107 protein-coding genes and 5 tRNA genes (1 of these 112 only partly in view) are annotated in these 113,025 nt (G+C 61.1%); 88 read left to right on the top strand and 24 right to left on the bottom strand.

What is annotated here, in order from left to right:
• Positions 1 to 829: 829 nt before the first annotated feature.
• The 5 genes from LVD11_RS15130 to LVD11_RS15150 form a co-directional block, all read right to left on the bottom strand.
• Entirely contained in the window at positions 830 to 1,930 is a 1,101-nt protein-coding gene (locus LVD11_RS15130) for a hypothetical protein (RefSeq protein WP_237060383.1), read from the bottom strand.
• Positions 1,930 to 2,634, bottom strand: coding sequence for an OmpA/MotB family protein (locus tag LVD11_RS15135; RefSeq protein WP_237060385.1), 705 nt, complete (start codon positions 2,632 to 2,634; stop codon positions 1,930 to 1,932). Before LVD11_RS15135 ends, LVD11_RS15130 begins: the two co-directional genes overlap by 1 nt.
• Positions 2,624 to 3,955: a MotA/TolQ/ExbB proton channel family protein gene (locus LVD11_RS15140; protein WP_237060387.1), complete on the bottom strand. Its 1,332-nt coding sequence runs from the start codon at positions 3,953 to 3,955 to the stop codon at positions 2,624 to 2,626. The genes LVD11_RS15135 and LVD11_RS15140 overlap by 11 nt, the downstream gene beginning before the upstream one ends.
• Positions 3,948 to 5,180, bottom strand: coding sequence for a hypothetical protein (locus LVD11_RS15145; protein ID WP_237060390.1), 1,233 nt, complete (start codon positions 5,178 to 5,180; stop codon positions 3,948 to 3,950). Before LVD11_RS15145 ends, LVD11_RS15140 begins: the two co-directional genes overlap by 8 nt.
• 80 nt (positions 5,181 to 5,260) lie before the next feature.
• Positions 5,261 to 5,902, bottom strand: coding sequence for a bactofilin family protein (locus tag LVD11_RS15150; RefSeq protein ID WP_237060392.1), 642 nt, complete (start codon positions 5,900 to 5,902; stop codon positions 5,261 to 5,263).
• Between the two features lie 444 nt (positions 5,903 to 6,346).
• Between LVD11_RS15150 and LVD11_RS15155 the strand changes: the two genes are divergently transcribed.
• Positions 6,347 to 7,249 carry an aldo/keto reductase gene (locus LVD11_RS15155; protein ID WP_237060394.1) on the top strand — a complete coding sequence of 301 codons (903 nt, stop codon included), beginning with the start codon at positions 6,347 to 6,349 and terminating at the stop codon, positions 7,247 to 7,249.
• A 65-nt stretch (positions 7,250 to 7,314) separates the two neighbouring features.
• Here LVD11_RS15155 and LVD11_RS15160 read toward each other — a convergent pair whose 3' ends face one another.
• On the bottom strand, positions 7,315 to 8,268 hold the full coding sequence (locus LVD11_RS15160) for a hypothetical protein (protein ID WP_237060396.1): 954 nt from the start codon (positions 8,266 to 8,268) through the stop codon (positions 7,315 to 7,317).
• 150 nt (positions 8,269 to 8,418) lie between these two features.
• Between LVD11_RS15160 and LVD11_RS15165 the strand changes: the two genes are divergently transcribed.
• The 25 genes from LVD11_RS15165 (at position 8,419) to tuf (LVD11_RS15285) (ending at position 34,745) form a co-directional block, all read left to right on the top strand.
• On the top strand, positions 8,419 to 9,888 hold the full coding sequence (locus tag LVD11_RS15165) for an alpha/beta fold hydrolase (protein WP_237060398.1): 1,470 nt from the start codon (positions 8,419 to 8,421) through the stop codon (positions 9,886 to 9,888).
• The gene (locus LVD11_RS15170; protein ID WP_237060400.1) at positions 9,885 to 10,634 is read left to right on the top strand and encodes an ABC transporter ATP-binding protein; all 750 of its coding nucleotides are present in this window, start codon (positions 9,885 to 9,887) and stop codon (positions 10,632 to 10,634) included. Before LVD11_RS15165 ends, LVD11_RS15170 begins: the two co-directional genes overlap by 4 nt.
• Positions 10,631 to 11,821, top strand: a complete 1,191-nt coding sequence (locus LVD11_RS15175) for an ABC transporter permease (RefSeq protein ID WP_237060401.1) — start codon at positions 10,631 to 10,633, stop codon at positions 11,819 to 11,821. The genes LVD11_RS15170 and LVD11_RS15175 overlap by 4 nt, the downstream gene beginning before the upstream one ends.
• Before the next feature lie 51 nt (positions 11,822 to 11,872).
• On the top strand, positions 11,873 to 12,985 hold the full coding sequence (gene alr / locus LVD11_RS15180; protein WP_237060402.1) for an alanine racemase: 1,113 nt from the start codon (positions 11,873 to 11,875) through the stop codon (positions 12,983 to 12,985).
• Positions 12,986 to 12,987: 2 nt separating this feature from the next.
• Positions 12,988 to 13,995 (top strand): bifunctional biotin--[acetyl-CoA-carboxylase] ligase/biotin operon repressor BirA, encoded by a 1,008-nt coding sequence (birA, locus tag LVD11_RS15185; RefSeq protein WP_237060403.1) that lies wholly within the window; start codon positions 12,988 to 12,990, stop codon positions 13,993 to 13,995.
• Positions 13,992 to 14,735, top strand: coding sequence for a type III pantothenate kinase (locus tag LVD11_RS15190; RefSeq protein ID WP_237060404.1), 744 nt, complete (start codon positions 13,992 to 13,994; stop codon positions 14,733 to 14,735). Before birA ends, LVD11_RS15190 begins: the two co-directional genes overlap by 4 nt.
• Positions 14,736 to 14,905: 170 nt before the next feature.
• A complete protein-coding gene (locus LVD11_RS15195; protein WP_237060405.1) occupies positions 14,906 to 15,523 on the top strand; it encodes a hypothetical protein in 618 nt (205 codons plus the stop codon).
• A gap of 133 nt (positions 15,524 to 15,656) precedes the next feature.
• Positions 15,657 to 15,732, top strand: a tRNA-Thr gene (locus LVD11_RS15200).
• A 111-nt stretch (positions 15,733 to 15,843) separates the two neighbouring features.
• Positions 15,844 to 15,927: transfer RNA gene (locus tag LVD11_RS15205), tRNA-Tyr, on the top strand.
• An 80-nt stretch (positions 15,928 to 16,007) separates the two neighbouring features.
• Positions 16,008 to 16,081 (top strand) — tRNA-Gly (locus LVD11_RS15210).
• 85 nt (positions 16,082 to 16,166) lie between these two features.
• Positions 16,167 to 16,241, top strand: a tRNA-Thr gene (locus tag LVD11_RS15215).
• 121 nt (positions 16,242 to 16,362) lie between these two features.
• Positions 16,363 to 17,556: an elongation factor Tu gene (gene tuf, locus LVD11_RS15220; protein WP_232940878.1), complete on the top strand. Its 1,194-nt coding sequence runs from the start codon at positions 16,363 to 16,365 to the stop codon at positions 17,554 to 17,556.
• A gap of 129 nt (positions 17,557 to 17,685) precedes the next feature.
• Positions 17,686 to 17,761, top strand: a tRNA-Trp gene (locus tag LVD11_RS15225).
• A gap of 95 nt (positions 17,762 to 17,856) precedes the next feature.
• Positions 17,857 to 18,225, top strand: a complete 369-nt coding sequence (gene secE, locus LVD11_RS15230; RefSeq protein ID WP_237060406.1) for a preprotein translocase subunit SecE — start codon at positions 17,857 to 17,859, stop codon at positions 18,223 to 18,225.
• Between the two features lie 10 nt (positions 18,226 to 18,235).
• Positions 18,236 to 18,769: a transcription termination/antitermination protein NusG gene (gene nusG, locus LVD11_RS15235; RefSeq protein ID WP_237060407.1), complete on the top strand. Its 534-nt coding sequence runs from the start codon at positions 18,236 to 18,238 to the stop codon at positions 18,767 to 18,769.
• A 171-nt stretch (positions 18,770 to 18,940) separates the two neighbouring features.
• A complete protein-coding gene (gene rplK, locus LVD11_RS15240) occupies positions 18,941 to 19,372 on the top strand; it encodes a 50S ribosomal protein L11 (protein ID WP_237060408.1) in 432 nt (143 codons plus the stop codon).
• A gap of 1 nt (position 19,373) precedes the next feature.
• The gene (gene rplA / locus LVD11_RS15245) at positions 19,374 to 20,072 is read left to right on the top strand and encodes a 50S ribosomal protein L1 (protein ID WP_237060409.1); all 699 of its coding nucleotides are present in this window, start codon (positions 19,374 to 19,376) and stop codon (positions 20,070 to 20,072) included.
• A gap of 322 nt (positions 20,073 to 20,394) precedes the next feature.
• The gene (rplJ, locus tag LVD11_RS15250; protein ID WP_237060410.1) at positions 20,395 to 20,889 is read left to right on the top strand and encodes a 50S ribosomal protein L10; all 495 of its coding nucleotides are present in this window, start codon (positions 20,395 to 20,397) and stop codon (positions 20,887 to 20,889) included.
• Between the two features lie 77 nt (positions 20,890 to 20,966).
• A complete protein-coding gene (gene rplL / locus LVD11_RS15255) occupies positions 20,967 to 21,338 on the top strand; it encodes a 50S ribosomal protein L7/L12 (protein ID WP_237060411.1) in 372 nt (123 codons plus the stop codon).
• Positions 21,339 to 21,683: 345 nt separating this feature from the next.
• Positions 21,684 to 25,757 carry a DNA-directed RNA polymerase subunit beta gene (gene rpoB / locus LVD11_RS15260; protein ID WP_237060412.1) on the top strand — a complete coding sequence of 1,358 codons (4,074 nt, stop codon included), beginning with the start codon at positions 21,684 to 21,686 and terminating at the stop codon, positions 25,755 to 25,757.
• A 135-nt stretch (positions 25,758 to 25,892) separates the two neighbouring features.
• Positions 25,893 to 30,122: a DNA-directed RNA polymerase subunit beta' gene (rpoC, locus tag LVD11_RS15265; protein WP_237060413.1), complete on the top strand. Its 4,230-nt coding sequence runs from the start codon at positions 25,893 to 25,895 to the stop codon at positions 30,120 to 30,122.
• A 210-nt stretch (positions 30,123 to 30,332) separates the two neighbouring features.
• A complete protein-coding gene (rpsL, locus tag LVD11_RS15270; protein WP_067150990.1) occupies positions 30,333 to 30,707 on the top strand; it encodes a 30S ribosomal protein S12 in 375 nt (124 codons plus the stop codon).
• A 112-nt stretch (positions 30,708 to 30,819) separates the two neighbouring features.
• Positions 30,820 to 31,290, top strand: a complete 471-nt coding sequence (rpsG, locus tag LVD11_RS15275) for a 30S ribosomal protein S7 (protein WP_073277984.1) — start codon at positions 30,820 to 30,822, stop codon at positions 31,288 to 31,290.
• 110 nt (positions 31,291 to 31,400) lie between these two features.
• Complete coding sequence (gene fusA / locus LVD11_RS15280) at positions 31,401 to 33,509, top strand: elongation factor G (protein WP_237060414.1); 2,109 nt, start codon at positions 31,401 to 31,403, stop codon at positions 33,507 to 33,509.
• Positions 33,510 to 33,551: 42 nt separating this feature from the next.
• Complete coding sequence (gene tuf, locus LVD11_RS15285) at positions 33,552 to 34,745, top strand: elongation factor Tu (protein ID WP_232940890.1); 1,194 nt, start codon at positions 33,552 to 33,554, stop codon at positions 34,743 to 34,745.
• Between the two features lie 90 nt (positions 34,746 to 34,835).
• Here the strand turns inward: tuf (LVD11_RS15285) and LVD11_RS15290 are convergent, their stop codons facing one another.
• Positions 34,836 to 36,296: an alkaline phosphatase PhoX gene (locus LVD11_RS15290; protein WP_237060415.1), complete on the bottom strand. Its 1,461-nt coding sequence runs from the start codon at positions 36,294 to 36,296 to the stop codon at positions 34,836 to 34,838.
• Positions 36,297 to 36,636: 340 nt separating this feature from the next.
• A complete protein-coding gene (locus LVD11_RS15295) occupies positions 36,637 to 37,113 on the bottom strand; it encodes an aminoacyl-tRNA deacylase (RefSeq protein ID WP_237060416.1) in 477 nt (158 codons plus the stop codon).
• Positions 37,114 to 37,299: 186 nt separating this feature from the next.
• Here LVD11_RS15295 and rpsJ point away from each other — a divergent pair, with 186 nt between their 5' ends.
• The 30 genes from rpsJ (at position 37,300) to LVD11_RS15445 (ending at position 52,569) form a co-directional block, all read left to right on the top strand.
• The gene (gene rpsJ / locus LVD11_RS15300; protein WP_066967210.1) at positions 37,300 to 37,611 is read left to right on the top strand and encodes a 30S ribosomal protein S10; all 312 of its coding nucleotides are present in this window, start codon (positions 37,300 to 37,302) and stop codon (positions 37,609 to 37,611) included.
• 110 nt (positions 37,612 to 37,721) lie between these two features.
• Positions 37,722 to 38,357 (top strand): 50S ribosomal protein L3, encoded by a 636-nt coding sequence (gene rplC / locus LVD11_RS15305; protein WP_237060417.1) that lies wholly within the window; start codon positions 37,722 to 37,724, stop codon positions 38,355 to 38,357.
• An 18-nt stretch (positions 38,358 to 38,375) separates the two neighbouring features.
• Positions 38,376 to 38,990: a 50S ribosomal protein L4 gene (gene rplD, locus LVD11_RS15310; RefSeq protein ID WP_237060418.1), complete on the top strand. Its 615-nt coding sequence runs from the start codon at positions 38,376 to 38,378 to the stop codon at positions 38,988 to 38,990.
• Positions 38,987 to 39,283, top strand: a complete 297-nt coding sequence (gene rplW, locus LVD11_RS15315; protein ID WP_232940895.1) for a 50S ribosomal protein L23 — start codon at positions 38,987 to 38,989, stop codon at positions 39,281 to 39,283. The genes rplD and rplW overlap by 4 nt, the downstream gene beginning before the upstream one ends.
• Positions 39,284 to 39,297: 14 nt before the next feature.
• Positions 39,298 to 40,122, top strand: a complete 825-nt coding sequence (rplB, locus tag LVD11_RS15320) for a 50S ribosomal protein L2 (protein WP_237060420.1) — start codon at positions 39,298 to 39,300, stop codon at positions 40,120 to 40,122.
• A gap of 37 nt (positions 40,123 to 40,159) precedes the next feature.
• The gene (gene rpsS, locus LVD11_RS15325; protein WP_069946924.1) at positions 40,160 to 40,438 is read left to right on the top strand and encodes a 30S ribosomal protein S19; all 279 of its coding nucleotides are present in this window, start codon (positions 40,160 to 40,162) and stop codon (positions 40,436 to 40,438) included.
• A 15-nt stretch (positions 40,439 to 40,453) separates the two neighbouring features.
• A complete protein-coding gene (rplV, locus tag LVD11_RS15330; RefSeq protein ID WP_067087040.1) occupies positions 40,454 to 40,786 on the top strand; it encodes a 50S ribosomal protein L22 in 333 nt (110 codons plus the stop codon).
• Between the two features lie 19 nt (positions 40,787 to 40,805).
• Positions 40,806 to 41,486 carry a 30S ribosomal protein S3 gene (rpsC, locus tag LVD11_RS15335; protein WP_237060422.1) on the top strand — a complete coding sequence of 227 codons (681 nt, stop codon included), beginning with the start codon at positions 40,806 to 40,808 and terminating at the stop codon, positions 41,484 to 41,486.
• Between the two features lie 11 nt (positions 41,487 to 41,497).
• Positions 41,498 to 41,911, top strand: a complete 414-nt coding sequence (gene rplP, locus LVD11_RS15340) for a 50S ribosomal protein L16 (RefSeq protein ID WP_067087034.1) — start codon at positions 41,498 to 41,500, stop codon at positions 41,909 to 41,911.
• Positions 41,911 to 42,102 carry a 50S ribosomal protein L29 gene (gene rpmC / locus LVD11_RS15345; RefSeq protein WP_091516884.1) on the top strand — a complete coding sequence of 64 codons (192 nt, stop codon included), beginning with the start codon at positions 41,911 to 41,913 and terminating at the stop codon, positions 42,100 to 42,102. The genes rplP and rpmC overlap by 1 nt, the downstream gene beginning before the upstream one ends.
• 2 nt (positions 42,103 to 42,104) lie before the next feature.
• Positions 42,105 to 42,368, top strand: a complete 264-nt coding sequence (gene rpsQ, locus LVD11_RS15350; protein WP_237060424.1) for a 30S ribosomal protein S17 — start codon at positions 42,105 to 42,107, stop codon at positions 42,366 to 42,368.
• 34 nt (positions 42,369 to 42,402) lie between these two features.
• Complete coding sequence (rplN, locus tag LVD11_RS15355) at positions 42,403 to 42,771, top strand: 50S ribosomal protein L14 (RefSeq protein WP_237060426.1); 369 nt, start codon at positions 42,403 to 42,405, stop codon at positions 42,769 to 42,771.
• Positions 42,772 to 42,791: 20 nt separating this feature from the next.
• Entirely contained in the window at positions 42,792 to 43,109 is a 318-nt protein-coding gene (rplX, locus tag LVD11_RS15360; RefSeq protein WP_237060428.1) for a 50S ribosomal protein L24, read from the top strand.
• A gap of 18 nt (positions 43,110 to 43,127) precedes the next feature.
• Positions 43,128 to 43,667 (top strand): 50S ribosomal protein L5, encoded by a 540-nt coding sequence (rplE, locus tag LVD11_RS15365; RefSeq protein WP_237060430.1) that lies wholly within the window; start codon positions 43,128 to 43,130, stop codon positions 43,665 to 43,667.
• Between the two features lie 9 nt (positions 43,668 to 43,676).
• Positions 43,677 to 43,982 (top strand): 30S ribosomal protein S14, encoded by a 306-nt coding sequence (gene rpsN, locus LVD11_RS15370; protein ID WP_237060433.1) that lies wholly within the window; start codon positions 43,677 to 43,679, stop codon positions 43,980 to 43,982.
• 42 nt (positions 43,983 to 44,024) lie between these two features.
• Positions 44,025 to 44,417: a 30S ribosomal protein S8 gene (gene rpsH / locus LVD11_RS15375; RefSeq protein ID WP_237060435.1), complete on the top strand. Its 393-nt coding sequence runs from the start codon at positions 44,025 to 44,027 to the stop codon at positions 44,415 to 44,417.
• A 12-nt stretch (positions 44,418 to 44,429) separates the two neighbouring features.
• Entirely contained in the window at positions 44,430 to 44,963 is a 534-nt protein-coding gene (gene rplF, locus LVD11_RS15380; protein WP_237060437.1) for a 50S ribosomal protein L6, read from the top strand.
• A gap of 13 nt (positions 44,964 to 44,976) precedes the next feature.
• A complete protein-coding gene (gene rplR, locus LVD11_RS15385; protein ID WP_237060439.1) occupies positions 44,977 to 45,327 on the top strand; it encodes a 50S ribosomal protein L18 in 351 nt (116 codons plus the stop codon).
• A gap of 10 nt (positions 45,328 to 45,337) precedes the next feature.
• On the top strand, positions 45,338 to 45,844 hold the full coding sequence (gene rpsE, locus LVD11_RS15390; RefSeq protein WP_237060441.1) for a 30S ribosomal protein S5: 507 nt from the start codon (positions 45,338 to 45,340) through the stop codon (positions 45,842 to 45,844).
• A 40-nt stretch (positions 45,845 to 45,884) separates the two neighbouring features.
• Positions 45,885 to 46,070, top strand: coding sequence for a 50S ribosomal protein L30 (gene rpmD, locus LVD11_RS15395; protein ID WP_232940906.1), 186 nt, complete (start codon positions 45,885 to 45,887; stop codon positions 46,068 to 46,070).
• A gap of 1 nt (position 46,071) precedes the next feature.
• Positions 46,072 to 46,506 (top strand): 50S ribosomal protein L15, encoded by a 435-nt coding sequence (rplO, locus tag LVD11_RS15400; protein WP_237060443.1) that lies wholly within the window; start codon positions 46,072 to 46,074, stop codon positions 46,504 to 46,506.
• An 11-nt stretch (positions 46,507 to 46,517) separates the two neighbouring features.
• On the top strand, positions 46,518 to 47,864 hold the full coding sequence (secY, locus tag LVD11_RS15405; protein WP_237060446.1) for a preprotein translocase subunit SecY: 1,347 nt from the start codon (positions 46,518 to 46,520) through the stop codon (positions 47,862 to 47,864).
• A gap of 42 nt (positions 47,865 to 47,906) precedes the next feature.
• Complete coding sequence (gene rpmJ / locus LVD11_RS15410) at positions 47,907 to 48,023, top strand: 50S ribosomal protein L36 (protein ID WP_091516926.1); 117 nt, start codon at positions 47,907 to 47,909, stop codon at positions 48,021 to 48,023.
• 306 nt (positions 48,024 to 48,329) lie between these two features.
• Positions 48,330 to 48,686, top strand: coding sequence for a 30S ribosomal protein S13 (rpsM, locus tag LVD11_RS15415; protein WP_232940909.1), 357 nt, complete (start codon positions 48,330 to 48,332; stop codon positions 48,684 to 48,686).
• Positions 48,687 to 48,760: 74 nt separating this feature from the next.
• Positions 48,761 to 49,150 carry a 30S ribosomal protein S11 gene (gene rpsK / locus LVD11_RS15420; RefSeq protein WP_067086978.1) on the top strand — a complete coding sequence of 130 codons (390 nt, stop codon included), beginning with the start codon at positions 48,761 to 48,763 and terminating at the stop codon, positions 49,148 to 49,150.
• A 15-nt stretch (positions 49,151 to 49,165) separates the two neighbouring features.
• Positions 49,166 to 49,786: a 30S ribosomal protein S4 gene (gene rpsD, locus LVD11_RS15425; protein WP_237060448.1), complete on the top strand. Its 621-nt coding sequence runs from the start codon at positions 49,166 to 49,168 to the stop codon at positions 49,784 to 49,786.
• A 27-nt stretch (positions 49,787 to 49,813) separates the two neighbouring features.
• Complete coding sequence (locus LVD11_RS15430; RefSeq protein ID WP_237060451.1) at positions 49,814 to 50,818, top strand: DNA-directed RNA polymerase subunit alpha; 1,005 nt, start codon at positions 49,814 to 49,816, stop codon at positions 50,816 to 50,818.
• Between the two features lie 124 nt (positions 50,819 to 50,942).
• Positions 50,943 to 51,338, top strand: coding sequence for a 50S ribosomal protein L17 (gene rplQ / locus LVD11_RS15435; protein WP_237060453.1), 396 nt, complete (start codon positions 50,943 to 50,945; stop codon positions 51,336 to 51,338).
• Positions 51,339 to 51,438: 100 nt separating this feature from the next.
• A complete protein-coding gene (locus LVD11_RS15440) occupies positions 51,439 to 51,684 on the top strand; it encodes a YeaC family protein (protein ID WP_237060455.1) in 246 nt (81 codons plus the stop codon).
• 252 nt (positions 51,685 to 51,936) lie between these two features.
• On the top strand, positions 51,937 to 52,569 hold the full coding sequence (locus tag LVD11_RS15445; protein ID WP_237060457.1) for a hypothetical protein: 633 nt from the start codon (positions 51,937 to 51,939) through the stop codon (positions 52,567 to 52,569).
• Between the two features lie 51 nt (positions 52,570 to 52,620).
• Here the strand turns inward: LVD11_RS15445 and LVD11_RS15450 are convergent, their stop codons facing one another.
• Positions 52,621 to 54,075, bottom strand: a complete 1,455-nt coding sequence (locus tag LVD11_RS15450) for a pectin acetylesterase-family hydrolase (protein WP_237060459.1) — start codon at positions 54,073 to 54,075, stop codon at positions 52,621 to 52,623.
• Positions 54,076 to 54,587: 512 nt separating this feature from the next.
• Between LVD11_RS15450 and LVD11_RS15455 the strand changes: the two genes are divergently transcribed.
• Positions 54,588 to 55,649, top strand: coding sequence for a penicillin acylase family protein (locus LVD11_RS15455; RefSeq protein WP_237060461.1), 1,062 nt, complete (start codon positions 54,588 to 54,590; stop codon positions 55,647 to 55,649).
• A 202-nt stretch (positions 55,650 to 55,851) separates the two neighbouring features.
• On the opposite strand, the gene LVD11_RS15460 is transcribed toward LVD11_RS15455, so the two are convergent.
• From LVD11_RS15460 to uvrA, 3 genes are read right to left on the bottom strand one after another with little or no spacing between them, the layout of a single operon-like run.
• Positions 55,852 to 57,078 (bottom strand): Nramp family divalent metal transporter, encoded by a 1,227-nt coding sequence (locus tag LVD11_RS15460; RefSeq protein WP_237060463.1) that lies wholly within the window; start codon positions 57,076 to 57,078, stop codon positions 55,852 to 55,854.
• Positions 57,079 to 57,096: 18 nt separating this feature from the next.
• Positions 57,097 to 57,594, bottom strand: coding sequence for a GNAT family N-acetyltransferase (locus LVD11_RS15465; protein ID WP_237060465.1), 498 nt, complete (start codon positions 57,592 to 57,594; stop codon positions 57,097 to 57,099).
• Between the two features lie 14 nt (positions 57,595 to 57,608).
• Positions 57,609 to 60,434 carry an excinuclease ABC subunit UvrA gene (gene uvrA / locus LVD11_RS15470; protein WP_237060467.1) on the bottom strand — a complete coding sequence of 942 codons (2,826 nt, stop codon included), beginning with the start codon at positions 60,432 to 60,434 and terminating at the stop codon, positions 57,609 to 57,611.
• 106 nt (positions 60,435 to 60,540) lie between these two features.
• Here uvrA and LVD11_RS15475 point away from each other — a divergent pair, with 106 nt between their 5' ends.
• From LVD11_RS15475 to LVD11_RS15490, 4 genes are all read left to right on the top strand, one after another.
• Positions 60,541 to 61,956 (top strand): mannose-1-phosphate guanylyltransferase/mannose-6-phosphate isomerase, encoded by a 1,416-nt coding sequence (locus LVD11_RS15475; RefSeq protein ID WP_237060470.1) that lies wholly within the window; start codon positions 60,541 to 60,543, stop codon positions 61,954 to 61,956.
• A 113-nt stretch (positions 61,957 to 62,069) separates the two neighbouring features.
• The gene (locus LVD11_RS15480; protein WP_237060471.1) at positions 62,070 to 63,239 is read left to right on the top strand and encodes an MFS transporter; all 1,170 of its coding nucleotides are present in this window, start codon (positions 62,070 to 62,072) and stop codon (positions 63,237 to 63,239) included.
• A gap of 183 nt (positions 63,240 to 63,422) precedes the next feature.
• Positions 63,423 to 64,013, top strand: a complete 591-nt coding sequence (gene ssb / locus LVD11_RS15485) for a single-stranded DNA-binding protein (RefSeq protein WP_237060472.1) — start codon at positions 63,423 to 63,425, stop codon at positions 64,011 to 64,013.
• Positions 64,014 to 64,027: 14 nt separating this feature from the next.
• Positions 64,028 to 64,870 (top strand): sugar nucleotide-binding protein, encoded by an 843-nt coding sequence (locus tag LVD11_RS15490; protein WP_237060473.1) that lies wholly within the window; start codon positions 64,028 to 64,030, stop codon positions 64,868 to 64,870.
• A 127-nt stretch (positions 64,871 to 64,997) separates the two neighbouring features.
• Here LVD11_RS15490 and fabB read toward each other — a convergent pair whose 3' ends face one another.
• Positions 64,998 to 66,221 (bottom strand): beta-ketoacyl-ACP synthase I, encoded by a 1,224-nt coding sequence (fabB, locus tag LVD11_RS15495; protein ID WP_237060474.1) that lies wholly within the window; start codon positions 66,219 to 66,221, stop codon positions 64,998 to 65,000.
• 117 nt (positions 66,222 to 66,338) lie between these two features.
• A complete protein-coding gene (fabA, locus tag LVD11_RS15500; protein WP_232940924.1) occupies positions 66,339 to 66,863 on the bottom strand; it encodes a 3-hydroxyacyl-[acyl-carrier-protein] dehydratase FabA in 525 nt (174 codons plus the stop codon).
• Positions 66,864 to 67,170: 307 nt separating this feature from the next.
• Here fabA and galU point away from each other — a divergent pair, with 307 nt between their 5' ends.
• Entirely contained in the window at positions 67,171 to 68,013 is an 843-nt protein-coding gene (gene galU, locus LVD11_RS15505) for a UTP--glucose-1-phosphate uridylyltransferase GalU (protein ID WP_237060475.1), read from the top strand.
• 41 nt (positions 68,014 to 68,054) lie between these two features.
• Positions 68,055 to 69,419 carry a phosphohexomutase domain-containing protein gene (locus LVD11_RS15510; RefSeq protein WP_237060476.1) on the top strand — a complete coding sequence of 455 codons (1,365 nt, stop codon included), beginning with the start codon at positions 68,055 to 68,057 and terminating at the stop codon, positions 69,417 to 69,419.
• A gap of 84 nt (positions 69,420 to 69,503) precedes the next feature.
• On the opposite strand, the gene ispB is transcribed toward LVD11_RS15510, so the two are convergent.
• A complete protein-coding gene (gene ispB / locus LVD11_RS15515) occupies positions 69,504 to 70,466 on the bottom strand; it encodes an octaprenyl diphosphate synthase (RefSeq protein WP_237060477.1) in 963 nt (320 codons plus the stop codon).
• A gap of 286 nt (positions 70,467 to 70,752) precedes the next feature.
• Here ispB and rplU point away from each other — a divergent pair, with 286 nt between their 5' ends.
• From rplU to proB, 4 genes are all read left to right on the top strand, one after another.
• The gene (rplU, locus tag LVD11_RS15520) at positions 70,753 to 71,064 is read left to right on the top strand and encodes a 50S ribosomal protein L21 (RefSeq protein WP_237060479.1); all 312 of its coding nucleotides are present in this window, start codon (positions 70,753 to 70,755) and stop codon (positions 71,062 to 71,064) included.
• Between the two features lie 17 nt (positions 71,065 to 71,081).
• The gene (gene rpmA / locus LVD11_RS15525) at positions 71,082 to 71,339 is read left to right on the top strand and encodes a 50S ribosomal protein L27 (RefSeq protein WP_232940929.1); all 258 of its coding nucleotides are present in this window, start codon (positions 71,082 to 71,084) and stop codon (positions 71,337 to 71,339) included.
• A 132-nt stretch (positions 71,340 to 71,471) separates the two neighbouring features.
• A complete protein-coding gene (gene cgtA / locus LVD11_RS15530; protein WP_237060481.1) occupies positions 71,472 to 72,671 on the top strand; it encodes an Obg family GTPase CgtA in 1,200 nt (399 codons plus the stop codon).
• 74 nt (positions 72,672 to 72,745) lie between these two features.
• Positions 72,746 to 73,870 carry a glutamate 5-kinase gene (proB, locus tag LVD11_RS15535; RefSeq protein ID WP_237060484.1) on the top strand — a complete coding sequence of 375 codons (1,125 nt, stop codon included), beginning with the start codon at positions 72,746 to 72,748 and terminating at the stop codon, positions 73,868 to 73,870.
• A gap of 95 nt (positions 73,871 to 73,965) precedes the next feature.
• Here the strand turns inward: proB and rpsT are convergent, their stop codons facing one another.
• From rpsT to LVD11_RS15555, 4 genes are all read right to left on the bottom strand, one after another.
• On the bottom strand, positions 73,966 to 74,232 hold the full coding sequence (rpsT, locus tag LVD11_RS15540) for a 30S ribosomal protein S20 (protein ID WP_091517007.1): 267 nt from the start codon (positions 74,230 to 74,232) through the stop codon (positions 73,966 to 73,968).
• A gap of 134 nt (positions 74,233 to 74,366) precedes the next feature.
• Positions 74,367 to 76,412: an ATP-binding protein gene (locus tag LVD11_RS15545; protein ID WP_237060486.1), complete on the bottom strand. Its 2,046-nt coding sequence runs from the start codon at positions 76,410 to 76,412 to the stop codon at positions 74,367 to 74,369.
• 43 nt (positions 76,413 to 76,455) lie between these two features.
• The gene (gene pdsR / locus LVD11_RS15550) at positions 76,456 to 77,145 is read right to left on the bottom strand and encodes a proteobacterial dedicated sortase system response regulator (protein ID WP_237060487.1); all 690 of its coding nucleotides are present in this window, start codon (positions 77,143 to 77,145) and stop codon (positions 76,456 to 76,458) included.
• Between the two features lie 207 nt (positions 77,146 to 77,352).
• Positions 77,353 to 78,045 carry an OmpA family protein gene (locus tag LVD11_RS15555; RefSeq protein WP_237060488.1) on the bottom strand — a complete coding sequence of 231 codons (693 nt, stop codon included), beginning with the start codon at positions 78,043 to 78,045 and terminating at the stop codon, positions 77,353 to 77,355.
• 483 nt (positions 78,046 to 78,528) lie between these two features.
• On the opposite strand from LVD11_RS15555, the gene murJ reads away from it, so the two are divergent.
• The 6 genes from murJ (at position 78,529) to ispH (ending at position 85,986) form a co-directional block, all read left to right on the top strand.
• Positions 78,529 to 80,136 (top strand): murein biosynthesis integral membrane protein MurJ, encoded by a 1,608-nt coding sequence (murJ, locus tag LVD11_RS15560; protein ID WP_255775772.1) that lies wholly within the window; start codon positions 78,529 to 78,531, stop codon positions 80,134 to 80,136.
• Between the two features lie 80 nt (positions 80,137 to 80,216).
• The gene (gene ribF / locus LVD11_RS15565) at positions 80,217 to 81,203 is read left to right on the top strand and encodes a bifunctional riboflavin kinase/FAD synthetase (RefSeq protein WP_237060529.1); all 987 of its coding nucleotides are present in this window, start codon (positions 80,217 to 80,219) and stop codon (positions 81,201 to 81,203) included.
• Positions 81,204 to 81,289: 86 nt separating this feature from the next.
• Positions 81,290 to 84,094, top strand: coding sequence for an isoleucine--tRNA ligase (gene ileS / locus LVD11_RS15570; protein WP_237060489.1), 2,805 nt, complete (start codon positions 81,290 to 81,292; stop codon positions 84,092 to 84,094).
• The gene (lspA, locus tag LVD11_RS15575) at positions 84,087 to 84,614 is read left to right on the top strand and encodes a signal peptidase II (RefSeq protein WP_237060490.1); all 528 of its coding nucleotides are present in this window, start codon (positions 84,087 to 84,089) and stop codon (positions 84,612 to 84,614) included. Before ileS ends, lspA begins: the two co-directional genes overlap by 8 nt.
• Positions 84,611 to 85,051, top strand: coding sequence for an FKBP-type peptidyl-prolyl cis-trans isomerase (gene fkpB / locus LVD11_RS15580; RefSeq protein WP_237060491.1), 441 nt, complete (start codon positions 84,611 to 84,613; stop codon positions 85,049 to 85,051). The genes lspA and fkpB overlap by 4 nt, the downstream gene beginning before the upstream one ends.
• Positions 85,051 to 85,986 (top strand): 4-hydroxy-3-methylbut-2-enyl diphosphate reductase, encoded by a 936-nt coding sequence (gene ispH, locus LVD11_RS15585; protein WP_237060492.1) that lies wholly within the window; start codon positions 85,051 to 85,053, stop codon positions 85,984 to 85,986. Before fkpB ends, ispH begins: the two co-directional genes overlap by 1 nt.
• Before the next feature lie 80 nt (positions 85,987 to 86,066).
• Here ispH and LVD11_RS15590 read toward each other — a convergent pair whose 3' ends face one another.
• The gene (locus tag LVD11_RS15590; RefSeq protein WP_237060493.1) at positions 86,067 to 86,561 is read right to left on the bottom strand and encodes a GspH/FimT family pseudopilin; all 495 of its coding nucleotides are present in this window, start codon (positions 86,559 to 86,561) and stop codon (positions 86,067 to 86,069) included.
• A gap of 244 nt (positions 86,562 to 86,805) precedes the next feature.
• Here LVD11_RS15590 and LVD11_RS15595 point away from each other — a divergent pair, with 244 nt between their 5' ends.
• The 6 genes from LVD11_RS15595 to LVD11_RS15625 are packed head-to-tail and all read left to right on the top strand — an operon-like array spanning position 86,806 to position 93,397.
• Positions 86,806 to 87,336, top strand: coding sequence for a GspH/FimT family pseudopilin (locus tag LVD11_RS15595; protein ID WP_237060495.1), 531 nt, complete (start codon positions 86,806 to 86,808; stop codon positions 87,334 to 87,336).
• An 8-nt stretch (positions 87,337 to 87,344) separates the two neighbouring features.
• Positions 87,345 to 87,782, top strand: coding sequence for a type IV pilus modification protein PilV (pilV, locus tag LVD11_RS15600; protein ID WP_237060497.1), 438 nt, complete (start codon positions 87,345 to 87,347; stop codon positions 87,780 to 87,782).
• A gap of 13 nt (positions 87,783 to 87,795) precedes the next feature.
• Positions 87,796 to 88,875, top strand: coding sequence for a PilW family protein (locus tag LVD11_RS15605; RefSeq protein ID WP_237060499.1), 1,080 nt, complete (start codon positions 87,796 to 87,798; stop codon positions 88,873 to 88,875).
• Between the two features lie 17 nt (positions 88,876 to 88,892).
• Complete coding sequence (locus LVD11_RS15610) at positions 88,893 to 89,435, top strand: pilus assembly PilX family protein (RefSeq protein ID WP_237060501.1); 543 nt, start codon at positions 88,893 to 88,895, stop codon at positions 89,433 to 89,435.
• Positions 89,436 to 89,455: 20 nt separating this feature from the next.
• A complete protein-coding gene (locus tag LVD11_RS15615) occupies positions 89,456 to 92,956 on the top strand; it encodes a pilus assembly protein (protein WP_237060503.1) in 3,501 nt (1,166 codons plus the stop codon).
• A 12-nt stretch (positions 92,957 to 92,968) separates the two neighbouring features.
• Positions 92,969 to 93,397 (top strand): type IV pilin protein, encoded by a 429-nt coding sequence (locus LVD11_RS15625; RefSeq protein ID WP_305080708.1) that lies wholly within the window; start codon positions 92,969 to 92,971, stop codon positions 93,395 to 93,397.
• 138 nt (positions 93,398 to 93,535) lie between these two features.
• Here the strand turns inward: LVD11_RS15625 and LVD11_RS15630 are convergent, their stop codons facing one another.
• Together LVD11_RS15630 and LVD11_RS15635 are read right to left on the bottom strand one after the other, a co-directional pair.
• On the bottom strand, positions 93,536 to 94,993 hold the full coding sequence (locus LVD11_RS15630; protein WP_237060505.1) for a sigma-54-dependent transcriptional regulator: 1,458 nt from the start codon (positions 94,991 to 94,993) through the stop codon (positions 93,536 to 93,538).
• A gap of 92 nt (positions 94,994 to 95,085) precedes the next feature.
• A complete protein-coding gene (locus LVD11_RS15635; protein WP_237060507.1) occupies positions 95,086 to 96,681 on the bottom strand; it encodes a sensor histidine kinase in 1,596 nt (531 codons plus the stop codon).
• A 102-nt stretch (positions 96,682 to 96,783) separates the two neighbouring features.
• On the opposite strand from LVD11_RS15635, the gene LVD11_RS15640 reads away from it, so the two are divergent.
• Positions 96,784 to 98,412: an NAD+ synthase gene (locus LVD11_RS15640; RefSeq protein WP_237060509.1), complete on the top strand. Its 1,629-nt coding sequence runs from the start codon at positions 96,784 to 96,786 to the stop codon at positions 98,410 to 98,412.
• 86 nt (positions 98,413 to 98,498) lie between these two features.
• Here LVD11_RS15640 and LVD11_RS15645 read toward each other — a convergent pair whose 3' ends face one another.
• Positions 98,499 to 99,431, bottom strand: coding sequence for an outer membrane protein assembly factor BamD (locus LVD11_RS15645; RefSeq protein WP_237060510.1), 933 nt, complete (start codon positions 99,429 to 99,431; stop codon positions 98,499 to 98,501).
• A gap of 161 nt (positions 99,432 to 99,592) precedes the next feature.
• On the opposite strand from LVD11_RS15645, the gene rluD reads away from it, so the two are divergent.
• The 7 genes from rluD (at position 99,593) to LVD11_RS15680 (ending at position 111,405) form a co-directional block, all read left to right on the top strand.
• On the top strand, positions 99,593 to 100,558 hold the full coding sequence (rluD, locus tag LVD11_RS15650; RefSeq protein WP_237060512.1) for a 23S rRNA pseudouridine(1911/1915/1917) synthase RluD: 966 nt from the start codon (positions 99,593 to 99,595) through the stop codon (positions 100,556 to 100,558).
• Positions 100,559 to 100,605: 47 nt separating this feature from the next.
• Positions 100,606 to 101,367 carry a peptidoglycan editing factor PgeF gene (pgeF, locus tag LVD11_RS15655; protein WP_237060514.1) on the top strand — a complete coding sequence of 254 codons (762 nt, stop codon included), beginning with the start codon at positions 100,606 to 100,608 and terminating at the stop codon, positions 101,365 to 101,367.
• 204 nt (positions 101,368 to 101,571) lie between these two features.
• The gene (gene clpB, locus LVD11_RS15660; protein WP_237060516.1) at positions 101,572 to 104,178 is read left to right on the top strand and encodes an ATP-dependent chaperone ClpB; all 2,607 of its coding nucleotides are present in this window, start codon (positions 101,572 to 101,574) and stop codon (positions 104,176 to 104,178) included.
• A 230-nt stretch (positions 104,179 to 104,408) separates the two neighbouring features.
• Positions 104,409 to 105,548 (top strand): efflux RND transporter periplasmic adaptor subunit, encoded by a 1,140-nt coding sequence (locus LVD11_RS15665; RefSeq protein ID WP_232940952.1) that lies wholly within the window; start codon positions 104,409 to 104,411, stop codon positions 105,546 to 105,548.
• Positions 105,549 to 105,579: 31 nt separating this feature from the next.
• On the top strand, positions 105,580 to 108,696 hold the full coding sequence (locus LVD11_RS15670; protein WP_237060517.1) for an efflux RND transporter permease subunit: 3,117 nt from the start codon (positions 105,580 to 105,582) through the stop codon (positions 108,694 to 108,696).
• Between the two features lie 131 nt (positions 108,697 to 108,827).
• A complete protein-coding gene (locus LVD11_RS15675) occupies positions 108,828 to 109,373 on the top strand; it encodes a fasciclin domain-containing protein (RefSeq protein ID WP_237060518.1) in 546 nt (181 codons plus the stop codon).
• Positions 109,374 to 109,506: 133 nt separating this feature from the next.
• On the top strand, positions 109,507 to 111,405 hold the full coding sequence (locus LVD11_RS15680; protein WP_237060519.1) for a DUF3604 domain-containing protein: 1,899 nt from the start codon (positions 109,507 to 109,509) through the stop codon (positions 111,403 to 111,405).
• A 105-nt stretch (positions 111,406 to 111,510) separates the two neighbouring features.
• Here LVD11_RS15680 and LVD11_RS15685 read toward each other — a convergent pair whose 3' ends face one another.
• A complete protein-coding gene (locus LVD11_RS15685) occupies positions 111,511 to 111,981 on the bottom strand; it encodes a DUF4124 domain-containing protein (protein WP_237060520.1) in 471 nt (156 codons plus the stop codon).
• Positions 111,982 to 112,297: 316 nt separating this feature from the next.
• Between LVD11_RS15685 and LVD11_RS15690 the strand changes: the two genes are divergently transcribed.
• Positions 112,298 to 113,025 carry the 5' portion of an acetolactate synthase 3 large subunit gene (locus tag LVD11_RS15690; protein WP_237060521.1) on the top strand. It continues 1,009 nt past the right edge of the window, so only the first 728 of its 1,737 coding nucleotides appear in the window; its start codon is at positions 112,298 to 112,300; the stop codon falls past the right edge of the window.

A 113,025-nucleotide genomic window follows, 5' to 3' on the forward strand; every position in this document is an offset into this window, starting at 1 on the left:
AGTGGACGGGAGAGCGTGCCAGGACGCCGCTGCCCATAGCTTATTCACAGGTCTATCCAGTCCTTCTGTTGGTAACCTGGAGTCACTGAATAGCCCCCCCGGATGTTGATTCCCGCCGCAGATAACCGGGCCACGATTCTGGTCCCTCTCGGATTCCTGGATGGCTATCTGGTTGGGCGCTGTCTCGACAGCGACGTCCCGGCCAGTCTGACCTTGCAAGACAGAGTCGAGGAGGACGGAAACACAGCTTGAGCCTAAACCTGCATTGTTGTTGTGACTTTACCTGCGGGGAATGGGGCCGGGGGCGCCGTGGTATGCCGTCGGCAATGCTGCTGGGGAAAAGGCGAAAACCAGGTGCACGGCCTTGGACGCTGTATCGGGCCAACAGGCCAGGTTGATACGTGAGTCCCGGTAGGAAATAGCACAATGGTTAATGTATCCGCCGCAAGGCCATGGTGAGCAAGCGGACAAACGCTTCATTTTTGTACGTCTCGCTGCCGGCGGCTGAGCTGGTTGCCCGGACACCGATATCCCCGGAGTATCCACAGGATTGTCCAGTTTTTCTGTGTATTATCCAGCGGCGCTATCAAGCTTGAAATGTATCGGAACTCACTGATTTTTCGGGTGTTTTTTTAAGCGCATGGAGGCGAATGGCGGCGTCTCTGCCATGGCAGAGGTAATCCAGTTGTTATCCACAGTTTTTTCCAGAGAATCTGTGAATGGAACGATCATTGGTTTTGAAAAAAGACGCTTCACCGCCAGTGCTTACCAGGTCAGAAAAGATAGTGTCCGGGCCGTCGCAACCTGGTGAGCGGGACTATAGTCCCGCTCAGGAATCCTTGAGGCCGAATTCCCGCAGGATCTCTCTTCTGGTCCACAGCGACCAGCCGGAAGGTGGTTCCCCGGTACTGGCGCCATCGGGGAGTATGCCGCGTTGTTGCCCCGGCCAGGCGAGTACGGCAGGTTGTCGTGCCGAGTCGAACTGGTAGAACAGTTCTGGTGGCGGTAAGAGATCTTCCAGTCCCCGGAGTAGTGGCAGCCATGTGAGAGGCAGAATCGCCTCGGCCAGTTTCCAGGAGCTTTCCATCTTGCCACTGTAAGACGCCGCGAAATAATTGAAGCGTTGGCGTGCAGCTGAAAGTGCAGAGGCATCGTCAATATGGAGGCAGCCGGGCGCCTCCCGCATTGCACAGGGAATGCAGGTTCCCGGGGCCAGGGAAAGCTCGGCTGCGATTGTCTCAGGGAGTCTCCAGCCTGCGCCTTCGGGCGCGCAACCGCAGCTGGGGCAGGCGCTGGCTTCTGCTGGTCCAGGCTGTACAGCTTCGTCGAAGGGGGCAGGGCGTTCGCCGGGCTTCCAGAAAAGCGGCTTGTCGCTGAAGTATTGGTGGGAAAAGCGTTGTACATGGCTGACGAAATCGAAGTGCTGCTCGATAAGCTGGCGTTCCGTGCGCCCGGCACGACGGTAGTTGTCATGATTCAGCGTCGTAAGGCAGGACTGGCAGAGCATCAGTGAGTCGTCCGGGAATGCGGCTCGTATGCTGCCGAGGTCCGTGCCCACCCAGGCACTTCGTCCCCCTGAATCCAGCGCGCTACAACACGACAGCAGGTGTACCCGTTGCCAGAAGTCCTGCCTTCGCGTCACATCTTCGACTTCCGGCACCTCAACGCCAAATACCATTACCGGATGCCCGCGGTAGAGCCAGCCGATCGTCCGGTCCTCCAGCTCCGCAAGCGAGAGCTGTACACCTTGCATCAACTGCCCGGCCATCGCGTCAGTGCACAGGCTCTCGCCCTCGTATGCCGTCACTGTGCTGTAGTCTTTTCCCTGCAGGGGGTTCGCTGCAGTTGACGCCTCGACGGATTCCCCGTCCGTTTCGATTCTTTTACCGGCCTGGCGCAGGTTTGCGAGGGCCCGTTTCCACATGGCCACTACAATGCCTCCTCGAGGATCTGGTGGATATGTGACTCGGAATCCGTAATGACCCTGAACGCCACGCGCCGGGATTTCTCGGCATCCTCCCGTCCATCCGGGTGCAATACAGGCCTGGCCGATGAATATCCCACCGCAGCAACCATGGCACGCATGGAAGCAGCTTCTTCAGCGGGTACCAAGGTGTGGACAAAGTGCAGTACTGCGCGCGAGCGTTCCTGGGACAATGCCAGGTTATTGAAGTAATTGGTTTGCGCACCCGTATCACCGCCCCATTCTGAGCTTGTATGACCCTCAATATGAATCGCACTGATGGAGTCCATATAAGGTTTCAGTGCGCGGATATACCGTGGAAAGAATGAGCGCATCACTTTGGTGGCGGCGGTGTTCATTTCTGAGGCACCGGCCTGGAACATCGCATCGGAGTTGTTAAAAGCGATGGCCAGTTTTTCCTTGTCAATGGTGGCGCCCCAGCGGGGGAGGTCATTCTCGAACTCGTCATGGAGGGCATGGTAAATGGCCAGCTGGTTATCGCGATAATCCACCGCCAGGGCCCGGATTTTTTCCCGCTCCTCCATCACCGAGCGCATCATGACCACTGCAATACACAGGAATACCATCATCAAGCCGGCCATCAGGTCTGATAGGCTGACCCATTCGGAGTCCTCATTGCCGGCCTGCAGACCCAGCTGCTCAGGACGCATGCTCGACGTCCCGTTCCGGCCGCATTTCCACGATCCTCTGCATCTGTGCCACCAGCTGCCGGTAATCCCGGGTGAACTGGCCGCTGATGGTGGCCAGGGCTTCGCCCATTCCCGTGAAGACCATATCGAGCTCCTCCGATACCTTGCGATCGATATTCTCGTACTGGTGGCGCAACGCGATATCGGTGTTCTGAAGGTCGGTGCGTATAATCTGCGTCAGTGCGTCGAGCATCTCCCGGTGCGTCCCGGCCATCATCTGGGCCAGTTCCCGCATCGCGGTGCGGTGACTGCCTGCGCTCTCCTCGACCAGTTGCTGGAGCCTGTCCGGGTCCAGCAGGGACAACCTTTCAAACAGATTGGACAGTTTCTGGAAGTGCTCATTGACCTGCGAGGACTGGGCCGCGATGAGCTGGTGTGAACGATCGATGTTTTCCGCAATTTCACTCTGGGAGCTGGCCAGTTGCCGGGCAAGGTTCTCGAGACGTGGCTGGATTTCGGGCGCCATCTCCGCAAGGGCGTGGGATGCCGCCTGCTGTGCGACCAGCAGACTGTTTGTCTGCTCCAGCTGCTCTCTCTGGCGGTCGAGGAGGCCGGTGAGTCCTGCCCCCAAATGTGGCAATTCCGCGAGCTTGTCGTGAAGCGCCAACAGCTTTTCCTGTTCTTCCGCGAGGCTGGCGAGCTGTTGCCCGCAGAGCTGGTCCCACTCATCTACCCGTTTTCCGTGGTCCCGGTACTCTTGCGCCAGTTCATCCAGGGCCGGTAGCAGACTCTCGAGCCGGTCGGAAAACCGGGTCAGGTTGTCACCAAACTGTTGTTCCAGCCGTTCATTGAAACGGGCTACGATCTTCTCCAGCTCACCAACCATAGAGGCGCTGGCCGTCCGCGCAAGGGTGTCCAGGTTCTCCTGCAACTCGGTGCGCAGTCCCACCAGGTTGTCATTCAGGTCGTTGATTCCCACGGGTGAGGGACGATGCTGGCCCGGGATATGGATCATCCGCGTGATGACGCGGATAAACAGGGAGAGGGATAATCCCACCACACTGGTGATGAAGGCTGTTTTCAGGCCGTCCATCAGCACGGCGATACTGTTGTCGATATCTTCCAGGGAAAAATCGAACAGCCCGATAATAATACCGAAGAATGTACCGAGGATGCCCAGCGAGGTCATAACCCCCGGGGCGTGTTCGACGAAGTCCGGCGCCCTCCTAAACAGCCGGAAAACCATCGCGAGCACGGTCAGCACTAACATCAGGAGGATAAATGCCTCGGTGACCTGTGCCGGGGTCATCAGTGAAAAGAAGTGTTGCAGTAACTCAGACATGATCGTTGCCAGCCGTGTTCTGTAAAGTCAGTTCGTGATAGAGCGCTCCACCAGGGAGCTTGCCGTGTCCCTGCGCCACCAGGCTGAGATAGGGGAGTGCCTGCATGATTTCGGTAATACTGTTGAAGTTGCGTGGGCTTTCGCCACTGGCGGGAATATGGATTTTGCTCGAACCGTCTGCCTGGATCTCGAAAATTCCGGGGCGGGATGGCAGGGCTGCCTGCTTTAACACAACCAGGTGCAGCAGACCCCGGGGGCGCAGGCCGGAGACAAGCAGGCGGCTCAGGAATGCCACTTCATCCGCTGTGAAAAAGTTGATCAGGTCCCAGAGGAGAATAGCATCCAGGCCCTGCTCAGGCAGTACCTGTTGCAGAGCGGCTTCGGCAGCGTCCTGAAATGACCTGCCGCGCTCACGTTGCCAGCGAATTTGTGTAAACAGATCCTGTACGAAAAGCTCTCCCACTTGTTTTTGCAGCCCATCGATATTGCGGCCGCTTCTGGGACCGCAATCGAGCACGGTACTGAGGGGGGACTTTCGGGCTCTCTCCAGAACTTCCGAGAGGCCTGGTAGCCGGAGCGCCTCCGCCGGCCGTTGGCTGAAATAGGAGCTGACATCAGAGGCGCCGCCGGACTGGATGCGTGCCTGCGGCCGGGAATTGCCATATTCCAGCATATGCTCAATGACATCTTTGCGCATGCCTTCCCGTTGCAGGGTGGAATTGCGCAGGGTAAAGCGGCCCATGGCCTGCATCAGGGACAGGGTGGAGTAGCGATATGGGGAGAGTTCCGGCATACCGCCGTCAAAGCCGGTCTCGAAAGTAAAGTCGCCTACGTGCCGGAAGCTTGCGGGCTTTTCCGGCAGCCTCGTGCCGGTGTACATCATGGTATGGAAGATCGTCCCCGGCTTCAGGTTTGGCTCCAGCAGCTCAAGCAGGTGGCGCAGCAGTTCGGGTGGCAGGAAGTTGAGCAGGTCCCAGCACAGTACTACATCGAACTTGACCCTGCTGGGTTTCGGCACCAGGTGATCGGCAAGGGCATCCTTGCGATCCTGATCATTACCGTGCTCGGTAAAAAACTCAATCAGGTCCTCGATATAACAGGGGCAGTTGAGCTTAAGGAAGGCGTCTGTCGTTCCCGAGGACAGTGGCCCCAGATCGAGGATGTGACAGCCGGGCTGGACTATTTCCCCAGTTAACGCTGCCAACCCAAAAGAGTGATGCTGCATATGGCAGGTCCTGCATGGTCACGACAAAATCGCGCGTCAGTGTACGGATTTTGCCGCGCCGTGCTGTTAACCAGTTGAGGTTATTCCTCTTTTTCTTTCTGGTCGTCTTTCTTCTTGTCTTCCTTGGCTGAAGCCTTGGGCTGGGTAAAGCTCGGTGTGTCCGGGATTTTGCTGTCAAAGGAGGGAGCCGGTTTCCGGGCTGCCGGTTGCTTCGCGGCCTCGGCAGGTGGCAGGTTGGGGTGTACGAGCTTTTCCTTGAACTCCTTGTGTCGTTCTTTCATTTCGGAGTCAGTGTCAACCATGTCCATGGAGCCACGGAACTTACCGCCATCGTCAAGCTTGATGCGCGGTGCGATCAGGTTGCCTTTAACAGCTGCGGTACGGCGAATCTCGATCAGTTCATCGGCCAGGGCATCACCAGTCAGCTGGCCTTCCACCACGATGTTCTTCGCATGGATGTTGGCATTGAGTTCGCCGCCGGCGCCGACGGAGAGATCGTGCCCCTCCATGATCACGGTCCCCTCAATGGTGCCTTCGATATGCAGGTTCTCGGTACCTACCAGTTCGCCGCGGAACTTGATGTTTTTGCCGATTACCGACTGTTCTGTGTCACTTGCTGCGGCGCTGCCATAGCCGCCGCTGGCCTTGGGTTGTTCAATAATCCCGTCCATGAAGGACTTGGCGTTCTCGTCCTTGTTCTCGAGAATGTCGTCGATAGCCATGCTTTTTTCCTCCGCGTTATGCAGCTTGCATGGGCCCGTGCGGGAGCACGGGGAAGGCTGGGGTTTGATTTGTGCCCTGTTGCTGTGGGCTTTATTTTCTGGGCAGCAGTTTGCCGATCGATTCCGCCGACGATGCCAGTGGGTCGAGGAAGCTGCGTTCTGGAATACTAAAGTTGAATTAGCCGCCTAGCCAGAAACAAAGTACAACCTGGTTCTCAATTCTCGAAAGCGGTTGGAACAATTTGGTTTTCTGGCAGGACAAAGTGGTCCAGAGGGGAATTTTTGCCGGCGAAACCGGGTCCCGTGATCCGCGGCACCCTGGTGCCGGGGCATCTGAAAGCGAAGTCAGTTAGTGGTTACGTCGATAGTGCCTGCGGGATTGGCTTGCTCGTCCAGTGGGCTTACTGCAGAATCGACCGTCCACTCACGAGCGTGTACCGAGCAATGCAGCGAGTCCAATCCCCCCTGGATAACAACTTTTCCATGTCGCGCCTGGCCATGGGCCTGTGGCGGTTGGTCGACTGGGACTATGCCCCGCAGCAGCTTGTAGCCCTGACCGAGAGCCTGCTGGAACTCGGGGTAACCACATTCGACCTGGCTGATATTTACGGGGATTATCGTTGCGAGGCTCTCTATGGTGAGGCGCTGCGACTCGAGCCGGCCCTGCGGGGGGAGATGGAAATTGTCTCCAAGTGCGGAATCAAGCTGTGTGGATCGGACAACGATTTTCGCCTGAACCATTACGACAGCAGCGCCGCTCACGTGACAGCCTCTGTAGATTCCAGCCTAGCCAAGCTGGGGACAGACTACCTGGACCTGCTGTTACTGCACCGCCCGGATCCGCTGATGGATGCCGATTCGCTCGCGGCTGCCCTGCAGGGGCTGCTGGAAGCCGGCAAGGTGCGAGCGGTGGGTGTTTCTAATTTTCTCCCTCACCAGTTTGAGCTGTTGCAGTCGCGCCTGCAGGCACCGCTGGTGGTTAACCAGATTGAAGTATCGCCGCTGCACAGCCAGCCCATGTTTGACGGCCAGTTGGACTTTTGCCAGCGTCAGAATGTGGTGCCCATGGCCTGGTCACCCTTTGCCGGCGGGGAACTGTTCACGGGAACCGGGGAGGCGGCACGGCGGGTGCAGGCCTGCCTGGAGGAGCTGGGTGCGGAGCTCGGCCTGGAGCCGCAGCAGGTCGCGCTGGCCTGGCTGATGCGGCACCCGAGCACCATGGTGCCGGTACTGGGCAGTGGGAAGATTGATCGGCTGAAATCGGCAGTGGCTGCTGCCAGTGTGGATTTACCGCTGGAAACCTGGTTCCAGCTGCTCCGCGCGGCCCGGGGGCGGGATGTCGATTGAAAACTGAATCCGGGAAGCTGTCGGGTGGGGTGGTATCGGCACAACACCCCACCGCAGGAGTATGCTCAGGCGCCGTCCCGGAAAAGGTTGTCGGGTACCAGTTCGTAACCCAGCCGGTCCAGGTTGAATTCTTCCAGCGGTGCCAGCTGGGCCGGAACGGAAAAGCGCTGCAGCGGTGCACCGTCACTCCAGTCCATCACCAGCAGGTCTTCATCCTGGATACCGTGTAACAGGCTGCCGGCATCGGCCTCTTTCAGGATCCTGTCGTAATCGATCTGCTCGCCGAGTCGGATAAAGCGATATTCCTCTCCGGCCCGCTCAATCCGCAGCCATGCCTCACCACTTTGCCTGCCGGGCTCCCCGAGAATCAGCGGGCCGTGCTGGTCCGACCCCAGGACCGCCAGATTGTTGCCGCTCCCGGAGTCCAGCAGCGTGCCCACCCAGACCCAGCCCGACAGTCCGATACGGCTGAGTTGCCACTCACTGAGCCAGACTGTCTGGTCTTCGTCGATACGAAATTCGCTGTATTCACGCTGTCCCACGCGGTTGTCGAAATGGATCTCTGCATCGGGGTTGTGCTTGCGGAAATTCTGCAGTTGCTGGGTCATCTCGTAGTTGACTTCCCAGTGTTTGCGCAGGCGCCACTGCATGGGATACGGCCCCCATTCCACGATGTACTCCTCTCGTTCGCGGATAGTCTCAGCCACCCGCCAGAAGGCGCCGTCGATCAATATACACTTGTCGCCAGGGCGACTGCCTGGCGCGATCATGCTGTTTTCTTCAGAGGCTTCTGACGCATTCACCACGTGCTGGCCGCGCCCCTCAATGACCTCGTACCATGGGAACCCGTGGCGCAGCGGCGGCGGGAATGCCAGTGGGGGACGGCCGGCCAGCAGGCGACGAAACAGGACCGATTTCTCGATTTCGCCGTCAGAGAGGGTATATCCCTCTTTATGGCTTACCTGTCCCCACGCGAATGCCGCGCGTATTAATTGTTTTTCTCGATCTGAAAAGCTCATTGGAAATACGCGGAACCCTGATTGAGCCGTAACCATAACACCGGCCAGAGGGGGACGCCACGATTGCCGGGCCGCGGGAAAACGACACCCGTAGGCAAATTTGGGTAGACTGAAGCGCGATCTCGCCGTATCGATCAAGGAGATTTCAGTTTGGCAAGGACACGACAGATTTTTACCTGGCTCGCCGCGCTGTTCGCGGGGTTGTGCTCCGCCGCCCACGTAGTGGCTGGGGGGGCGGCTGCAGAGACCTGTTACCTGGATGGCTGGGGCAACCCGCTGCACTGTTACCGCCTGCCCGTCGAGGGAAAACCGGAGACGCCGCGACTTGCGGTGATGGTTGCGCCTGCAGTCCACGACAGCGGCGAGGAGCCACTATACCTGCTCGCCGGCGGGCCCGGGCAGGCCGCCAGTGATCTCGCGCCACTCCTGAACGCGTTCAAACCAATTAACCGGGAGCGCGATATCGTCATGGTGGATCGTCGTGGTTCCGGGCGGTCGGGCGCTTTCCACTGTGGGATCGAGGACCAGCTCTCCCTGGACCTGGATGTGTTTGCCCGCAAGCTCGCCCGCTGTTACCTGCAGCGGCCCGAGTTTGCCGAGTCGCTGAGTAGTCGCCAGACCGTCGAGGACCTGGAGATGGTGCGCCTGCGGCTGGGGCATGAGCAGATCGCACTCTGGGGAGGATCCTGGGGTACCCGTACGGCCCTTCTTTACCAGCAGTGGTATCCGGAGTCGGTATCGGAGCTGGTGCTGGATGCCGTCGCACCGATCGACACCAAGGTCTTTCTCACCGCCCGGGCTGCCGAGGAGGCGCTACGGACACTGGAGCGGGACTGCGCGAGCGATCCGGCGTGTGCACGCCTGGGGGATTGGCGCGGGCGGCTCGACGAGATGCTGGATAACTGGGACGCCGGTCGGGCCCCGGTCCTGCCCGATCCCCTCACTGGCAAGCTTTCGGGAGAGCCAATGGCTCGCTGGGAGTTCGCCAACGCCATTCGCACGGTGCTATATGACCCCGGCGCGGCGGCCCAGCTGCCCTACGCCATTACCCAGGCGCATCAGGGCAACCTGCAGCCCCTGGCGGGCCTGTCAGGGCTCTTCCTGCAGGCTGCAGAGTCGATGTCCATGGGGCTGACCTTTTCGGTGGCCTGCGCCGAGGAGCTGAACCGTATCAGTGCGGCGGAGGTTGCCGCCGACAGCCGTGGTACATTCCTGGGTACAGCCTTTTTCGACCTGTTCAAGCATGGCTGTCGCGGGTGGCCGGTCAAGGAGAAGCCGTACTCCACGCCGGAGCCCCGGGAGCACCCGGTACTGTTGATCTCCGGTGAGGCGGACCCGATTACCCCGCCGCGTTACGCAGAGGTGGAGCTGGGTTATCTCGCAAACAGGCAGCACCTCATCGTTGCCAGTGGTGGCCATATCAATTCCGCCAGGGGCTGTATCCCAGGCCTGATTGCCAGTTTCCTGGCGGATCCCGCGGAAGCGCTCGATACCACCTGCTCAGGGCAGATTGGGCGACCACCGTTTATGGTGGCGGATTACGGGCCCGATATCGGCGGTGTCTCCCCGCAGGATGTGGAAGCAGTTGGCAAGGTATCCGGAAAGGAGGCGGGGCAATGATCGAAGTAGATGCCATCAGCAAGGAGTTCGCCGGTCGGCCGGTACTGCGAGATCTCGATTTCCGCGTGCCCGATGGTCGTATCACAGCCCTGTTGGGAGCTAATGGTGCCGGCAAGACCAGTTGCCTGCGTATTATTGCCGGCCTGCTGCGACCTGATGCTGGCACTGTGCGGGTGGGGGGGATAGATGTTGCCCGTGACCCGTTGGGGGTGCGGCGACAGCTGGGGGTCGTGGGGGATCGCGAGGGGCTCTATGAGCGACTGACGGTAGAGGAGTACCTGACCCTTTTTGCGCGTATCCAGGGTATTACCGGAACCGCCCTGAGACAGTCGCTCGATGATGTGCGCCGGGAGCTGGAGCTGGAACCGTTATGGAAGCGGCGGACACGTGGCTTCTCCCAGGGCGAGCGGATGAAGGTCTCCCTGGCGCGGGCACTGGTGCACCGGCCGCAGCACCTGATCCTTGACGAACCCACCCGCGGGCTGGATGTGCTCGCGGCGCGGCTGTTGCGCCGGACCCTGCTGCGGTTGCGGGATGCGGGAACCACTATCCTGTTCTCAAGCCACGTCATGTCCGAGGTGCTGGAGCTGTCAGACACCGTGTTGGTCATGGCTGCCGGGCGTGTTGTCGGGAGCGGCGCGCCGCAGGCCTTGATGCGGGAGGCTGGCTGTTCGAACCTCGAGGACACCTTTGTCGCCCTGGCCTATGGGGAGCGACGGGTGCAGGGCGGGGGGGTGCCGGCATGAACAGGCTTGCGAGCATCCTGCGTGGCCCTGGGGGCGCGCTGTTGTACAAGGAGTTCCTCGAGGCATGGCGAGACCGGCGCGCTCTGTGGATGGCGATCTGCTTCTCCCTGATGTTTCCTGTCATGCTGGCGGCGGGCAGTGTCTTCATGCTCAAGAAGCACACCGAGGAGGATACGCGTCTCGCTCTGCTCGGGGCGGCACATGCGCCCCTGCTGGAGGATCGACTGAGGGGTGGCAGCCTGAAAGTCGACGCCCTGGATGGTGGGGATCCCGCGGCATTGCTGGCGGGGGATTACGATATTGTTCTGTCGGTGCAGGACGGGTTTGCCGAGGGTTACCGCAATTTTGAGGCGCCGCCTCTCTATCTTTATATAGACAGCTCGTCGTCTGCGGCCGTGCGGGCGCAGAGACACCTGCAGGAGCGGCTGGGAGTGTTCCGGCAACTTGTGGTACAGCAGCGTGTTATCGCCCGCGGGGTGGCGCCGCAGCTGTTGGCGCCCTGGCACCTGGAGGTGCGGGATGTCAGTACGCCGTCACGCCGCGGCGCCATGCTGCTGGCAATGGTCCCGGGCCTGCTGATCCTGACGTTGTTTGTCGCCAGCCTGGCGACATCCGTCGACACCTCGGCTGGTGAGCGGGAACGGCTCAGCCTTGAAACCCTGTTGTTGCAGCCGCTTCCAGCCTGGCAGGTGATCCTGGCCAAAACCCTGGCGGTTGCCAGTATGGGCTGGGCCGGTGCGCTGCTCGCGCTGGTGGCACTGGTCTCGTTGATGCCCCTGATGCCCCTGGCGGAGCTGGGCATACAGCAGGCCACGACGGCCAGCGGAGTGCTGACCATGGGGCTGCTATTGCTGCCCCTTGCCCTGCTGGTGGCGGTAGTGCAGATTCTGCTGGCGCTGCGTTCCCGTTCCTTCAAGGATGCGCAGACCCAGCTCAGTATCCTGCAGGTAGCACCCGTGGTGTTGCTGATGATGCTGGATATGTCGCGGGCCGAACTCGGCGGTTTTCTGTGGCAGCTGGTGCCGCTGGTTGGCCAGCAGCAGTGGCTCAAGGCCCTGTTGGTGGGCGAGACAGTGCCGCTGATGACACTGTTGGCCGGTTCTGGCGCAACACTGCTGCTGGTGGCCGTGGCCATTCGTTTCGGGGCCACGGCGCTGCAGCGGGAATCCCTGCTCAGTGCGGCGTAGCTTTGGACGCCTGGGGCAGTAGAGTAGCTGCGAGGACAGATGAGGTAATCGATGACAAGCACACATGACGGGCTGCTCACAGTGAACCTGCAGGCCGCTGGCGATAATTTCCTCGCGCTCGAGCGTCGGTTGCGCCCGGGCAGCCGCTGCGGTGCGGTGGTCAAGGCGGACGCTTATGGCTTGGGGGTGAATGAACTGGCGCCGGCTTTCTACCGCCGCGGCTGTCGGGACTTTTTTGTCGCTACCCTCGATGAGGGGCTCGAACTGCGCGATATCCTCGATGAGGATGCCCGGGTTTTTGTCCTGACCGGCGTGCGCCCCGGCCGCGAGCTGGAATGTATACGTGCCGGGCTGATTCCCAACCTGTTCACCCTGCAGCAGGTCCGCGCGTGGAGGAACGCCCGCGAAGCCGCCGGTAGTCCGGCTCCCTGCGCGCTGAAGATCGACTCCGGCATGACCAGGCTGGGGATGACCGAGGAAGAGTTCGGGGAGTTGTTACGCGACCCCGGGCTTCTGCAGGATGCGGACATCCGGGTGCTGATGAGCCACCTCGCCTGTGCCGAGGACCCCGGGCACCCGCATAATCGCCGCCAGCTTGAGGCGTTTGGGCGCGCTGGTGCCCGGCTGCGGGAGCGCCTGCCCGAGGTCCAGTTGAGCCTGGCCAACTCTTCCGGTATCCACCTGGATGAGGCGTATCACTTCGATATCGCGCGACCTGGTTCGGCATTGTATGGCGTCAACCCGCAGCCGGCGGGGGAGAACCCCATGCGTGCCGTAGTGACCCTCAGCCTGCCAGTGGTGCAGCAGCGCCATGTGGCGCAGGACAGCTGGGTGGGTTACGGGGCTACCCAGCGGGCGCCCGCCGGCAGCTGGCTGGCGGTAGCGCGGGGAGGCTACGCCGATGGCATTATCCGGGCGCAGGGCGGCCGGGGTTGTGGTTGGGCCTTTGGTCGCCGCCTGCCTATGATCGGCAGGGTGTCCATGGATTCCACGGTATTTGATATCAGCGCCCTGGCACCGGCCGAGCGCAGCGGACTGGGGCATATCGAGGTGTTGAACGAGGTGGTTACGGTCGATGAGGTGGCGGAATACGCCGGCACCATCGGTTACGAAATCCTCACCAGTCTCGGCCACCGCTACACGCGCCGCTATACGGGGAGTTGAATGTGACCACTGCCGAGAGGAAGAGTCCGCTGGACCAGTTGCGTCCGGTACTCGAACTGCTTGCTGACGGGCAGGTGCACTCGGGCCAGGCGCTCGGCGCCGCCCTGGGGGTGAGTCGGGCCGCTGTCTGGAAGCAGCTGCAGAAGCTGGCGGATTACGGGCTGGAGCTGGAGTCTGTCAAGGGGCGCGGCTACCGGATCCCGGGGGGGCTGGACCTGCTGGATGCCGCACGACTTGGGCAGGCGCTCCATCCTGAGGCCAGCGGGCTGCTCAACAGACTGGTATTGCGGGATGAAGTGGACTCCACCAACGCCCGTGTCCTGGCCCTGCTGGAAGAGGGGGGTGGGCACGGAGTGGCCATGCTTGCCGAGCGCCAGACTGCGGGCCGCGGCCGGCGAGGCCGGCAGTGGATAAGCCCGTTCAGTGCCGGTGTGAGCCTGTCGGTGGGCTGGCAGTTCAGTGGTGGTGTGCAGTTGCTGGAGGGGCTCAGCCTGGCGGTGGGTGTGGCGCTGGCAGAAGCCCTGGAGGAATTTGCGGTGCCGGATGTGACCCTGAAGTGGCCTAATGATGTCTGGTGCCGGGGGCGCAAGCTGGCGGGTGTGCTGCTGGAACTTACCGGTGACCTGACCGATCGCTGTGGCGTGGTGGTGGGTGTTGGAATGAACGTGGGGCTGCCCCGGGCGCAGGCTGCCGCAATTGACCAGCCCTGGATCGATCTGCAGCAGGTGCAGCCCGGGATCGATCGCAACGCGCTGGCGGCTGCCATGCTCAGCCGACTGTTGCCCCTGCTGGCAGGCTATGGGGATCGCGGCTTTGCCGCCTATCGCGAGGCCTGGCAGTCCCGGGATGCCTTTGCCGGTCAACCAGTGGAGTTGCGGTCGGCCCATCAATCCTGGCACGGCATCGCCCGTGGGGTGGACGCCGCCGGTGCGCTGGTGCTCGAGCTCGAGGGCGGTAAGCTGCGCACGTTCCACGGTGGGGAGATTTCTCTGCGGGGGGCGCAGGGATGATTCTCGAGATTGATATCGGTAATACCCGGGGCAAGTGGCGCCTGGTGCAGCCTGAATCCGGCCACGCGACGGCGCGTGGCGTACTGGCCACTGATGACCTGGCCCGCGGCCGTGTGCCCGCCCAGTGGTCCAGCGCCGGCCCGCAACGGGTGCGGGTGGCCAATGTCGCGGGATCCCGGGTGGCCGGCTGGCTGGCTGCAGCCCTGCGCGAGTCGCTTTCACTGGAGCCGGAGTTCGCGCGGGTGGAGCGGCATTGCGCCGGGGTTACCTGCGGATATCGCGATACCGGGGCCCTGGGAGTCGACCGGTGGCTTGCGGTGCTGGCGGCGCATCGGCGGGATCCCTCGCCCGCACTGGTGGTGGACTGCGGTAGCGCCGTAACCCTCGACCTGCTCGGAGCTGGCGGACGGCACCTTGGGGGGTATATATTGCCCGGCCTGGAGCTGATGCGCCGGGCCCTCTCCGCCGATACCGATGCCGTCAAGGTGCCGGGCCAATTTGTCGAAGGGATGTCTCTGGCGCCGGGGGTCAATACCGTGGAAGCGGTGAATCGCGGTTTGCCGTTGATGGTGATGGGAGCCATCGAGCAGTCGCTCGCAGAGCTGCGCCGCAGTGAGGCTATCGAACCTCTGCTGTGGCTGACCGGAGGGGACGGTCAGCTCCTCGCCAGTCTGCTGGAGAGTGAGGCGGAGCTTGTCCCGGACCTGGTATTTGAGGGGCTCGCCCTCAGTAATCCCTGAACAACCAGGGCTCCTGAACACAACTATGCGACTTTCGCCTGTATTTGGAAATTGACGCTATGCGCTGGATTGTCCTTGTGCTTTTTATCGCCAATATAGGGCTGTTTGCCTGGTTTCAGACTGGGGGGCGGGGGTCCGCGACGCCCGCTGCGCAGGTGGCCCCGGCGCCTGTGGCTGAATCTGGCAGCTCCATCCGGCTGTTGAGCGAAATCGACCCGGGTGAGCTCCAATCCCGTGGCGACCCTGTCCCGGCGTCACCGGAACCGGCCCGCGACATTGAGGACAACAGTGATGCTGCGGCGGGGCCCGGCGAGGTCTGTACCCTGGTGGGCCCGTTTGAAGAGAGCTTCCAGGGGGAGGACGTTATTCAGCGTTTGCGCGCCCTGCAGGTGCAGGCCGAGTTGCGCGACGTTGAGGTTGAAGGGCAGATGCGCTACTGGGTGTACCTGGAGCCCCTCGGGTCCCGTCGGGAAGCCTTCAACAAACTGCGGGAGCTGCAGGCTGCCGGTGTCGACAGCTATGTCATCCCCAAGGGCTCGCTGACCCATGGCATCTCGTTCGGCATCTTTTCCGAGCCGGACCGGGCGAAGATCCTGCAAGAGGAGTTGCGTGCCGAGGGTATCGACGCGCAGATGCGCGAGGAGCCGCAGATGTATGCCGAGCAGTGGGTGGTCCTGGCGCCAGGGGCCGCGCAGGACCTGGCGGAGGATTTCTGGTCGCAGCTGCAGCTGGATTATCCCGGGCTGGACCGCCGCCAGAACCTCTGCGCGGAACTCGAGCCGGAGTAGGCCGGCTTGTATGCCGGCGGTGTTGCGGCGGAGGAAAAAACTCGCGCTCAAAACGGTTGCTTGTCGGCATAACATCCCCTAGAATCCCGCCTCCACTTACGGGGCAGAATGCTTCCCCGTAAGGAGAGACAGGGCTGGCGTAGCTCAGTTGGTAGAGCAGCTGACTTGTAATCAGCCGGTCGGGGGTTCGACTCCTCTCGCCAGCTCCATTTTGTCTCTCGTGCTGCTTCCACTTTAAGTTCCGCAGGTAAGTGTGTGAATTTAAAGAAAAAAGTGTTGACAGCACGGCGGTCGATGTAGACAATGCACGCCGCTTTCGAGCAGGGGTTCCCGAGTGGCCAAAGGGATCAGACTGTAAATCTGACGCGCAAGCTTCGGTGGTTCGAATCCACCCCCCTGCACCATATTCAGATGTCCCGGATTGCCGGGGCGTCGGAAGCGGAAGGTTGAAGGCCTTTTGCTTTGAGGTTCCTGCGCGGAGCGTGCGGGTATAGTTCAATGGTAGAACCTCAGCCTTCCAAGCTGATGATGCGGGTTCGATTCCCGCTACCCGCTCCATACTGATACCCCGGTATGGCGCAAAGGTGGGGGGTCGCAAGTGCGGCCGTCAAGCTGGTGAGATTCACCGGTTCAGGCAGTTTTGGCTCATGTAGCTCAGGGGTAGAGCACACCCTTGGTAAGGGTGAGGTCGGCGGTTCAAATCCGCCCATGAGCTCCATTATTACGGTGGCCGCGGGGGCAGGTGTCTCTGCGGCTATTTGTATCCGGGTTTTATGAGTCCGGGTGCTTCGGTTCTGACAAGTGGGTGTTTATACGTCCGCCCATACTAGGAGGCTGCAATGGGAAAAGAGAAGTTTGAGCGTTCGAAGCCCCACGTGAACGTGGGCACCATCGGTCACGTTGACCACGGTAAAACCACCCTGACTGCCGCGCTGACCCGCGTTTGTGCAGAAGTATGGGGCGGCGCCGCGGTAGAGTTCGCCGGTATCGACAATGCACCGGAAGAGCGTGAGCGCGGTATCACCATTGCTACCTCTCACGTTGAGTACGAGTCCCCGACCCGTCACTACGCGCACGTTGACTGCCCGGGCCACGCCGACTACGTGAAGAACATGATCACCGGTGCTGCCCAGATGGACGGCGCTATCCTGGTTTGCTCCGCTGCTGACGGCCCCATGCCGCAGACCCGCGAGCACATCCTGCTGTCCCGCCAGGTAGGTGTACCGTACATCGTGGTATTCCTGAACAAGGCTGACATGGTCGACGACGAAGAGCTGCTCGAGCTGGTTGAGATGGAAGTTCGCGAACTTCTGGACCAGTACGACTTCCCGGGTGACGACACCCCGATCATCGTCGGTTCCGCCCTGATGGCGCTGGAAGGCAAAGACGACAACGAGATGGGTACCACCGCTGTCAAGAAGCTGGTTGAGACCCTGGACGAGTACATTCCGGAGCCGGAGCGCGCTGTAGACCAGCCGTTCCTGATGCCGATCGAGGACGTATTCTCCATCTCCGGTCGCGGTACCGTGGTAACCGGTCGTGTCGAGCGTGGCGTACTGAAGACTGGCGACGAGATCGAAATCGTCGGCATGAAGGACACCACCAAGACCACCTGTACTGGTGTTGAGATGTTCCGCAAGCTGCTGGACGAAGGCCGTGCGGGTGAGAACATCGGCGCGCTGCTGCGTGGCACCAAGCGTGACGAGGTTGAGCGTGGTCAGGTCCTGGCGCAGCCGGGTTCCATTACTCCGCACACCAAGTTCGAGTCAGAAGTTTACGTTCTGTCCAAGGACGAAGGTGGTCGTCACACCCCGTTCTTCAAGGGCTACCGTCCGCAGTTCTACTTCCGTACCACCGATGTAACCGGTGACGTACAGCTGCCGGAAGGTACCGAGATGGTAATGCCGGGCGACAACGTACAGATGACTGTTACGCTGATCGCACCGATCGCCATGGAAGAAGGCCTGCGCTTCGCGATTCGTGAAGGTGGCCGTACCGTGGGTGCCGGCGTGGTATCCAAGATCATCGATTGATCGATGCGCGGGCGCGGTCACTGAAAGTCAGTGACCCGCTTTGCAAAAGAGGGGGAGGATGGTAATATCCGCCCCCTCATTTTTCGGTCTCTGGCGTGCAAATGCGCGACATTGACCGGAAGCTGTTCCAGGCCAGTGGCTCAATTGGTAGAGCATCGGTCTCCAAAACCGAGGGTTGGGGGTTCGAGTCCCTCCTGGCCTGCCAACTTTTCAAGCGCCCCATTCCTTTTGCCTGAGGGCGTTGCAGGTTCCGGTCCGCGAGGGTGGGGCTTGTTTTGTAAGCGCTAAGGGCTTCTTTGTATGAATGCTAAAGTAGAGGCGAAGACCTTTCGTCTTGATGGCCTAAAGTGGCTGCTGGTGGTGGCACTGATCGGTGCTGCCGTGGCGGGCAACTCCTACTACGCTGAATTCCCCCTGCTGTACCGCGTGTTGGCCATGGTCGCCATTTTCCTGGTGGCGGTGGTTGTGGCAGTGAATACCGCCAAGGGGCATGCGCTGTGGACGCTGCTGCGGGAAGCACAGACGGAGGTTCGTCGTGTGGTCTGGCCCTCTCGCCAGGAAGCGACACAGACAACCCTGATCGTGGTGGTGTTCGTGTTGATTATGGCGCTGATTCTCTGGGCGCTGGATTCTGCCCTGGGTTGGGCAGCCTCCAAGGTTATCGGCTAAAGGTTGACGCATGTCTAAACATTGGTACGTGGTTCAGGCTTACTCCGGGTACGAGAAGCGCGTTGCGTCTTCCCTGAAGGAGCGTATCGAGCTGCACGAGATGGATCACCTTTTTGGTGACGTCCTGGTGCCCACCGAGGAAGTGGTGGAGATGCGTGCAGGTCAGAAGCGCAAGAGTGAGCGCAAGTTCTTTCCCGGCTACGTACTTGTGGAGATGGAGCTGAACGACGACACGTGGCACCTGGTCAAGGAGACCCCGCGGGTTCTTGGCTTTATTGGTGGCAAGGCGGACCGTCCGGCGCCCATTACCGAACGCGAGGCCCAGGCGATCCTGAACCGGATCGATGACTCCGTCGACAAGCCCAAGCCCAAGACACTGTTTGAGCCGGGTGAGATGGTTCGGGTCATCGATGGTCCGTTTAACGACTTCAACGGTGTGGTTGAAGAGGTTAACTACGAGAAGAGTCGCCTGCGGGTAGCGGTGCTGATCTTCGGTCGCTCCACGCCGGTAGAGCTGGAGTTTGGTCAGGTCGAGAAGACCTGATCTGACAGGCAGTTTTTTTGCCCTCTTCCGCTGCTGGGTGGAAGGGGGTTTTCGCGTCCCTGAAAACCGTGACTGGTTAGTTGCTGTACAGGGGCACCCGGGGAGCCGGGCGTTGCGGCCATTGCGGTCGTACAGCGCAGGCGCTACCACCCAACAAGAGAGGAAGCTGTAATGGCTAAGAAAGTCGAAGCTTATATCAAGCTGCAAGTGCCTGCAGGCCAGGCCAACCCGAGTCCGCCCGTCGGCCCCGCGCTGGGTCAGCACGGTGTGAATATCATGGAGTTCTGTAAGGCGTTCAACGCGCAGACCCAGGGTATGGAGCAGGGCCTGCCGGTACCGGTCGTTATTTCCGTGTACAACGACCGTTCCTTCACCTTCATCATGAAGACCCCGCCGGCCTCCGTGCTGCTGCGCAAGGCTGCCGGTATCAAGAGCGGTTCCGGCCGTCCGAATACCGAGAAGGTGGGCAAGGTAACCCGCGCCCAGCTGGAAGAAATCGCCACTACCAAGATGCCCGACCTGAGTGCATCTGACATGGACGCAGCCGTGCGCACTATCGCCGGTTCCGCCCGTAGTGCCGGTATTGACGTGGAGGGCGTGTAACGTGGCAAAACTGAGCAAGCGTCAGCGCGCAATCGCTGAGAAAGTAGAAGCAGGCAAGGCCTACGGTATCGACGAGGCAGTCGCACTGCTGAAAGAGCTGTCCAATGTGAAGTTCGCCGAAACTGTGGACGCCTCCATCAACCTGGGCATCGACCCGCGCAAGTCCGACCAGGCTGTGCGTGGCGCCACCACCCTGCCGCATGGTACCGGTAAGGAAGTGCGTGTTGCTGTCTTCACCCAGGGCGCCAACGCCGATGCCGCCAAAGAGGCCGGTGCTGACCTGGTAGGCATGGACGAGCTGGCCGCCGACGTCAAGGCTGGCAAGATGGACTTCGACGTGGTGATCGCTTCCCCGGACGCCATGCGCGTGGTTGGCCAGCTGGGCCAGATCCTGGGTCCGCGTGGCCTGATGCCGAACCCGAAAACCGGCACCGTGACTCCGGACGTCGCTACTGCAGTGAAAAATGCCAAGGCCGGTCAGGTGCGTTTCCGCGCTGACAAGGGCGGTATCATCCACGGCGGTATCGGTAAGGTTGCCTTTGATGCCAAGGCCCTGAAAGAGAACCTGGAAGCGCTGATTGGTGACCTGAAAAAGGCCAAGCCGGCTTCTGCCAAGGGCGTTTACCTGAAGAAAGTCACCCTGAGCACCACCATGGGCCCGGGCCTGACTATTGACCAGGCGTCCCTGGACGTTAAATAACGCCCAGCTCCCCGCAGGGGGAGTCGGGCTGGCGGCTGCATCGTAAGCGTTGTGGCCGCTCCCGCAACAGCGGGAAACCGAACTTTGGGGTCCGCCGGAATGCTTCGGCAGGAAGGTGGGCCGTCAAAGACCGTAGGCGCAGTGGCTAGCTGGTTTGCAGTTATCCACCGCTTAATCAGGGCACGGTCCCGATGGGTCCGGTCCCAGCCTACGCAGACGGTGTTGCCCAAACCAGTATTTTTACTGGATTTGAGGTCTGAGCACCGGAGCGGATCGGGAATTGTATGTTCCCGGTCTATTTCACAAATCCAGGAGTGACACTATGGCTATTGGACTCGAAGACAAGAAAGCAATTGTCGCTGATGTCCAGCAGGCTGCTGAGGGTGCCCTGTCTGCGGTCGTTGCGGATTCCCGTGGCGTAGCCGTGAATGACATGACTGCCCTGCGCAAAGAGGCTCGCGAGAACGGCGTTTGGATGAAAGTCGTCCGCAATACTCTGGCGCGTCGCGCTCTGGCAGGTACCGAGTACGAATGTCTCCTCGAGAAATTCGTCGGTCCCAGTCTCATCGCTTTTTCCAATGAACACCCGGGTGCCGGTGCGCGCATCCTGACGGCGTTCGCAAAGGAAAACGACAAGCTGGAACTGAAAGGTGCTGCCTTCGAAGGCGCGGTCACCGACGTCGCAATGTTGGCAACTCTGCCGACTTACGACGAGGCGATCGCCAAGCTCATGAGCGTTATGAAAGAAGCATCTGCTGGCAAGCTGGTTCGCACTATTGCGGCCGTTCGCGACCAAAAAGAGCAGGAAGCTGCCTAATTCACTTCGCAGGGCGAAGTGGCAGTTTTCAACAAATTTCGAGCGGGTGACCGCTCAAGCAAATCAGGTACTGAATCATGTCTCTGACTAAAGAAGATATCATCAATGCTGTTGCCGAAATGTCTGTTAAGGACGTTGTCGAGCTGATCGAGGCAATGGAAGAGAAGTTCGGCGTTACCGCTGCTGCTGCTGTTGTAGCTGGCGGCGCTGCTGGCGGCGAAGCTGCTGCGGAAGAAAAGACCGAGTTCGACGTAATCCTGGCATCTGCCGGCGACAAGAAAGTGAACGTGATCAAGGCTGTTCGCGGCATCACTGGCCTGGGCCTGAAAGAAGCCAAGGCGCTGGTAGACGGCGCTCCGGCCCCGCTGAAGGAAGGCGCGACCAAGGAAGAGGCCGAAGAGGCCAAGGCGCAGCTGGAAGAGGCTGGCGCAACCGTAGAACTGAAGTAATTCGGTTATTGCGACTACCGCTGTCGGCCGCAACCCGCGGTCGCCAGCGGCAAGGCTGGTGGACTTTGTCCGCCGGCCTTTTTGCCGTTTTCGGCACAGAGGTTTTTCGGTGCGTACAGGCCATCGCGCCATTGCCGACAGCCTCGTCATTACGATACCGCAGTCTGAGCGCTGCCTGAAAGCGCTGAGACGGAGAGGTTTCTGAGCAGTGTAGCTGCCGCTGCATTGCTCAGAGGCTTCTCGCCCGGGCGGACCAGGCACTGCCACGCTCCCGTTTTACAGCTCGGGGAGTGTGGTGCCGGGGTTCCAATGAAGTCTTGTCACTGATCAAGCTGGGGAATATGAATGGCTTACTCATACACTGAGAAAAAACGTATCCGCAAGGATTTTGGCAAACTGCCAAAGGTCATGGATGTACCTTTCCTGCTTGCGATACAGCTGGATTCTTATCGCAAATTCACTCAGGCCGACTCGCGCCCCGATGACCGACTGGATGTCGGCCTGCAGGCAGCGTTCAAGTCCGTATTTCCGATTGTCAGCTATTCCGGCAATGCGGCACTCGAGTATGTCAGCTATACGCTGGGTAAGCCGGCGTTCGATGTCAAGGAATGTACCCTGCGTGGCATCACCTACGCATGCCCGCTGCGCGTGCGTGTACGCCTGATCATCTACGACAAGGAGTCTGCCAGCAAGTCCATCAAGGACATCAAGGAGCAGGAAGTCTACATGGGCGAGATCCCGCTCATGACCGAGAATGGTACCTTTGTAATTAACGGTACCGAGCGCGTGATCGTATCTCAGTTGCACCGTTCCCCGGGTGTGTTTTTCGATCACGACAAGGGCAAGACTCACTCTTCCGGCAAGCTGCTGTATGCCGCACGTGTGATCCCTTACCGCGGCTCCTGGCTGGACTTCGAGTTCGACCCTAAGGACCTGGTGTATGTGCGCATCGACCGTCGCCGCAAGCTTCCGGCGACCATCCTGCTGCGCGCCCTGGGCTATTCTTCCCAGGAAATGCTGGATATGTTCTTCGACACCAGCAAGTTTGAGCTGCACGAGGAAAACTGCAGCCTCGAGTTGATCCCCTCCCGCCTGCGCGGTGATGTTGCGTCCTTCGATATCAAGGACGGCAAGGGCAAGGTGATCGTCGAGGAAGGCCGCCGCATCACCCCGCGCCATATCCGCCAGCTGGAGAAGGCCGGTGTGGAGCGCCTCGAAGCGCCCCTGGAATACCTGCACGGCCGCGTGTTGGCGCACGACATTATTGATGAATCCACCGGTGAAGTGGCTGTTGAGTGTAATAGCGAGATCACCGAAGAGGTGATCGGCAAGCTGCGCGCCCTGGGCGTACAGAAATTCGAGACGCTGTACACCAACGACCTCGACTGTGGTCCGTTCATCTCCGATACCCTGCGCTCCGAGCCGTCGCGCACCCAGCTGGAAGCTCTGGTCGAGATCTACCGCATGATGCGCCCGGGCGAACCGCCCACCAAGGAATCTGCGGAGTCACTGTTCGAGAACCTCTTCTTCACCGATGAGCGTTACGACCTGTCCGCTGTCGGCCGCATGAAGTTCAACCGTCGCCTCGGCCGCGAGGACGAGACCGGTTCGGGTACCCTGAGCAAGGAAGACATCGTCGATGTGCTCAAGACCCTGATCGAGATCCGCAACGGCAACGGCATGGTGGACGATATTGACCACCTGGGTAACCGCCGTGTGCGTTCCGTGGGCGAAATGGCCGAAAACCAGTTCCGCGTGGGCCTGGTGCGTGTCGAGCGCGCGGTGAAAGAACGCCTGTCCATGGCCGAGAGCGAAGGCCTGATGCCGCAGGACCTGATCAATGCCAAGCCGGTGGCCGCTGCCGTCAAGGAATTCTTCGGTTCCTCGCAGCTGTCCCAGTTTATGGACCAGAACAACCCGCTGTCGGAAGTGACCCACAAGCGTCGCGTGTCCGCGCTTGGCCCGGGTGGCCTGACCCGTGAACGTGCCGGCTTCGAAGTGCGGGACGTACACCCGACCCACTACGGCCGTGTGTGCCCGATTGAGACGCCGGAAGGTCCGAACATCGGCCTGATCAACTCCCTGGCCACCTACGCCCGCGCCAACCACTACGGCTTCCTCGAGAGCCCGTACCGCAGGGTTGTCGACGGCCAGGTGACCGACGATATCGAATACCTTTCAGCGATCAACGAGGCCAACTACGTGATCGCCCAGGCGTCCGCTGCCGTGGACGACCAGGGCCGCTTTACCGATGACCTGGTGAGCGTGCGCCACCATAACGAGTTCAGCCTCAAGCCGCCGGCGGAGATCCAGTACATGGACGTGTCCGCGAAGCAGGTGGTGTCCGTGGCCGCGGCCATGATTCCGTTCCTAGAGCACGACGATGCCAACCGCGCCCTGATGGGCTCGAACATGCAGCGCCAGGCAGTTCCGACCCTGCGTGCCGACAAGCCGCTGGTTGGTACCGGGATGGAGCGCACCGTAGCGCGCGATTCCGGTGTGTGCGTGGTGGCCCGTCGCGGCGGCGTGATCGAGCGTGTTGATGCCAGTCGCGTTGTTGTTCGCGTACGTGACGAGGAAGTGGAAGCCGGTGATGCCGGTGTGGACCTGTACAGCCTGACCAAGTACACCCGCTCCAACCAGAACACCTGCATCAACCAGCGCCCGATCGTGAAGACCGGCGATGTGGTAGCCCGCGGCGACATCCTCGCGGACGGCCCGTCCGTCGACCTGGGTGAGCTGGCCCTGGGCCAGAACATGCGCATCGCGTTTATGCCCTGGAACGGCTACAACTTCGAGGACTCCATCCTCATCAGTGAGCGTGTGGTGCAGGAAGATCGCTTCACCACCATTCACATCCAGGAGCTGACCTGTATTGCCCGTGATACCAAACTGGGCAGCGAGGAAATCACCGCTGACATCCCCAATGTGGGCGAGTCCGCGCTGAACAAGCTGGATGAGTCCGGCATCGTCTACATCGGTGCGGAAGTCGGCGCCGGCGACATCCTGGTGGGTAAGGTGACGCCGAAGGGCGAAGCCCAGCTGACCCCGGAAGAGAAGCTGCTGCGTGCGATCTTCGGTGAGAAGGCGTCCGACGTGAAGGACACGTCCCTGCGTGCGCCGAGTGGTACCCGCGGTACCGTGATCGACGTGCAGGTGTTTACCCGCGACGGCCTGGAGAAAGACCAGCGCTCGATCGATATCGAGAAGGCCCAGCTGGACGAGGTGCGCAAGGACCTCAACGAGGAATATCGCATCGTCGAAGGCGCCACGTTCGAGCGCCTGGCATCCGCACTGGAAGGCCAGAAGGTCGCAGGCGGCAAGGGCGTCAAGAAAGGCGACGTGCTGACCGCCGAGAAACTGGCAGAGATGCCGCGCGAAGACTGGTTCAAGCTGCGCATGGCCGAAGAGAGCCTGAACGAGCAGCTCGAGAAGGCCGAGGCGCAGCTCAAGGATCGCCGCAAGCTGCTGGACGAAGCCTTCGAGGACAAGAAGAAGAAACTGGAATCCGGCGACGACCTGGCGCCGGGCGTGCTGAAGATCGTCAAGGTTTACCTGGCGATCAAGCGCCGCATCCAGCCGGGCGACAAGATGGCCGGTCGCCACGGTAACAAGGGTGTGATCTCCGTGATCAAGCCGGTCGAGGACATGCCGTACGACGAGAACGGCGAGCCTGTCGACATCGTGCTGAACCCGCTGGGCGTACCGTCCCGTATGAACGTGGGGCAGGTGCTGGAGATGCACCTGGGTATGGCCGCCAAGGGCCTGGGCGTGAAGATTGATCGCATGCTCAAGGAGCAGCAGGAAGTCACCAAGGTGCGCGGCTTCCTGGAAGAGGTGTACAACTCCACCGGCGGTTACAAGGAGGAGCTGGACGAGCTGTCCGACGAGGAAGTGCTGGCCATGGCCAACAACCTCCGCGGTGGTGTGCCGATGGCTACGCCAGTCTTCGACGGTGCTGACGAGGGTGAGACCAAGAAGCTGCTGCGCCTGGCGGACCTGCCGGACTCCGGCCAGATCACCCTGTACGACGGCCGCACCGGTGACTCTTTCGAGCGCCCGGTAACCGTGGGCTATATGTACATGCTGAAGCTGAACCACCTGGTGGACGACAAGATGCACGCGCGTTCCACCGGTTCCTACAGCCTGGTTACCCAGCAGCCGCTGGGTGGTAAGGCACAGTTCGGTGGCCAGCGCTTCGGTGAGATGGAGGTGTGGGCACTGGAGGCATACGGTGCCGCCTATACCCTGCAGGAAATGCTCACGGTCAAGTCCGATGACGTGGAAGGCCGGACCAAGATGTACAAGAACATCGTGGATTCCGATCACCGCATGGAGCCGGGCATGCCCGAATCCTTCAACGTACTGGTCAAGGAAATCCGCTCGCTCGGCATGAATTTCGAGCTCGAGCACGAGTAAGACCGGTAACTGGTGTAGGCGCCTGGTAACAGGCGATCGCATATAGAGGCCGGTGTCCCGCGAGTGTGCGGGCGCCGGCTGGCCCGCCCCGAGATGGCAAGGGGAGGGTTGACTACCTCAAGTGGAGGAAAGGCCTTGAAAGATTTGTTAAACCTGGTGAAAGACCGGGAACAGCTGGAAGAGTTTGACGCTATCCGTATCGGTCTGGCGTCCCCGGACATGATCCGTTCCTGGTCCTACGGCGAGGTCAAGAAGCCGGAGACCATCAACTACCGTACCTTCAAGCCAGAGCGGGAAGGCCTGTTCTGCGCCAAGATCTTTGGCCCGGTGAAGGACTACGAGTGCCTGTGCGGCAAGTACAAGCGCATGAAGCACCGCGGCATCATCTGCGAAAAGTGCGGCGTGGAAGTGACCAAGGCGAAAGTTCGCCGCGAGCGCATGGGCCATATCGAGCTGGCCAGCCCGGTGGCGCACATCTGGTTCCTGAAGTCCCTGCCGTCCCGTATCGGCCTGCTGCTGGATATGACCCTGCGCGATATCGAGCGGGTACTGTACTTCGAATCCTACGTGGTCACCGATCCGGGTATGACCACCCTGGAGCGCGGCCAGCTGCTGAATGACGAGCAGTACTTTGAGGCGATGGAAGAGTTCGCCGACGAGTTCGAGGCCAAGATGGGCGCCGAGGCGATCCAGGACCTGATGAGCGATATCGACCTGCCGGCGGAAATCCAGCGCCTGCGGGAAGAGATCCCGGCCACCAACTCCGAGACCAAGATCAAGAAGCTGTCCAAGCGTCTGAAGCTGCTGGAAGCATTCTACAAGTCCGGTAACGACCCGGAGTGGATGATCATGCAGGCGCTGCCGGTACTGCCGCCGGACCTTCGCCCGCTGGTTCCGCTGGACGGTGGCCGCTTCGCGACCTCCGACCTGAATGACCTGTACCGCCGCGTGATCAACCGCAACAACCGGCTCAAGCGCCTGCTGGAGCTGAACGCGCCGGACATCATCGTGCGCAACGAGAAGCGCATGCTGCAGGAATCCGTCGACGCACTGTTGGACAACGGCCGTCGCGGCCGGGCCATTACCGGGTCCAACAAGCGTCCGCTGAAGTCCCTGGCTGACATGATCAAGGGTAAGCAGGGCCGTTTCCGCCAGAACCTGCTGGGTAAGCGCGTGGACTATTCCGGTCGTTCCGTGATCGTGGTGGGCCCGACCCTGCGGCTGCACCAGTGTGGCCTGCCCAAGAAGATGGCCCTGGAGCTGTTCAAGCCGTTCATTTTCGGCAAGCTCGAGACCCGCGGCCTGGCCACCACCATCAAAGCGGCCAAGAAAATGGTCGAGCGCGAAGAAGCGGTGGTGTGGGACATCCTCGACGAGGTGATCCGCGAGCACCCGGTACTGCTGAACCGCGCCCCGACCCTGCACCGCCTGGGTATCCAGGCGTTCGAGCCGGTACTGATCGAAGGTAAGGCAATCCAGCTGCACCCGCTGGTGTGTGCGGCCTACAACGCCGACTTCGATGGTGACCAAATGGCCGTGCACGTGCCGCTGACCATCGAGGCGCAGCTGGAATCCCGCGCGCTGATGATGTCCACCAACAACATCCTGTCGCCCGCCAACGGCGAGCCGATCATCGTGCCGTCCCAGGACGTGGTCCTGGGCCTGTACTGGATGACCCGCGAGCGCGTCAACGACAAGGGCGAGGGCATGGTCTTCTCCGACATCAAGGAGGTGAGCCGTGCGTTCTACGCCAAGCAGGTGGGCCTGCAGGCGAGGATCAAGGTCCGTATCCGCGAGGTGATCGTGGGTGAGGACGGCGAGAAGCGCGAGAGCACCACGCTGCAGGACACCACCGTTGGCCGTGCCCTGCTGTGGAATATTGTTCCCGACGGCCTGGCATTCGAGCTGGTCAACCAGCCGATGAAGAAGAAGTCGATCTCCCGTGTCCTGAACGAGTGCTACCGCAACGTGGGTCTCAAGGCGACTGTTATTTTCGCCGACCAGCTGATGTATACCGGTTTCGACTTCTCCACCAAGTCCGGTTCCTCCATCGGTGTGAACGACTTCGAGATCCCGGCTGCCAAGGCCGAGCTCATCGAGAGCGCCGAGGAAGAAGTGAAGGAGATCGAGAGCCAGTTCGCGTCCGGTCTGGTAACCGCGGGCGAGAAGTACAACAAGGTGATCGATGTCTGGTCCCGCACCAATGACAAGGTGACCCAGGCGATGATGGCCGGCATCAAGAAAGAGCCGGTTGTGGATCGCGATGGTAACGAGACCGAGCAGGACTCCTTCAACTCCGTCTACATGTACGCCGATTCCGGCGCCCGGGGTAGTGAGGCGCAGATTCGCCAGCTGGCCGGTATGCGGGGCCTGATGGCGCGTCCGGATGGCTCGATTATCGAGAACGCCATTACCGCGAACTTCCGCGAGGGCCTGTCGGTACTGCAGTACTTTATTTCCACCCACGGCGCCCGTAAGGGTCTGGCGGATACCGCCCTGAAGACCGCGAACTCCGGTTACCTGACCCGCCGTCTGGTGGATGTGGCCCAGGACGTGGTGATTACCGAGGATGACTGCGGCACCGATGACGGCCTGACCATGGCGCCGGTTATTGAGGGCGGCGACGTAATCGAGTCCCTGGGCGACCGTATCCTGGGCCGAGTCGTGGCCCGTGATGTGATCAAGCCGGGCAGCGATGAGATTGCCATCCCCGCCGGCACCATGATCGATGAGAAGTGGGTCGAGCGTATCGAGACCATGGGTATCGATGAGGTGATCGTACGTTCCCCCATCACCTGTGAGACCGCGCACGGCATTTGCGCCCTGTGTTATGGCCGCGACCTGGCCCGGGGCCACCGCGCCAATTCCGGTGAGTCTGTGGGCGTTGTTGCGGCCCAGTCCATCGGTGAGCCGGGTACCCAGCTGACCATGCGGACCTTCCACATCGGTGGTGCGGCGAGCCGTGCCTCTGCTGCGGACAGCATCCAGGTGAAACAGGAAGGTACTGTACGCCTGCACAACGTGAAGACGGTGAAGGCAGAAAGCGGCGTCCTGGTGGCGGTATCCCGTTCCGGTGAGCTGGCCATTGCCGACAGCGCCGGCCGTGAGCGTGAGCGCTACAAGCTGCCCTACGGTGCTGCGATCAGCGTGGACGAGGGCACCCAGGTCGATGGCGGCCAGGTGGTGGCCAAGTGGGATCCGCACACCCACCCGATCATTACCGAGGTGGCCGGCTGGGTGAAACTGTCCGGTATGGAAGACGGGCTGTCCATCCGCAAGCAGACCGATGAGATCACCGGGCTGTCCTCCATCGAGGTCATCGACCCGGCGGAGCGCCCGTCTGCAGGTAAAGACCTGCGCCCGGCGGTGACCCTGGTGGATGAGAACGGCGAGGAGCTTACCCTGGCCAACAGCAACGCGCCGGCGCACTACGCGTTGCCCTCGCGGGCCATCGTCAGCCTCAAGGACGGCGACAAGGTGAATATCGGTGACATCGTCGCCCGTATCCCGCAGGAATCCGGTGGTACCAAGGACATTACCGGTGGTCTGCCGCGGGTTGCCGACCTGTTTGAGGCGCGGAAGCCGAAGGAGCCGTCCATCCTGGCGGAAATCTCCGGTACCGTGTCGTTCGGTAAAGAGACCAAGGGCAAGGTACGCCTGCAGATCACCCCGACGGATGGCAAGCCGCTGCCGAACGGCAAGGACCACTACGAGGTACTGATCCCGAAGCACCGCCAGCTGACAGTGTTCGAGGGGGAAACCGTGGAGAAGGGCGAAGTCATCTCTGACGGCCCGTCCAACCCGCACGACATTCTGCGCCTGAAAGGTGTGGAGGAGCTGGCGCGCTACATTACCAATGAGATCCAGGAGGTTTACCGTCTCCAGGGCGTGGGCATCAACGACAAACACATCGAAGTGATCGTGCGTCAGATGCTGCGCAAGGTGGAAATCATTGAGATGGGTGACTCTGAGTTCATCAAGGGCGACCAGGTGGAGTACCAGCGGGTCATCGAGGAGAACGAGCGCCTGCGGGCCGAGAACAAGCAGCCGGCCCAGTTCGAGCGCCTGCTGCTGGGTATCACCAAGGCGTCCCTGGCCACCGAGTCCTTCCTGTCCGCGGCCTCCTTCCAGGAGACCACCCGCGTGCTGACCGAGGCGGCGGTGACCGGCAAGGAAGACAGCCTGCGTGGCCTGAAGGAGAACGTTGTGGTGGGTCGCCTGATTCCGGCCGGCACCGGCTTGGCGTACCATGCCGAGCGCAAGCGCAAGCGGGCCATGCAGATGACCCAGGGCTATGCCGAGGGGCCGTCCGCGGAAGAAGTGGAAGCGGCACTGACCGAGGCCCTGAAGTCCTCCGGGGAGTGATTCCCGGAAACCAATTGGCAATCGGCGGTGGGAGTGGTCACTAACTTCACACTGCCGATTGACTCGTGGGGTAACCGCCTATAGAATGCGGCCCCCGCTTATGTGGGGTGTGCTGTCCGGTGAGCGCGTTTGCGTGCCCGGCCGGCATACACTGACGACTGGGCCCTCACTGTTAGAGGTGGGGGCGTTTTATTTTTGGAGTGATTTTTAATGGCAACGATCAACCAGTTGGTTCGTAAGCCGAGAAAACGCAAAGTCGAAAAAAGCGACGTTCCCGCTCTGCAGGCCAGCCCGCAGCGCCGTGGAGTTTGCACTCGTGTGTACACCACTACACCGAAGAAGCCGAACTCTGCCCTGCGTAAGGTTTGCCGTGTACGCCTGACCAACGGTTACGAAGTGACTTCGTACATCGGTGGTGAAGGCCACAACCTGCAGGAGCACAGCGTGGTGCTGATTCGCGGCGGTCGTGTTAAGGACCTGCCGGGTGTGCGCTACCACACTGTTCGCGGTGCACTGGACTGTGCCGGCGTCAATGATCGCAAGCAGGGCCGTTCCAAGTACGGCGCCAAGCGACCGAAGGGTTAATCAATCCTTTTTTGACCAATGCGTTTCGGTTTCCAACCGGAGTAAGGCTGAGCTCGCCGGTTTGTAGTAATACGGCGGCGTCTCAGAGCAACCCTGAAGAGAGGCAATTGCAATGCCAAGAAGACGAGTAGTCGCCAAGCGCGAAGTACTGCCCGATCCCAAGTTCGGGAATGTCACCCTGGCCAAGTTCATGAACCACGTCATGATCAGCGGCAAGAAGTCCGTGGCAGAGCGCATCGTTTACGGTGCCCTGGACATGGTTTCTGAAAAACTGAACAAAGATCCCATCGAAGTTTTCGAAGAGTCCCTGGAAAACATCGCACCAATGGTGGAGGTGAAGTCCCGCCGTGTGGGTGGTGCGACTTACCAGGTGCCGGTTGAAGTGCGTCCCTCGCGCCGCATGGCACTGGCAATGCGTTGGCTGGTTGAGTTCTCCCGTAAGCGCGGTGAGAAGTCCATGGCCCAGCGCCTGGCCAACGAAATGATCGACGCATCCCAGAACAAGGGCGGCGCGGTCAAGAAGCGTGAAGACGTACACCGTATGGCAGAAGCCAACAAGGCGTTCTCTCACTACCGCTTCTAAGCCTCATGCTTCTTTTCAATTTCATGAAAATTATCGTGAGACATTAATACCGAAAGGCAGCATGGATAAAATCCACAGCTGCCTTTTGCCGTTATATCGAGGATACAACTGTGGCACGTAAAACGCCTATCGCACGCTATCGTAATATCGGTATCTGCGCCCACGTAGACGCGGGCAAGACCACCACTACCGAGCGCGTACTCTTCTACACCGGCCTGTCCCACAAGATTGGTGAGGTGCACGAGGGTGCCGCAACCATGGACTGGATGGAGCAGGAGCAGGAGCGTGGTATTACCATCACTTCTGCAGCGACCACCTGTTTCTGGGCCGGTATGCAGCAGCAGTTCGACCAGCACCGCGTCAACATCATCGACACCCCCGGGCACGTGGACTTCACCATTGAGGTGGAGCGTTCCCTGCGTGTACTGGACGGCGCTGTGGTGGTTCTGTGTGGTTCCTCTGGTGTGCAGCCGCAGACCGAGACTGTATGGCGCCAGGCCAACAAGTACGAAGTGCCGCGCATGGTCTTCGTGAACAAGATGGACCGCGCCGGTGCTGACTTCATGATGGTTGTGAAGCAGCTGAAGGAGCGCCTGAACGCCAATGCCGTCCCGCTGCAGATGACCATCGGCTCTGAAGACAACTTCAAGGGCGTGGTCGACCTGATCAAAATGAAGGCCATCCTGTGGAACGAAGACGACATGGGCATGACCTTCGAGTACGGCGACATCCCGGCCGACATGCAGGACCAGTGCGACGAAATGCGCGAGTACCTGGTTGAGGCGGCAGCCGAAGCCAGCGAAGAGCTGATGGAGAAGTACCTGGAAGAGGGCGAGCTGACCGAGGAAGAGATCAAGGCTGCTCTCCGCCAGCGCACTCTGGCCAACGAGATCGTGCCGGTACTGGGCGGCTCCGCGTTCAAGAACAAGGGTGTACAGGCCGTGCTGGATGCGGTTATCGAATACCTGCCGGCGCCGACCGAAGTTCGTGCGATCGAGGGTACCCTGCTGGACAAAGAGGAAACCGTCGAGACCCGCGAAGCGGACGACGATGCGCCGTTCGCGGCCCTCGCGTTCAAGATCGCTACCGACCCGTTTGTTGGTACCCTGACTTTCTTCCGTGTGTACTCCGGTAAGCTGGAAAGCGGCACCGCGGTATACAACTCCGTGAAGCAGAAGAAAGAGCGCGTCGGCCGTATGGTGCAGATGCACTCCAAAGAGCGTCAGGAGATCAAGGAAGTACTGGCGGGCGACATCGCCGCGGCGATCGGCCTGAAGGACGTCACCACTGGTGACACCCTGTGTGACGAGAACCACAAGATCGTTCTCGAGCGCATGGAGTTCCCGGAGCCGGTAATCTCCGTAGCCGTGGAGCCGAAGTCCAAGGCCGACCAGGAAAAAATGGGTATTGCCCTCGGCAAGCTGGCCCAGGAGGACCCGTCCTTCCGCGTGAAGACCGACGAGGAAACCGGCCAGACCATCATCTCCGGTATGGGTGAGCTGCACCTGGACATCATCGTCGACCGTATGCGTCGTGAGTTTAACGTTGAGGCCAACATCGGTAAGCCGCAGGTTGCCTACCGCGAGGCGATTCGCAACAACGTTGAGATCGAAGGCAAGTTCGTTCGCCAGTCCGGTGGTCGTGGTCAGTACGGTCACGTATGGGTGCGCTTCGAGCCGTCCGGCGACGAGACCGAGGAAGGCCTGGAGTTCGTCAACGAGATCGTTGGTGGTGTGGTACCGAAGGAATACATCCCGGCGGTACAGAAAGGTATCGAAGAGCAGATGCAGAACGGTGTTCTGGCGGGCTACCCCCTGCTGGGCCTGAAAGCGACCCTGTACGACGGTTCTTTCCACGATGTGGACTCCAACGAGATGGCGTTTAAAATCGCCGCCTCCATGGCGACCAAGCAGCTGGCCCAGAAGGGTGGTGCAGTGCTGCTGGAGCCGATCATGAAAGTGGAAGTCGTCACGCCGGAGGAGAATATGGGTGACGTGGTTGGCGACCTGAACCGCCGCCGCGGCCTGATCCAGGGCATGGAAGAAAGTTCTTCTGGCAAGGTGGTGAATGCGGAAGTGCCGCTGGCCGAGATGTTCGGTTACGCGACCGACCTGCGCTCTGCCACCCAGGGGCGCGCTACCTACTCCATGGAGTTCCTGAAGTACGGGGAAGCGCCGAAAAACGTTGCCGATGAGATCATCGCGAAAACCAAAGCTTAAGCTTTAGTACCTTTAAAACTTTTTAGTTAGAGGATCCTAAAAATGGGAAAAGAAAAGTTTGAACGTTCCAAGCCCCACGTGAACGTGGGCACCATCGGTCACGTTGACCACGGTAAAACCACCCTGACTGCCGCGCTGACCCGCGTTTGTGCAGAAGTATGGGGCGGCGCCGCGGTAGAGTTCGCCGGTATCGACAATGCACCGGAAGAGCGTGAGCGCGGTATCACCATTGCTACCTCTCACGTTGAGTACGAGTCCCCGACCCGTCACTACGCGCACGTTGACTGCCCGGGCCACGCCGACTACGTGAAGAACATGATCACCGGTGCTGCCCAGATGGACGGCGCTATCCTGGTTTGCTCCGCTGCTGACGGCCCCATGCCGCAGACCCGCGAGCACATCCTGCTGTCCCGCCAGGTAGGTGTACCGTACATCGTGGTATTCCTGAACAAGGCTGACATGGTCGACGACGAAGAGCTGCTCGAGCTGGTTGAGATGGAAGTTCGCGAACTTCTGGACCAGTACGACTTCCCGGGTGACGACACCCCGATCATCGTCGGTTCCGCCCTGATGGCGCTGGAAGGCAAAGACGACAACGAGATGGGTACCACCGCTGTCAAGAAGCTGGTTGAGACCCTGGACGAGTACATTCCGGAGCCGGAGCGCGCTGTAGACCAGCCGTTCCTGATGCCGATCGAGGACGTATTCTCCATCTCCGGTCGCGGTACCGTGGTAACCGGTCGTGTCGAGCGTGGCGTACTGAAGACTGGCGACGAGATCGAAATCGTCGGCATGAAGGACACCACCAAGACCACCTGTACTGGTGTTGAGATGTTCCGCAAGCTGCTGGACGAAGGCCGTGCGGGTGAGAACATCGGCGCGCTGCTGCGTGGCACCAAGCGTGACGAGGTTGAGCGTGGTCAGGTCCTGGCGCAGCCGGGTTCCATTACTCCGCACACCAAGTTCGAGTCAGAAGTTTACGTTCTGTCCAAGGACGAAGGTGGTCGTCACACCCCGTTCTTCAAGGGCTACCGTCCGCAGTTCTACTTCCGTACCACCGATGTAACCGGTGACGTACAGCTGCCGGAAGGTACCGAGATGGTAATGCCGGGCGACAACGTACAGATGACTGTTACGCTGATCGCACCGATCGCCATGGAAGAAGGCCTGCGCTTCGCGATTCGTGAAGGTGGCCGTACCGTGGGTGCCGGCGTGGTATCCAAGATCATCGAGTAATCCCTGCTCCTGATCTGAAACGAAAAAGCCGCAGCGGAAACGCTGCGGCTTTTTTATGTCCGTTATTTTATGCGACTGGATTTCCGGGGGTCAGAGAGTGCCCTTTTTCCATGGACCCCGGATGGCAAAGGTAACGCCCGGTGACTGAACGTTGGCGAACAGCCAGTCACCGTAAAAGGTAGCGCCGGCCCATTCCCGGCCGCGGAAATCGCCCTCGGTGCTATCCCAGAAGTTTGCCCTGGTTCCCGGGTACACCGCGTCGATGCGGTCGATATCGCCGGCTCCCAGCACAATGCGGTTCTCCGCAAACGGGAAGGTAATGCCCTCGTGGGTCAGGCCCACCATGCGCTTGGGATTCGAGCTGCCGTCCTCGCACAGGATGATGCCGCCGCGCGGGCTGATGGCGATATTGTCCGGGCCGTCCACGTCCGAGGCGTCACTGGATTCGTAGAGCATGGTCAGGGTTTCCGCTCGCGGTTCGTAGACCCACACCTGGCCCAGTTCGGCGGTGCCCCCGTCGGTGGAGACGAAGTAGATCAGGCCGCGGTCTTCCCAGCAGCCCTCGCCGCGGGAGAAGATGGCGGCGCTCGGGGCGGAATCGAGCGGGCGGCCCTGCATGCCCTCGGGGTCGGGCACCGCTTCCCAGGTGACCTCGAAGGTATCGCCGGGCTGGAATCCACCCCGCAGGTCCATGGACGGCTGGGCCTTCACCACCAGGGCATACAGCTTGCCGCCGTCCCGCAGCGCTTCACTGCGATCGCGACCGCCGCGCCAGTTGCGGTGGCCGGCGCCTGGCTGCACATATTTGTAGAACCCGCACGGGTTGGCGTCCTCGGTCTCGTACACGACGCCGGTATTCGGGTCGACAGCAACCGCTTCATGGCTGAAGCGCCCGGCGGCGCGGACCGGCTGGCCACCATTACTGGTGCCGAACCCCGGCACGTCGAAGATATAGCCATGGTTGTAGCCATCATCGCGGGTGTTCCAGGGGTGGAAGGTCTCTTCGCAGGAAAGCCAGGATCCCCAGGGGGTGGGGCCGCCGGCGCAGTTGCGGATAGTGCCACCGAGGCTGGTGTAGGAGCGTACGAAGCACCCGCGGGCCAGGTCGAACTCCAGGCTGGTGGTGCCGCCAAATTCGGCCGGGTTGTACATGCCTCCCGGGACGTGGCACTGGGTGCTCTCGCCCGCTGACAGCTCGTGATTGCGCACCAGGGCGATGGTGTGGCCGCGGCGGGCGCAGACCGCCATGCCGTCGTGATCGGTCGGTGTGGCCCGGCCATCGTCCATCAACTGACCGGTCCAGCCAAATGACAGGTATTCGAAGCCCCTGGGCAGGGCCAGCAATGGCAGGCCGGTGGCGAGGTCGCGGGTCGGCTGCAGGGGGCCGTAATCGGGAGAGTCGCCCTCGCGACCCCGTCCATACCCGGCGCCGGTACCGGCTGCTGCGCGGCTGGCCAGTGAGGAGAAGGCCAGGGATGCTGCCCCGGCTCCCAGGCCGGATTTACAGAACTGGCGCCGGTCTAGTGTCGGTGCATCATTATTGTTGTCCATGATTCCTCCTAGCGTTTTGGTTTGCCAATGGGTTGCCCGCGGCTGCATCGGGGTCAGCGCGCTGCCGTCGGGTGGCGGTAATGCTTGCCGGTTCCCCCCTTCAGTAACCGTGGGCGCATGGAGCGGGACACTGTGGCTGCGCATCACCGGCGCCCCAATTCAATGCCGGGTCAGACTAGGCTGGTGCCGATGACGGGGAAGGCAAGGTTGGGTGAAGGTTTTGTGGCCGGGGTGTTACAGCTGTAACGGCCTTGTGAGCCGCTGCCGGGGATGGTGGCATTGGGCTCGACTCGACCAGTCAGCGGCCCCTGTAGGCGCGACAGGGGCCGCTGGCGGGGGGTTATGGCCAGTCCTTGCTCAGGTCGCAGTGGCGGCAACCCGAAAACAGCTGGTCGAAGTCGCGCCCGTCCATTGCCACAAGTTCCTCGTGGTCGCCCGATTCAAAGTAAACGGTGTCGCAGCGCCCCAGGCTGCTGTCCACGAGTGTGGTGATCCCATAAGCGGGCCCAAGCGGCGGCAGGGCGCCCAGCTCGCAGTCGGGGAAGGTGGAGCCAAGCTCCCCCTCGGGAACCATTTCCAGCTGGTTGCGACCGGTTTCATCGTGCACGGCGCGCATGTCAACGCTGCTGCTGGCGGGAATAACCACCATTACCGGCCCCTGTGAATCGCGGAGCAGGATCGCCTTGGCAACCCGGTCCTCGCGAACATTGGCGGCGTGGGCGGTCTCGCGGCTTGTCGCGCTGTGGGAGTGGGTGATGACCCGGTATGAGACTGAGTGGTCATCCAGAAACTGACTGACTGTTGAGGCCATGGTCATGATGGGTTCCTCCTGTTCGGCCCGATAACCGAAGTGTAGTTTCGCGCCACGGCAGCGTCGAAAAACCGGACAGGCTGGGTGCTTGACACCCAGTCCCAGCCCCCGTAGAATTCGCGCTCCTTTTCGCCCGCCCTCGGGGCTGCGTAAAAGGACGCTCTTTAGGTTTTTAAGTTGGAGTTTGATTCCATGCAGGGTCAACGCATTCGAATTCGCCTGAAGGCGTTCGATCACAAGCTGATCGACACGTCCACTCAGGAGATCGTCGAGACGGCCAAGCGCACTGGTGCGCAGGTTCGCGGTCCCATTCCGCTGCCGACTCGTAAAGAGAAGTACACCGTGCTGATCTCCCCGCACGTCAACAAGGACGCGCGCGACCAGTACGAGATTCGTACTCACAAGCGTTTGCTGGATATTGTTGAGCCCACCGAGAAGACTGTCGACGCGCTGATGAAGCTCGATCTGGCAGCCGGTGTTGAGGTTCAAATCAGTCTCGGCTAACACTTTAAATCAACTACCGAATCCCAGGCGAAAAAGGTCTGGGTAGTGTAACGCTCTGAAACTGGGCGGCCGCAGTGGGTTAAAGCCCCGTGCACTGAGAGGTTAATACGATGACTATAGGTATTGTCGGCCGCAAAAGCGGCATGACTCGCATCTTCACCGAAGATGGCGCGTCCATCCCGGTTACCGTGATTGAGGTAGCCCCCAACCGCGTCACCCAGGTGAAAACCGTGGATGCTGACGGCTATGCCGCAGTTCAGGTAACTGTGGGCAACCGTAAGGCGTCCCGTGTCTCCAAGCCCCAAGCGGGCCACTTCGCCAAAGCCAACACTGAGGCTGGCTCCCGTCTGTTCGAACTGCGCACTGACGGTTCTGACGAAACATTCGAAATCGGTTCTGAAATCACTGTCTCCGGCTTTGAGGCTGGCCAGATGATTGATGTCACCGGCACTTCCAAGGGTAAAGGCTTCCAGGGCGGCGTTAAGCGCTGGAACTTCCGCACCCAGGATGCAACTCACGGTAACTCCCTGTCCCATCGCGCTCCCGGCTCTATCGGCCAGTGCCAGACCCCGGGTCGTGTGTGGAAAGGCAAGAAGATGGCCGGCCACATGGGTGCCGAGCGTGTAACCGTGCAGAACCTGGAAGTGGTTCGTGTCGACGCCGAACGTAACCTGCTGCTGGTCAAGGGTGCTGTACCCGGTGCGCCCGGCGGTGATGTGATTGTTCGTCCGGCAGTAAAAGCCTAAGTCTGAGGGGAAATAGATATGGAACTGAATATCGCTACTCCCGAAGGCGCTAAAGGCACTGTAGCTGTCTCTGAAGTGACTTTCGGACGTGAATTCAATCAGGATCTGGTGCACCAGGCGGTAGTGGCTTACATGGCCAGCGCCCGTCAGGGGACCAAGTCCCAGAAGAATCGCTCTGACGTTTCCGGTGGCGGCAAGAAGCCCTGGCGTCAGAAAGGTACTGGCCGCGCCCGTGCCGGTACCATTCGCAGCCCGCTGTGGCGTTCCGGTGGTGTCACCTTCGCCGCCGAGCCGCGTGACCACAGCGTAAAGCTGAACAAGAAAATGTACCGCGCTGCATTGCGTTGCATCCTGTCTGAGCTGGCTCGCCAGGATCGCCTGGTGGTGGTCGAGTCTTTCGAGGTTGAGGCGCCGAAAACCAAGCAGCTGGTCAGCAAGCTGGCCCAGTTCGACCTGGCCGACGCACTGATCATCACTGAAGACGTGAGCGAGAACCTCTACCTGGCAGCGCGCAACCTGCACAAGATCGACGTTCGTGACGTGCAGGGCATCGATCCGGTTAGCCTGATCCGCTTCGACAAGGTCGTGGTTACCGTGTCTGCGCTCAAGAAAATTGAAGAGGTGCTGGGATGAACCAAGAGCGACTCTACAAAGTACTGCTGGGCCCGGTAATTTCCGAAAAAGCTGCTGTGCTGGCGGATGCCGCCAACCAGGTTGTTTTCAAGGTTACCACCGACGCCTCGAAAGCCGAGATCAAAGCTGCGGTCGAGAAGCTGTTCAACGTTTCCGTTGAGCAGGTGCGCACCGTGAACGTAAAAGGCAAAACCAAGCGTACGCGTTTCGGCATGGGCCAGCGCAACGATTGGAAAAAAGCCTATGTACGTCTGGCCGAAGGCAGCGACATCAACTTTGAAGCTGCTGAGTAAAGGGGACAGTTGCAATGCCGATTGTAAAAAGTAAACCGACCTCTGCCGGCCGTCGCCACCTGGTCAAGGTTGTTAACCCCGACCTGCACAAGGGTGCGCCTTACGCGCCTCTGGTAGAGAGTAAGAGCAAAAGCGGTGGCCGGAACAATGCTGGCCGTATCACCACCCGTCACGTCGGTGGTGGTCACAAGCAGAGCTATCGCGTTATCGACTTCAAGCGCAACAAGGACGGTATTCCGGCCAAGGTTGAGCGTCTGGAGTACGATCCGAACCGCAGCGCGCACATCGCCCTGGTCTGCTATGCAGATGGCGAGCGTCGCTACATCATTGCACCGAAAGGCCTGAAAGCCGGTGCAACCGTACAGTCCGGTGATGCGGCTCCGATCAGCGTGGGTAATACCCTGCCGCTGCGCAACATCCCGGTTGGCTCCGTGATTCACGGAATCGAGCTGAAGCCTGGCAAAGGTGCCCAGTTGGCTCGTTCTGCTGGTGCCTCTGTACAGTTGGTCGCCCGCGAAGGTCAGTACGCGACCATTCGCCTGCGTTCCGGTGAAATGCGCCGTGTGCTTTCCGAGTGTCGCGCCACCCTGGGTGAAGTGAGCAACTCCGAGCACAGCCTGCGTAAGCTGGGTAAAGCTGGTGCCAAGCGCTGGCGCGGTGTTCGTCCGACCGTTCGCGGTGTGGCGATGAACCCGGTGGATCACCCGCACGGTGGTGGTGAAGGTCGTACCTCTGGTGGCCGTCACCCTGTAACCCCGTGGGGCGTGCCTACCAAGGGTAAGAAGACGCGCAAGAACAAGCGCACCAATAACATGATTGTACGTCGTCGCGGCAAATAAGCCGCGCGTCGTCTGAGCAGCTAGAGAGGAATCGACAGTGCCACGCTCACTAAAGAAAGGTCCCTTTATTGATCTGCATTTGATCAAGAAGGTGGAGGCGGCGATCGCAGCCAATGATCGTCGACCGATTAAAACCTGGTCCCGCCGTTCCATGATTATGCCGGAAATGGTTGGACTGACGATTGCCGTGCACAACGGTCGTCAACACGTGCCCGTACTGGTCAACGAAGAAATGGTTGGCCATAAGCTGGGCGAGTTCGCCGCCACCCGCACTTACCGCGGTCACGCTGCGGACAAGAAAGCGAAGAAGCGCTAAGCCGAGGTTAAAACGATGGAAGTAGCAGCAAAACTACGCGGCGCTCGTCTGTCGGCGCAAAAGGCGCGTCTGGTAGCTGATCAGATTCGCGGCAAAGGTGTCGAGGAAGCCCTGGACATCCTGGCGTTCAGCCAGAAAAAGGGCGCGGCGATCGTCAAGAAAGTTCTGGAGTCGGCCATTGCCAACGCCGAGCACAACGACGGTGCCGACGTTGACGAGCTGAAGGTGTCCACTATTTTCGTGGACGAAGGTATGACCATGAAGCGCATCAAGCCGCGCGCCAAGGGTCGTGCCGACCGTATTCTTAAGCGTACTTGTCACATCACTGTGAAAGTGGCCGAGAAATAAGAGAGCAGGCGAGAAAACCATGGGACAAAAAGTAAATCCTACCGGCATTCGTCTGGGTATCGTTAAAAAGCATACCTCTGTGTGGTATGCCGGCAGCGACGAGTACGCAGACAAGCTGTACACGGATCTGAATGTTCGCGATTTCATTCGCAAGAAGCTGGCCCACGCTTCCGTGAGCCGCATCGAGATCGAACGTCCGGCCAACACTGCGCGTGTGACCATTCACACCGCTCGCCCGGGCATCGTGATCGGTAAAAAAGGTGAAGACGTTGAGCGTCTGCGCAACGAGGTGAGCGCGAAGATGGGTGTGCCGGTGCACATTGACATCGAGGAAGTGCGCAAGCCAGACCTGGACGCCACCCTGGTGGCCCAGAACGTTGCCCAGCAGCTGGAGCGTCGTGTGATGTTCCGTCGCGCGATGAAGCGTGCGGTTCAGAACGCCATGCGCCAGGGTGCCGAAGGCATCCGGATTCAGGTCGGTGGCCGTCTGGGCGGTGCTGAAATTGCTCGCACCGAGTGGTACCGCGAAGGTCGTGTGCCCCTGCACACCCTGCGCGCGAACATCGACTACGGCACTGCTGAAGCGATGACCACTTACGGCATCATCGGTATCAAGGTATGGATCTTCAAAGGTGAGGTTATCGGCGACGAAATGCCCGATGAGCAGCCGAAGAAGACCCGCAAGAAAGCTGCTAAGTAAGGGGTGCGCAGATGCTACAACCGAAGCGTACAAAATTCCGCAAGGTACAGAAGGGTCGCAACCGCGGTCTTTCCCAGCGCGGCTCCAAGGTGAGCTTTGGCGAGTTTGGCCTCAAGGCCATTGGTCGTGGTCGCATCACTGCGCGCCAGATCGAAGCGGCTCGTCGCGCAATGACCCGTCACGTAAAGCGTGGCGGTAAGATCTGGATTCGAGTGTTTCCGGACAAGCCCATTTCCAGTAAGCCCCTCGAAGTTCGGATGGGTAAAGGTAAGGGTAACGTAGAATATTGGGTGGCACAGATCCAGCCGGGTAAGGTCCTCTACGAGATGGAGGGTGTTTCCGAGGATCTGGCTCGCGAAGCTTTCGAGCTCGCCGCGGCCAAGCTGCCTGTGAAGACAACTTTCGTTAAGCGTTCGGTGATGTAATGAAGACTGCAGATCTACGCGAAAAGTCAGTTGAGGAGTTGAACCAGGAGCTGCTGAATCAACTGGAAGCTCAGTTCAAGCTTCGCATGCAACAGTCCACCGGTCAGCTGGCTCAGACTCATCTGCTGAAGCAGACTCGTCGCGACATTGCTCGCATTAAGACTGTGTTGACCGAGAAGGCAGGTAATTAATCATGGCTGAAGCAAAACTGAAGCGTACTGCGACTGGTAAGGTCGTAAGTGACAAGATGGACAAAACCATCACCGTTTTGATCGAGCGCCGTGTTAAGCACCCGATCTACGGCAAATACGTGAGCAAGTCCACCAAGCTCAAGGCTCACGACGAGAACAACGACTGCAACATCGGTGATGTTGTGGTTATCGAGGAGTCTCGTCCGCTGTCCAAGAGCAAAGCCTGGGCTTTGCAGAAAATTGTAGAGCGTGCGGCGAAGGTTTAACCCCTAGCGCATTGAAGAGTTTCGGAGAGAGACGATGATTCAAGCGGAATCCTACTTAGAAGTAGCTGACAACAGTGGGGCTCGCCGCGTCATGTGCATCAAGGTGCTGGGCGGCTCCCATCGTCGGTATGCTGGCGTGGGCGACATTATTAAGGTGACCGTTAAGGAAGCCATTCCCCGCGGTAAAGTAAAGAAAGGTCAGGTAATGAACGCAGTGGTCGTGCGCACCAAGAAAGGTGTGCGTCGCCCCGACGGTTCCCTGATTAAGTTTGACGAAAACGCAGCGGTACTGCTGAACCAGCAACATGCGCCGGTCGGCACCCGTATTTTTGGCCCGGTAACTCGCGAGCTGCGCGGTGAGAAGTTCATGAAGATCATCTCACTGGCTCCCGAAGTTATCTAAGCCTCGAGCGGAGAATAGTTATGCGCAAGATCAAGCGTGACGATGAAGTGATCGTTATCGCCGGTCGCGACAAGGGCAAGCGCGGCACCGTACGCAAGGTGCTGAACGACGGCCGCCTGATCGTTTCCGGTGTTCAGATGATCAAGAAACACCAGAAGCCAAACCCCCAGCTGGGCGTTGCCGGTGGAATCGTTGAGAAAGAGGCCGCTATCCAGGCCTCCAATGTGGCGATTTTCAACCCCGGCACTCAGAAAGCTGACCGTGTAGGCTTCAAAGTACTGGAAGACGGCACTAAGATTCGCGTCTTCAAATCCAGCGGCGAAGCCGTAGACGCATAAGCAGGTTGGGTATTTATCATGGCAAAGCTTAAAGAGCTCTACGTTAAAGAACTCGCGCCCAAGCTGAAGGAAGAGCTGGGTGTAGAGAATGTGATGGCCGTGCCGCGCATCACCAAGATCACCATCAACATGGGTGTTGGTGAGGCGATTGGTGACAAGAAGGTACTGGACCACGCTGTCGAGGACATGACAGCAATCACTGGTCAAAAGCCCATTATCACCAAGGCGCGCAAATCCATCGCGGGCTTCAAGATTCGTGATGGCTGGCCGATCGGTTGTAAGGTGACTCTGCGCGGTGAGCGCATGTATGAGTTCCTGGAGCGCCTGGTTGACATCGCGATTCCGCGTATCCGTGACTTCCGTGGCATCAGCCCGAAGCAGTTCGACGGCCGCGGTAATTTCTCGATGGGCGTTAATGAGCAAATCATCTTCCCGGAAATTGACTACGACAAGGTAGACAAGCTCCGTGGTCTGGATATTTGCATTACTACTACAGCCGCCAACGACGATCACGGTCGTGCGCTGCTGAAAGCATTTAACTTCCCGTTTAAGGGTTAAGAGGATTCCATGGCGAAGAAATCCATGATTGCGCGCGAAGATAAGCGCGCTCGAACCGCAGCTAAGTACGCTGAAAAGCGTCAAGAGCTGAAGGCGATCATCGCCAGTACCACTGCTTCCGAAGAGGAGAAGTGGGAGGCTCAACTCAAGCTGCAGAAACTGCCGCGCGATGCAAGCCCGGTACGTCAGCAACGTCGCTGCCGTATTACTGGTCGCCCCCACGCTGTTTACCGCAAGTTCGGCCTGTGCCGTAACAAGCTGCGCGAAGCGGCCATGCGTGGTGATGTTCCCGGCCTGGTCAAGTCCAGCTGGTAAGAAGTCCAGCCGGTATTCGGCAGATTTGAGGAGTCTCATAAAATGAGTATGCAAGATCCGTTGGCAGATATGCTGACTCGCATCCGCAATGCCCTCGGGCGCGGAAAGGCTGAGGTCACACTGCCTTCATCCAAACTGAAAGTGAATGTGGCCAAGGTCCTGAAGGACGAGGGTTACATCAACGATTACGCCGTAAGCGAAGGTGCCAAGCCGGAGCTGACCATTGACCTGAAATACTTCCAGGGCAAGCCGGTCATCGCCGAGCTGGACCGTCTGTCCCGTCCGGGCCTGCGCGCTTACTTTGGTAAGAAAGCTCTGCCTTCCGTCCGCGGTGGCCTGGGTATCGCAATCGTCTCCACCTCCAAGGGTGTGATGACTGATCGTGCTGCTCGCCAGGCTGGTATCGGCGGCGAAGTGCTTTGCACCGTATTCTAAGCGGGGGTTGGTATGTCTCGAGTAGCAAATGATCCGGTAAAAATCCCCGCAGGCGTTACCGTTGACCTGAAAGGCCAGGACATCGCCGTCAAAGGCGGTAATGGCAACCTGGACATGGTCATCCATGGCGATGTGGAAGTGGCAGAGGCGGACAGCCAGCTGACTTTCACCGCACGTAACGGTTCCAAGAAGGCCAAGGCGCTCGCGGGTACTACACGCGCACTGGTCAACAACATGGTGGTAGGTGTCAGCCAGGGCTTCGAGCGTAAGCTGCAGCTGAACGGTGTAGGTTACCGTGCCAAGGCGTCCGGTAAGACCGTAAACCTGACCCTGGGTTTCTCCCACCCCATCGATTATCAGCTGCCGGAAGGTGTGACTGCTGAAACACCGTCGCAGACTGAAATCGTACTCAAGAGCAGCGACAAGCAGCTGCTGGGCCAAGTGGCTTCTGAGATCCGTGCATTCCGTCCGCCGGAGCCCTACAAAGGTAAGGGTGTCCGTTACGCCGACGAGCGCGTGTTCCGCAAAGAGGCCAAGAAGAAGTAGGTAGGGCATAGAAATGAACGTTAAGAAGCAATCTCGCTTGCGTCGTGCACGCCGTGCCCGCGCCAAGATCCGCGAGCTCGGCGCTGTTCGCCTGACCGTGAACCGCACGCCGCGCCACATTTACGCACAGGTCCTGTCTGCCGATGGCGACAAGGTACTGGCTTCTGCCTCTACCCTGGACAAAGACCTGCGCGCAGGAAAAACCGGGAACGTCGATGCCGCCACAGCGGTTGGCACCCTGATCGCCGAGCGCGCCAAGGCCGCTGGCGTTGAGCAGGTCGCCTTCGATCGCAGCGGTTTCAAGTACCACGGCCGCGTAAAGGCTCTGGCTGACGCCGCCCGCGAAGCCGGTCTGAAATTCTAAGGGTTGAGTTATGGCTAGAGAGAAAGACAAAAGCAACGACGAAGGCCTGCAGGAGAAGCTGGTCCAGGTCAATCGTGTTGCCAAGACTGTTAAAGGTGGTCGTATTTTCGCTTTCACCGCGCTGACCGTGGTGGGTGATGGTAACGGCCGTGTCGGCTTCGGTCGCGGCAAGGCGCGCGAAGTGCCGGTAGCGATCCAGAAGGCGATGGAAGCTGCGCGTCGCAACATGATTCAGGTAGACCTGAATGGCGACACCATCCAGTACGCCACCAATGGCCGCCACGGCGGTTCCAAGGTGTACATGCAGCCAGCCTCCCAGGGTACCGGCGTAATCGCCGGCGGTGCCATGCGCTCCGTCCTGGATATGGTTGGCGTGCACAACGTACTGGCCAAGTGCTACGGCTCCACCAACCCGGTGAACGTAGTACGCGCTACTTTCAACGCGCTGGCTCAGATGAGCAGCCCGGAAGACGTAGCGGCCAAGCGCGGCAAGTCTGTTGAAGAAATCCTGAACTGATCGCGGTTCGGGCACCAAGGTTATTTAGTGGGTTAAGACCATGGCTAAGAAGACCATTAAAGTCACCCAGATCAAGAGCATCGCCAAGCGCCTGAAGAACCATCAGGCGTGCGTTGCGGGTCTGGGCCTGCGCCGCATCGGTCACACTGTGGAAGTGGAAGACACTCCCTCCGTGCGCGGCATGATCAACAAAGTTAACTATCTGGTTAAGGTAGAGGGGGAATAACATGCGTTTGAACGACCTGTCTCCCGCAGAAGGCCACAAGCACAGCGCCAAGCGCGTTGGACGTGGTATCGGCAGTGGCCTGGGTAAAACCGGTGGCCGCGGCCACAAGGGCCAGAAATCCCGTTCCGGCGGTTCCGTGCGTCCGGGCTTCGAAGGCGGTCAGATGCCGCTGCAGAAGCGCCTGCCGAAGTACGGCTTCACCGCGTACAGCTCCCGTTTTGCGGATGAAGTGCGCCTGGGTGAGCTGAACAAGGTGGATGCGGACGTAATTGATTTGGCAGCGCTGAAGAATGCCGATATTATCGGCAGCCACGTAAAACGCGCCAAAGTGTTCCTGTCCGGCGAGCTGACCAAGGCGGTGACCGTCAAAGGTCTGGCAGTCAGCAAGGGCGCTAAAGCGGCCATCGAAGCTGCTGGCGGTAAAGTAGAAGACTAATTGAGGCCCCAATGGCACGACCAGGATCCGGCGTAAACTCCCTGGGCAACAGCAAGGGATTGGGCGAGCTCTGGGCTCGCCTTCGTTTTCTGTTCCTCGCGATACTGGTGTATCGCTTAGGTACCCATATTCCGGTGCCCGGTATTGATCCGGAAAAACTGGCGAACCTGTTTAACCAGAACCAGGGTACCATCCTGGGCCTGTTCAACATGTTCTCAGGCGGTGCACTGGAGCGCATGAGCATTCTGGCGCTGGGGATCATGCCGTACATTTCCGCGTCCATCATCATGCAGTTGATGACCGCGGTTACGCCGTCCCTCGAAGCTCTCAAGAAAGAGGGCGACGCGGGCCGGCGCAAGATCAACCAGTACACCCGTTACCTGACGGTAGTGCTGGCCCTGATCCAGGGTATTGGCATGACCTTTGGTCTCGCCGGCCAGAACCTGGCCTACGCGGCCGAGCCCGCCTTTGGTTTTTACTTTGTGGCGGTTGTGTCACTGGTAACCGGTGCGGTGTTCATGATGTGGCTGGGTGAGCAGATCACCGAGCGCGGGGTCGGCAACGGTATTTCCATGCTGATTTTCGCCGGTATCGTCGCTGGTTTGCCCAGTGCGATCGGCCAGGCTTTCGAACAGGCGCGCCAGGGTGAGCTGCATATCCTGCTGCTGCTGTTGCTCGGCTTTATCTCAGTGGCCGTGGTGTACTTCGTGGTGTTCATGGAACGCGGCCAGCGCCGTATTACCATTAACCACGCGCGTCGCCAGGCGGGTCGTTACTCTGCAGCCCCGGCTGCGCAGTCGAGCCACCTGCCGCTGAAGGTCAACATGGCTGGTGTTATCCCGGTGATCTTCGCCAGCAGTATCCTGCTGTTCCCCGCCACACTGGCGCAGTGGTTCGGTGAGGGTGGCGAAGGCTTCGGTGCCCAGATCCTGCAGTGGATGGCGCTGCAACTGGGTCCGGGTCAGCCGCTGAACATCATCCTGTTCGCGCTGCTGATCGGCTTCTTCTGCTTCTTCTACACGGCGTTGATGTTTAACCCGAATGAAGTGGCAGATAACCTGAAGAAATCCGGTGCCTATGTGCCCGGCATCCGTCCCGGTGAGCAGACGGCGCGCTATATCGACAGCGTGCTGACCCGGCTGACCCTGGTGGGTGCGGTATACATTGCACTGGTATCCCTGCTGCCGCAGTTTCTGGTGGTCGGGTTTAACGTACCCTTCTATCTGGGTGGTACATCGCTGCTGATCGTCGTGGTCGTGGTGATGGACTTTATGTCACAGGTGCAGTCACACCTGCTGTCCCACCAGTACGAGGGACTGATGAAAAAGGCCAACCTGCAAGGCTACGGTCGTCGCTGATCGCGACACCAGGCAGCAGTTTGAGTGAATTGAGGTAAGGTCATGAAAGTACGCGCTTCTGTTAAAAAGATCTGCCGTAACTGCAAAATCGTGCGTCGCAAGGGCGTTCTGCGGGTAATCTGCAGCACCGACCCGCGCCACAAGCAGCGTCAGGGCTAATCGAGACAAGCCCGGTCGCGGGAATTCCCCTTCTCGCGGCCGGCGCCGGTTTCGTCCTCAGGGTCGGAGCCGGGCAGCAGGGACCCGAGGGTCAGCTGCTGCCAACAGGGGGCGTTGACTGTCGTCCGTTTCTTCTCGGGAGACCAGAGAAGGGGCGGACTATTGCAATTTAGTGTCTGAAAAGCTATTCTTGCGCGCCTTTTTGGTGGCGCCGCCGGTTTTTTAGTCGCTGTCAGCGCCGAATCTAGAGTTGAGTCACGCTTTGAAGAGCAAGGCCGTGGCTCCCAATACGTGGAGTACGCCTCTATGGCACGTATTGCTGGTGTCAATGTACCAGACCACAAGCACGCCGTGATCTCCCTGACCCATATCTATGGGGTCGGGCGCACTACGGCAAAATCTATTTTGGCAGCGGTTGGTATCGCTGAATCCACCAAAATCCGTGAACTGTCTGAAGAGCAGATCGAGTCCATCCGTGGCGAAGTTGCAAAACTGTCCGTGGAAGGTGATCTGCGTCGTGAAGTATCCATGAACATCAAACGTCTGATGGACCTGGGTTGCTTCCGCGGTTTGCGCCACCGTCGCAGCCTGCCGCTGCGTGGCCAGCGCACCAAGACCAACGCCCGTACCCGCAAGGGTCCGCGCAAGCCGATCCGCAAATAAGCGGTTCTCGCGGTTTAACAATCCCCGCGGCGCTTTGCTGGCCGGGGAGTTGATACAGGATTTAGGATACAGGTATGGCTAAGCCAAAAACTACTGTTCGAAAAAAGGTCAAAAAGACCGTTGTCGACGGTATTGCCCACGTCCACGCATCGTTCAACAACACGATCGTGACGATCACTGATCGCCAGGGTAATACCCTCAGCTGGGCCACTGCCGGTGGTTCCGGTTTCCGTGGCTCGCGCAAGAGCACGCCTTTTGCAGCCCAGGTGGCCGCTGAGCGCGCCGGAAACGCCGCTCAGGAATACGGCCTGAAAAACCTCGACGTCGAAGTTAAGGGCCCCGGCCCGGGTCGCGAATCTGCAGTTCGCGCCCTGAATAACTGCGGCTTCAAGATTACCAATATCACCGACGTGACGCCGATCCCGCATAATGGTTGTCGTCCGCCCAAGAAACGTCGCGTGTAAGAGGGGGCTGACAAAATGGCACGTTATATTGGACCAAAATGTAAACTTTCCCGCCGGGAAGGTACCGATCTGCAGCTGAAGAGCGGCGTCCGTCCTCACGACTCCAAGTGTCGTGCAGAGGCCAAGCCCGGTCAGCACGGCGCCGGCCGCGGCCGCCTGTCTGATTACGGCGTACAGCTGCGTGAAAAGCAGAAAGTTCGCCGCATCTACGGCGTACTGGAAAAGCAGTTCCGCAACTACTATAAGGAAGCGGCGCGCCTGAAGGGTGCAACCGGTGAGAACCTGCTGCAGCTGCTGGAGAAACGCCTGGACAACGTGGTTTACCGGATGGGCTTCGGTTCCACCCGCGCTGAAGCACGCCAGCTGGTTTCCCACAAGGCGATTCTGGTCAACGGCAGCACTGTGAATATCCCGTCGTACCAGGTTAAGGCTGGTGACGTGGTATCCATACGCGAAAAAGCCAAGAAGCAGATGCGTATCCAGAATTCCGTTTCCCTCGCCGCCCAGCGTGGCGATGTCGAGTGGGTAGATGTCAATGCAAGCAAACTGGAAGGCACGTTCAAGCGCGTTCCGGATCGTGTTGACCTGCCGGCAGAGATCAACGAAAACCTTATCGTGGAACTCTACTCCAAGTAAGGGATACAACTGTAAACAGGTATGGCTATGCAGACTGCTGTCAACGAGTTTTTGACACCGCGTCGTATTGACGTCACTGAGTACAACCAGAATCACGCCAAAGTGGTACTGGAGCCCCTGGAGCGTGGCTTTGGCCACACTCTGGGTAACGCCCTGCGTCGCATCCTGCTCTCCTCCATGCCGGGCTGTGCCGTCACTGAAGTCGAAATCGACGGTGTCGAGCACGAGTACAGCGCCATCGAAGGTGTGCAGGAAGACGTGATCGAAATCCTGCTCAACCTGAAGGACGTTGCCGTCATCATGCACGGCAAGGACCAGGCAGTGCTGAGCCTGAGCAAGAAGGGCCCGGGTGCCGTGACCGCCGGAGACATCCAGGCGGACCACGACATCGAGATCGTCAACCCGGAGCACGTGATCGCCAACATCACTGGTGATGTGGAACTCAGCCTGCGTCTGACGGTGGCGCGCGGCCGTGGCTACCAGCCCGCCGACGCCCGCCATGAGGACGAGGAAGAAACCCGTGCTATCGGCCGTCTGCAGCTGGACGCTTCCTACAGCCCGGTTCGCCGCGTTTCCTATGCGGTCGAATCGGCGCGTGTAGAACAACGGACCGACCTGGATAAGCTGGTTCTGGACCTGGAGACCAATGGTACCCTGGATCCGGAAGAGGCCATCCGCCGCGCCGCCACCATCCTCCAGCAGCAGCTGGCAGTGTTTGTGGACCTGGAAGGGCCGGATGAGTCCCAGCCGAAGCAGGACGAGCCGGAAGTTGATCCGGTGCTGCTGCGCCCGGTCGACGACCTGGAGCTGACCGTACGTTCGGCCAACTGTCTGAAGGCAGAGAATATCTACTATATCGGTGACCTGATTCAGCGCACCGAAGTGGAGCTGCTGAAGACGCCGAACCTGGGCAAGAAGTCCCTGACCGAAATCAAGGACGTTCTGGCTTCCCGCGGTCTTTCCCTGGGTATGCGCCTTGAGAACTGGCCCCCGGCCAGCCTCAAGGGTGACAGCAAGCTGAGCCCCCTGTAAGCATCTGGTAAGCGCGGCCGTTGGTCGCGCTGTCGATAGATAGAACCCGAGCGGTGACACGACCCTGTGCGGCACCGCTCCAGAACGACCTGCTGAGAAAGCAACTGTCGTAAGGAATTGAGTTATGCGTCATCGCTATAGTGGCCGTAAATTCAGCCGTACCAGTTCCCATCGCAAGGCCATGTTCAAGAACATGACCGCGTCACTGGTAGAACATGAACTGATCAAAACCACACTGCCGAAAGCCAAGGAGCTGCGTCGCGTTGCCGAGCCGCTGATCACCCTGGCCAAGAAGGACAGTGTTGCCAACCGTCGCCTGGCTTTCGCCCGTATCCGTGACAAGGACGCGGTTAAGAAGCTGTTTGACGAACTGGGTCCGCGTTACGAAGCGCGCCCGGGTGGCTACATCCGCATCCTGAAGTGTGGCTTCCGTGCCGGCGACAAGGCCCCGATGGCCTACGTTGAGCTGGTTGACCGCCCGCAGGCAGAGGACGACGCAGCAGAGGCCGCCGAGGCCTGAGCCGCAGTCGTCAACGAAAAAGCCGGTCCCTGACCGGCTTTTTTTTCGCCTGTTTGGCGTATAATTGAGCTCGCGTACCAATAGTCCCCGGAGGCTCCCCATGGACCTGCACCAGTTGCTGGATAACCTGAACCCCCAGATCGTCGGCAGCCTCAAGCGCGCTATCGAACTCGGCAAGTGGCCGAATGGCGTGGCCCTGACAAGTGAGCAGAAGATGCTGTGTGCGGAAGCGGTGCGTGCCTGGGAGCTGCGTAACCTGCCCAGCGAAGCCCATGTTGGCTATGTTGCGCCCAAGAAGTCACCCTGTGGCGACAAGGATGAAGACCAGCCCCTGAATTGGCGCTGAGTGCTGTCCGCACCTTCCCTGCCCGGGCGAGACACAATTGCCCGGGGCTATACTCATGCCGTGAAGCTTTGCGGCGCCATATTCCTGTTCCCCTTACCTCAGTTTTAGCGCTGGTCGCCGTGCTACGCCTTTCTCTCCATCGCCTGGCATCCGGTTAAACCCGGTTTGTTGCCTGACTCTCGGCGCTGACCGGAGTGGGCGGTATGCTGGGAGCTTGTTACGCGCGTTAATTTCCGGACAGGGAGTCTGCTTATGCGAAAGGGTTACAGTGGATGGCTCTGGGGGCTGTCGGCGGCGGCGATTGTTGTCTGGTGGGCTGTGACGAGGTCATATCCGTCGGTCGATGTGAATGGTATTGCCGTACCGGTGGCAGGGCAGGACAGCGCCTCCTCCGTCGGGATTGTCGAGCCGGCCAGGGCTGACCCCGAGGCATTCCAGGACCAGCTGTTGTCGCACCCGCGGGTAGAGGCTTACCTGGACCGTGAAGAGGAGAAACGTACCCTCAGGGCGTATTTCTCCAGCAACGGGGATGCTATCAGCGATGCGGAAGCCTGGGCCCTGATTGAGCGTATCGAGGCGGAGGGTCGGGTTATCGCGTCCGAGGGCCTTGCCCTCAAGCTGGCGTGGCTGGAGCGCAACAGTGCTGGCCGGGCAGATTTCGACGAGGCCGCCGCGGGATTGATAGCCGAGTATCGCCAGAAAGCGGAAGCGCAACAGCCATACGACCCGTATCGGGAAGAGCCGGGATTCGCCCGTTATAAAGCCATGGAGGCGGCAATCATCGAGCGGGTCCAGGCGATGGATAAATTTCCGGAGGGGCTGACTCGTCAGCAATATCTGCGCCGGCAACTGCAAGGGGCCCGGGAAGAAGCGTATGGCAACTGAAGCAAGGCCGCACAGGGTGCGGCCTTTTTAGGTGTGCCTGCCAATGCAAAATTAAAGCAGTCCGTCCACCAGGTCGTAGAACCAGTTATTGTTATTCTCGAAATCAGAAGTCTCGTCGGTTTCGTAGGCGCGAATAAAGCCGCCGCCCTGGTAGTTGACGATGTTGTTTAGGAAGTCCCGGGTCTCGAGTCCCAGCTCTGCGATTTCGCCGTACTGCAGGTCGAGCACGGTGGTGCAATGGCTTTCATTGAAATTGCGGAACCTGGGGAAGTAGTAGCCCCAGTTGCCGGTCTGTTCCAGCATCGGAATCAGGTTGCTGAAGGTATCCTGCTGCCACTTGTCACGGAGCTTTGCCAGTTTTGATTCCGCATCCGGGTCACTGCCGATATCCTCAAAGAATCGCTCATAGGAGTAGGAGGAGAAATTACCGTCGGCAAGGAAGTGGGTAATACCCAGCCTGTCTGCGGGGAATTTTTGTGACAGTCCACCGTAAAGAGTGGCCAGGGCATTGGGGTCGAACCCGGGAGTGATCTGCGTGAGCAGGTTGATTGGATTCTCTGCGGCCGTATCGCCGTCATCGGTGTAGGTGGTCCAGGAGTCCAGCACTTCCCGGTGCAATGGCAATGACGGATAGGTCTGGGGGTCATTGCTGTTCCGCGGGGCGTCAAACAGCGGGCCGGAATCGTCCAGCAGGTAGCCGTAATCCACGCCCATATCCGCACGCAATTTCGAGTAGTTCAGCAGGGCACCGATACTGCCGGCGCTGCAACCGGCGGCAAGCATCTGTCGCGGTTTTTGCAGGTTGTTCTTTACCCAGGAGGTGACCGCCTGCACGTTGCGCAGGCCATTGTGGTGCCAGATCAAGTCCGGGTTCTGTCCGGTTGGATCCGCGTAAACCTGGGTCTTGTCGCCCACATAAATGTCACCGGTACAGTAGGGCACGTAGACGATATTCCACTCACCGGTTTTGAACTGGTCGTAGGGATGATGGGTGTAGATCAGTGGCGACGCGGCCGCCGTGCCCAGGTTGGATGAGTTTTCGAAATCCAGCAGGTTGATATTCTGCACGTAGTCATCGGGAATTCCATTGGGGTTGCGCGCCCCGCGGATGCCGGCCTGGCCGGAGCAGCTCTCATAGTCCCAGCAGGCGCCGCCGCCCTCGAAATAGAAAATGGTATTGCTGGTATCCGGCACCCGGTAGACAAAAAACTTGTAGGGCGACCCGTTGCCACACATGGCCCCGGTACTTGCCGGTACATCGACTTTCTGCCAGTTGTCGTAATCGGCCGGGTTGAACCCGTCATCAAAGCCGGCAACTTCCCGGGTCAGCGGGTACATCCCGTGGGTTTGCTCTTCGGTCACTGGCGCATTGGCCTGGCGGGGTACGATGAGATTGCCGAGGGTGGCCCAGAAACCGTAGTCGCCGGGTTCGGCACTGACCTGGGCGCTGAGCGTGATGCTGATGGCGGCACAGGCGAGTGCCGCACTGCGGAGAACTTTTATCATTTTATCCCCTGAGTTTTCAGTGAGTATCAGTCGTTTTCTCTCTGGCTGCGCTAGTTGGTACAGGGCCGTACTGCGGGGACAAAAATGCCTGGGGAATGTCCGTCTCGACCGGAGTGAAACGGGCGCGGAGCCGGTTCGCTACTTCGGTAAAACGCCCTGAGCCTAGTGCCTTGTCGGCCAATGGTCGAGAATATTTGCAGGCAGAACCATTGGGTCACCATAGACGTACCAGTCTACTCGGCAAGCTGAAAACTGCTTCACAAATTCAGGTGGAAAACAGAGTCAGCAAGTCACTCCCGGCAGGCTTTACCCGGCATCACGTGTGGGGGACACTGGCAGCAATAACAATAATCCTGGTGAGTCTATGGTCCGGTTAAAACGGCGGCGGTGGCAGTGTCTGCGGCACTCGTGGTTGCCTTCCTGAGCCTGCCCCCGGGGATCGAAACCCAGCTGGCGCGGCACGGCTTTACTGCCGCCGCGGGACATTATGATGTGGAGATATTACGGGACAAGTGGGGGGGCCACATATCTACGGCAGCACCGACCCCGATGTGGCCTTCGGGCTCGCCTATGCCCACGCCGAGGATGACTTTGCCACCATCCAGGACGTGATCCTCGCAATCCGCGGCACACTGGCGGCGGAGAAAGGCATGGCTGCCGCGAAGACCGATTACCTGGCCCAGTGGATGGGCATCTGGCCGGCAATCGAGCGCGGTTACACCAAGCTGCCGGCGCAGACACGTGTGGTTGCCGAGGCCTATGCCGCGGGGCTCAACCTTTATGCCGCGCACAATCCGGAGCGGGTTTCCCGCTACCTGTTGCCGGGCGACCGCTCCAAACTCATCTGGCGCGACTACCGGGATTTCAGTGCCATGCCCAGCACCGTCAATCTCGCTTCGGGACTGGTCTACAACGCCAGCAATCCCTCGTTCCACTCAACTGACGGCGACGACGATGCCTGGGCAGAGGATTACCCGGACAGCATGGGTATTGAAACCCGGGTTACCAACCGGGCCCTGCAGATCGAGTCGTTCTACGGTGCCGAGCAAAAGATCTCTGCAGACGAATTCGTTCGATTCAAGTTCGACCACCGCCACCACCCGGGCTCGTACCAGGTGAAAGCACTGCGCCGCTGGCTGGCCAGCGAAAAACCCGCAGGTTTGCAGCGCGAGCCCTATCGCTCGGCGCTGGCCGCCCTGGCGCACTGGGACCTGTCCACGTCCCGCGACAATCGGCAGGCGGCCCTGGCCGTACTGACGCTGCAGCCGGTGCAGGACGCCGGGAACGAAGCGGTTTCCGATACTGCGATCGGGCGGGCATTCCGGCGGGCGGTGGATCAGCTGGTCGAGCATCACGGCAGCACCGGGGTGCCCTATCGCGAGGTCAATCGCCATGTCCGCGCGGACAAGAGCTGGCCGCTAAACGGCGGGCCGGATACGCTGCGTGCGGTCTACGGCGGGCCGCTGAATGGGGGGGGTGAGCTGGAGAATCGTGCCGGCGATGGCTACATCATGGTGGTCGCCTGGGGCGCTGAGGGACAGGTGCGCTCGCGCGCGGTGCATCACTTCGGCTGAGCCACCCTTGACAGTACATCGCCTCACTACGCGGGCCAGGCGTCGCTGTTCGCCGCAGAGAAGCTGCGGCCGGTGTATTTCGAGCGGGCAGCGCTGGAGCCCCATGTCTCGCGTCGCTACCGCCCGGGACAGGAGTGATCAAAAGATGAAACGCTCCCTCGACTGATGTCCCGGGTGGGGGGCGCCTGCGGGTAAGGTGCCGTCAGAGCAGCCCGAATGCCGACATCAGGCTGCGGCCGCCGAGCATGAACGTTACCAGCAATACCAGCAGCCCGGCCAGGTTCTGCCAGCGGGAATTGCGGTATTCGCCGAGCCTGGGCGTATTCATTTCCCACAGCAGGAATCCGGTAACAATGGGCAGCAACAGGCCGTTGGCTACCTGGGCAAACCAGATTACCTGCACCGGCTTCATTTCCAGCGTGGCGATCCCCGCGCCGGTGACCAGTACCGCGATCCACAGGCTGCGAAAGCCCGTGGACCTGAGATCGGGACGCAGGCCCAGGGCGCCGCCCAGGGCGTAGGCGGCTGCCAGTGGGGCAGTAACCGCCGAGGAAATACCTGCGGCGAAAAGGCCCACTCCCATCATGGCGGTGGCGAGGTCGCCGAACAGTGGCCGCATGGAGGTGGCAATATCGGCGGCCCCCTGCAACTCCAGCTGGTGCCGGAAGAAAGCCGCTGCAGCAGTGGCGACAATGGCCATGGAGATCAGCCCACCGAGGGGGATGGAAAAAAGGATATCGCTGCGCGCGCGGGAAAGATCGCGCGGATCACGCCACTTGCGGCTGGCACTCGCACTGTGCAGGAACAGGTTGTAGGGCACCACGGTGGTTCCCACCAGGGCGATCACGGTCAGGGCCGCACCTTTCGGCAGTTGCGGCACCAGCAGTCCGCGAAGCAGGGCGGGAATATCGGGCCGGCTGATGAGGAAGGTGGCCAGGAATGCCAGGCTCATCAGGCCCACCAGGGCGATCAGGGACTTTTCCACCAGGCGGTAGCTGCCACTCCACAGCAGTGCAAAGGCCACCAGGGCGATCAGCAGGGCCCAGGGATTGAAGGCCCGGGCGGATGGGTCCCCATCACCGGTGAGGGCGCGAAGGCCCATGCTGGCGCCGGCGATATTGCCGCCCTGATAGGCGGCATTGCCCACCAGGATGGCGCTGGCCACCAGGGCGATGGCGGCGAATCGCGGCAGCGGCCGGCGAAAGGACTCGCGGATATTTTCCCCGAGGCCGCGGCCGGTGACCACGCCCAGGCGCGCGGCCATTTCCTGCAGCACCACGCTGGCGAGTACCGCGAACAGCAGTGCCCAGAGCAGGGCGTAGCCATAGTTGGCGCCGGCGAGGCTGGCGGTGACCACGGTACCGGGGCCGATAAAAGCCGCCGCGACCATGGTTGCGGGACCGATATTCAGGTGTTTGCCGATTTTCATTATTTTTATGTTCTGCTGTTAATTGGCGTAGAGGTGGAGCCCTGTTTCTTCCGGGGTTAAATCGACCTGCCGCTCGAACTGCATGCCCACTTTTTTCAGCACCCGGACCGAGCCTGAATTTTCCGGTTGCACCAGGCCCACGATCCGTTGCAGTCCCATTTCCCCGCGACCGTAGAGCATGACAGCCTGTGCAGATTCGGTGGCCAGTCCGCGCCCCCAGTACGCGGGCAGGAATCGGTAGCCGATATCCACCTCTTTGATTTCCGGTACAAACTTGAGGCCGCAGAAGCCAACCAGGTGGCCCGTGGTCTTCTCGATACAGGCCAGGCGACCGAAGCCCCGCTCGCGGTAATCGCGCAGCGGTTTGCTTTTCAGGGCCTCGGTGGCCTCGGCCAGTGAGGCGAACGGGGCCTGGCCGGTGTAGCGGACCACTGCGGGGTCGGCGCTGAGGGCATAGAAGCCCGGCGCATCGTCCAGCGTGAATTTTCGCAGTAGCAGTCGCGCCGTTTCTATCACCGGTAACAGTGCCGTTATTGCAGCATCGGCTTCAGGAAGCGCCCGGTGTGGGAAACCTCCATTTCCGCGACTTCCTCGGGGCTGCCGGTGGCGATGATTTCGCCACCACCGGAGCCGCCCTCGGGGCCCAGGTCGACAATCCAGTCGGCGGTCTTGATCACATCCAGGTTGTGCTCGATCACCACCACGGTATTGCCGTGATCGCGCAGCCGGTGCAGTACGTCGAGCAGTAGCTGGATATCGGCAAAATGCAGCCCGGTGGTGGGCTCGTCGAGGATATACAGCGTCTGGCCGGTGTCCCGCTTGGACAGCTCCCGGGACAGCTTCACCCGCTGCGCCTCACCGCCGGACAGGGTGGTGGCCGCCTGGCCCAGCTTGATATAGGACAGGCCCACATCCATCAGGGTCTGCAGTTTCTTGGCGATGGCCGGCACCGGGTCGAAGAACTCGCGGGCCTCCTCCACCGTCATCTCGAGGACCTCGTTGATGTTCTTGCCCTTGTAGTGCACCTCGAGGGTCTCGCGGTTGTAGCGCTTGCCCTTGCAGGTGTCGCAGGGCACGTAGATATCCGGCAGGAAGTGCATCTCCACCTTGATCACGCCATCGCCCTGACAGGCCTCGCAGCGACCGCCCTTGACGTTGAAGCTGAAGCGCCCGGGCTTGTAGCCGCGGGAGCGGGCTTCCTGGGTGCCGGCGAAGAGCTCGCGGATCGGGGTGAAGATCCCGGTGTAGGTGGCGGGATTCGACCGCGGCGTGCGGCCGATAGGGCTCTGGTCGATATCCACGCACTTGTCGAAATGCTCCAGGCCGTGGACCGCCTCGTGGGGGGCGGCCTTGAGGGTGGTGGCCTTGTTCAGCGCTGTCGCCGCCAGGGGGTAAAGGGTGGCGTTGACGAGGGTGGACTTGCCCGAGCCGGATACGCCGGTCACACAGGTGAGCAGGCCCACTGGAATCTCCAGGTCGACCTCCTTGAGGTTGTTGCCGCTGGCGCCCTCGATACGCAACATATAATCCGGATCCGGCAGGTAGCGCTCCTCGGGTACGGCGATCTCCTTGGCGCCGGACAGGTACTGACCGGTAAGCGAGCGCTCACAGGCGGTGATGCTCTCTGCGGGCCCCGCGGCCACGACCTCGCCGCCGTGCACGCCGGCACCGGGGCCGATATCCACGATGTAGTCGGCACTGCGGATGGCGTCCTCGTCGTGCTCCACCACGATCACCGTATTGCCCAGGTCGCGCAGGTGGGTGAGGGTGGCCAGCAGGCGCTCGTTGTCGCGCTGGTGCAGCCCGATGGAGGGTTCGTCGAGGATATACATCACGCCCACCAGGCCGGCGCCGATCTGGCTGGCCAGGCGGATGCGCTGGGCCTCACCGCCGGACAGTGTCTCGGCACTGCGATTGAGGGTCAGGTAGTTGAGGCCCACATCCACCAGGAAACGGAAGCGGTCCCGCAACTCCTTGAGGATCTTGTCGGCAATCTCTTTCTGTGCGCCCTGGAAGGTGATCTGGTGGTCGAAGTAATCAAAGGCATCGCCCACCGGCAATTCGGTGATCTGCGCCAGGGTGCGGTCGTTCACGAATACATTGCGCGCCTCGCGGCGCAGGCGCGTGCCGCCGCACTCAGGGCAGTTCTGGGTGCTGAGGTATTTGGCCAGCTCGTCGCGCACCGACTGCGACTCGGTGTCGCGGTAGCGGCGCTGGAAATTGGGGATGATGCCCTCGAAGGTATGCCGGCGCACCGTTACATCGCCGCGGTCGTTGACGTAGCTGAAGTCGATGACCTCGTCGCCGCTGCCGTGCAGTATCACTTCTCGGTGGGCCTTGCGCAGCTTGTTCCAGGGCTTGTCCAGGTTAAAGCCATAGTGCTCTGCCAGCGAGTCGAGCATATGGTAGTAGTAGATGTTGCGGCGGTCCCAGCCGCGGATGGCGCCCTCGGAGATGCTGCTCTCCGGGTCCAGGATCACCTTGTCTTCGTCGAAGAACTGCTTGACCCCCAGGCCATCGCAGCTGGGGCAGGCGCCGGCCGGGTTGTTGAATGAGAACAGCCGCGGTTCCAGCTCGTTCAGTGAGTAATCACATACCGGGCAGGCGTGGCGGGCGGAGAACAGGCGGTCCTCCTGGTCGCCGTCCATGAAGCTGATGGAGGCGATGCCCTCGGTCAGGGTGAGGGCCGTCTCGAATGACTCGGACAGGCGCAGTTGCAGGTCATCACGTACCTTGAACCGATCCACCACCACTTCGATCGTGTGCTTCTTGCGTTTGTCCAGCTTGGGGGTGTCGTCCAGGTCGCAGACCACGCCGTCAATCCGTGCGCGAACGAAGCCGTCACGGCGCAGCCGCTCGAATACGTGCAGGTGTTCGCCCTTGCGGTCGCGCACCACCGGTGCCAGCAGCATCAGCTTGCTGCCCTCCGGCAGCGCCAGCACCTGGTCGACCATCTGGCTGACGGTCTGGGCCTGCAGGGGTTCGGCGTGGTCGGGGCAGCGCGGCTCGCCCACCCGGGCAAACAGCAGGCGCAGGTAGTCGTAGATCTCGGTAATGGTGCCCACGGTGGAGCGCGGGTTGTGGGAGGTGGATTTCTGCTCGATGGAGATGGCCGGGGACAGGCCCTCCACGGTATCCACGTCCGGCTTTTCCATCATCGACAGGAACTGCCGGGCGTAGGTGGACAGCGACTCCACGTAGCGGCGCTGGCCTTCGGCATAAAGGGTGTCGAAGGCCAGTGAGGACTTGCCGGAACCGGAAAGCCCGGTGATCACGATCAGTTTATCGCGGGGAATATCCAGGTCGATATTCTTCAGGTTGTGGGTGCGCGCACCCCGGACATAAATCGTATCCACGCAGCATCCTGTGGTTTGGTCGGAAAACAGGCAAGTATAATCTCTCCGGCACTTGTGCCAAAATCTGGCTCCAAATCAACCACCCTTACCACCGGAACGGATATCCATGATTCCCGTGATTCTCTGCGGCGGCACCGGCTCGCGCCTGTGGCCGCTCTCCCGTGAAGCCTACCCGAAACAGTTCCTGCCGCTGGCGGGCAGCGAAACCATGCTGCAGGCCACCGCCATGCGCCTGGACGGCATCGCGAATGTGGCGGCGCCGATCCTGGTCTGCAACGAGGAGCACCGCTTTGCCGCGGCCGAGCAGCTGCAGGAGATTGGCCGTTCGGCACAGTCGATCCTGCTGGAGCCCTGCGCCCGCAATACCGCGCCGGCCATCGCACTCGCGGCACTGGCCGCACTCGAGGACGCGGGCGAGGGCGATGAGCCAATGCTGCTGGTACTGCCGGCCGACCATGCGGTAACTGATGTACCGGCGTTCGAGCGAGCGGTGGACAGCGCCCGTGAACTGGCGAAACGCGGTCACCTGGTCACCTTCGGCATCGTGCCCACCTGTGCCGAGACCGGCTACGGTTACATCCGTCGCGGCGAGGACCTGGGGGAGGGTGCCTGGAAGGTGGCCGATTTTGTCGAGAAGCCGGATGCCGCGACCGCGGAGCGCTACCTGGACAGCGGCGACTACAGCTGGAACAGCGGCATGTTCCTGTTCCGCGCCTCGCGCTACCTGGAGGAGCTGCGCGAATACCGGCCGGATATTCTCGAAGCCTGCCGGGCGGCCTTCGCCGGTGCGGCGCGGGACCTGGATTTCACCCGGGTCGACGCCGCAGCCTTCGCGGCCTGCGACAGCGAATCGGTGGATTACGCGGTGATGGAGCGCACCGAGTCCGCGGCGGTGGTGCCGATGGCGGCGGGCTGGAGTGATGTGGGCTCCTGGTCTGCGCTATGGGAGCTGGCGGAGAAGGACAGCGACGGCAACCGGCTGCACGGCGACGTGTTGGCGGAGGATGCCAGCGGTTGCCTGGTGCACGGGGACAATCGCCTGGTGAGCCTGCTGGGGGTGCGTGACCTGGTGGTGGTGGATACCGACGATGCGATATTGATCGCCGACAAGGGCCGTGTGCAGGAGGTCAAGAAACTGGTACAGCGACTGGACCAATCCGGTCGCGGCGAGGCGCGGGCACACCGCAAGGTCTATCGCCCCTGGGGATATTACGACTCCATCGACGCCGGTCCCCGTTTCCAGGTAAAGCGCATCGTGGTGAAACCGGGTCGCCAGCTGTCGCTGCAGATGCACCACCATCGGGCGGAGCACTGGATCGTGGTGCGCGGCACCGCCCGTGTGACCCGCGGTGAGGAAGAGCTGCTGGTGACGGAAAATGAATCCACTTACATCCCGCTGGGGGTGACCCACCGGCTGGAAAATCCGGGTTCCATCCCGCTGGAGCTGATCGAGGTCCAGTCCGGCAGCTACCTGGGAGAGGACGATATCGTCCGCCTGGAAGACAAATACGGGCGTAGCTGACCACAAGGCAGGCTCGACGGCGCGGTTCCGGTTCCCAACCGGGGCCCCGCCGCTGTTACAATGCGCGCCCATTGATGTTGTGCGCCCGGATTGCCGGATGAACCCCTCTGCCCATGAATGCCACTGAACGACGTGCCCTGATGGGGCTCGCCTCGCTTTACATATTTCGCATGCTCGGCCTGTTTATGGTGCTGCCGGTACTGTCCGTTTACGGTGCCGGCTATAGCCATAGCACACCGTTCCTGCTGGGTATTGCCCTGGGCGCCTACGGGTTGAGCCAGGCCGTGCTGCAGGTGCCGCTGGGCATCCTGTCGGACCGCTGGGGGCGCAAGCCGGTCATTTTCCTCGGGTTGGGGGTGTTTGCCCTCGGCAGCGCGGTGGCGGCCAACACCGACTCCGTTTACGGCCTGATTGCCGGCCGGGTGCTGCAGGGCTGCGGAGCCATTGCCGCAGCGACCATGGCGCTGATGGCGGACCTGACCCGGGACGAGAACCGCGGCAAGGCGATGGCGGCGATCGGGGCTGCCATCGGGGTATCATTTATGCTCGCGGTCATGCTGGGGCCGGTGCTGGCGGGCGCCGGCGGGCTGGCGGCGATTTTCTGGGTGACCGCCGGGTTGGCGCTGTTGGGCATGCTGATGCTCTGGCGCCTGGTACCGACACCGGCGGAATCCGCGCGGCCGGCGGTGAACCGTGCCGGCTTCCGGGAGCTGCTGGCCAGCGGCAACACCTGGCAACTGGTCAGCGGAGTGTTCTTTTCCCACCTGCTGCTGACCGCCCTGTTTGTGCCTCTGCCACTGGTACTGGTGGAGAAGCTGGGCGTGCCCGGGGCCGGGCACTGGAAAATATACGGACCGCTGATGCTGGGCGCCTTCGTGGTGATGCTGCCGCTGATGCGGCAAGCCGAGCGCCAGGGGCGTGTGCGCCAGGCGATGGCACTTGCCCTGCTGGGCCTGGGGGCTGGCAGTGCCGCCCTGGTGGTGCCGACAGGCCCCGTGGGGCTGCTGGCGTTACTGGCGTTGTTCTTTATCGCCTTCAACCTGCTTGAGGCGCTGTTGCCGGCCCAGCTGACGCGCACCGCACCGGCGGAATCCCGCGGCGCGGCCAGCGGCCTGTACGCAACCTTCCAGTTCCTGGGGGCATTTGCCGGGGGCAGCCTGGGCGGATACCTGTTCGGAGCCGGCGGCGCGCCCTGGGTCGCCGGGCTGGGCGGCGTGGTGCTGGTGGCCTGGGGGCTGCTGTGGTGGTTCCTGCGGGAGCGCCGGCAGCTGGCGCCCGGCTGAGCTGGGCACCCCGGCGGCGACTGTTGTATGCTGCTGGATAAAAATACACTGGTTGCAGGGGGCAACCGTCCGGTGGTGCCGTTGTTGCGGCGCCAGCCGGTGTTACGGACAGCCTGAGACTATTTACTAGACCATTTGATAATTGCCGCCCGGGGTGTACCGCGGGCGAAAGAGGAGAGGGCCATGGCCAAGGGTATTAACAAAGTCATCCTGATCGGCAATCTGGGCGCTGACCCGGAAACCCGCTATATGCCGAGCGGTGGTGCGGTCACCAACGTCAACCTGGCGACTTCCGAAACCTGGAAGGACAAGCAGACCGGCCAGCAGCAGGAACGTACCGAGTGGCACCGGGTGGTGTTCTTCAACCGTCTGGCGGAGATCGCCGGCGAGTACCTGCGCAAGGGCAGCAAGGTGTATATCGAAGGTTCTCTGCGCACGCGTAAGTGGCAGGACAAGAACAGCGGCCAGGATCGCTACACCACTGAAATCGTTGCCAACGAGATGCAGATGCTCGACAGCCGCGGTGGAGACCAGGGTGGCTATGGCCAGGGCATGGGCAACCAGGGTGGTTACGGCCAGCAGAACCAGGGTGGTTACGGCCAGCAGAACCAGGGTGGCTTCCAGCAGGGCGGCGACCCCTATGCCCAGGGCAACCAGGGGCGTTCCGCACCCTCGCCCATGGCCCCCTCAAACCAGCCGCCGTCTAACCAGCAGCCGAACCAGGCGCCTGCTGGCGGTTTCGACAACAGCTTTGATGACGATATTCCGTTCTGATTCGCGGATCCTGCGTGCCTGACTATCACACGGGTTACCAGCCGGACACTGTCGCCGTTATCGGTGCCGGCAACTATATCGATGCGCCGCTGCAGAAACGCCTGCAGCGGGTGGGTTTTCGTGTGCAGCTGCTCGGCCCGGCCGAACTCGACCAGTTGCGCCCGGGGGCCCTGGTCATCAATGCGGCCGCTTGTGCCGGCAGCAATGCGATGGGCGAGGCCCTGCAGGTATGCCGCGACCTGGCCGGACGCGATGATTACAGTCACCTACTGCATATCTCCTCTTACCGGGTTTTTGCCGGCGGCGCGCAGAAGCGTTATGACGAAGACGACGATCCCAACACGGAATCCCCCAATGGTCGACAGTGGCTGGCGTGCGAGCGGGCACTGGCGAGCAGCAAAAGCCTGACGGTGCTGCGCTTCGGGTGGATGGTGGATCGCAGTGAGAGCGCACTGTTGGCGCGCGTGCTGAAGGCCCTGCTGGAAAACCGGCCAATCGCCGTGGACGATGAGAGCCGGGGCAGCCCGGTAACCGTTGCCGACCTGGTGCGGGTGGTGGTGGCGGTGGTCCAGCAGCTGGCCAGTGGCGCCCCGCCTGCTGGTGTCTATCACTACGGTGCCGCGGACAGTTGTACGGCACTGGAGTTCGCCCGGGAGGCTGTGGAGCGGGCCCAGTCTTTCCTCGATGAAGGCACTGCAATGGAGCCTGAGCCACTGGCCGAGCCTGTGGGCAATCACAGCGCGGTACTGGCCTGTAACAGCCTGCGGGACGTGTTCGGTATCCAGCAGCGCAGCTGGCGCCAGGGGCTTACCCGCCAGGTGGAGTTGTGGCTCGAGCGGCTTGGCAGCGGCCGGTGAAAATGGCCCCGGCCGGGGCGCAGCGCCATGTAAAGCGCGCTCCGGGCCGGTGTCCCGGAGGCAAAAGAAAAGGGCGATCCAGTGGATCGCCCTTTCTGTTTCTATCGGCAGGCCTTCAAGCCACTGCTCAGACCTTGTCGAACACCAGGCTGGCGTTGGTGCCGCCAAAGCCAAAGCTGTTGGAAAGCACGCGTTGCAGCTCGGTCTTGCGCAATTCGGTGACCAGGTCCATGCCTGCGGCCTCCTCATCGCGATTTTCCACGTTGGCGGAGGCGGTAATAAAGCCTTCCTGCATCATCAGCAGGCAGTAAATCGCCTCGTGCACGCCGGCGGCACCCAGGGAGTGGCCGGTCAGCGACTTGGTGGAGGAGAAGGCCGGGGCCTGGTCGCCAAAAACCTCGCGCATCGCACGCAGTTCAGCCACGTCGCCGACCGGAGTCGAAGTGCCGTGTGTATTGATGTAGTCCACACCGCCTTCCAGGCCATTGCCGTCCATACCGGCGAGGGCCTGCTGCATGCAGCGCACCGCGCCCTCACCGCTGGGGGCCACCATATCGTAGCCATCCGAGGTGGCGCCGTAGCCGGTCAGTTCGGCGTAGATGGTGGCGCCGCGGGCCCGGGCATGCTCCATCTCCTCCAGCACCAGGCAGCCGCCGCCGCCGGCGATTACAAAACCGTCCCGGTCAGCATCGTAGGGGCGGGAGGCGCGCTCGGGGGTGTCGTTGTACTTGCTGGACAGGGCGCCCATGGCGTCGAACAGGTGGGTCAGGCTCCAGGCCAGCTCTTCGCCACCGCCGGCGAAGACGATGTCCTGCTTGCCCATCTGAATCAGCTCGGCGCCATTGCCGATGCAGTGGGCGCTGGTCGCACAGGCGGAGGAAATGCTGTAGTTCACGCCCTTGATCCGGAACGGCGTGGCCAGACAGGCCGACACGGTGCTGCCCATGACCTGCGGTACCCGGAAGGCACCCACGCGGCGCACACCCTTTTCTTTCAGGGTCTGTGCGGCATCGATGATGGCTGCAGTCGAAGTGCCGCCGGAGCCCATCACCAGACCGGTGCGCGGGTTGGAGATATCGCTTTCTTCCAGGCCCGAGGTGCGAATGGCTTCCTGCATGGCGATGTAGGCATACGCTGCCGAATCGCCCATAAAACGCAGGTGTTTGCGGTCGATGTGGTCCTTGAAATCGATGTCCACCGGGCCCGCGACCTGGCTGCGCAGTCCCAGTTCGCGATACTCCTCATTGGCACGAATGCCGCTGCGGCCCGCCTTCAGCGAGGCGGATACGGACTCCAGGTCCGTGCCGATACAGGATGTGATACCCAATCCGGTGATGGCTACCCGTCGCATAAGTGGTCTCCAGTAAAGCTTTCCGGCAGTGTACGTTGTTATTGTGCCCGGGGTTTGGTTACGGCCGGACCGATTTGCTGGCCGGGCAGGCCTGCCCGACCCGGCGGCCGAACAGGCTTAAAAATTGTCTGTACGGGTGAACAGCCCGACGCGCAGGTCCTTGGCAGTATAAATCTCGCGACCGTCCACCGCGACCGAGCCGTCGCCAATGCCCATGACCAGCTTGCGCTCTACCAGGCGGCTCAGCTGGATATGATAGGTGACCTTCTTGGCGGTCGGTAGGATCTGGCCGGTGAACTTCACCTCGCCACATCCCAGTGCGCGACCGCGCCCGGGGTTGCCCTTCCATGCCAGGAAGTAGCCCAGCAGCTGCCACATGGCGTCGAGCCCAAGGCATCCCGGCATTACCGGGTCGCCGGGGAAGTGGCAGTCGAAAAACCACAGGTCGGGGTGGATATCGAGCTCGGCAATCAACTCGCCCTTGCCGTAGGCGCCACCGTCCTTGGAGATGTGGGTGATGCGGTCGAGCATCAACATGTTGGGTGCCGGCAGCTGGGCGTTGCCCGGGCCGAACATCTCGCCGCGCGAGCAGGCCAGCAATTCTTCACGGGAATAGCTGCTTTTCTGAACGAAATTACTCATTTTGTCCCCGGTTTTGGGTGTTCACGCCACAAAGAGTGGGCGTTTTTGCAAGAGCGGGCATTCTAAAGTCTGGGGAAATGTTGTCCAGTCAGTCAGGGGAATTTTTGTGACTGGCACGGGCCTTGCTGACTAGATTACAGGGTATGAACGCCGCAAATGCCCGGGAACATTGAGGCACGCGTACCAGCTGGTGCGGTCAGGGTGGTCGGGTGATGCGTTTCACAATAATGTGGTAACTTTCCCGTCCACGCGGGGTGGGCGCCCGAGCCGCCGCGACAAGAAAAGCACCAGAAGAATTGGGGTCCCGATGTTGAAGAAATGTCTCTTCCCGGTTGCCGGTTACGGCACCCGCTTCCTGCCGGCTACCAAGGCAATGCCGAAGGAGATGCTGCCGCTGGTCAACAAACCACTGGTTCAGTATGGCGTGGAGGAGGCGATTGAAGCCGGCCTGACCGAGATCGGCTTTGTCACGGGGCGGGGCAAGCGGGCCATTGAGGACCATTTCGATACCAATTTCGAGCTGGAACACCAGATTGCGGGCACCGGCAAGGAGCGCTACCTGGACTCGGTACGCAATGTGATCGACCGGGCCAGCTTTTCCTATACCCGCCAGGGGGAGATGCGCGGCCTGGGCGACGCCATCCTGCAGGGGGAGCGCCTGATCGGCGATGCCGCCTTTGGTGTGGTGCTGGCGGATGACCTGTGCCTCAATGATGGCCTGGGGGTCCTGGGCCAGATGGTGCAGCTCTACCAGCAGTTCCGTTGCAGCGTTGTGGCCGTTGAGGAGGTTCCGCGGGACCAGATCCACAAGTTCGGCGTTATCGCCGGTAACGAGATCAAGCCCGGTCTCTACCAGGTTACCGATATGGTGGAAAAGCCCGCCGCGGAAGAGGCCCCGAGCAATATGGCCATTATCGGCCGCTATATCCTCACTCCGGACATTTTCGACCTGCTGCGCGAGACCCCGCCCGGAAAGAACGGGGAGGTGCAGATCACCGATGCCCTGCTGGCCCAGGCGCAGCGCGGCTGTGTGCTGGCCTATCGCTTCAAGGGGCGCCGCTTCGACTGTGGTTCCGTCGACGGCTTTGTCGAGGCCACCAATCACGTCTACCAGAGTATTTACCTGCCCGCCCAGGCGGATGAAAACTGAACCTGCAAAATAACAAGCGTTACCAGGGAACACTTTTACCCATGACCGAGCTGACCTGTTTCAAGGCCTATGACCTGCGGGGCCGTGTGCCCGACGAACTCAATGTGGATGTTGCGTACCGGGTGGGACGCGCGTTCGCGCAGTTCCTGGATGCCCGCCGCGTGGTGGTGGGGCACGATATCCGCCTGACCAGTGGTGAGCTGACCGATGCGCTCGCCGACGGCCTGCGGGATGCCGGTGCCGACGTATTTCATATCGGCGAATGCGGTACCGAGGAAGTCTATTTCTCCACTTTTCATGGCGATTTCGACGGCGGCATCTGTGTGACCGCCAGTCACAATCCCATGGACTACAACGGGATGAAGTTTGTCCGCTCAGGCAGCCGCCCTATCAGTGGCGACACCGGCCTGAAGGAAATCAAGCGACTGGCGGAAGAGAATGCGTTTGCGCCGGTGGAAAAGCGTGGTGCGCTGCAACGGTTTGAGTATCGTGCCGATTTCGTCAGGCACCTGCTGGGTTATGTTGATACCGCCGCGCTGAAGCCGCTGAAGCTGGTGGTGAATGCCGGCAATGGCGGGGCCGGTGCCGTGGTGGATGCCCTGGCGCCGCACCTGCCGTTTGAGTTTGTGCGTGTACATCACGATCCGGACGGCAGCTTCCCCAACGGTATCCCCAACCCGATCCTGCCCGAGAACCGGGAGTCCACGTCACGGGCGGTCCGTGACAGCGGTGCTGACTTCGGCATCGCCTGGGACGGCGATTTTGACCGCTGCTTCTTCTTTGATGAAAACGGCGAGTTTATAGAGGGCTACTACGTGGTCGGCTTGCTGGCCGAGGCTTTCCTGCTCAAGGAGCAGGGCGCCGCAGGGAAGAAGACGAAAATCGTGCACGACCCGCGCCTGACCTGGAATACCGAGGATATTGTGCGCGCGGCCGGTGGTGAACCGGTGCAGAGCAAGACCGGGCACGCCTTTATCAAGGAGCGCATGCGCAAAGAGGATGCGGTCTACGGCGGCGAGATGAGCGCACACCACTATTTCCGCGATTTTGCCTACTGTGACAGCGGCATGATCCCGTGGTTGCTGGTGTCGGAGCTGGTGAGCCGCAGCGGCAAACCCCTTTCGCAGCTGGTGGGCGAGCGTATGGCAGCATTTCCCTGTTCCGGGGAAATCAACTCAAAGGTCGCGGATCCCGCGGCACTGCTCAAGGCTGCTGAGGAAAAGTACGCCCCCGGGGCGGAGAGTGTGGAGCACGTGGATGGCCTCAGTGTGGCGTTCGCCGACTGGCGCTTTAACCTGCGTATGTCCAACACCGAGCCGGTGGTGCGCCTCAATGTCGAGTCGCGCGGTGACGAAGCGCTGATGAAGCAGAAAACGGCGGAGCTGCTCAGCCTGATCCGCACCTGATTTCCGGCCCCTTGCCGGGGTGATTGACGGGCAGCAAAAAGCGGCGCTTGGCGCCGCTTTTTTGTTGCCCGCCCTGTGGCCAGCCTAAACCGATCGTTCGATGGCGAAGCTGGCGAGCTGCTGCAGGGCGGTTTTGTAGTCGCCTTCTGGCAGGAAGGCCAGTTGTTCGCGGGCCTCGGCCACTGCCGCACGGGCACGTTCCATGGTGTAATCCAGGGCGCCGCAGGACTCGATTGCGTCGACGATTTCCTTCAGGCGGTCGGCGCTGCGCTGCTCGATCGCCTCCCGCACCAGCGTTGCCTGTTCCGGGGTGCCATTGGCCATGGTGTGGATCAGCGGCAGGGTGGGCTTGCCCTCGGCCAGGTCATCACCAACATTCTTGCCCAGCTCCTCCGGGTTGCCGCGGTAGTCCAGCGCGTCGTCCACCAGCTGAAAGGCCAGGCCCAGGTGGCGGCCGTAGAGTTTCAGCGACCGGCGCTCTTCCGGGCCACAGTCGGCCAGTACCGCTGCTGTCTCACAGGCGGCCTCAAACAGGGCTCCGGTCTTCTTGTGGATCACGGTCAGGTAGTTGTCTTCACTGACTGCCGGATCGCCGGCATTGACCAGCTGCTGTACCTCGCCTTCGGCAATGGTATTGGTGGTTTCCGACAGGATTGCCATGATGTCCATATCCTGCAAAGCCACCATCATCTGGAAGGCGCGGGAGTAGAGAAAGTCACCCACAAGTACTGCCGGCGCGTTGCCCCACTGGGCGTTGGCGGTCAGCCGGCCGCGGCGTCGCTCCGAGGTGTCCACCACATCGTCGTGCAGCAGGGTGGCGGTGTGGATGAACTCGATGACAGTGGCCAGGTCTATATGCCGGTCACCGCTATAGCCCGCGGCCCGGGTGCAGAGCAGCACCAGTAGCGGGCGCAGGCGCTTGCCCCCGGCTTCCACCAGGTAGTGACCGATATTTTCCACCAGTGGCACATCCGAGTGCAGCTGGTCGAGGATGCGCTGGTTGACGGCGGCGAAATCATCGGCGGCGACCCGGTGAAAAGGCAACATGCATGGATTCCTTATACTGCTCTATGGGAACGGCTTTTTAGCACTTGAAAGCACCGGCCGGCGCGGCCGGGAGGCCGCCAGCGGGCAAGAAGCCGGCTATTGTATCAATGTCGTGAATTGATTAGAATCTGCGCCCCGCTTTGGCTGGCTCCCGTGGCCGGCAGTGGGACCAAGCTTTATTCGGTATTGAATATACGGCGCAAGCTCCCGAAATGCGGTGTTGTGACTGGCCGGTTCCCGGCAATCCGACCGCTGCTTCGTGTCGTCCATCTCGGAGCAAAGAGATATGTACGCAGTTTTTGAGAGCGGTGGTAAGCAGCACCGCGTGGAAGAGGGCGAAGTACTTCGTCTGGAAAAGCTGGAAGTCGCCACCGGCGAATCCATCGATTTTGATAAGGTGCTGATGGTTGTCGACGGTGACAGCGTGAACATCGGTGCCCCGCTGGTCAACGGCGCGAAAGTAACAGCTGAAGTGGTCAATCACGGCCGCGGCGAGAAGGTGAGAATCATCAAGTTCCGTCGTCGCAAGCACTCTATGTCCCGTCAGGGCCACCGTCAGTGGTACACCGAAGTTAAAATCACTGGCATCAAGGCATAAGAGAGGAGTAACGACTCATGGCACACAAGAAAGCTGGCGGTAGTACGCGCAATGGTCGCGATTCCGAAAGTAAACGCCTGGGCGTGAAGCGCTTTGGCGGTCAGTCTGTAGCGGCTGGCAACATCATCGTGCGTCAGCGCGGCACCAAGTTCCACGCTGGCGTTAACGTTGGCATGGGCAAGGACCACACCCTGTTCGCGACTGCGGACGGCGTTGTGAAGTTCGAGGTGAAGGGCCCCAGCAATCGTAAGTACGTTTCCATCGAAACTGCCTAATCCGGTTGCCCGACCCGATCCGAAAGCCCCGCCCCCGAGCGGGGCTTTTTCGTTGTGCGGCGCAGCCGTGAGATCCTGTGCGCAAGTTAAACTGCGTAAGAGAACAGTAACCGCCATGGCGGTGGAGATAGCATGAAATTTGTCGATGAGGCGCCCATTTACGTCAAGGCGGGCAATGGTGGCAATGGCTGCCTGAGCTTCCGCCGGGAGAAGTTCGTCGAGAAGGGCGGCCCCGACGGCGGCGATGGCGGCGATGGCGGGTCCGTGTACCTGGAGGCGGATGAATCCCTCAATACCCTGGTGGATTACCGCTACCAGCCCCGCTACAGCGCCGGTAGCGGCGAGCAGGGGCGGGGCCGCAACTGTACCGGCGCCAAGGGTGACGATCTGGTGCTCAAGGTGCCGGTGGGAACGACCATCATCGATGCCGAGACCGGCGAGACCCTGGGAGACATGACTGCGGCCGGCGAGTGCCTGCTGGTGGCCCAGGGCGGCTTTCACGGCCTGGGCAACACCCGTTTCAAATCCAGTACCAACCGCGCGCCGCGCCAGACCACCAAGGGCACCCCGGGTGAGGAGCGCCATCTCAAGCTGGAGCTGAAAGTGCTGGCGGACGTGGGCATGCTCGGGCTCCCCAACGCCGGCAAGTCCACCTTTATCCGCGCGGTTTCTGCGGCCAAGCCGAAGGTGGCCAACTATCCGTTCACCACGCTGGTGCCCAACCTGGGTGTGGTCAAGGTGGAGAAGCATCGCAGCTTTGTGATTGCCGATATCCCTGGCCTGATAGAGGGGGCGGCGGAAGGTGCCGGTCTTGGTATTCGCTTCCTCAAGCACCTGACCCGCTGCCGCGTCCTGCTGCACCTGGTGGACCTGGCCCCGTTCGATGGCAGCGACCCGGTGGAGAATGCCCTGGCAATTGAGCGGGAGCTGGAATCGTTCAGTCCCACTCTGGCGGCGCGTGAGCGCTGGCTGGTCCTGAACAAGACTGACCTGGTGCCCGCGGGCGAACTGGACCAGCGTTGCGAGGAGATCGTGCAGGCGCTGGGCTGGGAGGGGCCCGTGTTCCGTGTGGCGGCCATTCGCGGCGAGGGCACCGATGCCCTGGCGGGACGCCTGATGGACTACCTGGATGAGCGCCGTGCGGCCGAGGAGGCGGACCCGGAGGAGGCCGAGGCCGAGCTGGAAGCCCAGCGGCAGATGCAGCGTGAGGCCCGGGAGCGTATCCAGGAATTGCGCGAGGCGCGCAAGTCCGGTCGTCGTGCGGGGGATGATGATGATGATGATGACTGGGACGACGATGACCACGACGTCGAGATAGAATACCGCCGCTAGTCATAGTTTGGTGCCGGGCGGGCTGCCGTACCGGTAACTGCCCTGCGGGGCATTTTTCCAGGGGAGGGGTGGAGTTGCAGTCTCGGCAACAGCTCGCCGCCAGTCGGCGCTGGGTAATCAAGATCGGCAGTGCGCTGCTGACGGACAATGGGCGCGGAGTCAATTGCGCTGCCATCGCCAACTGGGCCGCCCAGATTGCCGCGCTGCGCAGTGCCGGGATCGAGGTGCTGCTGGTGTCGTCCGGCGCCGTGGCCGCGGGCATGGACCGCCTCGGCTGGCGCCGCCGGCCAGAGTCAATCCACCAGCTGCAGGCTGCCGCCGCCGTGGGCCAGAGTCACCTGGTGCAGGTTTACGAGCAGGCCTTTGGCCGGTTTGATTGCCGTACCGCGCAGATCCTGCTCGACCACGACGACCTTTCCAATCGTACCCGCTACCTCAATGCGCGCAGCACCCTGCGCACCCTGCTGTCCCTGGGGGCTGTGCCCATCATCAACGAGAATGACACGGTTGTCACCGACGAGATCCGGTTCGGTGATAATGACACCCTGGCGGCACTGGTGGCCAACCTGGTGGAGGCCGATGCGCTGCTGATCCTCACCGATGCGGAGGGCCTGTTCACCCAGGACCCCCGTGACAACCCGGCAGCTGAGCTCATTCGTGAGGCGTCCGCTGCGGATCCTTCCCTGGCGGCCATGGCCGGTGGCTCACGCAGTGGCCTGGGCCGCGGCGGCATGAGCACCAAGGTGCGGGCGGCACAGCTGGCGGCCCGTTCTGGCGCCGCCACGGTGATCGCCGGCGGTGCAGTGGAGGGCGTGATCCGCCGGGTTTGCGGCGGAGAGCGGTTGGGCACCCTGCTGGAGCCCGAGGCGGATCCCATGGCGGCCCGCAAGCGCTGGCTCGCCGGCCAGCTGCAGGTGCGCGGCAGCCTGGAGCTGGATGCGGGGGCCGAGACGGCGCTGCGCGAACAGGGCAAGAGCCTGTTGGCGGTGGGGGTGACCGGCGTGGCGGGGCGCTTCCATCGCGGTGAGCTGGTGGCCTGCCTCAATGCTGCGGGTGAGGAGGTGGCCCGGGGGCTGGTGAATTACGACAGTGCCGAGGTGGCGCGTATCGTCGGCCAGCCATCGGAGCGGTTTGTCGAGCTGCTGGGCTACCGCGACGATGATGAGCTGATCCACCGCGATAACCTGATCCTGCTGTAGCACCGGCTCCGTTTGTGCCCGGGGCCCGATGAGCAGCGGGCAGATACAAAAAAGCCCCGCCATGGCGGGGCTTTTTTAGGCTCGCGAGACGCGGATCAGGCAGCCAGTGCCTTGATCTGGGCGTTCAGGCGGCTCTTGTGACGGGCGGCCTTATTCTTGTGAATAATGCCCTTGTCCGCCATGCGGTCGATGACCGGCACCGCTTCCGCGTAAGCAGTCTTGGCTTTTTCTGCATCACCTGCATCGATGGCCGCAACTACCTTCTTGATGTAGGTGCGCACCATGGAGCGCAGGCTGGCGTTGTGGTTGCGGCGCTTGTCGTTCTGGCGCGCGCGTTTCTTCGCTTGAGGTGAATTGGCCACCGGTTGCTCCTGTTGGAAATCTCAGTAAATCTGTAACTAACGGGCCGGGGCCCGATTGGGACGCGACATTATCCCCACGGCTGGTTGTTTGTCAACCACTGGTGACACCCGGGGCCTCGTGTATTCCGCAGTCCTCAGCGGGGCAGGTGCAGCGTGAAGGTGACGCCGCTGCCGTCCTCGCGGTCGGCGGCCTCCAGGCGGCCACCGTGGAAGTCGGCGATCAGCCGCGCGATATGCAATCCCAGGCCCAGGTGACCGGCGCGGCTGCCATCATTGCGCACCGAGACCAGCGAGTCGAACAGTTTGTGGGTAAAGCCCGGCGGCAACAGTGGCCCGTCGTTGCTTACCGAGATGCGGAAGCTGTCCGGTCCCTGCTCGAGCGCCAACCGGATTTCGCTGCCCTGGGGCGCAAAGCTGGTGGCGTTATCCACCAGTTTGTCGAGCAGCTGGGCCAGCAGTTCTGGCGCGCCGTAGCAGGCTTGCGGCCCCCCGGGACAGCTGAGGCTGAAGCGGTGGGCGGGGTGCGCGTCGCGGTAACTGTCGGTAAGCACCTGCAGCAGGTCGTCGAGCTCGAACTCCTCCCGGTTGCGTTCGGCGGGCTCGCGTTCCGCCTGGCGAATACTGGCCTCCAGGTGGCTGGCCGCCGACAGGCTGTTGAGGATACCGGACAGGCGCCCGCTGCCCTCCAGTGCGCGCTCGGCATAGCGGCGGCTGTCCTCGTCAAGCTCGCCGGCGGCCAGGTTGTCCAGGGATCCACGCACCACCGCCAGGGGGGTGCGCAGCTCGTGGGACAGCTTGCTGGCCAGCGAGCGCAGGTACTGGTGATATTGGTCCAGCTCCTGCAGCAGGCTGGCAAAGGCACCGTTGAGTGCGCCCAGCTCATCGTTCATGCGGGCGCGGGGGAAGTCCCCCCGCAGGCGGCCGCTGGCATCCACGGCGTTGCGGGCGGCCCGGTGCAGGCGCCGGATGCGCCATGACAGCCAGCTGGCGTAACCGAGCAGCAGAAGCAGGGCACCGCCGGCAGCCACGCAGGAAACCAGCCACAGCTGGTAGGCCGCCGACTGGGTCAGTGACTGCAGGGCCTGGCCGGATTGCAGTGCAATCACGCGCCCAAGCAGGGGGCGTTCGACGATATTGTCGGCGCGGGTAATCACCGGCACGCTGGCTGCGCCAATGCGGGTCTCCCGCGGCCCCCGGTACCACTGCTCCGCTGTCGCGCGTCCCTCGGCCAGCTCCGCGGGCAGGGACTGGGCGGGCAGCGGTGGCAGGGGCGTACGTGACAGCAGCTGGCGGTAGAGCCAGTTGCGCAGCCAGTGCTGCTGCTCCAGTACCTCGCTACCATCCCGCTGGCCCACCGCCGCGAGCCGGTACCCCTCGCTGTCCACGACCAGCAGCTGCAACTGGGGGCGGGCGAAGTGCTGCAGCTCTGCCTGCAGTTCTGGCAGGGGCTGTACCAGCCGGCCCGGGCGGCCGTCTGCCGGCAGGGTGCTGGCGCGCCGTTGCGGTGTGGTGCCGTCACTGGTGCTGCGATCGCTGATGGCCAGGGCGAACTCGCCGTCGGTGAGGGCAAAGGGCAGGGTCAGCTCCAGCTGGTAGCCGGCAGCGGAGGCGGTCCAGCGACCGCGCAGGCGCAGTTCGCGTTCCCTGGTGCCCCGGCGCAGGTTGCGCCACAGGGCCGTGGCGCTGCCCTGGCTCGCGACCGGCAGCGTGTAGTGCCGGCCACCGGTGTGGATCTCAACCGCGTCGCCACTGGCGATCAGGCCGGTGCGCGGGTCCTGGTAGGCCGGCGTGTCGTCGGCCACCGTGAGGAGCAGGTAAACCCGCTTCCCGTGGCGCCCCATGGTGACCTGGCCCAGTGGAGAGCCGTCGTTCGCCAGCAGTGGGCGCGGTGGTAAGTGCCAGGCGCGCCATTCGTCGCCGTAGCCGTCCAGCAGGGGGGGCTGGGGCAGGGGGTGAAGGTAGAACTGCGCGCCGGGCGGGCGGCCGGCCCGTTCCGGGTCGGGCGCGATCAGGTGTGGTGCACTGGCCAGTCGCGCCGCTACCGCGCTGGCCGTGGCTTCCAGTGCCTGCATCTGGCCACGGGCCAGGGCGCTGTCCACCTGGCGCAGGTACTGGCAGCCGGCCCAGGGCAGGGCCAGCGCAAACAGGCTGACCAGTAGCAGTTGGCGGCGCAGTTTCACTGTCCCGGCTCCGTTGTGGCTCTGTTCATCTGGTATACCGGGTTTACGCCTGCCAGCGATAGCCCATTCCGTAGGCCGTGGCGATGGCGTCGAAGTCCGGATCCAGTTGCTGGAACTTGCGCCGGATGCGTTTTACGTGGGAGGTAATGGTGTTGTCGTCCAGTACCACCCGCGCTGCCTCCATCAGCTGGCCGCGGGATTTGACGTGGCCGGGGCGTTTGGCGAGAGCGTGCACAATCCAGAACTCGGTCACGGTCAGTTCTACCGGTTCATCCTTCCACAGGCAGTGCAGGCGCGAGACATCCAGTGCGAGGTCGCCCTGTTCCAGGCATTCACCGTCGTCGGTGCGGTCGCGCAGCACGCTGACCCGGCGCAGCAGGGCGTTGATGCGGGCCTGCATGTGCGGCAGGGAGATGTCCTTGGTGAGGTAGTCATCGGCACCCAGGCGCAGCCCGGAAATGATATCCAGTTCCGAGTCCCGCGCGGTGAGGAAGAGGATCGGCAGGGTCGGCGCCATGGCGCGCAATTCCCGGCAGAGCTCGAAGCCGCCCTCGACCTCCGCGCCCAGGCCAACATCGATGACGGCCAGGTCTGGCAGCCGCTGGCGGAATGCTTCCAGCGCCTCGGTACGGGCCTCATACAGGTTGACGGTATAGCCGCTGCGGCGCAGGGCATCGCGATAGTTCTCGGCGATTGCGCGCTCGTCTTCGACAATGGCGATGGTGGCGGTCATGGACTTTCCAGCTGCTGTGTTTCCGCTCGGTGGGCGTTGATCATGCCGCAAAGCGGCGCCCATGCCAAAAAAGCGGGCCGGGGGCCCGCAAGGTATGGAGAGGTTTTGAATTTGCGGTGCCCGTCCCCGAAACCGGGGATGGCGCCGATCGTGGCCAGGGCCGGGCGGGAGGAGCGGGTTACCCAGGTCCTCAGGCCTCGATGCCGGTCAGAAGGTGCCGGCTACGGAGTCCGGCAGGTCGAAGAAGATGTCTACCCGGCGTTCCATGGCGTAGGCGTCGATATCACCCCGTGGGGCCTGGGAATGGGTGGCCCCCATTGCCCGGCGGCTGATGCGGGCCGAATCGATACCCTCCTCCTCCAGGGCTCGCTGCACGCTCAGCGCGCGCTGGTCCGACAGCACATTGTTGTAGCCGTCGGTGCCGCGGGGGTCTGCTCGCCCCTCAAGGCGAACGTGGAGCTCGGGATGGCGCCGCAGGAAGTCAGCGAGGGAGGACACCTGGGCCAGCTGGGCATCCTCCAGCCGGTCTTCACCGGTGGTGAACAGCAGCTGGAACTGCAGGGAGTCCGCTGCGAGCTTGTTGGCGTCATTTGCCGACAATCGCGCCGCATCCAGTTCCTGTGCCAGGTCGCCCAGCTTGGCGCGGCTCGCGTTTAATTGTGTTGCCAGCATATCCGCCTCTTCTGCTTGTTTGATCTGCTCGCCCAGCCAGGCGCCACCCAGTGCCCCGGCGATAAAGCCCACCGGGCCGCCGACTGCCGCGCCAGCTACGGCGGCGCCGGTAAATGCCGTCGCCTGCTTGGCTGGCGTCAGCCTCGATCCCTCGGTTTGATGTCCCTGTGCGTGGGCGCCGGTTGCGATCAGTGAGCCCAGTGTTACAGCCATGATTGCCTTTTTCATTGTCCTTTCTCCTTGCGGTGGTTGCAGTCTTGTCTCGTGGTGGGCCCGTGAGTTTCCGGCCCGGTCGAGACTTATTGAACAACCGCAAGGAGGCACCGCCATGGCACTCCAGTGGCCATTGTCGGCGCAATTGTGGCGAATTATGGCTGCCTGGCTGGCTCAGCGGTGCCGGCGGCGGTAGCGACGGTCCCGCGGGGCGTCTATACGAACACGCACGCGGAGAGGGCGAGGACCCATTACTACTGCGACATAGAGCAAAACTGCCAGCGCAAGCGCGATAATCAAGGCATTCAATGTCATCCATCATCTCCTTGCGCCGGCACTCCTGGCAGCGCGCCACAATCTCACTTCGAGTATAGTTTGCCGTCACGGGACGGGTAGGAACGGATCCGCAATTCGGCACGCATCTGTGCGGGGCGAATTGCGGTAGACTTGCCGGCCACGATATCCAGCCAATTCGCCAAGCCCAGCAGGAGCCGAGTTTTGTCCCAGCCGACCGCCGACAGCCAGTCCTCCCGATCCGGTGCCGCCCGCCTGCTGCGGGGCAGCAGTGTGGTGGGTGGCGCGACCATGCTGTCCCGGGTCATGGGGCTGGCGCGGGATATGGTACTGGCGCGCTTCGCCGGCGCCGGTGATGCCGCAGATGCCTTCTTCGTTGCCTTCAAGATTCCCAACTTCTTTCGTCGCCTGTTTGCCGAGGGGGCCTTCGCCCAGGCATTTGTGCCGGTGCTGGCGGAGTACCGCCAGAATGGCGGCATGGCTGCTGCGCGCGAGCTGAATGACCGGGTGGCCGGAGCCCTGGGTGGGGCCCTGCTGCTGGTTACCCTGTTCGGGGTTCTCTGTGCGCCGCTGATCACCGGAATCTTCGCTTTCGGTTGGTGGTGGGATGGCAGTGAGCGGGAAAAGTTCTCGCTGGCCGCGGATATGCTGCGGGTGACCTTTCCCTACCTGATGCTGATTTCGCTCACCGGCTTCGCCGGCTCCATCCTCAACAGCTTCGACCGGTTTGCGGTACCGGCACTGACACCGGTGTTGCTCAACCTGGTGCTGATCGCGGCAGCCACCGTGGCCAGCGGCTGGTTCGACCCGCCGATCATGGCGCTGGCCTGGGGCGTGCTGGCTGCCGGGGTAGTGCAGCTGCTGTTCCAGCTGCCCTTCCTGATGTACCGCGGCCTGTTGCCACGGCCCCGCTGGGACTGGGATTACCCCGGGGTGCGCAAGATACTGCGGTTGATGGCGCCGGCCATCTTCGGTGTGTCCGTCACCCAGATCAGCCTGGTGCTGGATACGGTGCTGGCCTCCTTCCTGCCTTCGGGAAGCGTATCCTGGCTGTATTTCTCTGACCGCCTGACCGAGCTGCCGCTGGGGGTGTTCGGCGTCGCAGTGGGCACAGTCATCCTGCCCAGTCTGTCCCGGCACCATGCCGGCGGTGACCCGCGTCTCTTCCGTCACACCCTCGACTGGGCGCTGCGCAGCGTTACCCTGATTTCACTGCCAGCCGCGGTGGCGCTGGTGATCCTGGCGGAACCATTGCTGACCACGCTGTTCCAGTACGGGCGGATGGAGCCCCGCGATATGGAAATGGCGGCCTGGTCACTGCGCGCCTATGCCCTGGGGCTGCTGTCATTCATGCTGATCAAGGTGCTGGCGCCGGGCTACTTCGCCCGCCAGGATACCTACACCCCGGTGCGTTTCGGGCTGATCGCGATCTCCGCCAAGATGCTGCTCAGCCTGGCCTTTGTGATCCCGCTGCACCACTACTTCCGGCTCGGTCATATGGGCCTGGCGCTGGCCACTGCCGCGCAGGCGGGGATTAATGCGTGGCTGCTCTACCGCGGCCTCCGCCGCGATGACATATACCGTCCCGAGCCCGGCTGGCGCGGCTACCTGACACGCGTGTTACTGGCAAACCTGGCCATGGCTGGACTGCTGGCGGCGGCGCTGTTTTTCTGGCCCCACTGGGGTGACTGGAGCTGGTGGCAGCGGGGCTGGCGGATGGGGGTGCTGGTGGCTGCCGGTGCCGGGACCTACGGTCTGGTATTGCTGCTTTCCGGCCTGCGACCGCGGCATTTCCGTGCCGTCAGTGACTGATATGGCCCGCGTCCGGCGGGGGCGGACCCACTGACCGGGTCACGGGAATCCGGTATACTGCGGCGTTCGATTTTGTGACCATGGAGAGAGCAGCATTGGCCGCCGAGCGCGAACTGATCCGCGGGTTGCACAACCTGCGACCCCGCCACCGGGGCTGTGTGGCCACCATCGGTTCATTCGACGGGGTACACCGGGGGCACCAGGCGATCATCGCGCAGCTGCGCCAGCGCGCGCGCGAGCGCAGCCTGCCCTCGGTGGCGATCATCTTCGAGCCGCAGCCGCACGAGTTTTTCTCTGGCGAGAAGGCCCCGGCGCGACTGATGCGCTTCAAGGAAAAGGTGCTGGCCCTGTTCGATGCCGGAGTGGACCGGGTCCTGTGCCTGCAGTTCAACGAACGGCTGCGCAGCCTGAGTGCGGACGCGTTTGTCCAGCGGGTGCTGCTGGACGGACTGGCTATCGACCACCTGGTGGTGGGAGACGATTTCCGCTTCGGTTGCGATCGCAGTGGTGACTACCGTTTCCTGCAACAGGCTGGCGCGGCCCACGGGTTTACCGTAGAGGACACCGCGACCCTGGAAATTGGCAGGGAGCGGGTCAGCAGCACCCGGATCCGAGCGGCCCTGCAGGATGGTGACTTTGCCCTGGCGGAGACCCTGCTAGGCAAGCCGTACCGCATCACCGGCCGGGTGGCCCCGGGGCGCGCCCTGGGGCGCCAGCTGGGGGCGCCGACTGCGAATGTGCGCCTGCACCGCTATCGCTCTCCCCTGGTGGGGGTTTACACCGTGCGGGTCAAAGCCACCGATGGCAGCGAGCTGGCTCCCGGGGACCGGAGGCTGAACGGCGTGGCCAATGTGGGGTTTCGCCCCACGGTGGAGGGGGAGGGCGCCCAGGCGCTACTGGAGGTGAACCTGTTTGATTTCGACGGCAACCTCTACGGGCGCGAACTGGCGGTGGAGTTCTGCCATAAACTGCGGGACGAGGAAAAATTCGACTCGCTGGAAATCCTCCGGGAGCGGATCGCCGAGGATATCCGCAACGCCAGGCGGTGGTTCGCGGAGCACCATTAGCAACGAATCCAGGAACCTGCGGGAGGCGAGCCGTGTCCCGCGGACAAACGATTAATTTTCTAGTCTCGAGCTGAAGTAGACACCCGATGACCGATTACAAAGCGACACTCAACCTGCCCGACACGGACTTCCCCATGCGCGGAAACCTGCCGCAGCGGGAGCCCAAGACCCTGAACAAGTGGCAGGAAGGCAAGTTGTACGAGAAGATCCGCGCGGCGCGCGCCGGGCGCGAGCAGTTTATCCTGCACGACGGTCCCCCCTACGCCAATGGCGATATCCATATCGGTCACGCGGTCAACAAGATCCTCAAGGACATCATCGTCAAGTCGAAGACCCTGAGCGGTTTTGATGCCCCCTATGTGCCCGGCTGGGACTGCCATGGCCTGCCCATCGAGCATCGGGTGGAGAAGAAGGTCGGCAAGGCCGGCGCCAAGGTGGATCACCGCACATTCCGCCAGAAGTGTCGCGATTATGCGGCAAAGCAGGTGGAGGGACAGAAGAAGGATTTCATCCGCCTGGGAGTGCTGGGTGAGTGGGACAATCCCTACCGCACCATGGACTACGAGTTCGAGGGTGACATCATCCGCGCGCTGGGCCGCATCGTGAAGAACGGCCACCTGGCGCGGGGGTTCAAGCCGGTTTACTGGAGCGTGGTGGGCGGTTCGGCCCTGGCCGAGGCGGAAGTGGAGTACCAGGACAAGACCTCCTTCTCCATCGATGTCTGCTACCCGGTCACCGAAGAGACTGCCCTGGCGATTGCCGATGCCGCTGGCGGCCATGCCGGTGACGGCCAGCTGTCGGTGGTGATCTGGACCACCACCCCCTGGACGCTGCCGTCGTCCCAGGCGGTTTCTGTCAATGGCGAGCTGGAGTACGTGGTGGTACAGGTCGGTGATCGCCGCCTGCTGGTGGCCGAAGACCTGAAGGAGGCCGTGCTGGGCCGCGCCGGGCTCGAGGGCGAGGTCGTGGGCCATATCCGCGGCGCCGCACTGGAGCACCTGAAGGTTCACCATCCCTTCTACGACAAGTTACTGCCCATCGTGCTGGGTGACCACGTCACCACCGATGCCGGTACCGGCTGTGTGCACACCGCCCCGGACCATGGCCCGGACGACTTCCTGGTGGGCAAGCATTACGGTATCGAAACCCTGAATTACGTGGACGACAACGGTGTCTATCGCGACAGTGTGCCGCTGTTTGCCGGCGAGCATGTCTACAAAGTGGACGAGAAGATCGTCGACCTGCTGCAGGAAAGGGGTGTTCTCCTGCACCAGGAGAAGCTTGTGCACAGCTATCCGCACTGCTGGCGCACCAAGACGCCGCTGATTTACCGCGCCACGCCGCAGTGGTTTGTCAGCATGCAGCAAAACGACCTGCTGGACCACGCGCAGAAAGCGGCAGATGAGGTGCAGTGGATCCCCGGTTGGGGCAAGGCGCGTATCGACGCCATGCTGGATGCCAGCCCCGACTGGTGTATCTCCCGCCAGCGTACCTGGGGCGTGCCTATCGCGCTGTTCGTGCATAAGGAGACCCACGAAATCCATCCGGATACACCGGCGTTAATGGAGAAGGTGGCAGAGCGCGTGGACGCGGAAGGCATGGATGTCTGGTTCGACCTGGACCCGGCGGAGCTGCTTGGCAGTGACGCCGAGCACTATCAGAAGGTGACCGATACCCTGGATGTCTGGTTCGATTCCGGGGTCACCCATTTTGCCGTACTGGAGCGCCGCGACGACCTGCGCTTCCCGGCGGACCTGTACCTGGAGGGCTCTGACCAGCATCGCGGCTGGTTCCAGTCGTCGCTGAAGACCTCCATCGCCATCAACGACTGCGCTCCCTACCGGCAGGTGCTTACCCACGGGTTTACCGTGGATGCCCAGGGCCGCAAGATGTCCAAGTCCATCGGCAACACCGTTGCGCCGCAGGATGTGATCAACAAGCTGGGTGCGGATGTGCTGCGCCTGTGGGTTGCCGCCACAGACTTCAGTGGTGAGATGGCGGTTTCCGACGAGATCCTCAAACGCACCGCCGACTCTTATCGCCGGCTGCGCAATACGGCCCGCTTCTTCCTGTCCAACCTGGCGGGATTCGAGCCGGCCCGCGATCTTTTGCCCGAGGACCAGCTGCTGGCACTGGATCGCTGGGCGCTGGATAAGGCCGCGCGCCTGCAGGATGAAATTATCGCGGCCTACGACAATTACCAGTTCCACCAGATTTACCAGAAGCTACACAATTTCTGCGTGGTGGAGATGGGTGGTTTCTACCTGGATATCATCAAGGACCGCCAGTACACGACCCGGGCCGACAGTGTCCCGCGCCGTTCCGCCCAGACTGCGCTCTACCACATCGTGCAGGCCTTCACCCGCTGGGTTGCACCGATCCTCAGTTTTACCGCCGATGAGCTGTGGCAGTCCATTCCCGGTGACAAGGGCGACAATGTATTTGTCGAAGAGTGGTACCCGCTGCCGAGACTGCCCGCCGACGCGGACAAGGGCGCTGATTACTGGGCGGCGATTGCCGCGGTGAAAACCGCTGTAAACAAGGTGCTCGAGGAGCAGCGCGCGGCCGGAAATATCGGCGGGTCACTACAGGCTGCCGTGACCCTCTATGCCGACGACGAGCTGCGGGAGAAGCTTCTGGAGTTACAGGACGAGCTGCGTTTTGTCCTGATCTGTTCCTCTACCTCGGTACAGCGACTCAGTGACGCCGCCGGCGCGCACGAAACTGAACTGCCGGGTCTGAAAGTGGACGTGCGCAAGGTGGATCATCCCAAGTGCGCCCGCTGTTGGCACTACCGGGAAGACGTGGGGCAAAATCCGAAGCATCCGGAAATCTGTGGCCGCTGCGTGGAGAACGTGGAAGGCTCGGGCGAGGTGCGCCACTATGCCTAAGCTCCTGGGGCATCCCTGGCGCTGGTACTGGCTGGCGCTGGTCGTGATCCTGGTCGATATTGCGACCAAGGTCTGGGCTGTAGGCGAATTCCGCCAGGGCCCCCCGTTGCAGATCATCCCGGGCCTGCTGCAGTTTACCTATGCGGAAAACTACGGTGCCGCCTTTAGCTTCCTCGCCGATGCCGGTGGCTGGCAGCGCTGGCTTTTTGGCATCGTGGCGGTCGCTTTCAGCATTATGGTAACGGTCTGGCTATGGCGCCTGCCGGCGGTGAAGCGCTGGGAGCCGTTCGCCCTGGGGCTGATCCTGGGCGGTGCACTGGGCAACCTCTGGGATCGCATGGTGCTGGGCTATGTGCGTGACTTCATTTCCGTTTACTACAACACCTGGAGCTTCCCGGTATTCAATGTAGCCGACATGGCCATCAGTGTCGGTGCCACAATGCTGGTGATCGAGCTGCTGTTTTTCTCCGAGCGCGACGGTGCCCCGGGTAAAAAAGATTCAGAAGCAGAGAAAGTATGACTAACAACGTGATCGGCGAGCACAGTCGGGTAACGCTGCATTTCAGCCTCAAGCTGGATGACGGAACGGAAGTGGACTCCACCTTCAAGGGCGATCCGGCCTCGTTTTCCGTTGGTGACGGCAGCCTGCTGCCCGGCTTTGAGCAGGCGCTGTTCGGCCTCAAGGCTGGTGACGAGGCCGAGATCGAGATTGCGCCGGAGGCCGGGTTTGGCCAGCGCAACCCGGCCAATATCCAGAAAGTGCGGCGTGATCACTTTGCGCCGGATATGGAGCTGGAGCCGGGGCTGGTGGTGTCATTCGACAATGGCAGTGGCGAGCTGCCGGGCGTGATCCGCGAGGTGGGTGACGAGGAAGTGGAAGTGGACTTCAACCACCCCCTGGCGGGCCAGACCCTGACATTCCATGTGAAAATTCTAGAAGTGGCATCGGTGAACTGATGACTGAAATACGCCTTGCCAACCCGCGCGGTTTCTGTGCCGGCGTGGACCGGGCAATTGATATCGTCAACCGTGCCCTGGACGTGTTCGGGGCTCCCATCTATGTACGTCATGAAGTGGTGCACAACAAGTTTGTGGTGGATACCCTGCGGGAGCGGGGAGCGGTATTTGTCGACGAGCTATCCGAAGTGCCGGATGATGTGATTGTGATTTTCAGCGCTCACGGGGTATCCAAGGCTGTGCAGCGTGAGGCCGAGCAGCGTGGCTTACGCGTGTTCGATGCCACTTGCCCGCTGGTCACCAAGGTCCATATGGAGGTGAGCAAGTTCAGCAATGATGGGGGTGAGTGCATCCTGATCGGCCATGCCGGGCACCCGGAAGTGGAGGGCACCATGGGGCAGTACGATACCAGTGCCGGTGGTGCCATTTACCTTGTAGAGGACGAGCAGGATGTGGCCCGGCTGCAGGTGCAAAACGAGGACAACCTGAGTTTCGTCACCCAGACAACTCTGTCCATGGATGACACCGCGCGGGTGATCGATGCCCTGCGGGCGCGTTTCCCCAATATCCGCGGCCCGCGCAAGGACGACATCTGTTACGCAACCCAGAATCGCCAGGACGCGGTCAAGCAGCTGGCGCTGGAGAGTGACCTGGTGCTGGTGGTGGGCAGCCCCAACAGTTCCAACTCGAACCGACTGCGCGAGCTGGCCGAGCGCTGCGGTGCAGCGGCCCAGCTGATTGACGGTGCTGGCGATATCGACCCCGCGTGGCTCGAGGGTAAGAAGCGTATCGGCCTGACCGCCGGTGCATCTGCGCCGGAGGTACTGGTACAGGGCGTGGTGAGCCGGCTGCAGGAGCTTGGTGCCGAGCTGCCGCAGGAGATGAGCGGACGCGAGGAAAACATCAGCTTCTCGCTGCCTAGAGAGCTGCGCTAGTTTAAAGGGTGTAAAGGTGCCCCTTACGGCGCAGGCTTGGGGGTGCCGTAGGGCGTGCTTGCGGGCGCGGGGTAAAGTTCCTAGCAGTCATCCAGCCTGCTGGTACGCAGGCGCCCGCTCGGTGCCAGCGTGAGGGCAAGGCCGCCCTCGCCGTCGGCCGGGCAGATGCTGAAGGTACCCATTTGCAATGCCCCGTTTGCGCGGCGGCTCACGCCGGTGCCAATAAATGAGACATAATTCCCGGCCGGATCATTCCAGTCGATATTGACCGACTCGAGCGCGGGACCACTGAAAATCAGTGATTCGCCGTTATCGCGCAACCCGTTACCATTGGCATCGGCAAACGCCACCCATCCCGACTCCCAGCTGCCAGCGCTGAGCAGCGTGACCCGCTGATTGCGGGATACGGCTGTCGTGCGAGCCAAAAGAATGGCGCTGTGCAGTTCTTCGGCTGCACCGTGGACACGGCCTTGTTGTACCTGCCGGGACAGGCCTGGCACGGCCATCACCAGCACGATCGAAAGGATTGCCAGCGTGACCAGCAACTCCAGTAACGTAACCCCACGCTGAAACATGGTCCCCTCCCTGGGTTCCGATGAAAAGTCTCAGTGGATTTACCGCTCACTCCTGCTTTTCCCCCGTCCGTCGGAAGGCTCTGGCCGGCCGGGGGCGACTTATATAAGCTTCGGCCGACTATAACCCTGCGCTGGGTACGTATCCAGTGGGTTGGCGGCCAACAAAACGTGAAGCAGGTCGACGCGTGTTGGTTGCAGGGGGGCAAAAATAATGCGGTGTATTCAGGTGGGGAACACTCAGCTTATGAGACTGAATCAGCGGGGCTTTACCCTGATCGAACTGATGGTGACCATCGCGGTACTGGCGATCGTGGTCAGTATCGCGGCGCCGAATTTTGCCACGATGATCAACAATAATCGATCAGCCGCGCTCGGCGAGGAACTGGCCGGCGCCTTCAATTTCGCCCGCAGTGAGGCGGTAAAGCGCGGCGACCGGGTGTCGATCTGCGCGAGCAACGATGGCGCTACCTGTTCGGCGGCCGGCACCTGGGACCAGGGCTGGATTGTCTTTAGCGATTCTGCCACCACGGACAGCGCGGCCGCTCCGGTTGTGAGCGCGGTGCTGCGACGCTGGGAAGCGCCGCAAGGCGACGCGGCGATTGCGGTCACCCAGGCCGCCGCCACCAACTTTGTTCGTTATACCCAACTGGGCACGCTGGGTCGTTCAAGCCAGGTGACTGTGACTTCCAGTGTGAGCGGCTGCAAAGGCAATGCCGCACGCACAATGACGATCGGCCCTGCCGGACTGATTAACGTGGCGCGCAGCGCTTGCTAGGGGGGAGCATGAAAGCAATATCCTTTCAGCGTGGGGCTGGACTGATCGAGGTGATGGTGACGGTGCTGATTCTGTCGACCTCCCTGCTGGGACTGGCGGCCCTCCAGAATCGCTCGCTGCAGTATAACCACAGCGCCTACCTGCGCTCGCAAGCCAATATCCTCGCCTATGACATTCTCGACAGGGTCCGTATCAACCGTGGAAATATTGGCAGTTACAGTCTCGCGATAACTGCTGGCGCGCCGACGGGTACCCTGCTGGCTCCGACAGACCTGCGAGAGTGGCGGGAAAGCCTTGCCGGCGCACTGCCGAACGGCAGGGGCGGGATTACCTGCAGTGCCGCGAACCGGCTCTGTACCGTGACCATCCAGTGGGCGGAGCGGGACGGCATTGGCGTTGATGGCGATGCGGAAGCGACAAGCTTCCAATATACCACGCGAATTTAGGGAGATTTCAGCTATGCGTAACCAGCGGGGTATATCACTCGTCGAATTGATGGTCTCCATTACTGTTGGCCTTATCCTGATGACCGGGGTGGTGCAGCTGTTCCTGTCCAGCCGGGCAACATTTACCACCCAGCAGGCGATCTCCCGGGTGCAGGAAACCGGGCGCCTGGCAATGGAATTCATGTCCCAGGATATCCGTATGGCCGGATATATGGGCTGCATGAGCCGCAACCTGAATTTCACCAATACGCTGGACATGAGCGGCCCGAACGCGAATGCGCTTTACCGCTTCGACGTGGGGATCGAGGGCTACGATTTTGCCAATGACGGCGGAATCACAGCACTGCCTGCCGGTTATCCGGCGGTGATGGCGGGCACCGATTTCCTGGTGGTCCGCAGTGCCAACGGCAATGGCGTTGGGGTGACCAAGAACAACGACAGTGCACAGCTCTTTGCGGAAAATACCGGCGTGGTGCCCGATGCCTGTGGGCCGGGTGAGGCGAGCTTTAGCGATATGTGCGAGGGGGATGTCCTCGTGGTGGCCGATTGCCGGAAGGCCCGGGTATTCCAGGCAACCAACCTGACCACGACGGGTGGCGCTACGGAAGTTAACGTACCCCATTCCGGGGACAATAAATGGATACCCGGCAATGCCATCTCCTCCTGGGGGGGCTCGTCCATCGATCCCAGCGAAAACTTCGGCCCCGATTCCCAGATCATCAAGATCCAGACCTCGGTTTACTATGTGGCTGCCGGCACTTCAGGCCGCCCCAGCCTGTGGCGGCAGGTGGCGGGCCAGGCGCCCGTTGAGCTGTTGGAAGGTATCGAGGACATGCAGCTGACTTACGGCCGGGATACCGATGCTGACAGCATCCCGGATGCCTACGTTACGGCTGCCACAGTCAACGCCGCAAACGCTTGGGATTCCGTGCTGAGCGTGCGTGTACAGCTGCTGGTGTCCAGTACGGACGATAATGTGTTGCAGGAAGCGCAGCCCTACACCTTCAATGGCGCTGCAGTGAATAATCCGGGCGACCGCCGGCTGCGCCAGGTTTTCACCAGCACCGTTGGCATCCGCAGCCGGTTGCCGTGAGCCAATAGGAGTTCTCCATGAAACATCGTTCACTGAAAACTTCGGGCTTATCCAGAGAGCGCGGGGCTACCCTGCTGGTCGGCCTGGTCATGTTGCTTCTGATGACCGTTATCGGGCTGGCGGCCATGCGGGGCAGCGGCATGCAGGAACTGATGGCCGGCAACATGCGCGATCGCAACCTGGCATTCCAGTCGGCCGAGGCCGGCCTGCGGGCGGCCGAGGGTGTGCTTAATGGTGCTACCCTGCCGGCTTTTGATGGCACCCAGGTGGGATACGTTCAGGACATTGATGGTTCCAAGAGGACGGGTTTCTGGAATAGCTACAACTGGCAGGCCGGTTCGGTCCTCACAAACATGGGGCTGGATCGTGTGGCGGCCCAGCCCCGCTTTGTCATCGAGGAGGTTTCCAGTACGGTCGTCAACGCGGGTGCCGATGGCAGCGGTATTGATTTTGCCAGTAGCCTCAAATCCGAGGACGTCATCTACTACCGGGTTACCAGTCGCGGGGTGGGTGGTACACAGAACGCCGTGGTAATTGTCCAGTCTACATTCAAGCGCTGAGTCGGATAGGGAGAGCAACGATGTTTGCCAAAATCAAAAAGAGTAAATTCGGCCTCGCGCTGACGGCAGCACTGATAAGCCTCTGCACGGCGCACAGCGCCATGTCCCTGAGCCTGTCCCAGACACCGCTGTTCCTGCGCACCGGGGCGGACCCCAATGTCATGTTTATTCTCGATGACTCCGGCTCCATGCAATTCGAGGTGACGCCTTCGACAGTAGTGGATACTTTCGTTGGTAGTTATACAGACGACGCCGAATACCGCCGGGTTTTCTATATGTACCCCAACAGCGATATTACGCTGGGAGGTAGCTGGACCAACTGCCCGTACGACAGTGACCGCACGGCGAATTGTGATTACTGGGATCAGTGGCTTAATGACACAGATCCGAATCTTGACCCCAATTACGGTAACCTGACGCCCGGTTTCGCGCAGGGCAATCGCTGGGCGGCATATTTCCGCTCGGCCCACAATAACCTGGCCTATTACAACCCGGCGGTGCGTTACCGTCCCTGGGTGGATAAAGACGGCAATCCCTGGCCGGATGCCAGCCCGGCGCAGGCCTACCATAATCCGGCCGATACCTCTAAGGGCTACAGGAACCTGACCACTGACAATACCCAGAGTGCTTGCTGGCTGGCTGATTCTGCAGATGCAAGTACTAGCGGTGACAGTTTCAGTGTAGGTCTCTGTGAGGACGGCAACAGGGCGAAGCCACTGACATTCTGGCCGGCAACATACTTTCAGTACAACGGCGCAGGTGATGTCAGACTGGCATCCAGCTACACCCGGGTAGAAATCCGCTCGGGCAATGCGCCTTTTACCGGGGGAGGCGGTCGCACCGACTGCGCCAATCCCTCAGCCTGTACCTACGCCGAGGAATTGCAGAATTTTGCCAACTGGTACAGCTACTACCGGTCGCGAATCCTGCTCTCTCGTGCTGGCGCCGGCCGCGCCTTCGCAGTCCAGGGTGAAGGCATGCGTGTTGGCTTTGGCGCACTGAACAAGGGCAGCAGCAATATTGATTCCGTGAGCACCAGCACGATTATCAGTGGTGTGAGACTTTTTTCCGGCAGCGATCGGGCGGATTTTTTTACAAATCTTTACGAGCGGGATATTCCCACTGAAGGAACCCCGCTGCTGAGTGCCCTTGATGATGTGGGGCAATATTACAGCCGCGAGGACAACAATGGCCCCTGGGGCAAGGACCCCGGCAATAGCGACTCCACTGACATGCTGGCCTGCCGTGCCAGCTATACCATCCTCATGACCGATGGTTACGGCAGTGACTATGACGACTACGCGAGCAACTCGATCGGCAACGCCGATAGCGATGACGGTGCCCCTTTCAGTGATTCCCACAGCAATACGCTTGGCGATATTGCGATGTATTACTACGAAAACGACTTGCACTCCGCGCTGGACAACAAGGTCCAGACCAATGAGATGGACAAGGCCAACTGGCAGCATATGGTGACCTTTGGGGTCGGCTTTGGCGTGACGGGAAGTGTCGATGCCGACAACGCCTTCGCCGCGATCAAGACGCAGACTCCTGTGAGCTGGCCTGACCCCAGGACTGCCGGGGACCCCGCCAAGCTGGATGACCTTTTGCACGCGAGTGTCAACGGACGCGGAGGCTTCTTCAATGCCGCTGATTCAGAGGCGTTTGCCAGCGGACTCGCCGACATGCTGGAGGAAATTTCCGACCGGCAGACCGGCTCTGCGTCATCAGTAGCAGCAAACTCCACACGGCTGGGGACGGATACAGTCATCTACCAGGCACTGTTCAGAACCGGGGACTGGAGCGGTGAAGTTCAGGCTATCCCCATGCTGCCGGACGGCACGCTGAGCCCGTCTGTAAAGTGGAGCACGTCTGACGCGGGAAAAATCTCACCGACGAACCGCAAGATAATTACCTATAACGGCTCAACGACGGTGGATTTCCAGTGGGCCAACCTGACCGCGGCCCAGAAGGCTGCCCTTATCGGTGACGATGACGCCACCACTGGTGAGCAGCGTCTCAACTGGGTGCGAGGTAATACCGTTGACGGCATGCGCCAGCGCTCAGTGCTGCTCGGCGATATTGTCAACGCAAGTCCGGTCTTCGCGGGTCGCAAGGACTACCGGTTCGACCGGCTGTCGGAGGCGCTGGGCGGACTCGAGTACAGGACTTACTATTCGAATGAGAAGGAAAATCGCACGGAAGTGCTTTATGTAAGCTCCAACGATGGCATGCTGCACGCCTTTGATGCGAATACTGGCGATGAGTTGTTCGCCTATGTGCCGGCAGGGGCTTACTCCAAGCTGAAAGACCTGACACAGCTCGATTACGGCACCTCGGAAAACCCCCACCAGTATACTGTCGATGGGCCGCTGTTTGTGGGCGATGCCTTCTTCGACAAGAATGGTGACGGGATTGACGAATGGGTGAATGTGTTGGTTGGCACCTATGGTGCCGGCGGCAAAGGACTGTTTGCGCTGGATATTACAAACCCGGCCAGCCCGAGTGTACTGTTCGAGCTGGATGGTACCGGTGCCCATGTCGGGAATATTCTCGGGCAGCCACTGGTGGCACCTACCAGTGCCGGCTGGAAAGTTATTTTCGGGAATGGCTATAACTCCACGAGTGGCGAGGCCCGCTTAATGGTGGTGGATTTGGCCGACCCCGCACTGATGGAGGATATTGAAACCGACGCAAGCATCACTGCCAATGGACTTGCCGGCCCGGCGCTGCTTACCGATGGCAGCGGTGAAGTGACGTCGGCCTATGCGGGCGACCTGTACGGCAATATGTGGAAGTTTGACCTGGAGGGTAACAACTGGGGCCTGGCCTATACCCAGGGCCAGAGCCGTTACCCGCTGTTTATCGCCAGGGACCCGGCCGGTGCAATACAGCCCATTACCTCTACGCCGACCCTGGGCATCAATGCAAAAATGGAAAACGCGATCATGGTCTATTTCGGTACCGGCAGTTATCTCACCAGCGCCGACAATGATGCAGGGTCAGTAATCAACAGCTTCTACGCAATCGCGGACCAGGGTGAGGAAATTACAAGTACCGACCGGTCCGAGCTGCTGCAAAAAACTATTGTTCAAAATGGGGATACACGGTCAATCACCAACGATACCAACACGGATTGGTGGGCTACCAAGAAAGGCTGGTACATGGACCTTACTCCCGATGGCACGACCATTACCGGCGAACGGGTGATCAGCAAGCCACTGCTTCGCTACGATCGCCTGATATTCCCGACATTGATTACGTCGGAAGACCCCTGTTCCTACGGCGCCAGTGGTTGGCGGATGGAGGCGGTGGCCGTTGGCGACAAGTTCCAGGGGCATTCCATTTTCGGTGAGTCGGGCAAGGTCGAGGATTATGCCGTCATCAGTTATTCGGAGTTTATTCGCGCCGGTGAGAAAGCGTATATTCCGTATACCAATACAAAAGGCGAGGGTGGCTCCCATGGCGGTGAATTGCCGTCGACCTCGGTGGGGCGCATGTCCTGGCGCCAGCTGCGTTAACTTGAGGTGTTTATGAAAACTGTAAAAAAAACGGAATCGGGATTTACCCTGATTGAGCTGATGGTGGTAGTGGCGATTATCGGCATCATCGGTGCGATCGCATATCCGTCTTATATGGAATCTGTGCGCAAGAGTAATCGTGCCGATGCCAAGGCGGTGATCAACGACGTGGCCCAACGGCTACAGCGCTGCTATACCGCCTACAGTGCCTATGATGACGCCAATTGTACGGTTGCCGGCGATATTACCGGCGGAAGTACAATTACTTCGCCTGAAGGTATGTACACAATTGCCGGCGTTCTCAATCCCACCACGTATTCTCTTACCGCCACGCCGGTGGCCGGGACCGTCCAGGCAAATGATGCGAAATGCACGAGCTTCACGCTTGATCAGACTGGCTTGCGTGGCGCCACGGGCTCGGATGCAGCTAACTGCTGGTAGGCCGGTTAAAGTCTGGTTTTCTGTGACGGGGCCAGCGTCGCCTTATTGAAGCGGCGCAGGCGCTGTGGGGTGTTGTTTCTGAGGAGCTTGTCCGCAGGACTGCTGACGTGCTCGAAAAATGCGGTTTGTCCGGATTCTCTAGTCTTCCAGTCCCAGCTTCTTCAAGCGGTAGCGCAGTGAGCGAAAGCTGATACCCAGTTTCTGTGCGGCGGAAGTCCGGTTCCAACGGGTTTCCACCAGAGTGCTTTCGATCACCTGTCGCTCTATTTTTTGCAGGTAATTATCCAGCGATTCACCGGTGGCCGGCTTGAAGGGGGGGTATTCGCTCCCATCGCCGCGGGCCGACGAGCTCGGGGTTGTGCCAGGCACGTCCGTGGAGCCAGCCCCGTGAGGTGTGCCTGACTCCCGGCGGTCGCTGCCATTGCCCCGCTGTATGGTATCGACTGGCTCCAGTAGCAGGTCCTCAGCTTCAATGATCTGCTGATCACAGAGGGTAAATGCCCGCTCCAGGATGTTCTCCAGCTGGCGTACATTGCCCGGGAAGGGGTAGTCTCGCAATGCCCGCAGCGCTCCCTCGGATAACTTCGGAGCACCAGCGCCGGCGTCGGTGGCGATACGAGACATGATCATGTCCGCGAGCAGCGGGATATCCTCACTGCGTTCCCGCAGGGGCGGCAGCCGGACTTCAATGACGTTGATCCGGTAAAACAGATCGCTGCGGAAGCGTCCAGCGGCCACCTCTGCGGAGAGGTCCTTGTGCGTGGCGCTCAGTATCCGGACATCGATGGGAACTTCTTCACTGGCACCGACTGGCCTCACGCTCTTTTCCTGAATCGCCCGCAACAGTTTTACCTGCATCTCCAGTGGCAGGTCGGCGACCTCATCCAGAAACAAAGTGCCTCCGGCGGCACTCTGAAGCAGGCCCGGCTTGTCTTTGTGTGCACCGGTGAAGCTGCCTTTGCGATGACCGAAGAATTCGCTTTCCATCAGTTCTGCGGGAATAGCGCCGCAGTTGATGGGGACGAAGGGCCTGTCTGCCCGCGGTCCCTGCTCATGGATGGAGCGGGCCGCCAGTTCCTTGCCGGACCCGGATTCGCCGCTGATATATACAGGCGCATCGCTGCGGGCAAGCTTGGTGATCTTGCGTCGCAACTGTTGCATGGATGGAGCCTGGCCCAGCAGTCGACAGCGAATGCTGTCATTGGCAACTGTTTCCCTGCGATTGAGGCGCAGTGCCAGCTGTACCAGGGTCCGTAAGCGCTCCAGGTTGACAGGTTTACTGACAAAGTCGAACGCTCCCAGCTTCAGGGCGTCAATGGCGGTATCCATGCTGCCGTGGGCGGTAATCACCGCGATCGGCAACTCGCCCTGATGTGCAGCGTCTTCCTGTAAGTGCCGCACCAGCTGCAGGCCGTCACCATCCGGCAGGCGCATATCGGTCAGGCAGAAGTCGTAGCGGTGCTGTTCCAGCAGCCGGTGGGCCTCCCCCAGGCTGTTGGCGGTGTGGCTGTCCACTTCCATCCGGCTCAGGGTCATGGTCAGGAGCTCGCAGATATCCGGCTCGTCGTCGACGACCAGTGCAAGGGGCTGCAGCATGGCTTATGCGCTTTTATTGTTGGTAGCAGAGGGCTTGTAGTTAAATGGATTATGCCAGATGTGGCCGGGAACCCGTCAACTTGCTGCTGTATTCAGAACAGTTTCCTGGCGTGGGCGAATTCAATCCTAAAGCAGCTCAGGGCATCGTCATTACGGCAGTACTGCAGGCTTGCCTGGTTGGATTCGCACAGCTCACGGGCAATATACAGACCAAGCCCACTACCCCCCTGGCCGGTGGTGAAAAATGGTTCAAAAATCTGCTCGCGAAACTCGTCGGGTACGCCCGGACCCGTGTCGATAACATCAAGGACAGCACAGTCGCGTTCCCGGTGGCGATAGACGTGGATTTCAAACTCTGCCATTCCATCCTCTTGTCGAGAATGCACCAGCGCGTTGTTGCAGAGATTGGTGACCACCTGGGCCAGCTGTGCGGCGTCAAACCGGGCGGTAAGCGGGCCGTCCGGCAGTTCCAGGGTAATCCTTGCTTCCTGCGTGATACCGACGCGATAGTCAGCCACAAAACGCTCTACCCAGTAACCCAGTTCGTGTAGTTCAGGTTCTGTGGCGCGGCGCCTGGACAGCCTCATTACATTCTCGACGATCTGGTTGACCCGTTCACTGTGCCGACAGATGATGTCCGCCAGATGTTGGTCTTCATGGGACAGGTTTGGGGATTCGCTTAGCAATTGTGCCGCATGGCTGATGGCGCCGAGCGGGTTGCGGACCTCGTGGGCAATGGAGGCTGTCAGGTGGCCGAGCGAAGCCAGTTTCAGCTTCTGTGCTTCCTGGTTCAGTTTCCGGTTGTCATCGACAAAAACAAGCGTGTTATCACCATTTTCACGGCGCAGGTTGGCAAAATTGAGTCGTAACTCGCTGCCGCCGTCGAGTTTTACCAGCTGGCCGTTACGGGCCGGCTCCCGTTTCCAGTCCCGCAACGCCGAGACCAGCACCTGGTGCAAGTCTGTACCGGGCTGCAACTGGTTTGCGGTCAGGCGCAGGGCAGCCTGGTTGACCAGCTCGGTTTTATTGGCGGAGTTCAGTACCAGTACGCCGGTGCGCATGCGTTCGATAATCTGCTGTGCCAGGCGCTGCAGGTGCGCCGCCTGGCGGCTCTGCTGGTCGGCCCGCCAGGTTGCGCTGCTGACCATGCCGGACAGGTATTGCAGCCCACTTACCGAAAGGAAAAGCAGGATTCCCAGGCTGCCGGCGGCGACGATGTCACGTGAGTCTGCGTTGCCAGCCACCAGGCCGTATACCTGTTGGGCAATGACGGCACTACTTGTCAGTGCGGCGAAGAAAGCCCCGAGGCGCCGGTCGAGTAACAGGGAGCCGGCCGCGCAGCTGATCAGGAGCAGGTAGCCAAGCCCTGAATTCAGGCCTCCACTGGAGTGGATCATGGTCAGAAACGCCGGGATATCACAGCCCAGCATCAGCGCCACCTGGCCAACGCTGGCATGATAGCCCGCACCGCGCAGGTACAGGAGCCAGGCTGTATTCAGGGCCGTATAGGCGATGGCAGTATTGAGGAACAGGGCCGGCGCAGTGTTGCCCAGTGCACCGTGGCTGATTTCGGATACGAAGATGCCCAGCAGCACGATCGAAATGGCCACGCGATAGAAGGCGTAGACACGCAGTAGTTCCAGGTACTGGAGTGTGGGCCTGCTGGAGGTGGTGGCTGAGCTGCTCACGGTTATTCTTCTCGGTTGGTATACCGCTGCGGTTGTCCCCGGAGCGAGGTACACTCGCTGTAAAACGGTATAATTGCCGCTTCCCCGATCCGAGGTAACAAGATGTCTACTTTGCAGCTAGTGCTGGCACAAATCAATTCCCTGGTGGGTGATATTCCGGGCAACACGGCCCAGGTAATCGATGTGGCCCGGCAGGCTCACCGGGAGCTTGGTGCCGAGCTGGTCATGTTTCCCGAGCTGACCCTGTGCGGCTACCCGCCCGAGGACCTGTTGCTGCGGCCCAGCATGGGGCGGCGGATAAATGCGGCCCTCGAGCAGCTGCGGACCGCGGGCCTGCCCTGTGCGGTATTGGTGGGCTACCCGCGGGTGGTGGCAGGCAAGGTTTTCAATATGGCAGGCCTGATCGCTGACGGTGAGCTGGTGGCAGAGTATGCGAAGCAGAAACTGCCCAATTACCAGGTTTTCGACGAAATGCGCTACTTCGTTCCCGGTGACCAGCCCTGTGTAGTGGATATCAAGGGAATTCGCACCGCCATCACTATATGTGAAGACATCTGGCATCCGGAGCCGGTTGCCCAGGCCGCTGCCGCGGGCGCGGAACTCATGCTAAATATTAACGCCTCCCCCTTTCACCGTGGCAAGGCCCAGGAGCGGCTCGAGCTGCTGGGTAACCAGGCCCGCCTTGGCAACATGCCGATTGTATACGTCAATTCAATCGGGGGGCAGGATGAGCTGGTTTTCGACGGCGGGTCCTTTGCGGTCGATGCCCAGGGCAAGCTGTGCGCCCGCGCGCCGGAATTCGTTGAGCACCTGCTGTCGGTACAGGTGAAGTCCGGTGACGGTCGCACAACCCTGTCCCAGGGGGAAATGATTCCTGCGGAGTCCGACCTGGCTGCGGTTTACAAGGCCCTGGTACTCGGGGTACGGGACTATGTGAACAAAAACGGATTTAACGGTGTGGTCCTGGGGCTGTCCGGCGGCATCGATTCGGCACTGACGCTGGCGGTGGCCGTGGACGCCCTGGGCAAGGAGCGTGTGGAGGCGGTAATGATGCCATTCCGCTATACCTCGGATCTCAGCAAGAATGATGCCGCAGACCAGGCCCAGCGCCTGGGAATCCATTACCGGGTAATCAGTATTGAGCCGATCTTCGATGCCTTTATGGGGGCGCTCGCAGACGAGTTTGCCAATACCGAAAGGGATACCACCGAAGAGAACCTGCAGGCGCGTTCCCGCGGCGTTATCCTGATGGCAATCTCGAACAAAAAAGGGGCGATGGTGCTGACCACCGGTAACAAGAGTGAGATGGCGGTAGGCTATGCCACGTTATACGGCGATATGGTGGGCGGATACAGCGCGCTGAAGGACGTGCCCAAAATTCTTGTTTACGAGCTGGCGCGCTACCGCAATACGCTGTCCGAAGTGATCCCCGAGACCGTCATCACACGCCCTCCCACTGCGGAGCTGGCGCCGGACCAGATGGACTCTGACAGCCTGCCTCCCTACGAGATACTCGATGAGGTGCTGAACCTTTATATCGAGCGCGACTGCAGTGCAGCAGACATCATTGCGCGGGGCTTCGATGCGGAAATGGTTGAGCGAGTGGTGCGTCTGGTCGACCGCAATGAATACAAACGGCGCCAGTCTGCGGTGGGGGTGCGTATTTCGGAGCGTGGTTTCGGGCGCGACCGACGCTACCCCATTACCAATGGCTGGAAGGCCGGTGAGTGACCGGGATTGGCCAGCTGTTCACCGTTGTAACCAAAAAAGGCGCCAGGAGGCGCCTTTTTTAATCACGGTTACCGCTGGTTCAGGGGTTACAGGAGCTCTGGCGGCAGCGGGGCTTCCTCATCCCGGAACTCCGCGTTGTAGAGCTCGCGGCTGTCGAAGCCGCGGGGATCGGACTTCTCGAACAGGCCCAGGGTCAGCCGGTGAACCAGGCTACGGCCGCTGGCCCCCTTGTAGTAGTTGTAGTTAAAACTGCCATCGTCACGGAAAGCCGGGTGTTGCGGGTAGTTTGTGCGCAAAACGAGCAGGGCGTCGTTCTCCAGGCTGTCCATGCCCATCAGGTGGTAGCCCTGCACCATGGTGGCCAGCGCATCCGGCACCGCAGGTGTCTGCTGGAAATTTTCCACCACATAGCGGCCGCGGTTCGCGGCGGCCAGGTAAGCGCCGCGCTTGAAGTAGTAGTTGGCCACGTGGATTTCGTAACGTGCCAGCAGGTTGCGCAGGTGAATCATGCGCTTCTGGGCATCCGGGGCGTAGCGGCTATCCGGGTAGCGTGCCATCAGCTGGGAGAAGTACGCGAAAGATTCTCGCGCCGAACCGGGGTCACGACTGGTCATATCCGTGGGCAGGAAGCGCTCGAACAGGCCGGTGCCTTCGGTGAAGGAAGCCAGTCCCTTCATGTAGTAGGCATAATCCACGTTGCGATGCTGGGGGTGCAGCCGGATAAAACGGTCGGCCGCCGCGATTGCCGCATCGTTCTCGTAATTGCGGTAGTAGGCGTAGATCAGCTCAAGCTGGGCCTGCTCGGCATAGCTGCCAAATGGAAAGTTGTCTTCCAGTGCGCGCAGGTTCTTGATTGCCAGGTCCCACTGGCTGGATCGCAGCTGGCGCTGGGCGGCCTCGTAGAACGCCTGTTCTGTGCGGCTACCAGATGGCAGGCCCTCTTCCTCTTCATCGGTGCTGGCGCAGGCGACAAGGATCGCGGACAGTAAAGCCAACCACAACGTTTTCCAGGCCTGCATAGCCCCTCGCTCTATCATTATTACTCTCTACCTTCTTGCATTGGTTCCGCAGCGGCTGCTCTTCTGGGCGGACGGTGCGGTACACTGGCCCCCTTTTGTCGGGCGGCGGGCGGTCATTTAACCACAGTCACGCAGTCGTCCAAAGTATTTGAGCCTGATCAATGACTGACCAAGTTGAACTCGAACTGGAAGTGCCGGCGCAGATGGCTGGCCTGCGCTTAGACCAGGCGGCGGCCGAATTAATTCCCGATTATTCCCGCGCCAGACTGCAGGCATGGATCAAGGGGGGGCAGCTGACCGTGGATGGGCGCGCCGTGCGTCCCCGCGATAAGCTCTTCGGTGGTGAGCGGCTGAAGCTGAAGGCCGAGCTGGAGCGCGCCGGCGAGTGGCGCCCGGAGAAGATAGACCTGCGGGTCATTTACGAGGATGAGAGCCTGCTGGTGCTGGACAAGCAGCCCGGGCTGGTGGTGCACCCGGCGGCGGGCAACCCGGACGGCACGCTCTTGAACGGCTTGCTGCACCACTGCCCGCAGCTGGAAAAGATCCCCCGGGCGGGGATTGTCCACCGGCTGGACAAGGACACCAGCGGCCTGATGGTAGTGGCCAAGACATTGTCGGCCCAGGCCGGGCTGGTGGAGCAGCTCAAACAGCGTACCGTCAGCCGGCAGTACGACGCCATCGCCCAGGGGAAGATTACCGCCGGGGGCACCGTGAATGCCCCCATCGGCCGGCACCGCCAGAACCGGCTGAAAATGGCGGTGCTGTCCCACGGTGGCAAGGAGGCGATTACTCACTACCGGGTGCAGGAGCGCTTCCGCGCCCACACCCTGGTCCGCTGCCACCTGGAAACCGGGCGCACCCACCAGATCCGCGTGCATATGGCGCATATTCGCCACCCCCTGGTGGGTGACCCGCTGTACGGCGGGCGCCCCCGGGTGCCGCCGGAGGCGGCAGACGCACTGTTGCAGGAGCTGCGCCACTTTCCCCGGCAGGCGCTACACGCAGCGCAACTGGCACTGGTCCACCCCGGCAGCGGGGAGGACATGCACTGGTCGACGCCCATGCCGGCGGATATGCTGCACCTGCTGGAATTGCTGCGCGCCGATGTTGCAGGTGCACCCGGCTGACCGGCTAGTTTCTGCCGGGAACCCAAACAATCGTTGAAGGATCTGGAATGACTGCCGACCACTATCTGATACCGGACTGGCCCGCCCCGGCCAACGTGCGCGCTGCGACCTCCATGCGTCGGGATGGGCACAGTAGCGGTGCTTATGCGGCGTTCAACCTGGGGGGGCATGTAGGCGACGACGCCGGAGCCGTGGAGGCCAACCGTCGCCAGCTGGTCCTTGAACTTCAGCTGCCGTCCGAGCCCCAGTGGTTGGAGCAGATCCATAGCGATCGGATTGTGGAGGCACACCGGGACGGCCTGGTGCGCACCGCCGACGCGTCGTTTTCCCGGGAGGCGGGCACTGTCTGCGCGGTGTTGACCGCCGATTGCCTGCCCTTGCTGCTGTGTGACCGCGCCGGCTCCATTGTGGCGGCGGTACACGCGGGCTGGCGCGGGCTGGCCACGGGAGTGGTTCGTAACAGTGTGCGGGCTCTGGATTGCGCGCCCGGAGAGCTGCTGGCCTGGCTTGGTCCTGCTATCGGCCCCGATGCCTTCGAGACCGGTGTTGATGTGCTGGAGCTGTTTTTCGAGCACGCCATGGACGGTGCCCATACAGAGCGGATGGCACAGTGTTTCCGCCCGCATGCGGACAAGCCCTTGCACTTTCTCGCCGATATCTATGGTCTGGCACGGGCGGAACTGGAAAGCCTGGGTGTCACCGGAATCTATGGCGGTAACCGCTGTACTTTCACTGAGACTGATGATTTCTTTTCCTATCGGCGCGATGGCGTCACCGGGCGGATGGCGTCGCTGGTCTGGCTGGACTGACCGCCTTCGCACCGGCAGGCTGTCCTGTCGCAATAACCCGCTCTTGTGTGTGGGTATTGAAAATCCACACCCCGCCCCCATTTTAATGCCTACACAGCGGATCTCCGGATTAGCAGCGAGATCCCCTAGACTCAGAGTGGGCGCTGTCGTGCGTCCCCCCACTGTCAAACTGCTTTTACTGTGCCGAGGGAGGAGACCCGTCCAATGCGCATAGACAAAATGACAAACCCGCTGCAGGCCGCGATTGCCGATGCGCAATCCCTGGCGGTGGGGCGCGATCATAACCAGATTTATCCCGAACACTTGTTGCAGGCACTGCTTGACCAGTCTGGCGGCAGTGTGCCGGCATTCCTGTCGCAGGCCGGTTTCAACCTCAACGGGCTGCGCAATGACCTGGCGAAAAGGCTGGACCAGTTGCCCACAGTGACGTCGCCGACTGGCGATGTGGGTATGTCACAGGAACTGATGCGCCTGTTTAACCTCGCTGACAAAAAAGCGCAGCAAAAAGGCGACAGTTTTATCGCCAGCGAAACCGTACTGCTGGCCGCATTTGATTCGGCTGCCGGTGAGGTTTCCAAGCTCCTGCACGCCAACGGTGACCTCAAGCAGTTACAGGCGGCTATCGACAAGGTGCGAGGGGATGAAAAAGTCAGCGACGCCGGTGCCGAGGACGCGCGACAGGCCCTGGACAAATACACCCTCGACCTGACCGAGCGCGCGGTTTCGGGCAAGCTCGACCCGGTTATCGGTCGCGATGACGAGATCCGTCGCACCATCCAGGTACTGCAGCGTCGCACCAAGAACAACCCGGTCCTGATCGGTGAGCCGGGTGTGGGCAAGACCGCCATCGTGGAGGGCCTGGCGCAGCGCATCGTCAATGGCGAGGTGCCCGAAGGCCTGAAGGACAAGCGGCTGTTGTCGCTCGACCTGGGAGCGTTGCTGGCAGGCGCAAAATTCCGCGGTGAGTTTGAAGAGCGGCTGAAGGCGGTATTGAACGAGCTCTCCAAGCAGGAAGGCCGTGTCATCCTGTTTATCGATGAGTTGCACACCATGGTCGGTGCCGGTAAGGCGGAGGGTGCCATGGACGCGGGCAATATGCTCAAGCCGGCACTGGCACGTGGTGAGCTGCATTGCGTGGGTGCCACCACCCTGGATGAGTACCGCAAGTACATCGAGAAAGACGCCGCGCTGGAGCGCCGCTTCCAGAAGGTTCTGGTGGATGAGCCCACCGAAGAGGACACCATTGCCATCCTCCGTGGCCTGAAAGAACGTTACGAAGTCCACCATGGCGTGGATATTACCGACTCGGCGATTATCGCCGCGACCAAGCTGTCGCAGCGCTACATCACCGATCGCCAGTTGCCGGACAAGGCGATCGACCTGATCGATGAGGCGGCCAGCCGCATCCGCATGGAAATCGATTCCAAGCCGGAGTCCATGGACAAGCTGGAGCGGCGCCTGATCCAGTTGAAGATCGAGCGCGAGGCGGTAAAGAAAGACAAGGATGACGAGGCGGCACAGAAGCGCCTGGAAAAGCTGGAAGAGGATATCCACGAAATCGAGCAGGAGTATGCCGACCTGGAGGAGGTGTGGAAAGCCGAGAAAGCCCAGTTGGCCGGGAGCACCGACACCAAGGAGAAGCTGGAACAGGCCAAGCTGGATATGGAAGCGGCCAGGCGCGCCGGCGACCTGACGCGCATGTCCGAGCTCCAGTACGGGGTTATCCCCCAGCTGGAGCAACAGCTGCAGCAGGCCAGCGATGAGGAAACCACAGAGGAACCGCGCCTGCTGCGCAACCGCGTCACCGACGAGGAGGTGGCAGAGGTGGTCTCCCGCTGGACCGGTATTCCGGTATCGAAAATGCTCGAGGGCGAGCGGGAGAAGCTGTTGCGCATGGAGGATGCCCTGCACAATCGGGTAATTGGCCAGGATGAGGCAGTGAATGCGGTGGCGAACGCCGTGCGCCGTTCCCGTGCGGGCCTGTCGGATCCCAACCGGCCCAACGGCTCTTTCCTGTTTCTCGGCCCCACCGGGGTGGGCAAGACCGAACTGTGCAAGTCGCTGGCGGAATTCCTGTTTGATAGCCAGGACGCCATGGTGCGGATCGATATGTCCGAATTCATGGAGAAGCATTCGGTGGCGCGGCTGATCGGTGCGCCACCGGGTTATGTCGGTTACGAAGAGGGCGGTTACCTGACCGAGGCGGTGCGCCGCAAACCCTACTCGGTGGTGTTGCTGGACGAGGTGGAGAAGGCGCACCCGGACGTGTTCAATATCCTGTTGCAGGTCCTGGAGGACGGCCGACTGACTGACGGCCAGGGCCGCACCGTGGACTTCCGCAATACGGTGGTGGTGATGACCTCCAACCTGGGTTCCGACCTGATCCAGAAGTACGCCAGCAAGAAAGAGGAAGACGAGCTCGACAGCGAAATCCATTACCGCCAGATGAAAAATGCGGTAATGGAGGTGGTGGGCGAACATTTCCGGCCGGAGTTTATCAACCGGATCGACGAGGTTGTGGTGTTCCACCCCCTGGCACGGGCCCAGGTGCGCTCCATTGCCGAAATCCAGCTGGAGCAGCTGCGCCGCCGGCTGGCGGAGCGCGACCTGCAGCTGGAAGTGGCCGAGCCCCTGCTGGACAAGCTGGCGGATGTGGGCTTCGACCCGGTCTACGGCGCGCGCCCGCTCAAGCGTGCGATCCAGATGTGGCTGGAAAACCCGCTGGCCCAGGATGTCCTGTCGGGCAAGTTCGCACCCGGCGATACCATCCATGCGGAGCTGGAGGGGGATCACGCCGTCTTCCGCAAGTGATACGTCCCACCCTGTGAAATGGCCCGCCGGCGCGAGCGCACCGGCGGGCTTTTCTTTATCCGCCGCCCCATTGCCCGCTCCCGCCGGACCGTCCGTTTTCGACCCCTGGCTGCAGCCCACCGATTGCCAACCGTCATTCCTGCCCGCGCTTGCCTATCCTGACTGCTGGGCCCGGTCAATTTGGCCGGCTTGCCCCTGCGTGGATATGTGGCAATCGACAGGGAGTTGCAGTGGCTGGACGCAATCCGGTATTCAACAAGCGCATGCTGCTGATGCTGCTGGGCTGCCTGCTGCTGTTTGGCGGCATCTTTGCCTTCAAGATGTTCGGCAAAATGATGATGAACCGGGCATTCGACAATATGCCATTACCGGCGGCCACGGTCACCGCAGCGCGGGTCGAGCGGCAGCTCTGGCAGGAGAGCCTGTCTGCCGTAGGCACAATGCGCGCCGTCAATGGCGTCGAGGTAACGACCCGCGCCCAGGGCGTGGTGCAGCGGATACTGTTCGATTCCGGCCAGCCTGCGGAGAAGGGCCAGTTGCTGGCGGAGTTGTCGGCGGAACCGGAAAAGGCGGAACTGGAAGTGCTGGAGGCGGAGCTGCGGCTGGCCCGCCGCAATCACCAGCGCATCAAGGCGCTGCACGTCAAGGGTGTCACCACCGATGCGGAGCTGGATGACGCACTCAGTACCCTGGACCGGGTGTTGGCAAGTATCCGTGTGCAGAAAGAGACGGTGGAGGAGCACCGGGTTGTGGCGCCGTTTTCCGGGCGGCTGGGTATTCGCCGCATCGACCTGGGGCAGAACGTCGCGCCCGGAGATCCGGTGGTCTCCCTGCAGCAGCTGGACCCGATTTTCGTCGATTTCTACCTGCCGGGCCGCTACTTCGCGCGCATCAAGACCGGTCTTCCCATTGAAGTCACCACCGATGCGTTCCCGGAAAAGACATTCCCGGGCAAGGTGACAGCCATCGATCCCGGTATCGACAGTGCCAGTCGCAACTTCCTGCTCCAGGCCACCATGGACAACCCCGGCGACCAGTTGCGCCCGGGCATGTTCGCCGACGTGTCGGTGGACCTTCCCCGCCGGCGCAATGTGCTGGTGGTGCCGCGCACGGCAGTCAGCTTCTCTCCCTACGGCAATGCCATCTTTGTCCTGCAACAAGACCCGGAGGGCAATGGCCTGGTGGCGAGCAAGCGGTTTGTAAAAACTGGTGAGGAGCGTGGTGACCTGGTGGAAATCATCGAGGGGGCGGAGGAGGGGGAGCGTGTCGCCACCAGCGGCCTGCTGAAGTTACGTAACCAGAGCCCGGTCACCGTCAATAACGAGGAGACACTGCCGGCGAAGGCGGATCCACAGCCGGAGAACAGCTGACCATGGCCACTACCGCAACCGGTGCCCCCGCGTGAATTTTACCGAGATCTTTATCCGCAAGCCGGTACTGGCGACAGTGGTGAGCCTGTTTATCTTCCTGCTGGGGCTCCGTGCCGCCACCGAGCTCAACGTGCGCGAGTACCCGGAGCTGCAGAATGCGGTAATCACCGTAACCACGGTCTATGTAGGCGCCGATGCAGACCTGGTGCAGGGATTTATCACTACGCCGCTGGAACAGGAGATCGCCACCGCCGACGGCATCGACTACATGGTGTCCACCAGTGTGCAGGGGGTGTCGACCATCCAGGCCTATGTGCGCCTCGACTTTGATCCCAACCAGGTGCTCACCCAGGTGGTGGCCAAGGTCAACCGCCTGCGCAGCGAGTTGCCGGAGGAGTCCGAGGACTCCACCGTGGATATGGCCATCGGCCAGACGGTGGCGGCCATGTACCTGTCGTTCTCATCCGGGATCCTCGATAACAACCAGATTACCGATTACCTGACACGGGTGGTGCAGCCCAAGCTGTCGACCATCCCGGGTGTGCAGCGTGCGCGCCTGCTGGGCAACCGGACCTTCGCCATGCGTATCTGGCTGAAGCCGGCAGAAATGGCATCGCAGGAGGTAACCCCGGGCGATGTCAGCGCGGCGCTGCGCGCCAACAATGTGTTGTCGGCGGTGGGCAGTACCAAGGGCCGCTGGATCACTGTGGAAATATCAGCCGATACGGATATCGCCTCTGAGGAGGCTTTCCGTGACCTGGTGGTGCGCTCCGACGAGGACCGCATCGTACGGCTGGGGGATATCGCTGAGGTGGAGCTGGGATCCGAGTCCTACGATACCTCGGTCACCTTTAATGGGCGTTCGGCGACCTTTATTGCGGTGGAAGTGGCTCCGGATGCCAATGCGCTGGAAGTCATCCGCGAGGTGCGCAGGAAACTCGATGGTGAGGTTTTCCCGCAGCTGCCGGAGGGCATGATCGGTGAGATTCCCTACGACAGCACCGAGTACATCCAGGACTCGATCAACGAGGTGGTGAAGACGATCGCCGAGGCGGTGTTGATCGTGATCGTGGTGATCTACCTGTTCCTCGGTTCCCTGCGCAGCGTGGTAATCCCGGCGATTGCGGTGCCGCTGTCGCTGGTGGGGGCGCTGTTCCTGATGCTGCTGATGGGGTTTTCCATCAACCTGCTGACCCTGCTGGCGATGGTACTGGCCATCGGTATCGTGGTGGATGATGCCATCATCGTGCTCGAGAATGTACACCGCCACATCGAAGAGGGTATGACGCCGCGGGACGCCGCCATTCGCGGTGCGCGCGAACTGGCATGGCCGGTGGTGGCCATGACCACCACCCTGATTGCCGTGTACCTGCCGATCGGTTTCCTGGGCGGGCTCACCGGCACCCTGTTTGTGGAGTTCGCCTTCTCCCTGGCCGGGGCGGTGCTGCTGTCCGGTGTGGTGGCGCTGACCCTGACGCCGATGATGGCGTCAAAGATCCTGAAGCCGCCGAAGGAGAATGGCGGCAATCGCCTGGAGCAGTGGCTGGAAAGGCAATTCGAGCGTATGCAGCAGGGATACCAGCGGCGGCTGCACAGCGCCCTGGATGACCGGCTGGTGATCCTGCTTTTCGGGTTGATCGTGCTGGTGAGTTGTTATTTCCTGTTCGTCACCTCGCCCAGCGAGTTGGAACCGGATGAGGACCGCGGTTTTGTCCTGACCATTTCCTCGGCGGACTCCTTTGCCACCATCGATTACCTGGAGCGCTTCACCCGGGAGCTTAACGTCATTGCCGAGCGGCATGCCGACGAGGTGGAAAACCTGTTCCTGCTCAACGGGGTCGGCGGTGCCGGTAATGCCACCAACAGCGCCATTGCCGGTTTCGTGCTCGCGCCCTGGAACCGGCGTGCGCTGGACACTGCCGAGATGAAGGACATTATCAGCAACGAGGTGGCAGAGATCGCCGGCCTCAAGGTGGCAGTGGTGGTACCACCCAGCCTGCCCACCGCCGGCGGCCGCCTGCCAGTGGAGTTCGTGGTCGGCTCCACCGAGCCGATGGAAAACCTGGCCTCGTTTGCCGACGAGATCATGGAGCGGGCACTGGCCAGCCGTAAGTTTATTTTCGTGGATTCCGACCTGAAGCTGGATAAGCCCAAATTGCGGGTGCTGGTGGATCGCAACAAGGCGGCAGCAATGGGGATCACCATGGCGGATATCGGGCGGGAGCTGGGGGCCATGATGTCGGGGGCCTATACCAATCGGTTTTCGCTGGAGAACCGCAGTTACAAGGTGATTCCCCAGGTGGTGCGGCGCGAGCGGCTGACTGGCGCCCAGCTCAAGCAGTACTACATCCGCAGCCGTTCCGGGCAGCTGGTGCCCATGTCGACGCTGGTAAGCCTGGAGGAAACGGTGGAGCCACAGCAGCTCAAGCGTTTCCAGCAACTTAATGCGGTGACCATTTCCGGTGTCCCGCGCCCGGGCATCACACTGGGGGAGGCGCTGGGGGTGCTGGACAATGCCGCGGCAGAGATATTGCCGCCGGGCTATTCGGTGGACTACGCCGGGCAGTCGCGCCAGTACAAGGCGGAGGGCTCCGAGCTGGTGGTTACGTTTTTCTTTGCCCTGATCGTGATTTACCTGGTGCTGGCGGCGCAGTTCGAGAGCTGGCTTGATCCGTTGATTATGCTGGTCACTGTGCCAATGAGTGTCTGTGGTGCCATGATATTTGTCAGCCTGGGACTCACCACTTTGAACATCTATACCCAGGTCGGGTTGGTGACACTGATTGGGGTGATATCCAAGCACGGCATCCTGATAGTCGAGTTTGCGAACAAACTGCAGGAAGAGGGGCGGGATAAGCGCGCGGCGATTGAGGCGGCGGCTTCCATTCGCCTGCGCCCAATTCTCATGACCACCGCTTCTCTGGTTCTCGCCATGGTTCCCCTGCTGTTGGCCGCAGGGCCAGGAGGTGGGGCCAGGTTTGCCATGGGGCTGGTGGTGGCTACTGGAATGACCATAGGCACCTTGTTTACGCTCTTCGTAGTGCCGGCCATGTACCTGTACCTGGGGCGGGACTTCGAGCAGGGAAACCCGCGCTCGGGCCTGGATCCGGCAGAACCCGGCGAAGGCGAGTCGGCTGGTTCCAGTTAGGGGCCACAGGATAAGCAACGCTTTTCCCTGTTTGGGGTGCAAGAGAGCCACCCTATACTGCTCCCCAGTCTGATTCGGATTGGCCATGGCCATCCGGGATTCCGAGAGTGCTTCACTGTGGAGGTGAAATCATGCGTGCATTCAAACTGGTTCTTTCGCGATTTATATGGGCGCCGCTGGTGCTGGCAGCCTTGTACTGTGGGTCGCTGCAGGCTTCAGATCCCAGCAAGACAATCGCACAAAACGCGTCCCAGGCTGAGAGCCTGTCCACGCTGGTCGCTGCGATCAAAGCGGCGGGCCTTGCAGATACGCTGAACAGTGAGGGGCCCTTCACCGTCTTTGCGCCCACCAATCAGGCTTTCGGTGCACTGCCGCAGGGCAAGGTAGACGAATTGCTGAAGCCGGAAAACCAGCAAAAGCTGCAGAGGATCCTCGGCTACCACGTGGTTCCAGGTAAGGCGACCGCTGAGGTGGTGATGGAGAAGATCAAGAAGGGAGGCGGCCATGCGACCGTGGACACGGTGCAGGGCGAGAAGCTTACCCTGAGGGCCGATGGAGACAAGGTGACGGTGACCGATGCCAAGGGTAATACCGCCACGGTGCTGCAGGCAGACCTGATGAGTTCCAACGGCGTCGTCCATGTGATTGACGGTGTACTGATGCCGACGAAAAAGTAATCAGGTTCATGTGGAGACGGGCGGCCTTCAGGCCGCCTTTCTTTTTTCGACATACCTTTCATCTTGGCTTGGCAAACTCACCATAGCGCCAGCTAGAATTTCCAGCAGGGGAATTTTATCTGGGCTTTCAGTTATGTCAGGCGTAATCCCAATCCGGTTGGCAGGAACCATCGTCGTATCCACTGTTGAGCTTGCTCTAGCGAGTATTTTTGCGCTGCTGTCCCTGCAAGCGATCGCCGGAGAGGCAGAGGAATTTTCCCCTTATGTCGGGCGTGACTACCCCACCCGGGTCTTCTGGGGAGATACCCATCTCCATACGGATATCTCGGTCGATGCCGGCACCATGAACAGGCTTGGCCAGGAGGAGGCATTCCGCTTCGCCAGGGGTGAGGAGGTGACAAGCACCCACGGACTCAAGGTGAGGCTTTCACGCCCACTGGATTTCCTGGTGATATCCGATCATGCGGAAATGTATGGCCTGATGCCGAGGTTGCTGGCCGGCGATGAAGACATCCTCGCCACCGAGAGGGGCAGGCGCTGGTATGACATGCTGAAGGGCGGGGATAAAGATCAGTCTTTCAAGGCGGCGATGGAAATCGTCGCGTCACTGTCGGAGAAGGAGCCCCCTTTCAAGAGTGACCAGATTGTCCGTGACTCCTGGAAGGCCTATACAGCCCTTGCTGACAAATACAATGAGCCCGGCAAATTCAGCGCGATCATTGGCTATGAATGGACGGCAATAGGCGGGAATAACCTGCATCGCAACGTCCTGTTCCGCGGTGATTCCAGGATCGCCAACAAGACCGTGCCTTTCTCCCAGTTCGATAGCCAGAACCCTGAAGACCTGTGGCGAGCACTCAGGGAGTTCGAACAGCAACACAATGCCCGGGTGATGGCAATTCCCCACAACGGCAACCTCAGTAATGGTCGAATGTTTAATGTGGAGACTTTTTCCGGGCAGCCCCTCACAAAAGAGTTGGCGGAGTTGCGATCCCGTTTCGAGAAATTGGTGGAGGTGACACAGATAAAAGGGGATGGAGAGGCGCACCCTGCGCTTTCACCCAATGATGAATTTGCGGATTACGAAACCTGGGACAAATCGAACCTTGACGGAACCGAGTTGAAAACTCCCGAGATGCTGCGGTGGGAGTATGCCCGTGAAGCACTGAAGACCGGCTTGATGCTGGAAGAGCGCCTGGGCGTGAATCCATACAAATTTGGGATGGTGGGCAGTACCGATGCCCACACGAGTCTCGCTGCTGTAGAGGAGGATAACTTCTTTGGAAAGCACTCAGGTGTGGAGCCCGAGCCAGGCCGTTGGGAGCACGTGGTCATTGAGGCCCCGAATCCTGAGCTGACTGTCTACGGTTGGCAGATGGCGTCCTCCGGCTACGCGGGAGTCTGGGCGAAGGAGAATACCCGGGAGGCACTTTTTGATGCCATGCTGCGGAAAGAGGCTTACGCAACGACGGGGCCCCGCATGGTGGTGCGTTTTTTCGGTAGTTGGGACTTTACCGATACCGACGCCAGCGCCCCTTCCATTGCTGATATCGGCTACGGCAAGGGTGTCCCCATGGGGGCAGACCTGAAGGCATCCGCCGGTACCGCATCACCCAGCTTCCTGGTTGCGGCGATGAAGGATCCGCTGAGTGGTAACCTGGATCGCATCCAGATCATCAAAGGCTGGATGGATACCAACGGAAAACTGCACGAAAAGGTTTACAACGTCGCGTGGGGTGGTGACAGAAAACTCTCGCGAAATGGCAAGTTGCCTTCAGTCGGCAACACGGTAGACGTGGCCAATGCCACCTGGCGTAACTCCATCGGGGCTCCTGAGCTGAGCGCCGTATGGCGTGACCCGGATTTCGATCCGGCGCAGCCGGCCTTCTATTACGCACGTGTGATCGAGATTCCAACGCCCCGCTGGACAGCTTATGAAGCCAAGCGGTTTGGGGTGAAAATGAGTAGGGGTGTGCCCATGACGACTACCGAGCGGGCCTATACATCTCCAATCTGGTATACACCCAGATAAAAGCCCGGGCCAACCAGCCGTGTGGCCCGCGGCCGATTGCAGGGGGCGGCGTGGTTGGGGGAGGGGCCTTCGAAGGGTGGTCGATACCCGGCTCAGCGAAACCGCTCAGCAGTCTTCCTGGATAATTTGTTTGGCACGGCCGATACGGGCCTGTCGTTCTTTCTCTGGCAGGACCCGTAGCTTCCCGGAGGCATCCACCTCGCGCACCTGGGAGTGGGTGCTCAGTTCCTGCAAGTTATTTCGTGCCTGGCGGCAACGCTGTGCGCGCACAGCCTTCTGGGCCTGGGACAGTGCCTTGCCCTGGGCATCGGCCGGGGCTGCGGCGGTCTCTTTCCTGGCTGCCTCTGTCAGTGAGGTCTCGTCGTCGGATTCCTGCTGGGCTTTCGCCGCCAGCTGTTCCTTTTTCCATTGCTTGTAGCGTTCCGACCGTGGCTCCTTGACTACCTCCACCTTCTTTTCCTGTGGCGGCTGGGAGCCGAAATGGATCACGCCGTTTTCGTCTTTCCACTTGTAGATGCCGTCAGCGAGCGTGGCGGAGGCCAGGCTGGCCAGCAGGATTGCAGAGAGGAAACGCATTTGGGCCCCTTGAGTGTCGTTGCAGAGAGTTGTGAGTATCGCCTGTCATTTTACCCGTCTGGGGAGAGATTCCTGCAACCGCCTTAACATTTTTGTCCTGTACGGCAGGCGGTGCCGGCCTGCCGGTTGCGCGAACACGCGCCAGCGGAGGGCGTCCGGCGGTCTCCTCATCCCAAAAAGCCATCTTTGTCGCGGATAAGGCTGATATTTGTCATCAAAAAGCTTTATAATCGCGCTCTGCGTTTCGCTGTATCGGTGTATTTAAGTGACCTAAGTGATGCGCATCCTAATTTACGTGAAATTTTAGGGGGCTTCAGTGGAATTACTCTCCGGCGGCGATATGTTAGTTCGCGCGCTGCAGGATGAAGGGGTAGACCTTATTTTTGGCTATCCCGGTGGTTCAGCATTGCATATCTACGATGCCATTTTTCGACAGAAAAGCATCAAGCACGTCCTGGTTCGTCACGAGCAGGGCGCGACCCACGCGGCGGACGGCTATGCCCGCTCCACGGGCAAGCCCGGGGTGGTGCTGGTGACGTCGGGCCCGGGCGCTACCAATGCCATTACCGGCATCGCTACGGCCTATATGGATTCTGTACCGCTGGTGGTGATTTCCGGCCAGGTAACCAGTGACAAGATCGGTGAGGATGCCTTCCAGGAAACGGATATGGTGGGTTGTTCCCGTCCTATCGTGAAACACAGCTTCCTGGTCAAGAGTGCTGAGGATATCCCCGGGGTTGTCAAGAAGGCCTTCTATATTGCCAATAGCGGCCGCCCGGGCCCGGTGGTGATCGATGTGCCCAAGGACGTGACCAACCCGACGGACCGCTTCCCCTACGAGTATCCTGAAAAGCTGCGCATGCGTTCCTACACGCCTGCGGGCAAGGGGCATACCGGGCAGATACGCAAGGCCCTGGCATTGCTGTTGTCCGCCAGGCGGCCGGTCATTTACGCCGGCGGCGGTGTGGTGCAGGGGGAGGGGGCGGAGCTGCTCACAGAGCTGGCGCGGACGCTGAATTACCCAGTCACCAATACCCTGATGGG

The organism is Microbulbifer sediminum, from assembly GCF_021729035.1.
Taxonomy (GTDB): domain Bacteria; phylum Pseudomonadota; class Gammaproteobacteria; order Pseudomonadales; family Cellvibrionaceae; genus Microbulbifer; species Microbulbifer sediminum.

What these genes read in the sequence shown, in the direction of transcription:
- LVD11_RS15430 (WP_237060451.1), top strand. Translation starts at nt 49,814, where the DNA reads ATGCAGACTGCTGTCAACGAGTTTTTGACACCGCGTCGTATTGACGTC.
- fabA (WP_232940924.1), bottom strand. Translation starts at nt 66,863, where the DNA reads ATGAGTAATTTCGTTCAGAAAAGCAGCTATTCCCGTGAAGAATTGCTG.
- LVD11_RS15160 (WP_237060396.1), bottom strand. Translation starts at nt 8,268, where the DNA reads ATGAGCTTTTCAGATCGAGAAAAACAATTAATACGCGCGGCATTCGCG.
- rpoB (WP_237060412.1), top strand. Translation starts at nt 21,684, where the DNA reads ATGGCTTACTCATACACTGAGAAAAAACGTATCCGCAAGGATTTTGGC.
- cgtA (WP_237060481.1), top strand. Translation starts at nt 71,472, where the DNA reads ATGAAATTTGTCGATGAGGCGCCCATTTACGTCAAGGCGGGCAATGGT.
- rpmJ (WP_091516926.1), top strand. Translation starts at nt 47,907, where the DNA reads ATGAAAGTACGCGCTTCTGTTAAAAAGATCTGCCGTAACTGCAAAATC.
- rpsE (WP_237060441.1), top strand. Translation starts at nt 45,338, where the DNA reads ATGGCTAGAGAGAAAGACAAAAGCAACGACGAAGGCCTGCAGGAGAAG.
- rplD (WP_237060418.1), top strand. Translation starts at nt 38,376, where the DNA reads ATGGAACTGAATATCGCTACTCCCGAAGGCGCTAAAGGCACTGTAGCT.
- LVD11_RS15680 (WP_237060519.1), top strand. Translation starts at nt 109,507, where the DNA reads ATGTCAGGCGTAATCCCAATCCGGTTGGCAGGAACCATCGTCGTATCC.
- LVD11_RS15150 (WP_237060392.1), bottom strand. Translation starts at nt 5,902, where the DNA reads ATGGCTATCGACGACATTCTCGAGAACAAGGACGAGAACGCCAAGTCC.
- rplV (WP_067087040.1), top strand. Translation starts at nt 40,454, where the DNA reads ATGGAAGTAGCAGCAAAACTACGCGGCGCTCGTCTGTCGGCGCAAAAG.
- rpmC (WP_091516884.1), top strand. Translation starts at nt 41,911, where the DNA reads ATGAAGACTGCAGATCTACGCGAAAAGTCAGTTGAGGAGTTGAACCAG.
- LVD11_RS15645 (WP_237060510.1), bottom strand. Translation starts at nt 99,431, where the DNA reads ATGCAGGCCTGGAAAACGTTGTGGTTGGCTTTACTGTCCGCGATCCTT.
- LVD11_RS15295 (WP_237060416.1), bottom strand. Translation starts at nt 37,113, where the DNA reads ATGACCATGGCCTCAACAGTCAGTCAGTTTCTGGATGACCACTCAGTC.
- rplK (WP_237060408.1), top strand. Translation starts at nt 18,941, where the DNA reads ATGGCTAAGAAAGTCGAAGCTTATATCAAGCTGCAAGTGCCTGCAGGC.
- tuf (WP_232940890.1), top strand. Translation starts at nt 33,552, where the DNA reads ATGGGAAAAGAAAAGTTTGAACGTTCCAAGCCCCACGTGAACGTGGGC.
- secE (WP_237060406.1), top strand. Translation starts at nt 17,857, where the DNA reads ATGAATGCTAAAGTAGAGGCGAAGACCTTTCGTCTTGATGGCCTAAAG.
- LVD11_RS15615 (WP_237060503.1), top strand. Translation starts at nt 89,456, where the DNA reads ATGTTTGCCAAAATCAAAAAGAGTAAATTCGGCCTCGCGCTGACGGCA.
- rpsJ (WP_066967210.1), top strand. Translation starts at nt 37,300, where the DNA reads ATGCAGGGTCAACGCATTCGAATTCGCCTGAAGGCGTTCGATCACAAG.
- galU (WP_237060475.1), top strand. Translation starts at nt 67,171, where the DNA reads ATGTTGAAGAAATGTCTCTTCCCGGTTGCCGGTTACGGCACCCGCTTC.
- rplL (WP_237060411.1), top strand. Translation starts at nt 20,967, where the DNA reads ATGTCTCTGACTAAAGAAGATATCATCAATGCTGTTGCCGAAATGTCT.
- LVD11_RS15175 (WP_237060401.1), top strand. Translation starts at nt 10,631, where the DNA reads ATGAACAGGCTTGCGAGCATCCTGCGTGGCCCTGGGGGCGCGCTGTTG.
- fabB (WP_237060474.1), bottom strand. Translation starts at nt 66,221, where the DNA reads ATGCGACGGGTAGCCATCACCGGATTGGGTATCACATCCTGTATCGGC.
- LVD11_RS15145 (WP_237060390.1), bottom strand. Translation starts at nt 5,180, where the DNA reads ATGCAGCATCACTCTTTTGGGTTGGCAGCGTTAACTGGGGAAATAGTC.
- rpsD (WP_237060448.1), top strand. Translation starts at nt 49,166, where the DNA reads ATGGCACGTTATATTGGACCAAAATGTAAACTTTCCCGCCGGGAAGGT.
- rpsN (WP_237060433.1), top strand. Translation starts at nt 43,677, where the DNA reads ATGGCGAAGAAATCCATGATTGCGCGCGAAGATAAGCGCGCTCGAACC.
- rpsL (WP_067150990.1), top strand. Translation starts at nt 30,333, where the DNA reads ATGGCAACGATCAACCAGTTGGTTCGTAAGCCGAGAAAACGCAAAGTC.
- ispH (WP_237060492.1), top strand. Translation starts at nt 85,051, where the DNA reads ATGACTGAAATACGCCTTGCCAACCCGCGCGGTTTCTGTGCCGGCGTG.
- pgeF (WP_237060514.1), top strand. Translation starts at nt 100,606, where the DNA reads ATGACTGCCGACCACTATCTGATACCGGACTGGCCCGCCCCGGCCAAC.
- rpsM (WP_232940909.1), top strand. Translation starts at nt 48,330, where the DNA reads ATGGCACGTATTGCTGGTGTCAATGTACCAGACCACAAGCACGCCGTG.
- rpsG (WP_073277984.1), top strand. Translation starts at nt 30,820, where the DNA reads ATGCCAAGAAGACGAGTAGTCGCCAAGCGCGAAGTACTGCCCGATCCC.
- rplC (WP_237060417.1), top strand. Translation starts at nt 37,722, where the DNA reads ATGACTATAGGTATTGTCGGCCGCAAAAGCGGCATGACTCGCATCTTC.
- LVD11_RS15170 (WP_237060400.1), top strand. Translation starts at nt 9,885, where the DNA reads ATGATCGAAGTAGATGCCATCAGCAAGGAGTTCGCCGGTCGGCCGGTA.
- LVD11_RS15675 (WP_237060518.1), top strand. Translation starts at nt 108,828, where the DNA reads ATGCGTGCATTCAAACTGGTTCTTTCGCGATTTATATGGGCGCCGCTG.
- rpmD (WP_232940906.1), top strand. Translation starts at nt 45,885, where the DNA reads ATGGCTAAGAAGACCATTAAAGTCACCCAGATCAAGAGCATCGCCAAG.
- rplU (WP_237060479.1), top strand. Translation starts at nt 70,753, where the DNA reads ATGTACGCAGTTTTTGAGAGCGGTGGTAAGCAGCACCGCGTGGAAGAG.
- LVD11_RS15135 (WP_237060385.1), bottom strand. Translation starts at nt 2,634, where the DNA reads ATGCGTCCTGAGCAGCTGGGTCTGCAGGCCGGCAATGAGGACTCCGAA.
- LVD11_RS15640 (WP_237060509.1), top strand. Translation starts at nt 96,784, where the DNA reads ATGTCTACTTTGCAGCTAGTGCTGGCACAAATCAATTCCCTGGTGGGT.
- LVD11_RS15140 (WP_237060387.1), bottom strand. Translation starts at nt 3,955, where the DNA reads ATGTCTGAGTTACTGCAACACTTCTTTTCACTGATGACCCCGGCACAG.
- LVD11_RS15190 (WP_237060404.1), top strand. Translation starts at nt 13,992, where the DNA reads ATGATTCTCGAGATTGATATCGGTAATACCCGGGGCAAGTGGCGCCTG.
- LVD11_RS15630 (WP_237060505.1), bottom strand. Translation starts at nt 94,993, where the DNA reads ATGCTGCAGCCCCTTGCACTGGTCGTCGACGACGAGCCGGATATCTGC.
- pilV (WP_237060497.1), top strand. Translation starts at nt 87,345, where the DNA reads ATGAAAGCAATATCCTTTCAGCGTGGGGCTGGACTGATCGAGGTGATG.
- LVD11_RS15605 (WP_237060499.1), top strand. Translation starts at nt 87,796, where the DNA reads ATGCGTAACCAGCGGGGTATATCACTCGTCGAATTGATGGTCTCCATT.
- rplJ (WP_237060410.1), top strand. Translation starts at nt 20,395, where the DNA reads ATGGCTATTGGACTCGAAGACAAGAAAGCAATTGTCGCTGATGTCCAG.
- rplB (WP_237060420.1), top strand. Translation starts at nt 39,298, where the DNA reads ATGCCGATTGTAAAAAGTAAACCGACCTCTGCCGGCCGTCGCCACCTG.
- LVD11_RS15155 (WP_237060394.1), top strand. Translation starts at nt 6,347, where the DNA reads ATGCAGCGAGTCCAATCCCCCCTGGATAACAACTTTTCCATGTCGCGC.
- ssb (WP_237060472.1), top strand. Translation starts at nt 63,423, where the DNA reads ATGGCCAAGGGTATTAACAAAGTCATCCTGATCGGCAATCTGGGCGCT.
- ispB (WP_237060477.1), bottom strand. Translation starts at nt 70,466, where the DNA reads ATGTTGCCTTTTCACCGGGTCGCCGCCGATGATTTCGCCGCCGTCAAC.
- LVD11_RS15595 (WP_237060495.1), top strand. Translation starts at nt 86,806, where the DNA reads ATGAGACTGAATCAGCGGGGCTTTACCCTGATCGAACTGATGGTGACC.
- rpsH (WP_237060435.1), top strand. Translation starts at nt 44,025, where the DNA reads ATGAGTATGCAAGATCCGTTGGCAGATATGCTGACTCGCATCCGCAAT.
- rplE (WP_237060430.1), top strand. Translation starts at nt 43,128, where the DNA reads ATGGCAAAGCTTAAAGAGCTCTACGTTAAAGAACTCGCGCCCAAGCTG.
- clpB (WP_237060516.1), top strand. Translation starts at nt 101,572, where the DNA reads ATGCGCATAGACAAAATGACAAACCCGCTGCAGGCCGCGATTGCCGAT.
- LVD11_RS15480 (WP_237060471.1), top strand. Translation starts at nt 62,070, where the DNA reads ATGAATGCCACTGAACGACGTGCCCTGATGGGGCTCGCCTCGCTTTAC.
- rplN (WP_237060426.1), top strand. Translation starts at nt 42,403, where the DNA reads ATGATTCAAGCGGAATCCTACTTAGAAGTAGCTGACAACAGTGGGGCT.
- LVD11_RS15460 (WP_237060463.1), bottom strand. Translation starts at nt 57,078, where the DNA reads ATGAAAATCGGCAAACACCTGAATATCGGTCCCGCAACCATGGTCGCG.
- tuf (WP_232940878.1), top strand. Translation starts at nt 16,363, where the DNA reads ATGGGAAAAGAGAAGTTTGAGCGTTCGAAGCCCCACGTGAACGTGGGC.
- rluD (WP_237060512.1), top strand. Translation starts at nt 99,593, where the DNA reads ATGACTGACCAAGTTGAACTCGAACTGGAAGTGCCGGCGCAGATGGCT.
- rplO (WP_237060443.1), top strand. Translation starts at nt 46,072, where the DNA reads ATGCGTTTGAACGACCTGTCTCCCGCAGAAGGCCACAAGCACAGCGCC.
- rplR (WP_237060439.1), top strand. Translation starts at nt 44,977, where the DNA reads ATGAACGTTAAGAAGCAATCTCGCTTGCGTCGTGCACGCCGTGCCCGC.
- LVD11_RS15685 (WP_237060520.1), bottom strand. Translation starts at nt 111,981, where the DNA reads ATGCGTTTCCTCTCTGCAATCCTGCTGGCCAGCCTGGCCTCCGCCACG.
- lspA (WP_237060490.1), top strand. Translation starts at nt 84,087, where the DNA reads ATGCCTAAGCTCCTGGGGCATCCCTGGCGCTGGTACTGGCTGGCGCTG.
- LVD11_RS15450 (WP_237060459.1), bottom strand. Translation starts at nt 54,075, where the DNA reads ATGATAAAAGTTCTCCGCAGTGCGGCACTCGCCTGTGCCGCCATCAGC.
- secY (WP_237060446.1), top strand. Translation starts at nt 46,518, where the DNA reads ATGGCACGACCAGGATCCGGCGTAAACTCCCTGGGCAACAGCAAGGGA.
- rpsK (WP_067086978.1), top strand. Translation starts at nt 48,761, where the DNA reads ATGGCTAAGCCAAAAACTACTGTTCGAAAAAAGGTCAAAAAGACCGTT.
- fkpB (WP_237060491.1), top strand. Translation starts at nt 84,611, where the DNA reads ATGACTAACAACGTGATCGGCGAGCACAGTCGGGTAACGCTGCATTTC.
- rplQ (WP_237060453.1), top strand. Translation starts at nt 50,943, where the DNA reads ATGCGTCATCGCTATAGTGGCCGTAAATTCAGCCGTACCAGTTCCCAT.
- LVD11_RS15625 (WP_305080708.1), top strand. Translation starts at nt 92,969, where the DNA reads ATGAAAACTGTAAAAAAAACGGAATCGGGATTTACCCTGATTGAGCTG.
- LVD11_RS15475 (WP_237060470.1), top strand. Translation starts at nt 60,541, where the DNA reads ATGATTCCCGTGATTCTCTGCGGCGGCACCGGCTCGCGCCTGTGGCCG.
- ribF (WP_237060529.1), top strand. Translation starts at nt 80,217, where the DNA reads ATGGAGAGAGCAGCATTGGCCGCCGAGCGCGAACTGATCCGCGGGTTG.
- alr (WP_237060402.1), top strand. Translation starts at nt 11,873, where the DNA reads ATGACAAGCACACATGACGGGCTGCTCACAGTGAACCTGCAGGCCGCT.
- rplF (WP_237060437.1), top strand. Translation starts at nt 44,430, where the DNA reads ATGTCTCGAGTAGCAAATGATCCGGTAAAAATCCCCGCAGGCGTTACC.
- rplX (WP_237060428.1), top strand. Translation starts at nt 42,792, where the DNA reads ATGCGCAAGATCAAGCGTGACGATGAAGTGATCGTTATCGCCGGTCGC.
- rpsQ (WP_237060424.1), top strand. Translation starts at nt 42,105, where the DNA reads ATGGCTGAAGCAAAACTGAAGCGTACTGCGACTGGTAAGGTCGTAAGT.
- pdsR (WP_237060487.1), bottom strand. Translation starts at nt 77,145, where the DNA reads ATGACCGCCACCATCGCCATTGTCGAAGACGAGCGCGCAATCGCCGAG.
- rpmA (WP_232940929.1), top strand. Translation starts at nt 71,082, where the DNA reads ATGGCACACAAGAAAGCTGGCGGTAGTACGCGCAATGGTCGCGATTCC.
- LVD11_RS15440 (WP_237060455.1), top strand. Translation starts at nt 51,439, where the DNA reads ATGGACCTGCACCAGTTGCTGGATAACCTGAACCCCCAGATCGTCGGC.
- LVD11_RS15290 (WP_237060415.1), bottom strand. Translation starts at nt 36,296, where the DNA reads ATGGACAACAATAATGATGCACCGACACTAGACCGGCGCCAGTTCTGT.
- LVD11_RS15590 (WP_237060493.1), bottom strand. Translation starts at nt 86,561, where the DNA reads ATGTTTCAGCGTGGGGTTACGTTACTGGAGTTGCTGGTCACGCTGGCA.
- LVD11_RS15510 (WP_237060476.1), top strand. Translation starts at nt 68,055, where the DNA reads ATGACCGAGCTGACCTGTTTCAAGGCCTATGACCTGCGGGGCCGTGTG.
- nusG (WP_237060407.1), top strand. Translation starts at nt 18,236, where the DNA reads ATGTCTAAACATTGGTACGTGGTTCAGGCTTACTCCGGGTACGAGAAG.
- rplP (WP_067087034.1), top strand. Translation starts at nt 41,498, where the DNA reads ATGCTACAACCGAAGCGTACAAAATTCCGCAAGGTACAGAAGGGTCGC.
- rpsC (WP_237060422.1), top strand. Translation starts at nt 40,806, where the DNA reads ATGGGACAAAAAGTAAATCCTACCGGCATTCGTCTGGGTATCGTTAAA.
- LVD11_RS15555 (WP_237060488.1), bottom strand. Translation starts at nt 78,045, where the DNA reads ATGAAAAAGGCAATCATGGCTGTAACACTGGGCTCACTGATCGCAACC.
- ileS (WP_237060489.1), top strand. Translation starts at nt 81,290, where the DNA reads ATGACCGATTACAAAGCGACACTCAACCTGCCCGACACGGACTTCCCC.
- rplW (WP_232940895.1), top strand. Translation starts at nt 38,987, where the DNA reads ATGAACCAAGAGCGACTCTACAAAGTACTGCTGGGCCCGGTAATTTCC.
- LVD11_RS15445 (WP_237060457.1), top strand. Translation starts at nt 51,937, where the DNA reads ATGCGAAAGGGTTACAGTGGATGGCTCTGGGGGCTGTCGGCGGCGGCG.
- LVD11_RS15610 (WP_237060501.1), top strand. Translation starts at nt 88,893, where the DNA reads ATGAAACATCGTTCACTGAAAACTTCGGGCTTATCCAGAGAGCGCGGG.